The following is a 113,540-nucleotide window of genomic DNA, read 5'->3' as shown; positions in this document are numbered from 1 at the left end:
TCTGGCGCTTGATGCCGTTGTTATATGCCGACAGCGTCAACGTCTGTGTCGCGGGATTCACTGCGCTGCCCGGGAATACATTCTGGTAGAATTTGTCGTAATAGGCATAACGCGACGTATTCTTGACCTTCAGACCATTGTTAAAGTCATGTTCGATCACCGCATCCGCGATATGCGCGTCAACCTTCGCGTAGCTCAGGTCCGGATTTCCGAAGAACGTCGCGGGATCGGTCGGGTAAGGAACCGTGGGGCGGAAACGTGTTGCCGCCGGGACAGTTCCCAATGAAGGAATACCGCGATCCGCGGTGCGCTCGTCGTGGAAGTACTCATAGCTGAGTTTGACCTTGGTATCATCGCCGCGGATCGTGACAGTCGGATTGATGCCGTAGCGTTCGATATCGCCGTAGTTCCGGAAGGTCCCGGATTTTTCGTACACCGCATTGATCCGGCCAGCGACATTCGCGTCCACAGCACCGCCGGTGTCGATCGAAACCCGCTTGTTGTCGAACGAACCGCCCTGAACCGTGACTTCCTTGATCGGAACGCCATCGGCCTCCTTCTGCACGCGATTGATAACGCCGCCGCCGCCGCCACGGCCGAAGATCATCGCATTGGGGCCCTTCAGCACTTCGATGCTCTGGATGTTGTAGAGATCGCGGAAGTACTGCACGTCGTCACGGATGCCGTTGATAAAGAAATCAGCCGACGAGCTTTGCCCGCGAATGACCACTTGGTCGCGGTTGCCTTCGCCCTGATGCGGTATCACGCCGGGAACGTAGCGGATCGCATCACCGATGCTCTGAAAATTCTGATCCTTGATGAATTCCTTGGTCAGAACACTAACCGACTGAGGAACATTGAGCAGCGGTGTGTCGGTCTTCGTGGCACTGGATGTTCTCGTTGCGAGATAACCAACAGTGCCGTTCTTGTCGCCGCCCGCGCTTTCGATGTCGATCGTCGGCAGGGCTTCCTGGGCGACAGCACCAGACGCGATGGCCGCCGAAGCCAGCATCAATGCACCATAGCTCACCGAAAGCCGTACCGCGCGCCCAAAGCAAAGCCCAGCTTCCCGTGCCGCCACGTTCTTCAAGGAAATTCCAGCAACAACCCGCATAGTTCGTCCCCACCACTCAAATTGCCGCGCGTTCAATAGAACGGCGAATTCAAGGCACGCCTTTAGAAAATGTAAGGAAGGCAGGAAAGCCTTTGAGATTAGAACGTCTTCAAACAGGCTGCGCTGCGCTGAATAGGAATTGCGACAATACGCGCTGTGCGACTAGAAGAAGCAGGCCATCCGGTTTCTGATGAAGCGGTTTTAGAATCTCTCCAAACTCACCGAATTAGAAATAATCTAAATGCCAGCGGCACCTTCAACACACCGGCGCGGAGCGCTGAAGCGGCTCTGGCGCAACCTCCATCTTTGGCTCGGCATCGGCCTGTTCATTCTGCTCGTGCCCGTTGCATTGTCTGGCGCGATCCTCGTCTATCACGACGACATCGGCGAGTTCATGAGCACGCCGCGCGGCGCGATTGCGCCATCGCAGCCGACGGACCTTACGCTCGCCATCGCAAACGCACGCAAAGCCGCGGGCGACGGCTTCCAGCCGCTGTTCATCGGCTTTCCGGAAGACAGCCGCGTGCCGCTGACGATCGCGTTGCGCGGGCCGGCGGCGAAAGGCGAGCGTCCGGTGCGGCTGACCGCGACCATCGACCGTCACGACGCGCATGTGCTCGGCATCGTCAACTTCCGCAACACGTTCTTCGGCTTCATGCGCGTGTTCCACGAGAACCTGACGATCCCCGATTACGGGCGCAGCATCGTGGGATGGACCGGCGCCGCGATGCTGACGCTGTCGCTCACCGGCCTTTATCTGTGGTGGCCGCGGCAGGGCCAATGGTCGCGCGCTTTCGTCTGGCGGCGCAGTCCTGCGACATCGTCCAACCTGCATTACATGACCGGCTTCTGGATCTGCTTTCCGCTGGCGCTGATCTCGCTGACGGGAATTTATCTGGCGTGGCCGCAACAGGGGCGCGAACTGCTGTCATCGGTTGCGCCGATGACAGCGCAACAGCAGCGCGGCGGACCCGGAGGCCAGGTCATGGCCAAGCCGGCACGTTCGCCATCGGAGATTTACGCGGCCGCGGCCGCGCGGCCGGACTCGGCCGTTGACGCGATCTTCTATCCCAACCCACAGACCGGCGCGTGGCGCGTCAGACTCCGTGAGGATGGCAAGACCGAGCCGGTGACGCTCATGATCAACGATCGCAGCGGAGAGGTGAGCATCGTCCAGCCGCTGTCGGGAGACCGGACCGCGTCATGGATTCGCTGGCTGCATGAAGGCAGTCATTCGGGCGAAGTCTGGCGCTTCGTCGTGTTCCTCAGCGGGATCATGCCGGCAGTGCTCGGCATCACCGGCATTCTGGTCTGGCTGCGGCAGCGCCGGCAGCGCGCGCTGATCAAGACAGCCGCGCATGCCATTCCGGCAAAGACGTCCGCTGCCGTCGGCGACGCCGCGCCCGCGGAATAATCACAACCACCTCACCGCCCCGGCTTCCGTCGCAGCGACGGCGGCATCGCGCGCTCTTGCACGGCGTGTCGTCGCGCGGTTGCTCATGCGCTCACTTCGGATCATCAGGATTTCCTGAGAATCAGTCGCAAAACTCTTGTTGCGAATAGTTCGCACTTGCATTATCAACTTCCGCGAGTTTGCGTGGCGTTGGGGGTGAAATGCGTTTGAAATCATTAGTTTCCGCGGCGGGCATGGCCTGCGTATCGGTCACGGCCGCCGATGTTGGCCGTGGTCTGGCGCAGGAGGTGCTCCCCGAGATCGCGGTGTCGGCCCCCGTCCCCACCGGAACCACATCTGACGACGGCTTGCAGCGCGGGCCGCTCAGCGTCATCGACAACACCTACCAGTCGGCCACCGCGATCACCGGCCGCGAAATCCAGCGCAGCAACGCGGCCTCGCTCGCCGATCTTCTGTCCGGCTTGCCGGGGGTTTCGGCATCGACCTTCGCACCAGGCGCAAGCCGTCCGAACATTCGCGGCCTCGACGACTATCGCGTGCGCGTGCAGGAAAACGGCATCGGCACCCAGGACGCCTCCGACTTCAGTCAGGATCACGTGGTGCCGGTCGATCCGCTCGCCGCCGACAAGGTCGAGGTGATCCGCGGACCCGCGACGCTGCGCTACGGCTCACAGGCGATCGGCGGTGTGGTGAGCGCCACCAACAACCGCATTCCGGAAAAGCTGGTGCAGGACGGTTTCAGCGCGCGCTTCAAGGGCGGCGCGTCATCCGTGGACAACGGGCTCGACGGCGCGGTCAGCCTCGATGCCAGCGGCAGCAATGTAGCCATCCATGCCGATGCTTACGGCCGGCGTGCGGGCGATTACCGGATTCCCGGCGGCGTGCAGGCCAACACGCGACTGAATACGGAAGGGCAAGCCGTCGGCGGTTCCTACATTTTCGACGGCGGCTATATCGGCACCGCGATCCAGCACATCACCAGCCTCTATCACATCCCCGGCGTCGCCGATGCGCAGCAGAATTCGCGCATCGACATGGAACAGACGAAATGGACCAGCAAGGGCGAGTGGCGCGCGCCGGTCGAGGGCATCGATGCGTTTCGTTTCACCTTCGGCGCCAGCAACTACAAGCACAATGAACTCGGTCTCGACGCCAACGGCGTCGACGCGGTGAAGAACATCATCAAGAACCGCGAACTGGAAGGCCGCTTCGAGTTCGATCATGCGGCGGTCGCGACCGCCATCGGCGCCCTGACCGGAACATGGGGCGCGCAGTTCGGCCATCGTGAACTCGGCACCGACGGCAGTCTCGGCGGCCTGCTGGCGCAGACCAATACGAACACCGCGGCGGCCTTCGCATTCGAGCAGATTCAGTTCACCGACACGCTGCGCATGCAGGCCGCGGGCCGCATTGAAAATCATATCGTCAAGGGACTGGCGCCAACCTTCCCGGCGGACTTCCTGCCACCGCCCAACACGTTCTCGGAGGAACCTGCACGGCGCACCTTCACGCCGAAAAGCACCAGCCTCGGCCTGCTGAAATATCTGCCATGGGACATGGTGGCGACACTCAACGCCCAGTACGTGCAGCGCGCGCCCGCGGCACCCGAGCTGTTTTCGCGCGGCTCCGATGGCGCGTCGGGGACGTTCGTGATCGGAAATCCGAATCTCAGGATCGAGACCGCGCAGACCGCCGAGATCGGCCTCAAGCGCGCCAGGGGGCAACTGCGGTTCGAGACCAGCCTGTACTACACGCTCTACAAGGACTTCATCTTCAAGCAGGTCACCGGCAACTTCTGCACCGACACGTTTGCAAGTTGCGGCGCGGCCGGTCCGCTGACGCAGGTCGCCTACGGCCAGCGCGATGCAGTCTTCAGGGGCGCAGAAGTCATCGCCCAGCTCGACGTGACGCCGCTCGGCGACGGCATGTTCGGCGTCGACGGACAATATGACATCGTGCGCGCGACCTTCACCGATGGAACCAACGTGCCGCGCATCGCGCCGATGCGCGCCGGCGGCGGCGTATGGTGGCGCAGCGCCGAATGGTACGCGCGGGTCGGGCTGCTGCATGCCTTCGCCCAGAACGACGTGTCGCTGAATGAGACCCCGACCGACGGCTACAATCTGCTCAAGGCAGAGGTGAGCTACACGCATACGTTCAACCGAACCGACAGCGGACCGCGCGAACTCACCATCGGCCTCGCCGGCAACAACCTGCTCAACGAGCGGATTCGCAATCATATTTCGTTCAAAAAAGCTGAGGTTTTACAGCCCGGGCTCGGCGTGCGGCTGTTCACGAATGTGAAATTTTGAGGGCCCGGAAACCCTGGAATCGTTCCAGTTTCGGGAGAATCTAGGTCACCCATGGCGACAAGCACGCCGCAGTGCATTATTCTGAAAATGAACCTTGCCTCTCGGCGAAGGGCTATGGCCGCGGTGCCTCGCCGCGGATTCATCGGCGAGAGCTTCGGACCAAAACTGCAAGACGGCGAAAACTGCGAAACAGTTATCAATCCGACGTTCACCCGATGTCGGCAGCAAACGCGATTTGAAGAAGCGGAGAGCATATGACCAACCCAAAGAAGGCTGCCGGATCACTGGTCTTGCTTGCCGCTGCAACGTCTCTGATGATCGCGCAGGCTTTCGCGCAAACGCCCGCTTCGCCAGCGCCATCCGCACAGACCCCGGCTGCGCAAGCCCCCGTCGCGCAGACGCCAGCGCCGGCACCTGTCGCTCCGGCGATCGCTGCGCCCGCGCAGGCTCCCGCTGTCCAGACCCCGGTCGTTGGACAGACCGCGAAAAATCCCACGCTGCCGCACAACCTCTCCCCGTGGGGCATGTTCATGGGCGCGGACATTGTCGTCAAAGCGGTGATGATCGGTCTCGCCTTCGCCTCGCTCATTACCTGGACGATCTGCGTCGCGAAGCTTCTCGAACTGCGCCACGAGACCAGGCGCGCGAAGAAGCGCATCAAGGTTCTCGGCAACGACATCTCGCTGATGGAAGCCGAGCGTGATGCCCGCAGCGGCAAGGATGCCGTATCCCGGCTGGTGCAATCGGCGGCGGCGGAAGCGGCGCTGTCGGACACCGTCAACGACGAAGGCTTCAAGGAACGCGTCGAACTGCGGCTCAGCCGCGTCGAGGCGGCGATGTCGCGGCGGATCTCGCGCGGCACCGGCATGCTCGCCACCATCGGCGCGACCGCGCCGTTCGTCGGCCTGTTCGGCACGGTGTGGGGCATCATGAATTCGTTCATCGGCATTTCCGAAGCGCACACCACCAACCTCGCGGTGGTCGCGCCCGGCATCGCCGAAGCGCTGCTCGCGACCGCGATGGGCCTGATCGCCGCGATCCCGGCGGTCGTGATCTACAATCATCTCGTCCGCATGATCACCGCCTATCGCGCGCTGCTCGGCGATGCGACCGCGCAGGTCATGCTGCTCATCAGCCGCGATCAGGGCCGCCGCTCACTGCGCATCGCGCGCGCGGCGGAGTAACGTCATGGGCGCTCGCCTGGGTGGAAAAGTCGCCGGTGCAGATGACGATCTGACCGAATCGCATGAAATCAACGTCACGCCGTTCATCGACGTGATGCTGGTCCTTCTCATTATCTTCATGGTCGCCGCACCGCTTGCCACCGTCGATCTCGGGGTCGAGCTTCCGGCCTCGACGGCGACACCGCCGCCTCGGCCCGACAAGCCGGTCTTCATCACAGTGAAGCCTGATCTGTCGGTCGCAGTCGGCGAGGACATCGTTCCGCGCACCACGCTGATCGGCGCGCTCGATGCCGCCACCAGCGGCAAGAAAGCCGATCCGGTTTACCTGCGCGCCGACAAGAGTGTGCCGTATGGCGAACTGATGGATGTGATGAACCTGCTGCGTAACGCGGGCTACCTCAAGGTGGCGCTCGTCGGGCTCGACGCAAGAAACTAACGGCAGAGAGCCTCGCTGCAAATGAACACACTCGTCCTGCATGGACCACCCGACATATCCGACGTCCGCCGCTGGGGTCTCGCGGCGGCGCTGGTGGTGGCGACGCATGTGGCGCTGATCGCGGGATTTGTCCTGTACACGCCGCCGATGCCGGATGCGATCGGCACGGCGTCCGAGCCGATCATGCTCGATCTGGAATCCGCGCCGCCGACGCAGGAGCCCGTGCAGCAGGATATCGCGCCCGGCCCGCAGATGCAGGAAGCCGAACCTCCCGCCCCCGAGCCCGAAAAACAGCCGGAGGTGGCCGAGGAACAGATCCCGCCGACGCCGTTGCAGGAGAAGGCCGACATCGTTGCTCCTGCGGAAAAGCCGAAGCCCAAGCCGGAGCCGGTGAAGAAAAAGCCGAAGCCGGTCGTCGAGAAGCCGAAGAAGCCGACTGAAAATCCCGCGCCGCAGACCACCGCGGCGCCGCGCGCCGCGCAGGCCGCGCGCGCGAGCTACAACGGCATCCTCTCGGCACATCTCCAGCGTTACAAGCAGTATCCGTCGGGTGCGAAAGCGGCCGGCGAACAGGGCGTCGCGATGCTGAGCTTCACCGTCAGCCGCACCGGCGGCGTGCTGAGCGCGCGGCTTGCCAAATCGTCCGGTTCGGCGGCGCTCGATGGCGAAACCATGGCGATGATCCGCCGTGCCCAGCCGCTGCCGTCGTTCCCGCCGGAAATGACGCAGAGCTCCGCGAGCTTCACCGTGCCGGTGCGCTTCTTCATGCGCTGAAGCCAGCCGGCGCGGTCACGGATCGTGTCACAAACACGTGACACCGCTACCCGGTAACATCGCGGCGGTCTCCTTCGAAGATTTCACCGAACCCACCGTTGCGGCCGCGCCATCGGCGTGCCGTAGCGCCATTCGCGGACGTGAAATCGTGTTCAACCTTGTTCTTGCGGCGCTGGCCGGCGTCGTCACCATCGCAGCGCCCTGCACATTGCCGGTGCTGCCGATCCTGCTTGGCGCATCGGTCGGACAGACCAGCCCGCTCCGCCCGGCGTTCATCGCCGCCGGTTTCGTGGTTGCGTTCTCCATCGTCGCACTGGCGCTCTCGGCGCTGACGCGCCTGTTCGATTTCGATCCGAGCGTCCTGCGTGACGGCGCAGCCGTTCTGCTTGCGATCTTCGGGCTCTTGATGATCTGGCCCGCGCCGTTCGAATGGCTCTCGATCCGGTTTACCGGACTGACGGAACAAGGCGCCACACCGCGCGACCGTCAGGGCCTGCTCGGCGGATTCATGCTCGGCACGACGCTGGGGCTGGTGTGGACGCCCTGCGCCGGCCCGGTGCTCGGGTCGATCCTCACCGTCGTCGCGACCTCCAAGGACACCGCATGGGCCTCGCTGCTGCTGGTGACCTATGCCGTCGGCGCCGCGATCCCGATGCTCGTCATTGCCTATGGCGGACAGGCCGTGACCGCGCGCGTGCGCGGTCTCGCGCGGATCGCGCCGCGATTGCAGCAAGGCTTCGGCGCGATCGTGATCGCCTTCGCCGCCGCCACCTACTTTCAGTACGACACACTCGCCGTGGCGTGGCTGACCCAATTTTACCCGAACGGCCAGACCGGCCTGTAACTTAAAGGAGAGACCCATGCGACATTTCACCAGGATGCTTTCGGTGGCCGCGCTGGCGCTGATGGCCTCGACACTACCCGGCCGCAGCGATGAGACCGCAGCGGCCGGCAGCGCCGTTCAAGTCGCGGAAGCCAGGACCACCGCGCCCGAATTCACCGGCCTCGGCAACTGGTTCAACTCGCCGCCGCTGACGCTCGCGAGCCTGCGCGGCAAGGTGGTGCTGGTGAACTTCTGGACCTACGGCTGCGTCAACTGCGTCAACACCCTGCCGCACGTCACGCAGCTTTATTCCAAGTACAAGGACAAGGGTCTCGTCATTGTCGGCATCCACACGCCGGAATTTCCGTTCGAGCATTCGTCGAACAACGTCCAGGCCGCGTTGAAACGGCATGGCATCACCTACCCCGTCGCGCAGGACAACAAGTCGGCCACCTGGAATGCCTGGCGCAATCAGTACTGGCCGGCGCAGTACATCGTCGATCGGTCCGGCCGGATCGTATACAGCCACGCCGGCGAAGGCGCCTACGATGACATCGACCGCACCGTCGGCAAGCTGCTGAACGCCAGCAGCTAAATGACGCAGGCGCGATTGCGCCTGAGCCATGCAACTTTGTGCATCGCGGCGATTATCAACGTCGCGGTGCGCATGCTATACGACCTCCAGATTGGACATGCTGGAGGTCCACGATGTTCGATGGTTTCGACGCCATTACCCTGGCGCGCTGGCAATTTTCGTTCACGATGAGCTTTCACATCGTGTTTCCGGCCTTCTCCATCGGCCTTGCAAGCTATCTCGCCGTCCTCGAAGCGCTGTGGCTATGGACCGGCCGCGAGGTTTTCATCAACCTTTTCAACTACTGGCTGAAGATTTTCGCCGTCGCCTTCGGCATGGGCGTCGTCTCGGGCATCGTGATGTCCTACCAGTTCGGCACCAACTGGGCGATATTTTCGGACAAGACCGGCCCCATCATCGGCCCGCTGATGGCCTACGAGGTGCTGACCGCTTTCTTTCTTGAAGCGGGCTTTCTGGGCGTCATGCTGTTCGGGCTCAACCGCGTCGGCCACAAGCTGCATTTCGTCGCGACCCTCATGGTCGCCATCGGCACGCTGATCTCCGCGTTCTGGATCCTGTCGGCCAACTCGTGGATGCAGACGCCGACAGGCTTTGCAATGAACTCGCAAGGACAGTTCGTCGCCGCCGACTGGTGGAAAGTGATCTTCAATCCATCCTTCCCCTATCGCCTCGTCCACATGGTGCTGGCGGCGTATCTCACCACCGCCTTCGTGGTCGGCGCTGTCGGCGCATTTCACCTGCTGCGCAATTCGAGGCTTGAGGGCGCGCGCGTGATGTTCTCAATGGCAATGTGGATGGCGGCGCTGGTGGCGCCGATCCAGATCTTCGCCGGAGACCAGCACGGCCTCAATACGCTCGAGCATCAGCCGGTGAAGGTGATGGCGATGGAAGGTCACTTCCAGAGTCACCCGAACGGCGCGCCGCTGATCCTGTTCGGCTGGCCCGATCAGGACGCGGCGGTCGTCAAGTATGCACTGGAAATCCCGAAGGCGTCGTCGCTGATTCTCAAGCATTCGCTCGATGCGCCGCTGAAGGGGCTCGATACCGTGCCGCGCGAGAACTGGCCCAAGGTCGGGCTCGTGTTCTGGTCGTTCCGTATCATGGTCGGCATCGGATTCCTGATGCTCGGCATCGGCCTGTTCAGCCTGTGGGCACGCTGGCGCGGCACGCTTTATGATTCGAAGCTGCTGCATTCCTTCGCGCTGGTTATGGGTCCTGCGGGATTCATCGCCGTCCTCGCTGGCTGGGTCACGACGGAGGCCGGGCGTCAGCCGTTCACGGTTTACGGCCTGTTGCGCACGGTGGATTCGGCATCGCCGCTCGATGCGCCCGCGGTCGCGACCTCGCTGCTCGCCTTCATCGTCGTCTACTTCATCGTGTTCGGAATGGGTGTGTTCTACATCCTGCGGCTGATGAACGCGCCGCCGCATCATGGCGAAGAAGGCCCAAGCCGGGATGTGCCGGCCCGCGCCGCCGGTATCACGCCCGCGCAGGCCGTTCCCGCCCACGGACAGAGGTGAGCGCCATGGCCAGCTTCACATTCGACATCGCAACGCTCTGGGCCTTCATCATCGCTTTCGCGGTGTTCATGTACATCGTGATGGACGGCTTCGACCTCGGACTCGGCATGTTGTTTCCGATGTTTCCGAAGAAAGAAGACCGCGACGTGATGATGAACACCGTCGCGCCGGTATGGGACGGCAACGAAACCTGGCTGGTGCTCGGCGGCGGCGGCTTGATGGCCGCGTTTCCATTGGCCTATGCGGTGCTGATGCCGGCGCTTTATACGCCGATCATCGCCATGCTGATCGGACTCATATTTCGCGGCGTCGCCTTCGAATTCCGCTGGCGCACCCAGAGCGAGCGCAACCGCTGGGACATCGCCTTCGCCGGCGGCTCGCTGATCGCGGCCATGGCGCAAGGCATCGCGCTCGGCGCGATTTTGCAGGGCATTCACGTTGAAGGCCGGCACTATGCGGGTGGCTGGTGGGACTGGCTGACACCATTCAGTTTCCTGACGGGCTGCGCGGTGCTCGCCGGTTACGGTTTGCTCGGCGCGACCTGGCTCGTCATGAAAACCACCGGCGAATTGCGTGAGCACGCCTATCGGCTGAGCTGGTACCTGTTGATCGCGACGCTGATCGCCATCGTCGCCGTCAGCCTCGCGACGCCGTTTCTTCAGGCGGATTACTGGCGGCGCTGGTTTGAGTGGCCGAACATTCTGTTCACCGCGCCGATCCCGATCGCGGTGGCGGCGATCACGCTGTTGCTGCTGAAGAGTCTCGCCAACAAGCAGGACTACCGGCCGTTTGTGCTCTCACTGGTCCTGTTCGGGATCACCTATGCCGGCCTCGGCGTCAGCATGTATCCCTACATCGTGCCGCAGAGCATCACCATCTGGCGGGCAGCCGCGCCGGCCAACAGTCTTAATTTCATGATCTTCGGCGTCGCGATCCTGGTGCCGATCATTCTTGCCTACACCGCGTGGGCCTATTGGGTCTTCCGTGGCAAGGTCGACGCCTCGAGCGGCTATCACTAGCGGGACACGAGATGAGCATGACCTCGCCGCCCGAACAGCCCCGGCCCCTGGCGCAGAAGCTGCTGTGGTTCGCGGCGCTGTGGCTGCTGGGCACAGGCACCGTTGCCGCCTTCGCCTATCTCCTGCGGCTCTGGATCGCTCCGCACTAAGCTGAGCGATCGCCGGTTTTCAGATATATTTTAAGGATTTACGACGCATGTTGGCCCGCCTTGAAGCGCGGGTCACTTGCCAGCCGAGCACGGCTAAGGTTTGATGCGCGCGGGGCACGAACTAACGCGGGATTCTCGACATGAACATCATCCGCTCTCTCGCTCTGGCGGCGGTCGCAGCCAGCCTGTTGTTCGCGGCGCCTCACGCCTTCGCGCAGGGCCGCGAGATGAATATCGGCGATCAGCCGGGATACATTCCCGATGACGAGGAGGTTTCGCCGGAATTCAAGCGCACAGCGGTTTTCTTCCGCACCACGGAAGCACCGGGCACCATCATCATCAGCACGTCCGAGCGCTTCCTTTATCTGGTGCAGGGCAACGGCCGCGCGCTTCGCTACGGCATCGGCGTTGGCCGCGAAGGATTCCAGTGGCAGGGATTGCAGAAGATCTCTCGCAAGCAGGAATGGCCGGACTGGACGCCGCCGCCGGAAATGATCGCACGTCAGCCTTACCTGCCGCGCTTCATGGCCGGCGGACCGGGCAATCCGATGGGCGCGCGCGCGCTTTATCTCGGCGCCACGGTTTATCGCATTCACGGCACCAACCAGCCGCAGACCATCGGCAGCGCCGTATCATCGGGATGCTTCCGCCTCGTCAATGCCGACGTAACCGATCTCTACGAGCGCATCCCCGTCGGCACCAAGGTCATCATCCGCCAGCGCCCCGAAATCTAATCTCCCGATAACGCTCTCTCCTTTTCGCACGCATACTTGGAAGCGAGATTCATTCATGTCCCTTTTTCCCCGCACCTTTGCCTCCGGTCTCACGCTCGGAGCAGTCATCGCGGTTGCTGTCGCCGCCTCCGCGATCGCCTACGAGCGATACGATACACGGACGCTGAAGCGGACCGTGAAACGCGACGCCGTGCTGTGCGGCGTCAACACCGGATTGCCGGGATTTTCGATTCCTGACGACAAGGGCAACTGGTCCGGTTTCGACGTCGACATTTGCCGCGCCGTCGCGGCCGCCATCTTCAACGATCCGAACAAGGTGAAGTTCGTCCCGCTCGATGCCAGCGAGCGTTTCAAGGAACTGCGCAATCGCAAGGTCGACATCCTGTCGCGCAACTCCACCTGGAGCATGTCGCGCGAAACCGAATACGGCCTGAACTTCGCAGCAGTCGCCTACTACGATGGCGAAGGCTTTATGGTGCGCCAGTCGCGCAACATCACCTCCGGTCTCGAACTCGACGGCAGCAAGGTCTGCGTCCAGGCCGGCACCACGACACAGCTCAATCTCGCGGATTACTTCCGCGCCAACAACATCAAGTATCAGGAATTGAATTTCCCGAGCCTGGACGAGGTTCTCAAGGCCTATGATTCAGGCCAGTGCGACGTGCTGACCACCGACGTGTCGCAGCTCTATGCGCTGCGGTTGCGGCTGACCAAGCCCGCCGAACACGCCATCCTGCCGGATGTGATCTCGAAGGAGCCGCTGGCGCCGGTGGTGCGGCAGCGCGACGACGAATGGCTGCTGATCGTGAAGTGGACGATCTACGCCATGTTGAACGCCGAGGAACTGGGCGTCAGCTCCAAGAACATCGACGCCGCGCTGAAGTCCAAAAAGCCCGACGTCATGCGGCTGCTCGGCACCGAAGGCGCCTATGGCGAGGAAATGGATCTCACGAAGGATTGGGCCGCGCGCATCATCCGCCACGTCGGCAACTACGGCGAGATTTACGACCGCAACGTCGGCGAGGGATCGAAGCTCAAGATTCCACGCGGCCTCAACCAGCTGTGGAGCGCCGGCGGCATCCAGTACGCGCCGCCGATCCGGTAATCGCTCGCGGCAGCCGCCGCATCACTCTCCACTGGTCGTCCCCGCGAAAGCGGGGACCCATAACCACCGAGATTTCTGCCGAGCAGCGCTCGTCAACATCACATTCCCCAGCAAGCACAGGGAGTATGGGTCCCCGCTTTCGCGGGGACGACGTCGTGATGTTGGTGATTTATTCCGAAGCCGCCGAGACTCAATAACCCTTCATCCGCGCCAGTTGCTCGGCGTGGTAGGCACTGTCGCCGAACAATTCCTGGCACACCCGCGCACGCTTCATGAAGAAGCCGATGTCGAAGGCGTCCGTCATGCCGACGCCGCCATGCATCTGCACGGCTTCCTGAACGGCCAGGGTCGCGGTCGATCCGGCCTTCGCCTTGGCGACGGCGACCGCGGCGCCCGCCGCAGCGAAATCGCTGTCCAGCGTCTGCGATGCCTTCATCACGGCGGCCTTGGTGATTTCGATCTCGGTGTAGAGATGCGCGGCACGATGCTGCAACGCCTGGAATTCACCGATCAGCTTGCCGAACTGCTTGCGCTCCTTCAGGTACGTCACGGTGCGCGTGAAAGCTTCCTCGCTGATGCCGACCATCTCCGACGCCACGGCGGCGCGGCCGACGTTGAGAATACCTTCCAGCAGCATGCCGCCCTGATCGACTTCACCGAGGACGCCATCAGCGGTCACCTCGACATCGTTGAACACGATGCGCGCGGCGTTGTGCGCATCGACCATCGCGGTGCGCTCGATTTCGATGCCTTTGGTTTTGGGATTGACCAGAAACAGCGTCAGCCCCTCGCGATCGCCGCTCTCACCCGCGGTGCGGGCCGCGACGATCAGCAGATCGGAGGCGTGACCGTCGATCACGAACGCCTTCGCGCCCTTGAGCTTGAAGCCGTTGCCGGACCGCACGGCTTTCATCGCTGTCTTCGCAGGACGATGCTTGGCGCCCTCGTCCACCGCGAGCGACGCGATCAGTTCGCCCTTGGCAATCCTGGTCAGATATTCCGACTTCTGCGCGCCGTTGCCGCCGCGCGACAACGCGGTCGCCGCCACCACGCCGGTCGACAGGAACGGCGACGGCATCAGCGTGCGGCCGATTTCCTCCATCACCACGCCGGCCTCGACGTTGCCAAGTCCGCTGCCGCCGAATTGTTCCGGCACCAGCAGACCTGCGAAACCCATCTCGGCGAATGTCTTCCACAACTCGCGCGAGAACCCGGTCTCGTCCCTGGTGTCGCGCAGCTTGCGCAGATGCGCCACCGGCGCCTTGTCGCTGATGAGGCCGCGCGCGCTGTCGCGCAGCATTGACTGTTCTTCGTTAAGGACGAGAGCCATTTTTATGTCCGGATCAAGAGGGCTTCAGATGTTGATTTCGTCATTCCGGGACGCGCCGTTTCGCGCGGACCCGGAATCCATGAGTTCCAGATTCCGGACTCGCACGCTCACGCTCGCGCCCCGGAATGACAGACTCGATCACGCGCCGGGCAGATCGAGAATGCGCTTGGCGACGATGCCGAGCATCACTTCGCTGGTGCCGCCCTCGATCGAGTTCGCCTTGGTGCGCAGCCACGTCCGCGCCGTCAGTCCCTCGCGGGAACGAGGGCTTTCCCATTCCAGCGCATCGACGCCTCCGGCCGACATCAGGATCTCGTATCTGCGCTTGTTGAGTTCGGTGCCGTAATACTTCAGCGCCGACGAATAAGCCGGATGCCCCTGTCCCGCTTTTGCAAGATCGACCGCGCGCTCGGATGCACAGGCCATCGCGGCCTCGTCGACATCGAAGACTGCGATCTGGCCGCGCAACATCGGATCGTCCAGTTGCCCGTGTTCGTCGACGCCGACGGAGTTCGCCGCCACCTGACCCATGGGCCGGGAGCCGCGGCGCTCGCCCACTTCGCTGATCATGGAGCGTTCGTGCTGGAGCAGATATTTCGCGACGTCCCAGCCGCGATTGACGGTGCCGACCACATGCGACCGCGGCACGCGGACGTTGTCGAAGAAGGTTTCGCAGAACGGCGACTTGCCCGAGATCAGAAGGATCGGCTTGGTCGAGACGCCCTTCGACGTCATGTCGAACAGGATGAAGCTGATGCCGTCATGCTTCTTGGCGCTGAAGTCGGTTCGCACCAGACAGAAGATCCAGTCGGCGAAATTCGCCATCGAGGTCCAGATCTTCTGGCCGTTGATAACGTAATCGTCGCCGTCGATATCCGCGCGGGTCTGCAACGACGCCAGATCCGAACCGGCATTCGGCTCCGAATAGCCCTGGCACCAGCGGATCAGGCCAGCGGCGATCTTCGGCAGATGCTCGCGCTTCTGCGCATCGGAGCCGTATTTCAGCAGCGCCGGTCCAAGCATCCAGATGCCGAAGCTCGAGAGCGGAAGCCGGGCGCCGATCGCGGACATTTCCTGACGCAGGATCTTCGTTTCCTCGAGCCCGAGGCCGCCGCCACCGTATTCCTTCGGCCATTCCGGCACAGTCCAGCCCTTGTCGCGCATGCGCTCGAACCAGAGACGCTGCGGCTCCGACGAGAACGTGGTGTTGCGGCCGCCCCAGAAAACATCGGCGTCGCCCGTCACCGGCTTGCGCATCTCGGGCGGACAATTCGCCTCCAGCCAGGCGCGCGTCTCGCTGCGGAATTTTTCCATATCGGCCATTCGATCATCCCTTGGGCTGATGGGCCGCTGCGCGGTGCGCGCGGCTTTGTTCATTTTCTGGGCCGGACTGTACTGTCCGCTTGGCGGATTTCAATATCTCGCTGACGCGAAAGCCGCACCCGGTGCGATATGGTAGCCATGCACGACAACCCCGGGGCCGCGCCCCGGCACCGCCACCGCGTTTAAAACAGAGGAACCGCCATGCGCCTGAGAATGCTTTCGCCTAGCGAAATGACCGCCGATCAGACGAGCATCTTCGAGGAATCGGTTTCAGGCAAACGCGGCACGGTCACGCCGCCGCTGCGCGCGTGGATCCATGCGCCTGAGGTCGCGCGGCACGCCAGCCGGCTCGGCGCATTCCTGCGTTACGACACCACGCTGGGTCCGCGCCTCTCCGAACTCGCGATCCTCGTGACCGCGCGGCACTGGAGCGCGCAATTCGAATGGTATGCGCACAAGAAGATGGCGCTGGCAGCGGGGCTCGATCCGAGCATCATCGATGCCATCAACCATCGTCACGTCCCGGATTTCGACGATCCGAAAGCGGAACTGGTTTACGAATTCAGCGAGTCGCTGCATGAAAACTGCAAAGTCCCGAAGTTGCTCTACGACAAGGCCATCGAGATGCTCGGTGAAACCGGCGTGGTCGAACTGGTCGGCCTGCTCGGTTACTACGCGCTGGTGTCGATGACGCTCAACACCTTCGAAGTCGAATTGCCGGAAGGCGAAACCTCCGACCTTGTACCATGAGGAAGACGCTCATACATCGATGAGAGCAATGCATCGATGTCATCGGAGAGACCTGGTATGTCCGGAGAAACCACCAAGTGGATATCAGCGTCCTTCAAACCGATTGCTGCGGGCACGCGGATCGGTCATGTCCATTTGAAAGTCGCGGACCTCGACCGCGCACTCGGCTTCTATCAGAATGTCCTCGGCTTCGAGCTGATGCAGCGTTACGGCGATCAGGCCGCGTTCATTTCCGCAGGCGGCTATCACCACCACATCGGCCTCAACACCTGGCACAGCAAGGGCGGCAACCCGCCGCCTGAAGGCGCCACCGGCCTGTTTCATACCGCGATCCTCTATCCGACACGCGCGGCGCTGGCCGACGCGCTGCATCGGGTGCTGTCCGCCGGCATTGCGCTGGACGGCGCGAGCGATCACGGTGTCAGCGAGGCGCTTTATCTGCGCGATCCCGACGAGAATGGTGTTGAGCTTTACCGCGACCGGCCCGAGGCCGAATGGCCGCGCCATCCCGATGGGACACTGGCGATGTTCACGCGCCGGCTCGATGTGGAAGCCTTGCTGCGCGAACGTGAAGACTGATCAAATCGCCTTCAGCGTCTTCGCGCGAACCAGCACGATCGCAGCGGCGATCAACTGGAGCGCCACACAGGCATAGAACGGCACGGTGTAACTGCCGGACAGATCGCGCAGCAGTCCCACGATTCCCGGCCCAAACGCATAGGTGAACTGGCAGATCGCCGTCACCAGGCTGACCAGCACGCCGAAGGCAGCCGCGCTGAATTCCCGCTGCACGATCATCGACGGCAGCGTGATCATGTTGCCCACCGAGAAGCCGAACACCGCGCTGGCCGCGAACAGCGCAGCTTCGTTCCGGGTGTTAATCATCACAATCAGTGCGAGCGCCTGACTGACCGCCGAGGTCGCCGCCGCCTTGCGCTGGTCCATCCGGTCGACGACGAGACCGAACAGGACCCGTCCCGCCACCGCCATCGCGGTCATCAGCGCCACTGCGACACTGGCGCGCTCGCGGCCCATGATCGGATCGAGAAACGAAATCTGATGCACGATGAAGCCGACCTGCGCGGCCAGCAGCAGCGCGAACGGCACCGTGATGGTCCAGAACGAAAGGCTGCGGAACGCCGCATGGCGCATCTGCGCAATCGACCGCACGGCTGGCGCAGGCGCGGCGGCAAAGACATCCGCCGGGGGCAGCGCGCGCTTCGGCGGCCGGCCAACCCAGATGAGAATCGCCGGTACCGCAAGCCCGACGATCACCAGCGCCGCGCCGATCGAGGTCGCGGGGAAGCCAAACCTGCCGATGGCGCCGACCAGCAACGGCACGCCGAGTACACCGCCGCAGCTTGCGCCATTCAAGGCAAGGCTGATCGCCATGCCTCGCTTCCTGTCGAACCACAGCCCAAGCGTGTTGTTGATCGCAGCGAGACTGGTCCCCGCCCAGCCGAATGCAATCAGCGCATAGGCGGCGTACAATTGCCACGGCGATGTAATCTGCCCGACCATCGCGGTGCCCGCGGCAATGGTGAGGATGCCGCCAATCAGAAGACGGCGCGGCCCCAGCGCGCGGATCGCCTCGCTCACGAACACGACCAGAACCGCGCTGAACAGGTAGTAGCAGGTGGTCGCGGTTGAGATCAGCGAGGCCGGCCAGCCGTGAAGACGTTGCAGTTCGGCGAGATAGACGCCCTGACCGTAAAAGCCGGCGGCCCAGGCGAACGTCGCGACCAGAAAGCAGACCCCGACGATCGGCCAGCCCTCATAGCGGATCGACATTTCATCAATGATCTTCTTATCCGCGACGGGGCCCGCGTGAGGCGCGTTCATATTCCGGCGTTTCCCTAAGGAGCTTGACGCTCTTCTTCTCTGCCGATTTCACCGGCAGTTTCGCCATCTGTCAGGATGCCGATCGCGGCGTCAAGCGAGACATCGTCATCGCCCGCATGACGGCCGGTCATGTCAGGGGAACGGCTTACGCTTTCGCCGCGTTGTAGAAGAACCGCTCCCGGAAAATCCTGTCGCCGCGCCATTCCTGCATGGCGATTTCATCGACATGGCGGGTCTTGCCGTCGAGGCCGACAAGATCGAAGTTCCAGTGGATCATGACGTGATCGCCCTCCACCACCGATACCAGCGCGCTGGAACGGACTTCTTTCATCTGCGCAAGGATACCGCGCTCATGCGCCACCAGCCCGTCGCGGCCGACCCGCGGCGGCGCGCTGTTCTCCTGCATGCTGGCGTCTTCGGTGTAATAGCGCTCGATAGCGCCGGCATGGTCGCCGCTCTCCACCACTGCAATGAATTCGTCAACGCGTGCGCGTGTCGGCATCTGTGTTCCCCGGTTTATCAGCCGGGAACACTTAAGCACGCGCCGTCCGAAACGCTACGGGGCGACGATTCATGTTTATTGCAGTTTTGTGTGCGTGTCCGTCAGGTAACGGCCTCGCCGGCAAGACGCCTACTTGTACAGATACCCGACCGGCTGGCCTGCGGTCCGCAGAGGACGAACATCCCGCCCTGTGATGATTTGACCGGCCAGACCGTCAATCTCATCACGCTGCGTCGGCGTCCAACTGCAAAGATTCTCCATGCCCTTCAGAAGGCCGAGCCGGAGGACTTGGGTATTTTCACCCATACCTATGAGACTGATCGTGTTCTTGCTCGCGGTCACCACATCGCCGGCAGCAAGCCCGAAAATCTTCCCCGCACCATCCCTGAATTCGGCTGTGCCGCGAATGACGCGATAGATAACAACCTCGCCCTTCGCGAAAGAAGCAGCGTCCGCTGTGGCGGATGTGCTCTTCGGCAGGAGCGAGTGGCCACGCGGGTCGGTTGCGATGATATGGCCGGTGACGAGATGACCGCTCGGCGCCTCGATTCCGATATCGCGCACATAAACAGGCATGGCCGACTTGATGAGACTATCAGGCGCGCCAGCCGCCAGCGGCCTGAAGAGCGCATCCAGCGCCAGCGGATCCTGTAGCCAGAAGCCTGCATCGGACGGGCGATCATGCAGAGGATGGCTCCAGGCCACGCGCGGCGTTTCGTCTTCGTTGATCTGATCCGGACCCACGATCGTCGGGTTGGGAAAGGTCGTCGGATCGGTAATGAAGGCTTCGAGAAATTTTCCGGAGTAGCCCATCGAAATCGGGTCCGGCGCCACGGTCTGCGGCGTCTTCAGATTCTCCTCGGTCGACAACCCCGACCATGTGTAAAAAAGCTGGCGATGCACGATCGCGCTTTGCAGCATCACCGCGCCGGGGCCGACATTGTAGAAGCGCCCATCGTAATCGAAGGTAAACATCCCCGACGTGACCAGCACGAGCTGGAAACCGCCCGGTGGAAGGTGAAGATGAAAATCGGTGGGGCCTGTATCCGGGAGATAAATCGGCAGATTTGTCGCGACCTCATGGAGGAGGAAGGTTTCGTTGTTCGCATGAAAGCCTTCGTCCGCGCGGCTGTAGAGCGCCTGCGGGCGATACGTCGCCTCGTATGTCGTATCCTTGTGGCGATCGATGGCGACGAAGTTCTGAGTGTTCAGACGAATGGGAGCGCCGTTCGGGCGCGTGAGACCAGACGATTTTGAATCGACCGCAGCATGCACATTCATGGCATCCTCCAACCCGGGCGAACGCGCGCCGGCGCAGTTGCTTCTGCAATGCATCATGCGAATTCCACGCCAGCGACCGCATCGCGCGCGGTCACGGCGTGAGGAAGTTTTGCGCAATGAAAGATGTGGCTGAGTCCGTGGAGGATTCAGCCAAGCGACGAACTGGCTCGCTTTAAGGACTCGGCTCTCACGCCATGCGCCTTGTCTGGCATCCCAGGGAAGCACGCTTCCAGGCAAGCGCACGCAGCCGCAACCGGCCCAGCGATCAGGCAGTTGCGCGCGACCGCTGCCTAATATTCCACCTCAAGCTCCTCGATTTCCGCCGGCTCCTGCCGCGCGGCCTCGACCCACTCCTGCATTTCAGGAAGGCTCATCACCCGTTTTGCATAGCTCGCCAGCGACGGGCCGATCTGGACATCGTAGGTCAGGAAGCGCGTCACCACCGGTGCGTACATCGCGTCCGCCATCGACCGATGCCCGAACAGGAACGGGCCGCCGGATTTTTCCAGACAGTCGCTCCAGATCGCACAGACCCGATCGATATCCGCCTGCGCGCGTGACCAGACCTTGAAGCCCGGAAAGTGCCCCTTGATGTTGACCGGCAGCGACGAGCGCAGGGTCGTAAAGCCTGAATGAATCTCGCCGCAGATCGATCGGCAATGCGCCCGCGGAATCCGCTCGGACGGCAATAAACCCGCTTCAGGCATGAGATCGTTGAGATATTCACCGATCGCCAGCGTGTCCCACACCACCGCGCCCTCGTGGCGCAGGCACGGCACCAGGATCGACGATGACAGCAGCAGGATCTCCGCCCGCGCCGACGGATCGTCAGCCGCGGTGATGATCTCATCGAACTCGAGTCCGGAAAACCTCGTCATCAACCAGCCGCGCAGCGACCATGACGAGTAATTCTTGCTGCTGATGGTCAAAGTGGCCTTGCCCATGGTCGCTCTCCTAAACGCCTGCACATCAAAGAGGCGGATCGACTTTCTCCGCCCGGTCACGCCCGCGCCTGCCTGTTGTTTAAGCGCTTGCTCCTTTTACACACAGCAAACGACATGCCAGTCCGAATGGCCGATTGACGGGGCTTTGGCGTCAAGTTTGCATGACACAAAGCAAGGGAATGTGCCGGATGTCGCCAATGATGTACCAGACCTATCAGAACACCATGGACATGACGGCCCCGTGGCGAAGCGGGGCCGCAACGGCGCTGTCCTACCTGAAAATGCTGCCCGAAGGCATTTCGGACAAGGTCTTCGGCCGGGCCGCCGCCGCGCTCGAACTGGTGTCGCGCAGTTCGCTGACCTACAAGCGGCCGGAATATGACATCAAGCCCGTCGCGGTCGGCAACCGCGAATGGCCGGTGATCGAGGAAGTCCCGTTCGCGACGCCGTTCGGCTCGCTGCTACATTTCAGGAAGGATGGCGCGCCGGACCAGCCGAAGGTTCTGCTGGTCGCGCCGATGTCAGGTCACTTCGCGACACTGCTGCGCGGCACGGTGCAGACGCTGTTGCAGGATCATGACGTCTACATCACCGACTGGCACAATCCGCGCGACATTCCGCTCGATCAGGGCAAGTTCGGTCTCGACGAATATACCGAGCATCTCATCACCTTCATGGATCAGCTCGGCCCGAAGTCTCACATGGTCGCGGTGTGCCAGCCATCGGTATCGGCGCTGGCGGCCTGCGCCATCATGTCGGAAGACAATCATCGCGCGCGCCCGGCGAGTCTCACCCTGATGGCGGGGCCGATCGACACCCGCATTGCGCCAACCAAGGTCAATGAGTTCGCAACCTCAAAGCCGCTGAAGTGGTTCGAGGACAATCTGATCAATTACGTGCCGGTGCAGTGCAAGGGCGCCTTCCGCAAGGTCTATCCCGGCTTCATTCAGGTCACCGCGTTCGTGTCGATGAATCTCGAACGGCACGTCAAGTCGCACAAGGATTTGCTCGAACATCTGGCGAAGGGTGAAGTCGAGAAAGCCGACACCATCAAGACGTTCTACGACGAATACTTTGCGGTGATGGATCTGCCGGCGGATTTCTACATCGACACCATCCGCGACGTGTTTCAGGAACACCTGCTGCCGCAGGGCAAGCTCACCTACAAGGGCCGCGCCGTGAATCCGGCCTCCATCAAGAAGATGGGCCTGATGACGGTGGAAGGCGAAAAGGACGATATCTGCTCGATCGGACAGACGCTGGCGGCGCAGGATCTCTGCACCGGCGTGCGCGCCTACCGCAAGGTGCATCACATGCAGGCCGGTGTCGGCCACTACGGCGTCTTCAGTGGCCGGAAGTGGAACAACGAAATCTATCCGCTGCTGCGGGATTTCATTCACGTCAATTCGTGACGGCTTTGCCGGATTTGCGCCCGCGCTACTCCGCCAGCGCCTTCATCTCCTTGTAGAGATCGGATTTGCCCTCAAAGCCGATGCCCGGCAGGTCAGGCATGGTGATATGGCCGCTCTCCACCCGCACGCCGTCGGGGAAGCCGCCATAGGGCTGGAACAGATCCGGATAGCTCTCGTTGCCGCCAAGGCCGAGACCCGCCGCGATGTTCAGCGACATCTGGTGCCCGCCATGCGGGATGCAGCGCGATGGCGACCAGCCATGGGTCTTCAGCATATCGAGCGTGCGCAGATATTCACAAAGCCCGTAGGACAAGGCGCAATCGAACTGCAGCCAGTCGCGATCCGGCCGCATGCCGCCGTAGCGAATGAGATTGCGCGCATCCTGATGGCTGAACAGGTTCTCGCCAGTGGCCATCGGGCCCGGATAGAATTCGGCGAGCGCAGCCTGTAGCTGGAAGTCGAGCGGATCGCCTGCTTCCTCGTACCAGAACAGCGGATAGCCGCGCAGCATCTTGGCGTAGGCGATTCCGGTTTCCAGATCGAAGCGGCCGTTGGCATCGACCGCGAGTTGCGCCTGACTGCCGATCTCCTTCAGCACCGCCTCGATGCGTTCGCGATCTTCCGCAAGGGATGCGCCGCCGATCTTCATCTTGACGACATTGTAGCCGCGGTCGAGATAGCCGCGCATCTCGCCGCGCAGCGCCGACAGATCCTTGCCGGGATAATAGTAGCCGCCCGCCGCGTACACGAACACGCGCGGATCGGCCTTGCGGTTGTGCCGTTCTGCGAGCAGACGAAACAGCGGCTTGCCGGCGATCTTCGCCACCGCGTCCCAGATCGCCATGTCGATGGTGCCGACCGCGACCGAACGCTCGCCGTGGCCGCCGGGCTTCTCGTTCGACATCAGCGCCGCCCACGCCTTGTCGGGATCGATGTTGTCGCCGGACGAATCCAGCAATGTCTCGGGATCGGCTTCCAGCAGCCGCGGCGCGAAGCGCTCGCGGATCAGCCCGCCCTGCCCGTAACGGCCGTTGGAATTGAACCCGTAGCCGACCACCCGCTTGCCGTCGCGAACCGCATCTGTGACCACGGCGACGAGACTCGTCGTCATCTTGGTGAAGTCGATGTAGGCGTTGCGGATCGGAGACGAAATCGGCTTGGTGATTTCACGCACATCGACGATACGGACGGACATGGACGACACACTCCCGCTCATTTGCCTTCGCACTCTTGCGCGCGATGTCTACGCCACGAGGTGGAAAGTTCAAGCAAAACAGCTATTTTTTGCCACAACCGGGCTCTTTTCCGCGGTTCCGCACGTATGGTAGACAACGTGCCGAAAGCCCGGAGAGATATCGTGCGCATCCTGCTGCGTCCCCTGCTGATCCTGTTTGCAATGCTGACCGCGGCGCAGTTCGCTGTGACTGCCGCGCAGGCCGACAAACGCGTGGCGCTGGTGCTCGGCATCTCCGCCTATCAGCACGTCGCCAAGCTGCCGAACCCGTCGAACGATGCCAGCGCGATGGCGGAGCTGTTCCGGAAATCCGGGTTTGATGTCGTGGAAACAAAACGCGATGTGGGCATCGCCGATCTGCGCCGCGCGGTCGGCGACTTCTCGGACAAGGCGCAGGATGCCGATGTCGCCGTGGTGTTCTTCGCCGGACACGGCATCGAGGTCGATGGCACCAACTATCTGGTGCCGGCGGACGCGAAACTTGCGCGCGATTTCGACATCGAGGACGAAGCGCTGTCGCTCGACCGGCTGCTGAAGGCGATCGAACCCGCCAAGCGGCTGCGGCTGGTGATGCTGGACGCCTGCCGCGACAATCCCTTCGCCAAGACCATGAAGCGCACGGTTGCATCGCGCTCGGTCGGGCGTGGCCTCGCCAAGATCGAGCCGACAGTGTCGGACACCCTGATCGCGTTCGCAGCGAAAGCGGGCTCGGTGGCGCTCGATGGCGACAACAGCAACAGCCCCTTCACCACCGCGCTGCTTGAACATATCGCGACACCGGGAATCGACCTGCGCATCGCGTTCGGCCGGGTGCGGGATTCGGTGCTTACCACCACCGCCCGTAAACAGGAGCCCTATGTCTATGGCTCGCTAGGCGGCAACACGGTTGCGATTGTCGATGCACCGGCAGCGGCGGCCAAAGCGGACACCAGGCCCGCTGCCGCACAGGTGGCATCGGCCGACCCCAATGTCCCCGCGGCACCACGCGCTCCGGTTTCGGCGTCATCCTCGGTGTCATCCAACGAAATCGCGGAAGCGTGGCGCGCGGTTTCCACGACCACAAACTCGACTGTGCTCGAAGCCTTCGTGCGCCGCTTCGGCGACAGCATCTACGGCGATCTCGCCCGGGCGCGCTTGCAGGAGCTGAAAGCGCCGGAAACGAAAGTCGCCGCGAAGCCGGACGAGCGCTCGCTACATCCCGCGCAGAGCGCAACGGCAACACCGTCCGCCGCAGCCACTCCTGCTGCGAACGGCTATCTCGGATGCTTCAAGGATCAGGGCAAGCGCGATCTCGACGGCTACACCTTTTACGACGGCAAGATGACCACGCAATTGTGTGTGTCCACATGCCGTGACAAGGGTTTCAGCCATGCCGGGACGCAGTATGCCGGCCATTGCTTTTGCGGCAACAAATATGGCGCAGCCGGTCCTGCGACGAACTGCGATGCGAAATGCACCGGCAACCGCGACGAAATCTGCGGCGGCACATGGGCCAACTCGATTTACAAGGTGAACTGATCGCGCAGGCTCGCGTGACCGGCAGCGCCTATCGGGGCTGCCGGGAACGAATCGGCGCGCTACTCGCAGAACCGTTTGCCGTTGGTGTAGAAACAGAATGGCGAGCTGTCCGTCGCGGGCGTGATTTCCCTGGCGATGTTCCGGCGATTCCAGATCGCGCGCCGCTGATATTTTGAAAGACGCGGCCCGGGCGCCACGCAACGGCTGCCGAGCTTTTCGTCGGTCACATTGGTCCACACGGCCCTGGCGCCATCGATGGTGCAGGTTTGCATCATGGCCTTCTGCACACAGACGTTCGCGCCTTCGCTGTATTTCCTGTTGTTGTAGATACACACAAGCGCGGCAGGCTTTGGCTCGGCTGACGTCTTTTGCCCGGCCGCGGGTTTTCGCTCCGGCGGCGTTTGCGCAGCCGCAGGCACACCGAGCAGGACAAGAAAGCAGAGCGAGAGGGTGCGGATCATTCTCTCTCTTTAGCGCGGAGCGGCCCTGCAAAGAAGGCGACCGCCGCGAAAATGCTTAAAGAAAACAGCTTCAAATATCGTCAATTGAAGGATCGCAGCGGCATCCGGCCCGGCACCATGCCGGACCGGATATCGCAATCGTGCTTACTTGGTCAGCGGGCAGCCCGACTCCTTCGCCGACGGGAAGGCCTTGTCACCGGGCACCACCGCCAGTTCCTTGTAATAGTCCCAGGGCTTCTTGGACTCGGACGGCTTCTTGACCTCGAACAGGTAGAGGTCGTGAACCATGCGGCCATTTTCGAGAACCTTGCCGCCCTGCGCGAAGTCGTCATCGACCGGCAGTTCCTTCAGCTTCCTGGCCACCGCCTCGGTGTCCTTGGTGCCCGCGGCCTTGACGGCCTTCAGATACTGCAAGGTCGCCGAATAAGTGCCGGCCTGAATCATGTTCGGCATCCGGCCGGTGCGCTTGAAGAACTTCTCACCGAAGTTGCGCGACCTTGCATCGCGGTCCCAGTAATAGCCTTCCGTCAGCACCAGGCCCTGCGCGGCCTCAAGGCCGAGGCCGTGGACCTCAGCCGCCGTCAGCAGCAGTCCGGCGAGTTTCTGGCCGCCCTTGACGATGCCGAATTCCGCCGCCTGCTTGATCGAGTTCGTGGTGTCGAGGCCAGCGTTGGCGAGACCGATGACCTTCGCCTTCGAGCTTTGGGCCTGGAGCAGGAACGACGAGAAGTCAGCGGTGTTCAAGGGAATGCGAACCGCGCCCAGCACCTTGCCGCCCTGCTGCGTGACGAAGTCGCCGGTATCCTTTTCGAGCGCATGGCCGAACGCATAGTCAGCGGTCATGAAAAACCATGTATCGCCGCCGGCCTTCACCAGCGCCCCGCCGGTGCCATAGGCAAGCGCGCGGGTGTCATACGCCCAGTGGAAACCGTAAGGCTGACATGCGTCGCCGCTCAAACGCGAGGTCGCGGCGCCGACCACGATGTCGATCTTCTTCATTTGCTTGGAGAGATCGTGGACCGCGAGCGCGACCGACGACGTGGTCAGCTCGGTGATCATGTCGACGCCTTCGACTTCATACCAGCGGCGCGCGATGCTGACACCGAGGTCCGGCTTGTTCTGGTGATCGGCGGAGACGACTTCAATCTTTTGGCCAAGTACCGAGCCGCCGAATTCCTCGACCGCCATCTTGGCTGCTTCAAAGGACCATTTGCCGCCGTAGTCGGCATAGACGCCGGACTGATCGTTGAGAATGCCGATCTTGACGCCCTGCTGCGCGGAGGCCGGCAGTGCCGCCGTCAGGCTGAACGCCGCGACCGCCGCGGCCAAAAACTTCGATGTCATTATGCGCTCCCGTTCTTCTTGTTTGAGACGCCTTTATAGCGACATCGCATTTACGCAGGGCATTGAACTTTCGCATCGGCTCTGTGCAATTCACGCAAGGATTTTGCGGCGCACAACGAACATCCGAAACCTCGTGGATTCAGCGCCCCTGCCTGAACCGTCCAGCGGAGAGCTTGCGGAAACGCACACCCTTTCCATCCGCGAGCCGGGTCGCCTCATAGCCGCCGTCGCGGATCGCGTCCCGTTGCGGGCGCGCGTTCTCGGGATTGCGCTCCTTCTCCCACCATGACGCCCGCTGCGACGCGCGCGGCAGCGCGAACCCCAGCAGATCTTCGATCTCCTCGAAGCTCAGCACGAGTTCGGCCTTGGTCTGATGCGAGAGATACTCGCGGAGCGGGTCGTAATCGCCCAACAGCTAGGCTCCGTCATTGAAAACCGGTGTGTGAGCCGATAGGTACGTCGCATCGCCTCTCTTGAACAGGGCTTTTCGTGAATCTGTTTGTCTTCGGCCTGGGCTTCAGCGGCAGGACCATCGCCGAGCGCCGTCTCGCGCGCGGCGATCATGTCGCCGGCACCGTGCGGTCGCGTGAGAAGGCGCAGGTCCTGTCTGCCGCAGGCGTGACCGCGCACGTGTTCGGACCGGATGGCCGCGACGACGCCATCGATGCCGATCTCGCAGCCAGTGAGGCGCTGCTGATCTCGGTTCCGCCGGGCACCGGCGGCGATCCTGTGCTTGCCGCTTACGCCAGACAGATCGCTGCCGCGCCGAAGCTGCGCTGGATCGGCTATCTCTCGACCATCGGCGTTTACGGCGATCACGGCGGCGCGTGGGTCGATGAGCAAACGCCGGTGACGCCGGCCAATGCGCGTTCGCGCGAACGCGCCGGCGCCGAACAGGCGTGGCTTGCCTTCGGCGCCGCGAACAACATTCCCGTGCAGATTTTCCGGCTCGCGGGCATTTACGGCCCCGGCCAGAGCCAGCTTGTGCAACTGGCGCGGGGAACAGCGCGCCGGATCGTCAAACCCGGACAGGTGTTCAACCGCATCCATGTCGAGGACATCGCGCGCGCGGTGGATGCGTCGCTGGGCCGGCCGCGACAAGGCGCAATCTACAACGTCACCGACAATGAACCCGCGCCGCCGCAGGACGTGGTCACCTTCGCGGCCTCGCTCTGCGGCATTGAGCCGCCGCGCGAGATCAGCCTCGACGACGCCGGCCTGACCGAGATGGGCCGCTCGTTCTATGCCGAGAGCAAACGCGTGCGAAACGATCTGTTGCGCAACGAACTTGGCGTTACGCTGGCCTATCCGACCTATCGCGAAGGCCTGAGCGCATTGCGCGCGGCCGGTGAAGGGCCGCGCTGAGCGCGATCACGCCGCCTTGTCGCTCTTCGCGGCGCGGATTGCATCCCAGATTTTCACCGGCGTCAGCGGCGTTTGCAGCGATGTGATGCCAAGGTCGCTGAGTGCATCCATCACCCCGTTGACGACGCAGGGCGGCCCGCCGATGGCGCCGGATTCACCACAGCCTTTCGCGCCAAGCGGATTGGTCTTGCACGGCGCGGAGTCGTCGAGCGTCACATCGATATGCGGCATGTCGCTGGCGCGCGGGATGCAATAGTCCTGATAGCTCGCGGTCAGCAACTGGCCCGAGGAATCGTACACCACGCCTTCATAGAGCGCCTGTCCGATGCCCTGCGCGACGCCGCCGTGAACCTGGCCGGTGACCAGCATCGGATTGATGGCGATACCAACGTCATCCACCGTGGTGTAACGCACCACGCGGGTCACGCCGGTCTCCGGATCGATTTCGACTTCGCAGATATGCGTGCCGTTCGGCCAGGTCGGCCCGTCCACTTCGCCCTTGCTCTCGACGCTGAGGCGCGAGTTCTTCTCATCCTTGGCGAGATCGAACAGGCTGATACGCCTGTCGGTGCCAACCACCGTCAGAACGCCGTCGCCATACTCGATATCGCCGACGGAAGCCTCGAGTACGTGCGAGGCTTTCTCGCGCGCCTTCTGGATCAGATCGCCGGCCGACACCACGGCCGCGGTGCCGCCGACGAACAGTGAACGCGAGCCGACGCTGCCGCCGCCGGTCGCCTTGTCCGTGTCGCCCTGGATAACGTCGACGCGGTCGAGCGGAATGCCAAGCGCACCGGCCACCATCTGCGAGTAGCTGGTCTGAAGACCCTGCCCCATCGCCTGTGTGCCCGACTGGAGCACGACGCGGCCCTCGGCCGTCGCCGACAGCGTGACCTTCTCGGTATGCACACGGCCGCCGGTCCATTCGATGTAGCTGGTCAGGCCGCGGCCATAAAGCAGGCCCTTCTTCTTCGCGGCTTTCTTGCGCGCGTTGAATCCATCCCAATCCGCGAGCTTCGAGGCGCGTTCGAGCATGTGAGCGAAAGCGCCGCTGTCGTAGACCTCGCCGACCGCGTTCTTGTAGGGCAGCTGCGACGGCTTGATGTAGTTGACCTTGCGGATCTGGCGCGGGTCCATCCCGATCCGACGCGCGGCGGCATCCATCAGGCGCTCGACAATGAACACCGCTTCCGGCCGCCCGGCGCCGCGATAAGGCCCGGTCGGGGCGGTGTGGGTCAGCACCGCCTTGATGTCGAAGTGAATCAGCGGCAGATCGTAGACGCCGGTTGCGACGAACGGCCCGAGCACCAGCGGAATGATGACGCCGGCGCCGGTGAGATACGCACCTGTGCCGCCGAGCGAGCGCACGCGGAACGCCAGCACGCGGCCTTTTTCGTCGAGCGCGAATTCGCCGGTCGATGTGAGATCGCGGCCATGCGAGCCGCCGATGAAGTCGTCGATGCGATCGCCGCGCCAGCGCACGGTGCGCTTCAGCTTCGTGGCCGCGTAAGCGACAATGCCGTCTTCGGGATAAAGATTGACCTTGTGGCCGAAGCCGCCGCCGATATCACCGACCAGCACATGCACGCTGTCCTTCGGCCGCTTGAGCACGACGTCGGCGAGAATGTCGCGCGTCGCGGTCGGCGTCTGGCTCTGGACATGCAATGTGAGGCGGCCAGTTTTCTTGTCGACCTCCGCCATGGTGCTGCGCGGCTCCATCGCGGATGGCACCAGCCGCTGGCTGGTGATGTCGAGCGAGACAACATGTTTGGCTTTTGCGAAAGCCGCTTCGGTCGCAGCGGCATCGCCATAGCTCATGGCGGCGGCGATGTTGTCCGGCGCATCCGGCCAGACCACAGGCGCACCGGACGCCACCGCATCCGCCGGGCTGACGGCCGCGGGCAAAATCTCGTAATCGACCACGATGGCCTCGGCCGCCGTCTGTGCGTCGGCGCGCGATGAGGCGAGCACGGCCGCGACCGGCTCGCCGGCAAAGCGGACAACATCATGCGCCAGCAAGCGCCGCGGCGGCGCCGCCATCGGCGAACCATCGGGCCGCTTGAAGATCGGCAGGGTCGGGATGGTACCGATATCATCCGCGACCAGATCGGCTCCGGTATAGACCGCGGCGACGCCCGGCATGGCCTGCGCCGCGCCGGTGTCAATCGCCGTGATCCTGGCGTGGGCATGCGGAGAGCGCAGCACATAAAGCCACAGCGCGCCGTCCTGCGCCTTGTCGTCGATGAAATATCCCTGCCCTGTGAGAAGCCGCTGATCTTCAAGACGCTTGACGGACTGTCCCGCGCCGAAGCGCAGATTGCCGGGCAGAATGTTCATGGATGTTCCTTCGACGTGGTGACCTGACGAGCGGCATGGGTGCTACGCTGTGAAGGCCGCTCCCGAAGCCGGGTTCCGCTTAGCACAATCAGGCAGGGGGAGTTGAGTCCGTGGAATGGTTTCCCGCCATGCGCCGGAAGTAGGGCTTTCATGGCCCCGCAGGCCAGCCCCGACCTTGCATGTCCCCCCGCTCCGATTAAGGTCGCCGCGATGAATGAAATGCTCCGCCCCAAATCCACGCCGCTCCGGGTTGCCGCGACTGCCTGCCCGCACGATTGCCCCTCGACCTGCGCCCTGGAAGTCGACGTCCTCGACGAGTACACCATCGGCCGGGTGCGCGGCGCGCGGGACAACGGCTACACTGCGGGCGTGATCTGCGCCAAGGTGGCCCGCTATGCCGAGCGAATCCATCATCCCGACCGCCTGACGGCCCCGCTGATCCGCACCGGCGCAAAAGGCTCCGGCACCTTCGCGCCGATTTCGTGGGACGATGCGCTGGACGTGGTCGCCGAGAAATTCCTGGAAGCCGAGGCCCGTTACGGCTCCGAGGCCGTCTGGCCCTATCAGTATGCAGGCACCATGGGCCTCGTCATGCGCGACGGCATCCACCGTCTGCGTCATGCCAAGAAATACTCCGGCTTCCACTCCACCATCTGCGTCAATCCGGCCTGGACCGGATTTGTCGCCGGCACCGGCAAGCTCGCCGGCCCCGACCCGCGCGAGATCGCGAAGTCCGACTGCGTCGTGATCTGGGGCACCAACGCCGTCAGCACCCAGGTCAATGTCATGACCCACGCGACAAGGGCGCGGAAGGAACGCGGTGCCAGGATCGTCGCCGTCGACGTCTACATGAACGGCACCATGGAGCAGGCCGATCTCGCGGTGCTGGTGCGACCGGGCACCGACGGCGCGCTCGCCTGCGCGGTGATGCATTGCCTGTTCCGCGACGGCAAGGCGGATCGCGATTTTCTGGCGCAGCATACCGATGCGCCGCGCGAACTCGAACAGCATCTGCAAAGCCGCGGTCCGGAATGGGCCTCGAAAATCACCGGCTGCCCCGCCGAAACCATCGAGGAATTCGCCGCGCTGGTGGGCAACACGCCGCGCACCTATTTCCGGCTCGGCTACGGCTTTTCGCGCTCGCGCAACGGCGCAGCCAATATGCACGCTGCAAGCTGCATCGCAGCCGTGACCGGCGCATGGCGTCATGAGGGCGGCGGCGCATTCCACAACAACGGCGCGATCTATCACTGGGACCGTTCGCTGATCGAAGGACACGACATGATCGATCCGTCGATCCGCATGCTCGACCAGTCACAGATCGGCGCGATCCTGTGCGGCGACGCGGACGCATTGTTCGGCGGGCCGCCAGTGACGGCGATGCTGATCCAGAACACCAATCCGGTATCGGTCGCGCCGGACCAGACCCGCGTCAAGCAGGGCTTCGCACGCGAGGACCTGTTCGTCTGCGTCCATGAACAGTTCATGACCGAGACCGCCCGAGCCGCCGACCTCGTGCTGCCGGCCACGATGTTCATGGAGCATGACGACGTCTATCAGGGCGGCGGACATCAATATATTCTCGCAGGCCCGAAGCTGATCGAGGCGCCCGGCGAGTGCCGCTCCAATCATGATGTGATTGTCAGCCTCGCCAGGCGCCTCGGCGCCGAGCATCGCGGCTTCGACATGACGCCGCGTGAGATCATCGACTGGACGCTGCGGAAGTCCGGCTGGGGCACGCTGGAAAACCTCGAACGCGAGCGCTGGATCGATTGCCAGCCGGATTTCGAGACCGCGCACTACACCAAAGGCTTTGCCTGGCCCGGCGGCAAATTCCGCTTCAAGCCGGACTGGCCGACGGTGCCGTTCCGCAGTCCGGGGCTCTCAGGCCCGGTGGACGATCTGCCGCAACTGCCGGATCACTGGACGGTGATCGAGGAAGCGGATGAGCGCCATGCGTTTCGTCTCGCCACGTCACCGGCGCGCAACTTCCTCAACACCACCTTCAATGAAACGCCGACCTCGCTCGGCCGCGAACAGCGGCCGACGGTGATGATCCACCCGGATGATGCGGCGGCGCTGTCGATCGCCGACGGCGACAAGGTGATCCTCGGCAACGCGCGCGGCGAAGTGCGCATCGCCGCCAGAATTTTCGGCGGCGTGCGGCGCGGCGTGCTGATCGCGGAATCGATCTGGCCAAACGATGCATATGAGGACGGGCGCGGTATCAATACGCTGACCGGCGCGGATCCGATCGCGCCCTATGGCGGCGCGGCGTTCCATGACAACCGCGTCTGGATCAGACGCGCGGCGTAGGCCGGCTCGTCGTTACATCCAGCTTCGGATCAGCATGTAGATCGCGACGCAGGAAATAACCGCGACAAAGACGTCGTTGAGCAGCGTCCGCCGGCTCGCCAGCAGATGCGCTGATTTCACGCCGATATATCCGCCGGCCAGACCGCCGACGATGAAGACGGCGGTCAACGGCCAGTTCACCAGACCGGAGAATGCGTAGCTGGTCGCCGTGGTGAGGCCGAAGGCCAGCACGGCCACCAGCGAGGAGCTCACCGCGTACACCAGCGGCATGTCGGCCGCGAATACCAGCGCCGGCACGATCAGGAAGCCGCCGCCGATGCCGAAGAAACCGGAGAGCATGCCGGTGGCAAGCCCGACGCCGGCGAGCGCCGGCGCATTGGCCCGGCTCAACCGGACAGATTTGTTGCCGTCGTGATCGCGCCGCCGCCGCATCAGGACGGCGACCACCAGCATCAGAAGCGCGAACATCGTCAACAGGCGTTGCCCGTCGACCATCTTGCCCACCTGAGAGCCGAGAAACGCTCCAATGACACCGGCTCCGGCGAGCACCAATGCGCATCCCCACTTCACCGTGCCCGTGCGTGCGTGAATGAGGAGACCGAACGCCGCGCTCGCCGCGACTGCGAGAGAACTGGTGCCGATCGCCACATGCGCATTTGGCACACCGACCAGATACACCATCAGGGGCACGGCAAGAATCGAGCCGCCGCCGCCGATGACGCCGAGCGAAAAGCCGATGAGCGATCCCGATGCCGCTCCCAGAAGCCCCTGCGCTAAGGACATCATGTCATTGCCTTGCCTGTCGTCTCGACACTGTTCCGATGCACCTCAGACCGAGCGTGCCTGTCGGCGATTCCACGGCGCCAACATCAGCAAGCGCGCCATGCCGCAGAAGCCGGACAGGCCCGCGAACAACAAGCCTGCGCCGATGAAGCCCGGCACGATGAAGAACCACCGGGACACGAAGAAGCCGAGCAACACGCCTGCGAGTCCCATACCACCGGCGACGATCTGCACCTGACGCTGGAGTTCGATCGGCTGACTGCGATCCGTTACAACCGGAAGCCCGGCCTTGCGCCATGCGTCGAGGCCGCCTTCGACAACGAAAGCCTCGCAGTCGCCCGCAAAAGCCTTGAGACGGGACGCATTGGCCTGTGTCCTGGCACCGGAGCGGCAGTGAAAAATCACCGGCTTGCCGCGGTGAAGTTCGACATCGGCATCGTCCAGCCTGGACAAAGGCAGGTGGCGGGCGGACGCGATCCGCGCCCGCGCATGTTCGTCTGCCTCACGGATGTCGACGAGGATGCCGCCATCGTTCAGCAACTGGCGGGCCTGTTGGGGGCTTACGGTTTTCAGGGTCATCACACTCTCCTCGGGAAATTCAGCGGCGCGCAGGATGCTTCCTGGGCGGGCTGCAATACAGTTTGTGAAGGGTCGCAAGCATCTGTTCGATGCGCGGGTCCTCGATGCGGTACCAGATCACCTGGGATTCGCGGCGAAAGCTCACGATCTTCTCATCGCGCATCTTGGCGAGATGCTGGGACAGCGCCGACTGCGTCAGCCCTATGGCTTCCGCCAGGGACGTCACATTCGCCTCGCCCCACTCGGCGAGCTTGCACAAGATCATCAGCCGGCGTTCGTTGGACAGCGCCCGCAACACGCCGGCAACCTCGGTTGCCTGGGATTCAAACGCAGTCAGATCGAGATGTTTGGTGCTCATTCGATGTCACTTTATTAGGTATTGCTAATTTAGCATCTTCTAATATAATAAGTCAACCCCGACGTGAAGACTGATGAGAGACGAGGACAGACATGACCGACAAACCGATTATCCAGGCGTTTTTCGACGAACCGACCAATACCATCAGCTATCTGGTGACGGACCCCACGACACGGCAAAGCGCCGTCATCGATCCCGTACTCGACTACGATCCCAAATCGGGCGAGGTCGACACCCGCTCCGTCGAGGCGATTCTGCGGGCCGCGGCCGAACACGGCTACACCATCGTCCTGGCGCTGGAGACCCACGCCCACGCCGACCATCTCTCCGGCGCGCCCTATATCAAGGCAAAGACCGGCGCGAAAATCGGGATTGGAGAACACATCAAGGACGTGCAGCGGATCTTCCGTCCGATCTTCAACATCACAGACCTCAAACTGGACGGCCGCGACTTTGATTACCTGTTCGCGGACAGCGAGACATTCAGGATCGGCAACCTCAATGTCGAGACGCTGTACACACCGGGTCATACGCCGGCGGACATCAGCTACAAGATCGGGGATGCGATCTTTGTCGGAGATACACTGTTCATGCCCGATTACGGCACAGCGCGCGCGGACTTTCCCGGCGGCGATGCCCGCCAGCTTTATCGTTCAATCCAGCGCCTGCTGTCCCTGCCGCCGGCAACGCGGCTTTTCATGTGCCATGACTACAAGGCACCGGGGCGCGATACCTACGCGTGGGAGACTACGGTTCAGGAGCAGCGCCACCGCAACGTCCATGTCGGCGCAGGAAAGACGGAGGACGAGTTCGTCGCGGCGCGAACGACGCGCGACAAGACCCTGTCGGCGCCCACCCTGTTGCTGCCGTCGATCCAGGTCAACATCCGCGCGGGGGCTTTTCCGCCCGCGGAAGACAACGGGGTGCGCTATCTGCGCATTCCCGTAACCTTCAAATCCGCCCCTCCTTCCCCGTGAAGGAGGACGCGGCTCAGGACACGGACCTGTTTTCCCAGTATGGATCGCGCAGCTTGCGCTTGAAGATCTTGCCGCTGGCCTCGCGCGGCAGTGCGTCGAGGAAGTTGATGTCCTTCGGCACCTTGAAGTTCGCCAGCCGCTTGCGCAGATAATCCTGCACATCCTTCGGCGTCAGCGCGGCGCCGGTGTCGGGCTCAATGCAGGCGCACAGCCGCTCGCCGAACTCGTCGTCCGGGATGCCGAACACGGCGCAGTCGCGCACGCCGTCCATGCCGATCAGTGTGTTCTCGATCTCCGCCGGATAGATGTTGACGCCGCCGGAGATCACCATGTCGCGCTTGCGGTCGCATAGAAACAGATAGCCGTCTTCATCAAGATAACCGACATCGCCGACGCTGATGAGGCCCTCACGGCCTGCTTCCTCACGCGCGCCCGCCTTGCGATGATAATCGAAATCCGGGATCGCGGTCTGCCGCATGAAAATCTCGCCGATCTCATTGACGCCGCACGGCTCCCCGTTCGGGCCGAAGATCTTGACGATGCCGCCTTCGATGGCGCGCCCGACTGTGCCGGGCTTCGCCAGCGCTTCCTGCGCCGAATGCCAGATCGGAATCCCGGTCTCGGTCGAGCCGAAGTATTCGTGAACCACCGGCCCCCACCACGCGATCATCGCCTGCTTGACCGGAACGGGACAAGGCGCGGCGCCATGCACCACAAAGCGCAGCGATGACAGATCGTAACGTGACTTTACTTCGTCCGGCAGACGCAGCAGCCGCACGAACATGGTCGGCACCATGTGCATGTGGGTGACCTTGTGCCGCTCGATGAGCTGCAACAGGTCTTCGGGATCGAAGCGCGGCTCCAGAACGATGGTGCAGTGATGTCGGAATGCCAGCATGCCGTAGGAACTGGGCGCCGAATGATACATCGGCCCGTTCATCAGAATGACCTGATCCTCGCCCGGCTTCAGGCCGTAAGTGATGGCGCTGACGCGCTCGGCCGCGATCATCTGTTCAGGCAGCATCGGCTGACGCCGCACGCCCTTCGGCCGGCCTGTGGTGCCGGAGGTATAGAACATCGGCGATGCGGGGCCCGGCGCGTCCCGGGACGGTGCATAGCCGTCGCGCCAGATGTCCCAATCGACCAGCCCCTCGGGGACGCGCGCCAGTTCGGGCGGCACACCGAATGCCTCGGCGATTTCCGGCGGCGTCGTCACGATCAGCAGCGGCAATCGCTTGGGCAGGCCGTCCTTGATCTGCGGCAACAGATCCGCATGGCACACGAGGCTGTGCGCGCCGCTGTCGGCCAGAATATAGGCGACCTCTTCCGCCTTCAGATGCCAGTTGATCGGCACCACCGGCGAACCCAGCATCGCCGCGGCCGCCGATGCTTCGAACAGCGCGAAATCGTTGCGCAGCATCAGCCCGACAGGCGCGCCGTCACGCAGGCCGAGCGCCTTGAAGCCGGTGGCGGCCCGCGCGATGCGCTGTTGAATCTCTGCCGTGCAGATCTGGCGATCGCCACCGATAATCATCATGTCGCTCCGGCTGAAGAAAAAAGAACAGGCGCGCCGCGATCAGCAGCGCGCCCTCGTTACATTTATTGATCGTCGAGAACCGAGCCGAACCCAACCCAGCTCTTGCCGTCGAAGCGGCGCAGCAGCAACTGCTGGAACGGCAGGTAATCGTCAGGACCGGTATTCACCGTGATGCCAGGCAACAACAGCGGCAATTCGACATTCTTGAGCGACGCGGCCTGGCGTTTGATGTTCTCGGTGCTGAAATCGTCCTTGCAGGCCTTGAGCACGGCGACCATCAACTGGGCATAATGATACCCGGCGGAATAGTTGGAATTGTTGAGATCCGCATTCGGCATGTACTGCTTCATGAACGCGAAGTATTCCTTCACGCCGGGATCGTTCGCCCATTGCACGTCGTTGACGTCCTTCTGGTTGCTGGACGAGATCATGCCGACGGCATTGTCCAGTCCGGCCGGCGCGAGAAACGAGATCGACGCCGCCGAAGTCGGCAGGAATGTCAGGTCCGGCTTCCAGCCCAGTTCGGCGATGCCCTTGATCAACTGCGACGTGAATTTTCCCAGCACCACGCCGTACAGCACATTGGCTCCCGACGCCTTGAGAGTCGCAAGCTGAGAACTGATGGTCGGCGCGCTGGTTTCATAGTTTGCCTCGGCGACAATCATCGTTGCCGCCTTGGCGCCAAGCGCGCGCTTGAAGCCGTTGACATAGTCGCGGCCGAAATCGTCATTCTGCGCGAGAATGGCGATCTTGGCATCCGGCCTGGTTTGCAGAATGTACTTGGCGTAGATGACGCCCTCGGACTCATAGGCCGCCATTCCCGGCATCGTATAAGGGAAGTTTTTCGGGTCGGCCCATTTGGCCGCACCGCTCAGCACGAACAGTTGGGGAATCTTCTTGCCGTTGAGATAACGATGCACGGCGTTGTTGGTCGCGGTGCCGAGCGATCCGAACATCACCTGAACCTCGTCCTGCTCGACCAGCTTGCGCGTGTGTTCGACCGTCTTCGGCGGCGAATAGGCGTCATCCATGCTGATGAACTTCACCTTGCGCCCGTTGATGCCCCCTTCCGCGTTGACCTTCTCGAAGTACGCTTCCTGGGTTCGGCCGATCGCGCCGAAACCCGACAGCGGGCCGCTGTAGGGCAGCGTCTGCCCGATGCGGATTTCGCCTTTGGTGTCCGCATGCGCCTGCGTGATTCCACACGCGGCCAGCGACAGCAACGCAATCGCGTGCCGTGATACGGCTCTCATGGTGTTCTCCCTGTGTTTATAATTATGTCCGGGCGTTACGCCTCTTGTTGGACATGTCTTTCCCGAAGATGGCAGTCCGCCTTTCGGGGCAATATCTCTACGCGCTCGCCCGCATCAGGAAGTCTCCTCTCGCTTCGTTGAATTCCGCCTTCAGCCGCTCGACCAGTTCCGCCACCGGCGGCACGTCGGTGATCTGGCCGATGCCCTGCCCCGAACCCCAGATATCGCGCCAGGCCTTCACCTTCATGTTGCCGCCGGAGCCGAAGTTCATCTTGGTCTTGTCGGCGACTGGCAGATTGTCGGGATCGAGGCCGGCTGCGGCGATCGACGGGCCGAGATAGTTGCCGTGAACCCCGGTGAACAGGTTGGTGTAGACCGTGTCGTGAGCGGCATAGTCGGTCAGCGCCTTCTTGTAGGCGGGATCGGCGTTGGCCTCGACCGTCGCGATGAATCGCGTGCCCATGTAGGCCATGTCGGCACCGAGCGCGAGCGCCGACGCGATGCCCCAGCCATCGGAGATCGCGCCCGACAGCAGGATGGTGCCCTTGAACCACTGTTTCACTTCGCGCACCAGCGCGAAGGGTGACAGCGTTCCGGCGTGACCGCCGGCGCCTGCGCAGACGAGGATAAGGCCATCGACGCCCTGCTCCGCTGCCTTGCGCGCATGCTTCACGTTGATGACATCGTGGAACACAACGCCGCCATAGGAATGCGCGGCATCGACGATCTCGGACGGCGGACGCAGCGAGGTGATGATGACCGGAACCTTGTGCTTCACGCAGGCTTCCATGTCCTTCATCAAACGGTCGTTGGAGGCGTGACAGATCTGGTTGACCGCGTAGGGCGCGACCTTCTTGTGCGGGTTCAGCGCCTTGTACTCGCCAAGCTCGTCCTCGATCTGGGTCAGCCATTCGCCGAGCTTCTCGGCGGGCCGCGCATTCAGTGCCGGAAACGAGCCGACGATGCCGGCCTTGCATTGCGCGATCACCAGTTCAGGACCCGACACGATAAAGAGCGGCGAGCCGAGAACGGGCAGTTCAAGCGTACCATTGAGCGAGGCGGGAAGCGGCATCGGGTTTGTCCTGTTCTGGATGTGAGCAACGATAACATCTTGACCGGCGCCCCCAATGTCCAATATTGAACAGTTGCAGCTTCAGGATTGAACAGATGGACTGGGATCTCTGCCGGACCTTTATCGCGGTTGCCGAATCCGGCAGCTATCTCGGCGCGGCCCGCCGTTTGCGCTCAAGCCATCCGACGGTCGGTCGTGAGATCGCGGCGCTGGAAGCGCAGCTCGGGACCAAACTGTTCGTCCGCTCCAATGACGGGCTGGTGCTGACGGCGCAGGGCCGCCGCTTCCGCGAACACACCGCGGCGATGGAGGCGGCGGCGCTGCGGGCGGAAGCCGCGGTCTCGGCCACCGGCGCGAAAGCGCGCGGCCTCGTTAAATTCTCGATCGGCCCGACGCTGGCCGCCTACTGGTTGATGCCGCATATGGCGTCGTTCATCGCGGCCCATCCCGACGTTCAGATCGAATTCGTCACCCACCCGTTCCCCGTCAGCGTCCGCAAGCGCGAGGCCGATATCGTGCTGCGCATCTATCAAAGCGGCGATGAAAATCTCGTCGGCCGCAAGATCGCGCGGCTGGGCGTCGGCTTCTACGCCTCGCGCGACTATGCGGCGCGCCATTCCCTGCCCGAGCACCGCGACGACTGGAAACATCACAGCATCATCGGCTTCGCGGATCGTGCGTCAAACGCCGAACTCGGGCGCTGGAGCGATCATGTCGCGCGGGAAGCAACCGTGGTGATGCGCTGCTCATCGCAGGCCGATATGCTGGCGGCGGTGCGCGCGGGCGTCGGGATTTGCGCGATGTCCTGCATCGTCGCCGACGCCCACGACGACCTGATCCGCGTCGCGCCGCACAAGCTGGCCGGCATTTCGGATATCTGGCTGCTGGCGCATCCCGACCTGATCGATCTGCCCGCTGTTCGCGCGGTCATCGATTTCGTCACGCAGCGCTCGCGGGCGGATCGCGTGCTGCTCAGCGGCGGGACAAAGGCGTAAGACGTTTAGACTTCGCGCCGGATCTCGAGTTCCGACCAGATGCGGTTGAAGTACTCATTGTAGAGCGGATTGGTGCGAATGGTCACCGGGTCGCGCTCCGCGGCGGACAATTCGATGGTGTGCAGGCTGCGCACCGTCGCAGGCCGGTTGGTCATCACGACAATACGGTCGGCCATGGTGATCGCTTCACCGATATCATGCGTCACCAGAATGACGCTCTTGCCGCGCTCGCGGATGATCCGCTGCACCTCGCCTTGCAGCAGCAACCGGGTCTGGAAATCCAGCGCCGAAAACGGCTCATCCAGCAGGATCACATCGGGATCGAATGCCAGCGTCCGCATGAAGGCCACGCGCTGGCGCATGCCGCCGGACAATGTCGCGGGCTTCGCCTTCTCGAAGCCGCCGAGGCCATAGGATGTGATCAGCCGGTGCGCGATCTCCTCGGCTTCGGCGCGCGCCACGCCGCGCACTTCCAGACCCAGCGTCACATTGTCCAGCACGCTGCGCCAGGGCAACAGCATGTCCTTCTGCAACATGTAGCCGACATGGCCCTTGGCGCCCGCCACCTGCACACCGTTGACCGACACGCTGCCCATGGTCGGCGAGATCAGACCGGCGATGATGTTGAACAAGGTGGTCTTGCCGCAGCCCGATGGCCCGACAATGGCGAGTACCTCGCGCTTGCGCAGGCCGAAGGAGATGTTGCCGAGCGCACGAACCGGGTTCGCGCTCTCGGCATTGAAAACCATGCCCACCTCATGGGCGGTCAGGACGTCCCCGGCGGCGGCGGCTTCAGCCATCAGGCGATCTCCGGATAGGTCAATTCCGGCGCCTGCCATTTGCGCCCGGCAATCACCGCGTCGAGATACGACAGCACGACGGCGTTGAACTCATCCGGCAGCACCACCGAGACGGCGTGACCGCCGGTCTCGAAATAGAAGGTGTCCGCCTTCGGCATCAGCTTCGCCATCCGCTCCGAATAGAACAGCGGCGTCAGGTGATCGTCCCTGGAACAGGTGATCAGACAGGGGCACGTTATCTTTCGCAGCTCTTCGCCCGGTGAATACGAACAGATCGCCTCAATGCGGCTCAGCATGATGTCCACCGGCGCCAGCGCCGCGGCCGCGGCGGGCTCCTCTGCCTCAAGGCGCGCGATGTTCGCGCTGACCCACCATGGCGGATTGAGAAACAGCGGCGTGGTCTTGACGTAATGCAGCGGGCCGCTTGCCTGGAGCACCCGCTTGCGGACCTCGAAGCACCGCCTGAAATAGGCGTCGGACGTGGCCCACCCAGCATAAAGAACCGCGCTCTTGATTCGTGACGGAAAGCGCAGCGCCATGTCATGCGCCATCGCCGCGCCGGTCGAATGACCGACAATATGCGCGGCTTCGATCCCCAGTTCATCCATCAGCGCGACCATGTCGTCGGTCATCTGCGGCACCGAATAGGTGATGCGGTCCTGACGCGAGCCGCCGGTGCCGCGATGATCGTGCAGCACGACCTGATGCTTCGCCGCGATGGCATCGATATTCGGCTTGAAATAGCTTCCCGCGCCGCCGATGCCGGCGACCAGCAGGACGGGCTCGCCCTTCCCGATCACCTCGTAAGCGATCTCCGTTCCGTTCACCTGTGCTACCGGCATCATGCTCTCCGTTTTTCTTGCAAGCGTCTTGTCGTGAAACGTGGCATCAGTAGCTGAGCCATCGCTCGAGCAGCGTGACGCTGTAGTCGAGCACCAGCGCGAGCAGCATCAGTGCGAACAGGCCCACCCAGACCGCGTTGAGGTCGTAGAGCGTGCCGGCGTAGTAGACGAGATAGCCGAGCCCCTGCTTGGCTGCGATGTATTCGCCGACCACCGCGCCGATCAGGGCGAATCCGACGTTCAGCCGAAGACCCGAGATGATCCACGGCATGGTCGCGGGCGCCACGATCTTCCGGAAAGTCTGCCACCGTGTTGCCCCGAGCGAACGCATCAGGCGGATCAGATCCTGATCGACCTCCTGCGCGCCGCTATAGGCGGTCATCAGCGACACGATGAATGTGATGATCGCCGCGATGGCAATCTTGGATTCGATACCGATGCCGAACCAGACGATGATCAGCGGCGCCAGCGCGATCTTGGGCAGGCCGTTAACGGCGACGATGAATGGCCGCAGCATGAGCGCGAGACGCGGCGTCAGCCACAGTCCGAGCCCGGCGACACTGCCGAGAAAGCAGCCGATCACGAATCCGATCAGGGATTCGAGGCCGGTCACCAGGGTGGACTGCAACAGCGTTCCGTCCGCCAGGAGCGTAACGAACTTCTTCGCAATGCCGCTCGGCTGGCCATAGAGATAGACGGGCAGCCATTCGGCCCGGATGGCAATCTCCCACAATCCGAGGAAGCCGGCCGTCAGCGCGATCTGTCCGAGCAGGATCAGCAGCCACGGCGAGATCAAAAGGCCGCGCTGTTGTGCCTGTTCCGCCATGCTCAACGGGCCTTGGGCAGATGCGCGATGGACGCGATTTCCACGAGAAATTCAGGTTTGACGAGATCCGCGCGGATGCAGTAGCGGGCCGGAAATTCGCTCGGAAAGAACTCCTTGTAGACCGCGTTCATGGCGGCGTAGTCGCCGAGATCCTTGAGGAAGATCGAGTTCATGGTCACGTCGGCCATCGTGCCGCCGGCGGCTTCGACGATGCTCTTGATCGACTCGAGAACAGCGCGGGTCTGCGCCGTCGCGTCGCCGGCGCCCACGGTCTTGCCGCTGGCGTCCATCGCCAGAACGCCGGAGACATAAAGGATGTTGTCCGCCACCACGCCCGGCGAATAAGGCGCCATCGGAGGCGGCGAGCCGGCGGGAATGACTGGTTTACGGGGCATGTCAGGCTCCTTGGGTTCTTGGCGAATCGTTGTGATTGATGGGACAGAAAACGTCAGCGGTTGGTCAAGCTTCGCAGTTCGCTGACCGTGGTGGTCCAGCCGAAAAATGTTTCGACGTTGTAAACCGTGGCCTCCTGCAAGGAGACGGGACCGGCCTGAAGCGTGGCGTCCCTCACCATGACCGGGAAGTATTCCAGAAAGTAGCCGTCGCGGATGGTGGACTCCACGCAGACGTTGGTCGCGACGCCCACCACCACCAGATTGCGGATCCGCCGCGCCCGCAGCATGCTGTTCAGCTGGGTGCCGGCGAAACCGCTGTAACGGGGCTTCGGCAAGACAATCTCGCCGGGCAGCGGCTTGATCTTCTCGACCAGTTCGTAATCCCAGGTCCCGCGCGTGATGAGCTTGCCGTCGAGTTCGGGCCGCGCACGCATCGTTTTCAGCGCGTTCGACTTCCACCAGTTCGGAGACTCCGGTGTACCGGCCTCTTGTTTGTTCGCATCCCAGCCGTTCTGGAAAAAGACAATCGTAAAGCCAAGCTTGCGTGAGATTTCGATCACCTCCGCCACCGCGGCGATGACCGGCTTGGCGCCCGCCACATCGAAACCGGCAAGGTCGAGGTACCCGCCGGGCGAAGCGTAAGCGTTCTGCATATCGACCACGACGAGCGCGGTCTCATCGGGCGAGAGGGGGAATTCTTCCGGCCTGGCGCCCAGCACAAGAGTATTGTCGTGACGCGGCAACGTCTGAGGCAGAGTCATTGATCAGGTTCGCTTTTGAGGTCAGCTTTTCAGGCCAAAATCGGACGCCGCCTTGCTGGCGAACGCCGTGTCGACCATGTCTTCGTAGGGAAGCGTTTTCTTGAGCGTGCCTGCGCCGCTTTCGTGCTTCATGATCGCATCCCAGTCTTCCCTGGTGATGACCGGGTTGCGCGGCACCACGTTCTTCGTGGTCATGAAGTTCTTCGCGCCGAGCTTGACGACATCCGGCGCGACGGTCGGAAACTCCAGCCGGCTGACCTCCTCGAAGGTGCTCGGATCGGTGTGCAGCAGCTTCATCGCTTCCGCGAGAGCGTTGGTGAATTTCTGAACTGTTTCGCCATTGCCCTTGAGGTACTGCTCGGTGACGAACACGGACGAGAAGGCGATCGGCCCGAGAATATCGGCGAAGGAGTAAACCACTTCCAGCCCGAACTGGGTGACGCCGATGCTGGCGTCCCAGTCGAATGCAATCGCCAGATCGGCGCGGCCATCCTTGACTGCGGCGGCCTGCGCGCCGGGCGGCAGTTCGAGGAAGTTCACACCCGCTTCCTTCGGATCAAACCCGCCGATGCTGCGCATCAGATAGGTCGGCGTCGAAATCGTGTTGGACGGAAAGCGCAGCGTCGCGATGGTCTTGCCCTTGAGATCGGCCAGCGAATTGATCTTGAGTCCAGGCTTTGCGATCGCGAAAAGTGAAATGCCGCCCGCGACCTTGGCGATGCATTTCATCTTGCCGCCTTCGAGCGTGGAATTGACCGACATGCCGGTGCCGGTCAGCGCGAACTGCGCCCGGTTGGCGAGCAGCACCGAAACAGGCACCGCAATACCGCCCGCGGTGGAAAGCTCGATGTCGAGGCCCTGCTTCGCGAACATCTCCTTGCGCATCGCGACATAGAGCGGGGTGTAGAGCGCGATATGGATGGCCTCGGACACAATCACCTTGGTCCGGCCTTGCGCGATCCCCGGCATGGGAAACGCGGCAGCCATGCCGAGTGCGCCGGTGCCGATCAGCAAACTCCGGCGGGTCGGCGTTGCGAGCGATGTCGGTTCAGGTTTGGGCGAGGTCATATTCCATGAACTCCTGATGGGATGGCCGCGCCGGCAACCGCGACGGGAAAATGAAGTTTCTTCGGAGATAGATTTTTCCAGTTCATCTCGACAGAACCGAATCTTCTGCTCCGAAAGTTCGCTCACGCAGGCTATGGAGCATTTATCGTTCTTTAAAGTCGAGAATCTGTCATGCGATCCTGCAAAAAAGGCAACACCCCTATTTGCGGGTTTTCGCCTTTGACGCCCTGATGGTCGTGGTCAGCAGCTTGAGAAACTCCTGCGCCGCGCGCGAGAGCGGCCTGTCCCGATGCACGCTGATGCTCGATCGCGCGGATGCGAGTTCAGTGTCGGCCACCGGGATCGCGCGAAGCTGACCCGATCCAAGCTGCGTAATAACCGCCATCGCCGGCTTGAACGCAATGAACTGGCCGGTCACGGCCATCGTATTGGTCAGCTCCAGCGAGTTTGTTGTGACCAGCACCCGTGGATTCAATTTATGTTTGGCAACGGTGCGTTCAAACGACTGCCGGATACCGAAGCTGTGATCGGGAAGCGCCAGTGGCTCCTTGCAGATTTCATCCAGACTGAGGCTCTTGCGATTTGCATACTTGTGATCGCGCGCGACCAGACAGGAAACCGGCTCGGGAAACTCCGCGATTGTTTCGATCTCGGCGCGCGGTGAGGCATTGAACGTGATGCCGATATCGGCCTCGTCTTCCAGCAAGGCCTCGGTGATCCGGTCGGTCGACGCGGTTTGAACCTTGAACGCCACGGCCGGATAACGGCGCTGGAAGTCGGCGAGGATATTGGGCAGCAGGCCCGTGACGAAACCTTCGATCACCCAAAGACTGACGTCGCCGCGGCGCAGGCCGCGAAGATCATCGATCCCGGCACGCGCGCGGTCGAGGTCGCGGAAGATGCGATGGCTCTGCCGGGCGAGGACTTCGCCGGCCGCGGTGAGCCGAACGCCGCTCTTGGAGCGCTCGAAGAGAATGGCATCCAGCTCATGCTCGAGCTGCGCGATCTGTCTGCTGACCGCCGATGGCGCGACATGAAGCCGATCCGCCGCTTTCCGGATCGAGCCCAGCTTAGCAACCGCATTGAAGTATCTCAGCGTCAGAAAACGCATCGCGCCCCCGGAAGATGCGGTTGAAACCTGCTGATATGGCAGCGGCGGGCGGGCATTTATATTTGAATCCCCTCATTGCCTGCGGGCTTCAATCCATCGCAAAGTGCGCCGTTACCATCAGCATGATGCAACACGCAGCCTTTCAACAAGAACGTAATTGTCACGGGAGATCAATATGGGTTTCGAGGGACTTCAGCTTCGCTCCTTGATCAGGAAAAACGGCGAACTCGAACTGTCGCTGGTCAAGGTCAGGATTCCGGAGCCGGCGGCCGACGAAGTCATCGTCCGGATCGAAGGCTCGCCGATCAACCCTTCCGATCTTGGCCTCCTTGTGGGCACCGCCGATATGACGACGGCCAAATCGTCGGGGACCGGCGACAGCGTTGTTGTGACCGCATCCGTCCCCGAGCCGCTGATGAAAGCCATGGCGGGACGCCTCGACGAATCGATGCCCGTCGGCAACGAAGGCGCCGGCGTTGTCGTCGCGGCTGGAAGCTCCGGCAGGGCACAGGCCATGATGGGCAAGATGGTCGCGATGATCGGCGGCGCCATGTACGCGCAATACCGCTGCATCAAGGCTGCCGACTGCATGGTGCTGCCTGATGGGACGACAGCCGCTGAGGGCGCGTCAAGCTTCGTCAACCCGCTGACGGCGCTGGGCATGACGGAGACCATGCGGCGAGAGGGACACAAGGCCCTCGTGCATACGGCCGCCGCTTCAAATCTCGGTCAGATGCTCAACAAGATTTGCATCGCGGACGGAATCGGCCTCGTCAATATTGTGCGCAATGCCGAACAGGAAGAGATTCTCCGCAAGATCGGCGCGACCCACATTTGCAATTCCGCCGCGGCAACCTTCATGGACGATTTGACGAACGCGCTGGTGGCGACCGGCGCGACGCTGGCATTCGACGCGATCGGCGGCGGCAAGCTGGCAGGCCAGATCCTGAGCTGCATGGAAGTCGCCGCCAACAAGACGGCGAAGGTCTACAGCCGCTATGGATCAACCGTTCACAAGCAGGTCTACATCTATGGCGGTCTCGATACGCGCCCGACTGAGATCAACCGGAATTTCGGCATGGCCTGGGGCATCGGCGGCTGGCTGCTGTTTCCATTCCTGCAAAAAATCGGACCTGCCGAAGCGCAGAAGCTGCGCGAACGCGTCGCCGCCGAACTCAAGACCACGTTTGCCAGTCACTACACGCAGGTCATCTCGCTTCGGGAAACACTGCAGCTCTCGAACATCGCCGCATACGGCAAGCGCGCAACGGGCGAGAAGTTTCTCATCAATCCGAACAAGGCCTGATCCCGCATCGGTTCGCGCCGGCGGCGAGCGAGGTTCAACAAAAAAGGCCCCGGGAAACCGGGGCCTTAAGTTTGTCTGGAGAAACTTATCGGTATTTCTCAGTACTTCGCGACGACCGGGCCACCCCAGTTGAAGCGGTAGTTGACGCCAACCTTCACAGTGTGGAGGTCGTCCTTGTAGGACAGAGCCTGAGCGCCACCGTTGGTGTAGGCAACATTGGTGGTGTCGAAGTTATAGTACTGGTACTCAACCTTCGCCGACCAGGCCGGAGCGAACATGTATTCCAGACCGCCGCCGACGGTGTAGCCGGTCGAGTTGCGATCGGTCACGGCCGGCAGGAAGCCAGCGGTTGCCGCAAGGCCGTTGTCGTCACGGAACGCGACACCGCCCTTGGCGTAGATCAGGCCCGGACCCCAGGTGTAGCCGAGGCGGCCGGTGACCGAAGCGAGCCAGTCGGAACGGTCGCGGAACGAGTTCACGCCGCTGGTGAAGGTGCGGTCGCTGTTCGAGAGGCCGGAGATCTGGCCTTCGATACCCACCAGCCAGTTCGGAGCGAACTGGTAGTCGGCGCCGATCTGACCGCCGCCGAGGAAGGCTGCGTCGCGGTTGCTGCCGGTAAGGGTCGGGTCGGTGGTGGTGAAGCCGTTGTCACCGCCGAAAGCGGCGCCGATATGCACGCCGGCGTAGAAGCCGGTCCAGTTGTAGATCGGCGCGGCATAGACCGGCGCCTTGGTGTAGGTGCGGGCCGGCAGGTCAGCGGCGAATGACGCAGTTGAAGCCAGCAAAGCAGCCGAGAAAGCCGCGAGTGCGAAACGATTACCCATCTCTCTTCTCCCCATGTTGAGTTGGGCGGACCCTATTGGCCCCCCAGTTAATGAGAAATGTACAGAGGGCCGGGTCGGTTCCTACGCGGGGGAGCCGCCATTGCTTTCTCTTCCGACGTGACAAAAAAGACACGGCAGGGGCCGATTCCGAAAGGAAAGGTTAAGCATAACGTGGAGCGCGCCGCGCCCTGGGCCGTCTTCGGGACGATTGTCCGGCCTGCGGGCCGGGCCTCCCTCAGCATCCCCGGCAGATGCTCTTAAGCCGGCGAGACAGCATTTCGTCTTCTGCCTTCATTCCCTGCAAGGAATCCACCGGCCTTGGCTTTGCCTCGGCTGCCGCCTTTTTGGCGGCGAGCGCCTTGGCCTGGCGGTCGTAGCAGGCTTCCCGGTCCGGCTTTGAATCGATGAAGCGGCATTGCTCGACCTTCGCAAAGCCCGGAGAGATTCCAGTCAGCGCCAACACGGTGATTGAGATCTGGAAAAGTTTCATCGGGGGCTCGCTGTGGCCGATACGGAATTCCTTATGGCGCAATCAACGCTGCGAAGTCCACGGTTGTCCAACAAAGTAGGCCTCCGCGGGGCGTCGGAACAGCATTCAGGCTTCGGACTAAACCCGGAGATGACCGGACAGGAACCATGTTGCGCGTGGGTTGAGCGCGCGCGATAACTTACGGGGTATAATCCGTGACGGCACGCATCACATCCGGGAGCATCAAGTGACGCTCGGTTCGATGGCACGCGAGGCTTCAACGCAAGTCGATTTTCCGGGATTTAAGGCGGGTGCCCCCTGGTGGGGTGGTCACCTTCAAACCATCGCCGGCGCGCTACCCACGGCAAGTCCACGTGATCTCGATCGGTACCCAGGCAAGCGATTGTTCGCTCCCGTTCTGGACGGCACGGGAGACACCATGGTTGCAATGCTCCATCGTCCCATCTCCTCGGACACCGGCCGCTGCCTGGTCCTGCTGATTCATGGCGTGAGCGGCAGCGAAGACAGCAGCTACATTCTGCGCTCAGCGATTTATTTCCTGAATCTCGGCTATCCCGTCCTTCGCGCCAACCTGCGGGGTGCCGGTCCGTCGCGGCCGCTCTGCAAGCTTCAATATAATGCCGGCACGACCGACGATCTGGTTCACCTGGTGTCCATGGTGCCAGCCGATTTACGGTCCAACGGGATCGCTGCGCTGGGTTATTCCCTCGGCGCGAATGTGCTGCTGAAGTTTCTGGGCGAGCACGGCTCGTCAGTGCCTATAAAGGCTGCCATCGCCGTGTCTTCTCCCCTTGATCTGGCCGCCGTGTCCCGCCGGCTGATGCGATGGGACAACGCGCTGTTTCAATTCGCGATCCTCTCCCAGTTGAGGACGGAAAGCGTCAGGCCCGCCGCGGAGCTTTCAGAACAGGAACGGAATGCGGCTCTCGGGGCCCGCACCATCTGGGATTTCGATCAGGCCTTTACCGCACCCCGTAACGGCTTTCGCGATGCGGAGGACTATTATACGCGCTCATCATGCGCACCATTTCTGGAACACATAGCTGTCCCTACGCTCGTGATTCACGCCGCTAACGATCCGATCGTCCCGAACGAGGCTTATCTTCAATACAGGTGGGGCAGGAATCCAAAACTGGTTCGGCTGCTTTCGCAATCCGGAGGTCACTGCGGATTTCGGGGAGCCGATCGCCATGCCTCCTGGCATGACGTCTGCGCCGCCCGCTTTCTGAAAAGCATCGCGCAAACTTAGTCGGATTAATTGTAACTCCCTGATCGTGGCCCCAATCTCGTTCCATGCGCAGCATGCGTGCGATGCGCCCCTTTTGCGCAAGCGCACCCACAGCCTTGTCCGTGATCCTGACAGCGCTAGTTGTGGCCATCCAATTCGTTGATCAACTTGCGAGCTTCATCGCGTTCCGGAATCGGACGCCCGCTGTCGCGCCACTCGATCGCAGCCTTGAACCCATGCTTCTGCGCGTAGCGCCTGAACCACAGGCCTTCCGGATTATGGCGCGTAATGCCGTCGAACAGGGTCGCAAGCGATTGCGTCTGTTCGAGGCCCATGTTCAGCATCACCTGGTTGACGACCATCTTGTGCATGGCGAGGTGGCTCTTCGGCACGCCGGCGATCCGGTCCGCGAGCTTTCGCGTCGCTGCCTCGAGCTGCTCCGCCGGAACGCAGGCGTTCGCCAGGCCCCACTCCGCCGCCGTCCGGCCGTCGATCATGTTGCCGGTGAACATCATCTCCTTGGCGCGAGAAGGCCCAAGCTTGAACGTCCACATCGCGGTGGTAGGACATCCCCAGACGCGCGTTGGCATGTAACCGATCCGGGCATCCTCGGCCATAACGATCAGGTCGCAGCAGAGTGCGATGTCGCTGCCGCCCGCGACCGCAGCGCCGTGGATCTTGGCGATAGTTGGCTTCGAGCACCTCCACAGGCTCATGAAGTTCTCGGTGTTCTTCTTCATGAAGGCATAGTCGACCATCGGGTCCCAGGGCTCGCTCTCCTGCTGGCAGGGGTGCTCGATCTCGCTCTCCGCGTACGCGACAAGATCGTACCCACCGCAGAAGCCCTTGCCGGCGCCTTCGATCACGATGACGTGGACGTTGTCGTTCTTCTCCGCCCACTCGATAGCGGCCCTAATTTCTCCAGGCATTGCGTCGTCGATAGCGTTGAAGCGTTCAGGGCGGTCGAGGACGAGACGCGCGATGCGGGGAGCGTCTTCGCGGACTGCGATGTTGAGGCTAGAAAAATTCGGCAAGGGACCCTCCCAAGGTTAAACAGTCAGAGTTGACTGTAGCACTCGTGATGATACAGTCAACGCTGACGGTCAGGAGGAGGGGCATGCCCAGAACGACGAAAAGCGGAGGCGTGGCCGGGGGGGCCGAGACCACACGGTCACGGATCCTGAACTCCGCCGTCGAATGCCTGATCGAGACCGGCGTCGCCGGCACGACGACGCTCGCCGTGCAGCATCGGGCGGAAGTCAGCCGCGGCGCCCTCCTCCATCATTTCCCAACACACGCCTCCCTGTTAGCCGCGAGCGTGGCCGAACTGGTCCGCCGCAACGAGAGAGCCGTGTCGAAGAGCCGCGCCGCGGCCGGTCCAGCGGATACGCTAGTGGCGGCCGTTGAGGCGCTTGCCTTCGCTGCGCGTCAGCCGGCCTATCTCACGGAGCTCGAGCTCTGGACGGTCGCGCGCACCGACGCGGCGTTGAGGCAGGCCTTGATCGCGGCCGAACGTAGCGCGCGTCGCGATCTCGACCGCGTCTATTTCCAGCTCTTCGGCGCATGGACGGATTCCGAAGCCTACGACGACGTCATCGCGCTGACGCTCCATTTCATCAGAGGTCTCGCGATTTCCGATACTCTCCGCAGTTCGGCGGGACGGCGCGAACGTCTTGTCGCCGTCTGGGCCGATGCGATGCGGAAGTTGCTCGAAACGAACACGAAGATGCGACCAAAGCAAAAAAACGAGCGAGGATGAGTATGAACGGGACGAGGCTTCTCGAATCCTATTGGACGGCCGATACGACGCGACCGATCCTCGATGTCAGCATCGGCCGGACGCTCGCCGCGACGGCCGACGCGGTGCCTGACCGCACCGCGCTGATCGAGGTCGGGCCGACCTCGATGCCATCGCCCGTGGGAGCCCCGCATGCCGATCGACGGTGGACGTACGCTCAGTTGCAGAACGACGCGAGACGTTGCGCGAGTTGGCTGCTGCGGAGGTTCGAGACCGGCGACCGCATCTGCGTATGGGCACCGAACGTGCCCGAGTGGGTCGTCCTTCAATACGGCGCAGCGCTCGCCGGGATGATCCTGGTGACTGCCAATCCTGCGTTCAAGCCGAGCGAGCTCGAATTCGTGCTGCGCCAGTCCAGATCGTCCGCGCTCTTCCATCTGTCGAACTTCCGCGGCGTCGACACGGGTGCCGTGGCCCGCGACATGGAGAAAATCGGTCTGGTGCGGTACTCCTTCGAAGGCTGGCTCGACGAGATCCGGAGCACGCCGACGACGGCGTTGCCCGAGATCGACCCGGGGCATCCCGCTCAGATCCAATACACGTCCGGGACCACGGGCCAGCCCAAGGGCGCGCTTCTGCATCACCGCGGCCTGGTGACAAATGCGAGCTACGTGTCGGCCAGGGCCGGACTCGAAGACAGCGTTCTGCTCAGCCCGATGCCGCTCTTCCATACCGCCGGATCGGTGATGAGCGTCCTGGGAAGTCTGACATCGCGCGCGACGCTGGTGCTCCCGTTGTTTTTCGATCCCCAGACGGTTCTGCAGGCCGTCGAAACGACGAAAGCGCAGGTCATCTTCGGCGTTCCGACGATGCTGCTTGCACTGATCGACGCGATGAAGACCGGCCCGCGCGATCTGTCGTCGCTGCGCGTCGCGTTGTCCGGTGGCGCGCCGGTCTCTCCGGAGATTCATCGCCGCGTGAAGGAAGCGCTCAGCCTTCCCGTCCTCACCGTCTTCGGTCAGACCGAGCTCAGCCCGATCGCCGCGCAGACAAGCGTCGACGATCCGGAGACTGAGCTTGTCCATACGGTCGGAAAGCCGCTCTGGAACGTCGAGATGCGCATCGCGGATCCGGTCGACCTCCGCGTGCTACCGACCGGCATCGAAGGCGAGATTCAGGTCCGCGGGTACCAGACCATGATCGGCTATTTCGATGCGCCGGAAGACACGCGGCAGGCCGTCACGTCGGATGGATGGTTACGCACCGGCGATCTCGGGACGCTGGACGAGCGGGGCTACCTGCGCGTCACCGGCCGCCTGAAAGACATGATCATCCGTGGCGGAGAAAACATCTACCCGGTCGAGATCGAGGCCTGCCTGCTCGGGCATCCCGACGTCGCAGACGCAGCGGTGTTCGGGGCGCCGGACGAGAAATGGGGAGAGGTCGTCGCCGCGGCCGTCCGACTGACGTCGGATGCGTCCGGATGCGCGGAACGGTTGACTGCGCATTGCCGCGCGGCGATGGCGCACCATAAGGCGCCGACGCTCTGGTTTGCCTGCACCGAGTTTCCGCTGACCGCGTCCGGTAAGGTTCAGAAATTCAGGCTGCGGGAAGCGTTGGCCGCCGGCTCACTCTCTAAGCTGGACTAGCGGGCGGTCTTCAGCGGAATCGCCATGCCCAGTGAGGATCGGTACAAAATCGCGCTGCTGGCGGAGAGAGCGGGATTCGAACCCGCGATACGGTTTCCCGTATACACACTTTCCAGGCGTGCGCCTTCAACCACTCGGCCACCTCTCCACGCGCCTGTCATGAAGGGGCACGCGCCGTTTTGCAAGAGAGCGCGGGCGCTGGCCGGAAATATTCCGTAAATATTTGAAGTTCTACGGCTAATTGACCATCGGCCGGGGCTGGAAACGCGATGATTCGCGGATCCGGCCGCCGCCGAGGGGAGTTGCCCCCGCAACCCGCAACGGACGCACGACCGGAGGCAAGATGCTCGGCCCGATCCCGACATGCGCGTTTTCCAGCGCATCGATAAAGTCGGAGAACCAGCGATGGATGGTGCCGGCACGCAGCCTGGTCATCATCGCCTCCCATCGCATCCGGCGCTCGTTTGCCGGCATCGACAAAGCGACGGCGATGGTCCGCGCCATCCCGTCGATGTCATGCGGATTGACCAGGAGCGCGGTGTCGAGTTCGTTCGCGGCGCCGGCGAATTTCGACAGCACGAGCACACCGGGATCGATCGGATTCTGGGCCGCGACATATTCCTTGGCGACAAGGTTCATGCCGTCGTGCAGCGGCGTCACCACACCGACCTGCGCGGCGCGGTAGAATCCGGCAAGCACGGTCTGGCTGAAGCCCTTGTTGAGATAACGGATCGGCGTCCAGTCCACCTCGCCGTGTCGGCCGTTGACGTCCGTCACCTGCTTCGACAATTCATCCTGCAAGTTGCTGTAGGCCTCGATGCCGCCGCGCGACGGGGTCGCGATCTGTAACAGCGAGACCGACCGCTTCAGCGAGGGCTGGAGTTCGAACAGGCGATCGAACGCGCTGATGCGATTGCCCAGACCCTTGGAGTAATCGACGCGATCGACCCCGATCGCGAGCCGTTCACCGTGAAGGCTCTTGCGCAGCCGCGACACATCCGGATGCGACGCCGCGCGCTGGGCTTGCGCTGCGAATCCATCGACATCGATGCCGATCGGGAATACCGCGAGGCGCGAGATACCAAACCGCGACGTGACGATGCCGTCATCAATCTCGAGACCGATCTCCGCTCGCAGATAGCTTGCGAAGTTTTCGCAATCGTCCTCGGTCTGGAAGCCGATCAGGTCATAGGCGAGCATCGCTTCGACCAGGTCGCGGTGATGCGGAACGCCGGCAATCACGCGGCGCGCCGGCCACGGCGTATGGAGAAAGAAGCCAAGCGGATTGCGAACACCAAGCTCGCGCATCTCCGCACCCAGCGTGAGAAGGTGATAATCCTGAACCCAGAACGCGGCGGTCGGCTTGTTGAAGCGCATCAGCGCACGCGCCATGAAGGCGTTCACTTCGCGATAGGACTGATAATCATCCTGAGAGACGCGGATCAGATCGTTGCGTGAATGCAGCGCGGGCCATAACGCGGAATTCGCGAAGCCTTCGTAATAACCGCCGTAATGCGCCGCAGGAAGATCAAGCAGCGCCAGCGCGCCAGCGCCGAGCGATTCGATTTCAGCGAAAGAATCCTTGGATAGATTATCGCGAACGCGGCCGGACGATCCGACCCAGATCGCACCTGATTGTTCCACCACTGGCAGCAACGCCGCCGCCAGTCCACCGGTCATTGGCTCATTTACTTTTGCGCGTGCGACCCGATTGGAGACGACGACGAGATCCACAGGGTGCCCTCCCTAGTTTCGCAAACGCAACACCAACGCCTGTTCATCAATATGGTTCCTCGCCACCCTTCGGACTGATTGACGTCGAATTTGACTGGCGCGAGATGGAACCAAGTTCCATTGCGTGAAGGGTGGCCGATTAAAAACGATTTGCCTAGTCTTGACACATTCGGAATCGCGCGACGCGCATCCATGCAAAATACCACCGCGCATTTCGGATCTCACGTTATGAAAGTGGAATCTGATTCAACCGCGCGCATGGTTGCAACGTTAACTGCGCCAGTAGCGATCTTCCCAGTTACGCGACAACTTCATGCCGGTGAGAATGAGTCCCGCCATCGAATAGGTCTGCGGGAAGTTTCCGAACAGCGCGCCGGTTTTCGGATCGATGTCTTCCGACAACAGACCGTAGCGATTACGATGCGACAGCGCATCGGCGAATGCCTCGCGCGCCTCTTCGCGCCGTCCCTGCTGCCACCATGCATCGATCAGCCAGAACCGGCAGATCAGAAACGCCGTCGCCGGCAGTCCGAAGTCGTCTTCCGCCGCGTAGCGCATCATATGCTTCTCGCGCAGCAGTTCGCGTTCCATCGCGGCCACGGTCTTGATGAAACGCGGATCGTCGACCTCGCAAACGCCGAGATCCGGAAGGAGCAAAACGCTGGCGTCGAGGTCATCGGAGCCGAAAGCAGCGGTGAACGCTTCACGTTTCGGATTCCACGCCTTGTCGAGCAGTTCCTTGTGAATCGGATCGGCGATCGAATTCCAGTAGGCGGCGCGGTCGTGCAGGCCGAGCCGCGCGGCGATGGAGGCGAGCCGGTTGACCCCCGCCCAACACATCGCCGCCGAGTGAGTGTGGACACGCTGGCGTCCGCGATATTCCCAGATACCGGCGTCCGGCTGCAGCGCGACGCTGGCGGCTTTCTCTCCAAGATCCTCGAGCAGGTGGAACAGCTTCTCGCCACCGGGCGTCGGCAGACGGCGGTCGAAGAACAGCGGCAATGCGGCCAGGATCACGCTGCCATAGGTGTCGTGCTGGCTCTGTTCGACGGCGGCGTTGCCGACGCGCACGGGGCCGTCACCGCGATAACCCTTGAGATCGGTTGCGATCCATTCGTCGAGCGGCAGGTTCGGCACCACGCTGTAAACCGGCTTCAGCGGACCATCCGCATTGGCTGCGATCGACAACGTGAAACCGATGAAATCTTCCATCGTCTGCGTCGCGCCGACGCGGTTCAGCGCCTTCACCACGAAGTAGGCATCGCGCAGCCAGCAGAAGCGATAATCCCAGGTGCGGCCCGAGCCCGGCGCTTCCGGGATCGACGTGGTGTGCGCGGCGATGATCCCGCCGGTTTCCTCGAAATTCGACAGCTTCAGCGTGATCGCGGCGCGAATGATCGCTTCCTGATAGTCATAGGAGATATAGAGACGCCGCACCCAATGCAGCCAATAAGCCTTGGTCTGTTCGGCGAAGGAGGCCGCGGTCGCCGCGAGATCGCCGGGATACGGCTCGTCGTGGCCGAACACCATATGCACCGGCCGCGTCAGCACGAACGGCGTTTCATGCTCGATCATGGCAATCGGCGCATCGGTGGTGACGCGGACGGTGGATTCTTCCTCGACATAGCGGATGTGATTGCTGCCAAGCGAGCTTCGCTTCAGCGGCTTGCCGTAGGAATGGGTGGGACGCACGCGAATCGTGATGCGCGGCAGTCCGGCAATCGGCTCGATGATGCGGAACAGCTGCGGCGGCCGGAACATGCGGCCATACTGCCGGAAGCGCGGCGCGAAATCCGTGATCCGGACGGCGTTGCCCTTGGCGTCCGTCAGAATGGTCTCGACCAAAGCGGTATTGCGAACGTAGTCGGATTTGTAATCCACCATGCCGTCCAGCACGACGTCGCTGAAACCCTTCTCCTCGTCGCCAGCAAGCAGGCGGGAAAATACCGGATCGGCATCGAAGCGCGGGAAGCACCACCACACCAGCCGCGACGTTGGATCGACCAGCGCGGCCGTTTTGCAGTTGCCGATCACCGCCAGATCGAGGCCGTGGTCGATCCTCGCGCCTGCTTCAGCCTGGGACTGGGTCATTGCCTTGGGAATGTTCATTGCGCCGCCATCGCCTCGTCATCGAGCAACTGTGTCAGCCAGGTGCGGACGTCTTTCGGAGCCCCGAACTGCCCGTCGACACCCTGAGCGCGGCGGCCCACCGAGAACGATACGCCGCGGAACGCCGGCATGATGGCGAACACCGATTCATCGGTGACGTCATCACCGATGAAAATGGGATTGCGGCCGGAGAACGGCGCATGATTCATCAATTCGCGAACGCCGGTCGCCTTGGTGAAGCCCGCCGGCTTGATTTCGCACACGAACTTTCCGGGCAGGACCTCGATCGGCGCCTGTGGAAGATCGGCGCGGATCGCGGATACCGCTTCGTAGATGGTGCGCTCGAACTGCGGCGCCAGCCGGTAATGCAGCGCGATCGAATAACCCTTGTCCTCATACAGGATGCCGGGGCTGAGATGCGAGATCGCGATGAACCGCCGTTTCAGATCGTTATCCATGGGCGGCGCATGCGACGCCACCGCTTCGCTCTCGATCGACAGCCGCATCTCCGCGCCATGACCGCCGACCGCGGGAAACTGCAACGGCGCAAAGATGACATCGATGTCGGTCAGCGAGCGGCCGCTGACCAGCGCCAGCGCACCGTCCAGACGGTCATGCAGCGCCTGGAGCGTGCGTCCCAGATTCGGCGGCACCACGACGTCACGCGGCGTCGGCGCCAGCTCAAGCAGGGTGCCGTCGATATCGAGCAACAGAGCCGTCTGGTCGAGATCCGGCGCAACTCCCGCCGGTGCAGGCAACGTATCTCCGGCGCCCTTTGCCGGTTTTTTTTCAATCACGCTATGATCCATCAGTGACTCCGCGCAGCGAGCGGCCGCGCAACCTCTTCCAGTGATTTGCACTCGGCATCGATGCAATGGCGCCAAGCGATGAGCGCAGCGGCGACCATCAGGACCGATCCGAGCAGATAGCCGGCGAACACGCTGTTGCGCGAACCGGTGTCGATCAGAACTCCAAACAGCGCCGGCCCGGCGACGCCGCCGATGCCGGTGCCGATCGCATAGAACAGCGCAATGGCCAGAGCGCGGACCTCGAGCGGAAAGGTTTCGCTCACAGTGAGATACGCGGCACTGGCCGCCGGCGACGCAAAGAAGAAGATCACCATCCAGGCGACCGTCTGGGTTTGCGCAGAGAGCACGCCGATCGAGAACAGATAACCTGACACGGCAAGCAGGATACCCGACACGCTGTAGGTCAGCGCGATCATGGTGCGCCGTCCCACCGTGTCGAACAACGATCCGAGCACCAGCGGCCCGAGAAAGTTTCCGGCGGCGAACGGCAGAATATACCAGCCGACATGGGCGGCGGGGATAGCGAAGAAATCTGTCAAAACCAAAGCATAGGTGAAGAAAATCGCATTGTAGAAGAACGCCTGTGCCACCATCAGTGACAGGCCCATCAGCGAACGGCCGCGGTAAGTATGGAACAGGGTGTCAGCGACCTCGCGCAGCGGCGTATGCGTTCGCATTGTCAGTCTGATCTTCGGCAATGGATGATCGGGTTTGCCGCCGCCGGGTACCGCGCGTTCGATGTCCGCGACGATTTTCACGGCGCGCTCGGGATGACCGTGAATCATCAGCCAGCGCGGGCTTTCGGGAATCCATAACCGCATCACGAATACGACCAGACCAAGGCCCGCGCCGGTCAAAAACGCCAGCCGCCAGCCCAGTTCAGGATCGATCACCTCGGGATCGAGCAGCGCGATCGCACTCACCGCGCCGATGGCGGCGCCGATCCAGAAGCTGCCGTTGACGATCAGATCGGTGCGGCCGCGATAGCGCGCGGGGACGAGTTCCTGAATCGTCGAATTGATCGCGGTGTATTCGCCGCCGATCCCTGCGCCGGTGATGAATCGAAACAGCGCGAAGCTCGCAAGATTCCACGAGAACGCCGTTGCCGCTGTCGCCGTGAGGTAGACCGCCAGCGTGACGAAGAACAATCTCTTGCGTCCGATGCGATCGGTCAGCCAGCCGAAGCCGATGGCGCCGAGTACCGCGCCCGCGAGATAGGCGCTGGTCGCAATGCCGATATCGGTGTTGCTGAAATTGAGAACCGGGCTGGCTTTCAGCGCGCCCGACAATGCACCCGCCAGTGTTACCTCGAGCCCATCGAGAATCCATGTGATGCCGAGCGCCGCGATCACGCGGGTATGAAAGCCGCCCCATGGCAGCGAATCCAGCCGTGCGGGAATATCGGTCTCGACGGCACCCTGTGCGCGCGCGACGGAAACAGGAGCGCTTTCTTGCTGTGAGATTTGTGCCGGGGACATCTGGATGTTTGTCAAAACTGACATCCCACCGTCCTTTTCACCGGTTTCACTCTCGGCCTTTCGATTGGACGCCGTAACCGGCGAAACGGATGGCAGGCAGCCGCCACGGCGATGGAGGGTTCGGAACCTGGAACCTGTCTCCCGAAACGGCAACAATTTCAGCGGGAAGGCCTGGAACCGCCCGTTCCACGCCTTTCCGCCGGACGGCAGGTACATCCGCCGCCGTCCTTCAAGACAACACCGGCATGAGGCGGAGGTTCCAATTGGAACCCGCCCCGGGGGCTCAATGCGACATGGCTCCAAATGAAATCAGGCCGCGCGCGGGCGGTATCAGCTCTCTTTATATCTTCATAAGTGAGCGTAGCCCGGATGGAGCGCAGCAATTTCCACCCGTCATTCCGGGATGCACCGAAGGTGCAGGCCCGGAATCCATGGTTGCGGGAATCTGGTGAGTGGTTGTGGATTCCGGGCTCGCGCAAAGATGCGCGCCCCGGAATGACGGCGGATAATGTTGAGCGCTTCAACACACCCGATGTCGTCCCCGCGAAGGCGGGGACGACAGGGTGAGAGTTGGGCACGACACATCAACACAGGCGATCGTTATCACCGGGCATAGCCGTTCGACGATTGGATCGAGATCGCGGACAATTACCCGCTCAGGAAGTATGGGTCCCTGCCGGAGCCCGTCATCGGGCCGGCGAAGCCGGACCCGTTGGCGGGGACGACACGGTGAGAGATTAGGCATGCCATCGCAACACCCAAGACCGCGGGCACCAGACAGCCGTCCTTCGCATCTGCGAGATCGGCTCTCCCTCAACTCCGTCCTGTAAGCCAGGCGCCCTGCTGCCGGGCGGGCCCTTGCACAAAATAACCACCCAATGACATCCGCGATAAAAATCGAAGTTGCAAAGTTTTGCGCGCCGGTTGTTAATTAGAACAATTACAAAAAACGTTTTTCCGGAAATCACTGGGGAGGTGCTTGTGTCTACAGTCAAACTAACGGTCAACGGCAAGGCGGTGTCTGCCGATGTCGAGGATCGAACCCTGCTGGTCCACCTGCTGCGCGACCATCTCGGGCTTACCGGCACGCATGTCGGATGCGACACCAGCCAGTGCGGCGCCTGCATCGTCCATATCGACGGACGCGCGGTGAAATCCTGCACCACCCTGGTCGGTCAGGCCAACGGCACCAGCGTCACCACTATCGAGGGCATTTCGAACGGCGACACCCTGCATCCGATGCAGGCCGCCTTCCGCGACAATCACGGGCTCCAGTGCGGCTACTGCACGCCCGGCATGATCATGTCGGCCATCGACATCGTGCAGCGCCATCCCACCGGGCTCGACGAGGAAACCGTTCGCCATGAGCTGGAAGGCAACATCTGCCGCTGCACCGGCTACCACAACATCGTCAAATCGGTGCTCGACGCCGCCGGACGCATGAAGGTCGCCGCCGCCGCGGAATAATCCGCGACGACGACTCAAATCAGATGTGCAGCTGCCCGCGCTACTCGCGCGATCAAGGCAGCCCTTATGGAAAGGTCGGGATTATGAGTGTTGAAGGTATCGGCGCACGGGTCACGCGCAAGGAAGACAAGCGTTTCATCACCGGCAAGGGCAAATACACCGACGACGTCCGCCTTCACGGCATGACCTACGCGTCGTTCGTCCGCAGCCCGCACGCCCACGCGAAAATCAAACGCATCGACGTCACCGCCGCCAAGGCGATGCCGGGCGTGGTCGATGTTCTGACCGGCCAGCAGCTCGTTGACGACAAGATCGGCAACCTGATCTGCGGCTGGATGATCCATTCCAAGGACGGCTCGCCGATGAAAATGGGCGCGTGGCCGGCCATGGCGCCGGAGACCGTGCGCTTTGTCGGAAATGCCGTCGCGGTTGTCATCGCGGAAACGCGCAATCAGGCGCGCGACGCGGCGGAAGCCGTCGAAGTGACCTACGAAGAACTGCCCGCAGCCGCGGATATCCGGTCAGCCATCGCATCCGGCGCGCCGCAGCTTCATCCCGAAGCGCCCGGCAACGTCATCTATGACTGGAGCATCGGCGACGAAGCCGCCACCGGCGAGGCCTTCAAGAAGGCCGCCAATGTTGTGACAATGGACATCACCAACAACCGGCTGGTGCCGAATGCGATGGAGCCGCGGGCGGCGGTCGCGGAATACGATTCCGCCGAAGAACACTTCACTCTTTATACAACGTCGCAAAATCCGCACGTCGCACGCCTCGTGCTGTCGGCATTCTATAACGTCGCGGCCGAGAACAAGCTGCGCGTGATCGCGCCCGATGTCGGCGGCGGCTTCGGCTCCAAGATCTTCATCTATCCCGAGGAAATGGTGGCGCTGTGGGCCTCCAAGCGCACCGGCCGTCCGGTGAAGTGGACATCCGACCGCACCGAGGCGTTCCTCACCGACGCACACGGCCGCGACCACATCACCAAGGCCGAGATGGCGTTCGACAAGGACAACAAGATCATCGGTCTGCGGGTAAAAACCCACGCCAATCTCGGCGCCTACATGTCGCTGTTCTCGTCGTCGGTGCCGACCTATCTCTACGCCACGCTGCTGTCGGGCCAGTACAACATCCCGAACATCTACGCCGAGGTGATCAGCGTCTACACCAACACCACGCCGGTCGATGCCTATCGCGGCGCGGGCCGGCCCGAAGCTTCTTTCGTCATGGAGCGGATGATGGAAACCGCGGCGCGGCAGCTCAAGGTCGATCCGGCCGAACTGCGGCGCAAGAATTTCATCACCAGCTTCCCGCATCAGACGCCGGTGATCATGGCGTATGACGCCGGAGACTTTAATGCCTCGCTCGACGCGGCGCTGAAAGCCATCGACTATGCCGGCTTCCCGTTACGCAAGGAAACGGCAAGGAAGGCAGGCAAGCTGCGCGGCATCGGCTTCTCCTGCTACATCGAGGCCTGCGGCATCGCGCCGTCGAAAGCCGTCGGCAGCCTCGGCGCGGGCGTCGGTCTGTGGGAATCCTGCGAGGTGCGGGTCAACCCCGTCGGCACCGTCGAGATCCTGACCGGATCGCACAGCCACGGCCAGGGCCACGAGACGACGTTTGCTCAGGTCGTCGCGGACCGTCTCGGCATCCCAATTGGTCAAGTATCGATTGTTCACGGCGACACCGACAAGGTGCAGTTCGGCATGGGTACTTACGGCTCACGCTCCGGCGCGGTCGGCATGTCCGCCATCGTCAAGGCCATGGAGAAGGTCGAGGCCAAGGCGAAGAAAATCGTCGCGCATCAGCTTGAAGCCTCGGAAAACGACATCGTCATCGAGAACGGCGAGTTCAAGGTCACCGGCACCGACAAGGCGATCGCGCTGCCGATGGTCGCGCTCGCCGCCTATACCGCGCACAACCTGCCGGACGGCATGGAGCCCGGCCTGAAGGAGACCGCATTCTACGATCCGACCAACTTCACCTTCCCCGCAGGCGCTTATGTCTGCGAGGTCGATGTCGATCCCGGCACCGGCAAGACGGACATTGTCAACTTCGTCGCGGCCGATGACTTTGGACGGCTGATCAATCCGATGATCGTCGAAGGCCAGGTCCACGGCGGCCTGGCGCAGGGCATCGGACAGGCGCTGCTGGAAGGCGCGGTCTATGACAAGAGCGGTCAGCTCGTGACGGCATCGTTCATGGATTACGCCATGCCGCGCGCATCCGACCTGCCCTCGTTCAAGGTCTCGCACACCATGACGCCATGCCCGAGCAATCCGCTCGGCATCAAGGGATGCGGCGAAGCCGGTGCTATCGGCTCGACGCCCGCCGTGATCAACGCCATCACCGACGCCATCGGAAACAACAAGCTGGAAATGCCGGCCTCGCCCGACCGGGTGTGGCACGCCATTCATCAGCAACAGGCCGCAGAGTAAGGAGGCACGACCATGTACGAGACCACTTATCATCGCGCCTCCAGCGTCGAAAACGCGCTCGATCTGTTCAAGAAGGGGTCGGACGCAAAATATCTCGCCGGCGGCCAGACCTTGCTGCCGGTGATGAAACAGCGCCTCGCGCAGCCATCCGACGTGATCGACCTCGCGCGCATTCCGGGACTGGCCGGGGTGTCAGCCACGGCCGATGCGCTCGTCATCAAGGCGGCGACGACGTATTACGACATCCTCAGCAGCGCGGACGCAAAGAAGGCGATCCCCGCCATCGTGCATCTGACCTCGGTGCTCGGCGATCCCGCCGTGCGCTATCGCGGCACCATCGGCGGCTCGATCGCCAACAACGATCCGGCAGCAGATTTTCCTGCGGCGCTCGTGGCGCTCGATGCCACGGTGAAAACCAGCAAGCGCAGCATCAAGGCCGGCGATTTCTTCCAGGGCCTGTTCACCACCGCGCTGGAAGACGGCGAGATCATCACCGAGGTCTCGTTCCCGATTCCGGCCAAGGCTGCCTACGCGAAGATGCGCCATCCAGCCTCACGTTTCGCACTGACCGGCGTCTTCGTCGCCAAATTGAAGTCGGGAGATGTGCGCGTCGCCGCCACCGGCGCATCGCAAAACGGCGTGATGCGTGTCCCGGCCATCGAGGCGGCGCTGAAAGCCAACTGGTCCCCCGGCGCCATCGACAGCGTGACGATTTCAGCCGACGGGCTGATGGAGGACATCCACGGCTCGGCCACGTACCGCGCCAACCTCGTCAAGGTGATGGCGCAACGTGCTGTCGCCGCGGCGGGCTGACAAATCCGCTGACCAAATGAGAAAGGCCGCCCGAAGGGCGGCCTTTCTGTTTCACGAACGACAAGGATTTACTCGACGATCTGCACGACACGGCGAGTCCGCGGATCGACCAGCACCGTGCGGTCGTTCACCACCGTGTAGCGATAACCGCGCGCGCCATACTCTTCTGGAACGTCGTAGTAGGTCACACCTTCCTCCGGAAGCACGACACCAACCGCGAGATCGCTCTGATACCGGTAGGACGGGCGCCGCTGCTCGACCACGTAATTTCGGAAGCGCGGACGCTGATCGACGCCCAGCACGCCAGCTACGCCGCCGACCACACCGCCAACGGTGCCGCCGACGATCGCCCCGACCGGCCCGCCCACGCGTTCGCCCTCGCGGGCTCCGCGCTCGACGCCGCCCGGAACGCCCTGCGCCGAAGCGGCCGCCGGAACGAGCGCGCCCGCAGAGATCAGCACCAAGGCAATGATGGTTCTCTTCATGTCCAAAACTCCCGATCAAGAATTACCGGGAAGCACAAGTAGCCAGCGGCCGGATAGTTCCTGCTCCGGCGGCCAGATCGCGGAATGGCCTTATTCTGATGGCAAACAGAGCACTTATTGATGGCTCTTTTGCCAGAACTGGCCTAAAGCACCCCCAATTCATCGATTTCTTTGAAACTGCCGGATGCGCGCGTCGCGCGTGCATTGAGCCGTTTCTCTTTCATGGCGGCAACGCCAACCAAGGTCTCAACGTGAAATCCCTGTCCGCAAGTCCCCCGCTCGCCCGCGCCCTGGCCGAGCGCAACTACAACGATGCCACGCCGGTCCAGACCGCAGTGCTGGCCCGCGATGCCATCGGCCGCGACCTTCTGGTGTCGGCGCAGACCGGCTCGGGCAAGACCGTCGCCTACGGGCTCGCCATTGCCAGCGACATGATGGGCGATACCGAGCGCCTGCCGAGAGCAAGTGCGCCGCTCGCACTGATTGTCGCGCCGACACGCGAGCTGGCGTTACAGGTTCATCGCGAACTGGAATGGCTTTACGCCCATGCCGGCGCCCGCGTCGTGTCCTGCGTCGGCGGCATGGACCCGCAGCGCGAGAAGCGTGAACTCGAGGCCGGCGCGCATATCGTGGTCGGCACGCCGGGGCGGCTGTGCGATCACATCCGCCGCAAGCGCCTCGACGTTTCCGAACTGAAAGCCGTTGTGCTGGACGAGGCGGACGAGATGCTCGATCTCGGCTTTCGCGAGGACATGGAATTCATCCTCAAGACCACGCCGGACACACGCCGCACACTGCTGTTCTCGGCGACCTTGCCGCGCACTATCGTCTCGATGGCGAAGCAGTACCAGCAGGATGCTTTCCGCGTCGAAGTCACCGGCGGTGACGGCGGCCACGCCGATATCGAATACCAGGCGATCCGTATCGCGCCGGGTGACATCGAACATGCCGTGGTCAATGTGCTGCGGTATTTCGAATCGCCGACAGCCATTGTGTTCTGCAACACGCGCAACGCGGTCAACCATTTGCAGGCCGCTCTTCTCGAACGCGGATTCTCCGTGGTCGCGCTGTCCGGCGAACTGACGCAGAACGAGCGCACCAAGGCGTTGCAATCCCTGCGTGACGGGCGCGCGCGGGTTTGTGTCGCCACCGATGTCGCGGCGCGCGGCATCGATCTGCCGAATCTCGGCCTCGTCATTCACGCCGACCTGCCCAACGATCCCGAGGTGCTTCAGCATCGTTCCGGCCGCACCGGCCGGGCGGGCAAGAAGGGCATCAGCGTGATGCTGGTGATTCCCGCGCGCAGGCGGCGCGCCGAATTTCTTCTGGATCTTGCCGGCATCGATGCCGTGTGGGGCACGCCGCCCACCGTGGATGACATCCGCAAGCTCGACCAGCAGCGCATGCTTCAGGATGCATTGTTTGGTGAAGCGGCGACGGAAGACGATCTCGTGCTGGCGCGTGCGCTGCTCACCGAGCGCTCCGCGGAAGACATCGCAGCGGCGCTGGCGCGGCTCTATCGCTCCCGCCTGCCCTCACCCGAAGACATTCTCGATTCCGGTCAAGGCGGGCGCTCGCGCGACGATCGCGGGCCGAGACGTGACAATCGCGAGTTACGCGGCGATGACCGCGCCCCGCGCGCGAAATCGAAATCACGCGGCGAAATGCCAGAAGGCAGCGTATGGTTCCGCGCCGCCATCGGCCGCAACAAGAATGCCGAGGCGCGCTGGCTGCTGCCGATGATCTGCCGCCGCGGCGGAATCGGCAAACAGGACATCGGCGCCATTCGCATCTTCGACACCGGCACCGAATTCGAAATCTCGGCAACGGCCGCCGATGAATTCGCTGCGAAAATCAAGCGCCCTGACAAGGAAGACAATATCCGCATCGAGGCTCTGCCGAACGGACCGCAAGGTGACAACGCCACGTTCGAGAAGCGTCCGCGCAAGCCGCCGCATAAGGACAAGGATTTCAGCGCCAGTCCGCGCCGTGATGACAAGCCACGCTACGACAAGCCGAAGCACAGCGGAAAACCTCAACGGGACGATGCCCGCCGCTTCGAAGGCGCGGCTGCGCGCGGCAAAGGCCCGAAGCCAGGGAAAACCCAAAACCGCGCGAGCTGGCCGGATGTCGACAAGCCATCGTTCGGCAAGAAGCCAAAGAAAAAGAAGCACCGCAAGGGCGCGTAACGCCTCCGGCTCTTCTGCGGCGTCCCCTGTATTGGGCTATCCCAGAAGCCCGGCGAGGTGAAGCGCCACGCCCGCGGCCGCGCAGGCGGCAAGCGTCTGCAACATTCCGGCATTGAACCGGAATATCGCCGCTGCTGCGGCGACCGAGAGCGCTAGCGCCCATGGGTCAACGCTGGTGAGCACGGGCGCATCGAACGACAGACCGGAGCTACGCACCGGAAATGTTGCGCGGAAGATTGTATGGACCGCGAACCAGATCGCGAGATTCAGGATCACGCCAACCACGGCCGCCGTGATGGCGGACAGCGCGCCGGCGAGCGCCTTGTTGCCGCGCATGGTTTCGATGAACGGCGCGCCAAGAAAGATCCAGAGGAAGCACGGCGTGAACGTCACCCAGGTCGCCAGCAGGCCGCCGAGCGTTCCCGCAGCCATGGGCGACAGCGCGCCGGGATCGCGGAAGGCCGCCATGAAGCCCACGAACTGAAGCACCATGATCAGCGGGCCCGGCGTCGTTTCCGCCATGCCGAGGCCGTCCAGCATTTCGTGCGGCTTTAGCCAGTGATAATTCTCCACGGCCTGTTGTGCGACGTAGGCCAGCACGGCGTAGGCCCCGCCGAACGTGACCATGGCCATCTTGCTGAAAAACACCGCGATCTGCGTGAAGACATTGCCATGTCCCAACAGCAGAAAGAGCAAAGCCACCGGAACCAGCCACAGCAGCAGCCAAACCGCGGCGACCCGGAAAGAACTTGCCACGCTCGGGCGCGCGTGCAGCGGCAACTCATCGCCGAGCACACTGTCCACGAGGGCCGTGGACTTCTCGCCGCCGTGGCCGCCACCCACCGCGAACGCGGCAAGACCCGCGCGGCCGCCAAAAAAACCGATCAGCCCGGCCATCAGGATGATCACGGGAAACGGCACATTGAAAAAGAAAATTGCAACGAACGCGGCGGCGGCAACCCACTGCATGACCCGGTTTTTGAGCGCCCGCTTGCCAACACGGAACACGGCCTGAATGACGATCGCCAGGACAGCCGCCTTGAGGCCGAAAAACAATGCAGCGACAAACGCCACATTGCCGAACGCTGCATAGATGTAGCTCAGCGCCATGATGGCGACGATGCCCGGCACAATGAACAACCCGCCTGCGACGATGCCGCCGCGCGTGCGATGCATCAGCCAGCCGATGTAGGTCGCAAGTTGCTGCGCCTCCGGGCCGGGCAGCAGCATGCAGTAATTCAGCGCATGCAGAAACCTGCTCTCCGAAACCCAATGCTTCTCCTCGACAAGGATGCGATGCATGACCGCTATCTGCCCTGCCGGGCCGCCGAAGCTCAGCAAGGCTACGCGCAGCCAGACCCAGAACGCCTCCCTCAGAGTCGGGAAACCTGGCGTGCTTCGTGCCGTGGAGATCGAAGATGGTGCGGCAGCCTCGGTCATGCTTTCACTTTTGCCTTATGAGATGGCCAGTTGTGGGTTTCGTCGGTTGCGTCCCGGCACCAGCGATAGAAGGCATCGTACAATCCCATGCCGGCTTCAAGCTGCTTCAGGTCATCGGAGTACATTCGCGACAGGCCCAGCGACGCGGCAAGCAGACCCGGAGCCTCAGGCGAGAGGTCGAGCCGCGCCGTGTCCGCAGCCCGAACTATCGTCGCCAGATGCTTGAGCGGGGCGGTCCCAAGTCCGAATTCCTCGATCATGACGTCAAAGGTGCATCGTTCGCCGCGGTGGCCCCAGAACACGTTCTCAATGTCGAATGGGACAGCTCCGAAGCGCGCCCCGACGGCTTCAACCTCGGCGGCGGCCACGAACAGAAACACCGCCGATGGATCGATGAAACGGCGGATCAGCCATGGACAGGCAATCCGATCGATCTTGGGGCGTGAGCGGGTCACCCAGATCGTTCGGCCTTGCGAATCCCGATCAGGAAGCTTTGAAGCGGGGATCAACGGGAGGCCTTCTTTTGCCCAGGCTTCGATACCGCCTTCAAGAATGTTGGCGGAAGCGCCAGCGTGACGAAGCCACGCTGCAACGCCCTCGCTGAGTTTCTGCCCTCTCCTGCAAATTGCCACAACGGTCTGGCCGGAAAATGCCGATGACCACTCGGTGGCGCGCGCATAATCGCGCCGCATGGCGCCGGGGATCAGATGAGGATCAACCTCGAAGTCCTCGTCGGTTCTGACGTCGACGAGAACGGGACACACGGGCGTGCCGATCAGACGGGCGAGTTTGTCGGGGGAAATTGCGTTGATAGCTGACATGATGCGTCCTTGTTGAAAAATGGACGCGATTCTTGGGCATGTCGCCTTGTGGGGAGATCGCTTTCCCCATGGCCCTAAGTACAGCCAAAGGGCGCAATTTTGTCAATTCCGGCACGGGCCACATGAACGGTGCGATCTACACCTTTGCCGTCCGCAACAAAGTGTGGGCCGAGGTATGGGCCACCAGCCAGCCCACGTCACGAAGCACTAACAAATAAGGACTTTTCGGCCTGTATGGCGGAGAGGGAGGGATTCGAACCCCCGATAGGCTTGCACCTATGCCGCATTTCGAGTGCGGTGCATTCGACCACTCTGCCACCTCTCCGGGTACCAAAGCGGCGGTTTCCCGCCGGGTCGCGGGCGAGTTCTATGCGAGGATGCCCGTTCAGACAAGGCGGTCCCGGTTTTTTCAGGCTGAGAATGGGAGGACCGGGCCATGTGACGGGCACGGGTTTTCGGCCCGTTCAGCTAACGGCATTCGGATTTCGAGGCGCAGCCGCGATAATCGTGCGGCGGTGGCCTCTCCCGAACCCCCGCTGTTCGGGGCCTTATCCTTTCTTCTTCTCCCGCGGATTGCGCATGGTGAAGCGCGCATTGCCGAGACCGGTGCCGATGGTGAGAATTCCCCAGCGCTTGTAGTCCTGCATGAACGGAATCTCGCTCAAGCCCTGCACCACACCGTCATTGTGCATCAGGACCGCGGTGTCGTGGTCGCCGATGTTTGGAATGAGATCGATCAGACTCGCCGGCAGATTGAACTTGCTGCTCTCCCAGTTCCCCGGCAGGTTTTGCGCGCCTTTTTCGATCGAGCCATCCGCATTGATCGCACCGGGACATGAGATGCCGATAAAGGGCGCCAGTTTCATGCCTTCTGCTTCGGCTTCCTTGATGAAATTCCTCAGCATCCCTGCGAGTTTCTTCACCGCGCCTTCGCGGGTCGGCTCGTCATCGGCGTGACGCCAGAGTTCGGACTTCCAGACCGAGGCCTTCGACAGATCCGGCGTTTTTTTCTGGCGGGTTTCGACCACGCCGCAGCGGATGTTGGTGCCGCCAATATCCACCGCAAGAAGACTGTCGTGCCCCTCGAAAATCCACGATGGCGCCAGATGCGCGCAGCCGATCAGCGCCGCCTCATCGGGATGGAAGCGAATCGGAATCAGGCCAACCTTCGCTCCCTCCGCCTTGAGAATGATGTCGGCACGCGCGATCGCCAGTTCGCCGATCCGGCTCTGCCGGAAGCCGCCGCCGACAATGACCGCTTCGGTCTTGTCCCAGGCCTTGGTTTTGAGGAAGCGCTTCGTGACATAGGCCAGTTCCTGGGCGAACTCCTCAATGGCGCTATGGATCAGCGCCGAGGCCTCGGCGTCCTCGCCCACCAGAATATCGTCGAGCTTCTTCTTGCTGATGTCTTCCGTCGATTTTGCGCCCAGCGGGTCGTCGCCGCTTTTCTTCAGGGGCTTGCGCCACTTGTCGAGAATGTTCTGAAATGCGCCCTTGCTGGCGCGGTCGCCCAGAAATCCGTCCTCGTCCTTGAGTTCGATATTGTAGCTGTCGATGTCCACGGACGGCAGCCGCGCCGCTCCGTGGTTGCCGATACCGGCGGTCGTCAACGTGTCTTCAGCCATATCCGGGAGCCCCTTGCCTGTTGCGGGGTATAACGGCCGGGGAACCGGATGGTTTCGGGAACGGAGGGCGGCGATGCCCCGGAAGGCCCCAAACGCCGGAAAATCGAGCCCAATGGCCCAGAAATGGCCCATTTTCAGGCCGCTTTTCCTTGACTCGACGTCTTCTGCGGCTATAACACCCGCAACCCGGCGCGGGATTTCTCGCGCCGTTTGTTTTTGTGCGGCCGTGACCAACGAGTCAGGGCGGCGCTGACAAGTGAACCCATAGCGACTGAATAAAAAGCCGGGCCGGATCAATCCGAGCGCCGGAATTGAACACGAAGGAAAAAAACGATGTTCGCAGTCATCAAAACCGGCGGCCGGCAGTTCCGCGTCGTTCCGGATGATGTGCTCGAGATTGGCAAGATCGCCGGCGATGTCGGAACGATCGTGCAGCTTGGCGAAGTAATGGTGGTTGGCGGCGATACGCCGGTTCTCGGGGCTCCGTTCGTCAGCGGCGCGTCCGTGGCGGCCGAAGTGCTCGACCACAAGCGCGGCCCGAAGGTGATTTCCTTCAAGAAGCGCCGCCGCAAGAATTCGAAGCGCAAGCGCGGCTATCGCGACGAAATCACGGTGATCCGCGTCACCGAGATTCTGACCGACGGCAAGGCCCCGACCGTGGGTCCGCGCCCGAAGAAGGAAAAGAAGGTCGAAGCTCCAGCCGCCGAGGGCGATGAAGCTCCTGCCAAGGTCGCCAAAAAGGTGCCGGCCAAGGCCGCTGCCAAGCCCAAGACCGCAGCCAAGAAGGCCGCGCCAAAGGCATGATGCCGAAAAGTGTGAAGCGGTTTTCGGACCGCATCATGCCTTAAAATTATATAGCCGATCACGTTCATCGTGATCGGCGGCAAAGAGCGACAAAAAGTGAAATGATTCCGTCAAGGAATCGGACTATAGCTTAAAGCGAATTTTGGAGACGGAGCCATGGCTCACAAAAAAGCAGGCGGTTCATCGCGCAACGGACGCGACTCGGCAGGCAAGCGCCTCGGAGTCAAAGCGTTCGGCGGCGAGCATGTGATTCCGGGCAACATCATTGCGCGTCAGCGCGGCACGACCTGGCATCCCGGCCTTAACGTCGGCATGGGCACGGACCACACCCTATTCGCCAAGGTCGAAGGCCGCGTCGAATTCCGCGCCAAAGCCAACGGCCGCACCTTCGTCTCGGTTATTCCGATGGCGGAAGCGGCTGAATAAACGGTAGACACATCGCGTCTGCCGGGTCTCGTTGAACCGGCAGAGCACTGGAAGGCTCGAAGGGGAGACGGGTAAACCGGCCTCCCCTTTTCGTTTGCGCTCGTTGGGGGCGGGCACATCAAGGAGCCTGACCATGCTGCTGGAAAAGCCAACGCCCACGTTGCGGGAATCAAGAGCCGTCGTCCTCGAGACCGATCGGCTGGTGTTGCGTCAGCCGACGCTCGCGGACGTAAAAGCCATCGCGCATGTCGTGGGCGACAAGCGCGTGTCTGTTAACCTGCGCCGCGTGCCGCATCCCTACACCCAGGACGATGCGATCAGCTTCGTGAACACCATCGCAGGCACCATCGATACCGTTTTCCTTGTCGAGCGCGAGCGTGCCGCGGTCGGGCTTGTCGGCGTGAGCTGGGAAAACGAGAACGCGCCGGAACTGGGTTACTGTTTTGGCGTCGATCATTGGGGCAAGGGCTTTGCCACGGAAGCCGCGCGCGCCGTGATCGATTACGCCTTCGAGGAATTTGCCATCGACGAACTGCTGTCCGGCGCGCGGGTGCTGAACCCGGCCTCGCGTCATGTGCTGGAGAAGTGCGGCTTCCAGTGGACCGGCGTCGAACTGCATCGCTTTCTGGCGCTTGGATCGTCGACACCGGTCGATCGGTTCAAGCTCGAGCGCGGCGTCTGGGCTTCGCTCAGAAGCTGGAGCAACTCAACGCGGCGGTGACGCTCGCCTCGCAAGCTTTGCAGTGAAAGGTCACCCCGGCGGAGGCACCACAACCGGCTCCTCGCGAACGAGGGCGCGCTCGCGCAGGAAGATGTAGAGGCCAGCCAGGATGATGACCGCCGCGCCCGCGAGCATCGCCACCGACGGCACGTCGCCGAACACGACATAGCCGAAGATCACGGCCCAGATGATCATCGTGTACTGGTAGGGCACGACCACGCTTGCCGGGGCGAGCTTGAGCGAGCGGTTGACGCCGAGAGCCGCCACGATGGAAATGCAGCCAGCCACCGCGAACAGACTGAGGTCCGGCAGGCTCGGCGTGATCCAGCCGAACGGCGCCACGACAAGACCGAAGAGCAGCGTTCCGCAGAACTGCGCCGTTGTCAGCACAACGTCCGGCGTGCCGCGCAGCGACCGCGTGATGATCATAAGCGCCGCGAACGATGAACTGCCCGCCAGTGCGATCATCGCCGGCCAACTGAAGGCCTGTGTCGACGGGCGCAGCGCGATGATGACCCCGATGAAGCCGACGACAATGGCGCTCCAGCGCCGCCAGCCGACCTTTTCGCCGAGGAAGATCGCAGAGGCCGCGGTCACGAAGATCGGCGCAGCGAGATAGTAGGTGATGACATCGGCAAGCGGCAGATAGACCGACGCAGCGAAGAACGCCGCAACCTCCAGCGTCGAAAGCGCGACCCGGATGATTTGCAGCCCGGGCCTCTGAATGGTCCGGAAGGCATTGCGATGACGCCAGATCACCGGCGACAGCAGCACGAGACTCGCCACCGCGCGCAGCAGCAGCAGCTGGCCGACCGAATAGGTCGCGACAATGAACTTGCCGATGGCGTCGCCGAACGAAAACATCCACACCGCCAGCAGCATCAGCGCGATGCCCGCGAGCGTGGCCGAGCGGTTGCCGGCCTCTGCCGAGATTTTTGCGAACATGGCTGCGTCGCCGGGGTGATTGGGACCAAAATGCGGCTGCAAGGCGTTTTCGAGCGAAGTGGAAGCCGGTTCGCGTAAAGAAAATGCCTCAAATAAAAGATTCTTGCGTTGTTTAGGAGGCTAGGACATTTACCGCAACTGCCGTAAATGCAGCCTTTATAGCGATATTCCGCATGAATCGGTTGCCGCTCGCGCACCCATGGCGCATACATTGCCGCATCTGTCCCGGACGTGATTGGACACGGCAAACCGGGCCTTCTGCCGATCGCGGCGCAATGGAAAAACGATGAAGTTTCTCGACGAGGCCAAGGTCTATATCCGCTCCGGCGACGGCGGAAACGGCTGCGTGGCATTTCGTCGCGAGAAGTTCATCGAGTTCGGCGGCCCATCAGGCGGCAATGGCGGACGCGGCGGCGATGTCATCGTTGAGGTCGCTGACGGCCTCAACACGCTGATCGACTATCGCTACCAGCAGCACTTCAAGGCTCCGAAGGGCGTCAACGGCATGGGCTCGGATCGCCATGGCGCCAACGGCAAGAACATCGTGATGAAGGTGCCGCTCGGCACGCAGATCTTCGACGAGGACCGCGAGACGCTGATCCACGACTTCACCGAGGTCGGCGAGACGTTTGTGCTGGCGAAGGGCGGCAACGGCGGGTTCGGCAACGCGCATTTCAAGACCTCGACCAATCGCGCGCCGCGCAATGCCAATCCCGGACTGCCGGGCGAGGAGCGCTGGATCTGGCTGCGGCTGAAACTGATCGCCGACGCCGGCCTGGTCGGATTGCCCAATGCCGGCAAGTCCACCTTCCTCTCGGTGGTCAGCGCGGCGAAGCCGAAGATCGCGGACTATCCGTTCACAACCCTGCATCCGCAGCTTGGCGTGGTCGGCATCGACGGGCGCGAGTTCGTGCTGGCCGACATACCAGGACTGATCGAGGGCGCGCATGAAGGCGCGGGGCTCGGCGACAGGTTCTTGGGCCATGTCGAGCGCTGCCGCGTGCTGCTGCATCTGGTGGACGCGACATCCGAGCATGCGGGCAAAGAGTACAAAACCGTGCGCACCGAACTGGAAGCTTACGACGAGCATCTCACCGACAAGATCGAGATCGTCGCGCTGAGCAAGATCGACGCTGTCACGCCCGAACATCTCAAGGACCAGAAAGCGCGGCTGAAGCGCGCGGCGAAGAAAACGCCGCTGCTGCTCTCGAGCGTGTCGCGCGAAGGCGTGCCGGAAGCATTGCGCGCGCTGCTGGCTGTGATCGGCGAGGCGCCTGTGTCGGCGAAAGCGAAAAGGGCGACCGAAAACCCGGCAACAGAAGAGCCGGAGCAGCCGTCAGGCTGGACGCCACTCGGCCGCTGATACCCTATTCGCAATTCAACTTATGCCCGTCACACGCTGATTTTCCCGATGTCGAATCCCGAACTCAAGAATTTTCGCCGCATCGTCGTCAAGGTTGGATCGTCGCTGCTGATCGATTCCAGCGCCGGCGAAGTCCGCGCGTCCTGGCTGGCCGCGCTTGCCGCCGATATCTCCAAACTGCATCAGGCCGGCAAGGATGTGCTCGTCGTCTCATCAGGCTCGATCGCGCTCGGGCGAAGCCGCCTGAAATTGCCGAGCGGCCTGCTCAAGCTCGAGGAAAGCCAGGCCGCCGCCGCCGTCGGCCAGATCGAGCTGGCCCGCATCTGGTCCGGCGTACTCGGCCATTACGGCATCGGTGCCGGGCAAATTCTGGTCACGCTGCAGGACACCGAGGAGCGGCGGCGTTATCTCAATGCACGCTCCACCATCTCGAAACTTCTCGAGTGGCGCGCGGTGCCGGTGATCAACGAGAACGACACCGTCGCCACCAACGAAATCCGCTACGGCGACAACGACCGTCTCGCCGCGCGCGTCGCCACCATGACCAGCGCCGACCTGCTCATCCTGCTCTCGGATATCGACGGCCTCTACACCGCGCCGCCGTCTGCGAATCCAAATGCGAAGCTCATTCCGGTCGTCGAGTCCGTCACCGCGGATATCGAAGCGATGGCAGGCGCCGCGGAGTCCGAACTGTCGCGCGGCGGCATGCGCACCAAGATCGAGGCCGCGAAGATCGCAACCTCCGCCGGCACACACATGTTAATTGCGTCCGGCAAGATCGAACATCCGTTGCAGGCCATTGCCGACGGCGGACCCTGCACGTGGTTTCTCACTCCGGCCAATCCCGTCACCGCGCGCAAGCGCTGGATCGCGGGTTCGCTCGAGCCGAAGGGCACGCTCACCATCGACGCGGGCGCGGTCGCGGCGTTGCGTGCCGGCAAGAGCCTGCTGCCGGCCGGCGTGATCCGGGTCGACGGGCAGTTCGCGCGCGGCGACGCCGTGGTGGTGCGCGGCCCGGACACTCATGAAATCGGCCGCGGCCTGATCGCCTACGACGCTGAGGATGCTGACCAGATCAAGGGGCGCTCGTCCTCGGACGCGGCGCAAATCCTCGGCATCAGCGGACGCGCGGAAATGATCCATCGCGACGACCTCGTGGTCGGCGGGCCGCGCGGCACCGACAGCGCCAAATAGCCCCATCTGTCATTCCGGACGGCGCTCAAAGCGCGCCGATCCGGAAATCCCTATCGTTTGGAAATCACATCGGGATTCCGGGTCCGCGCCAGACGCGCGTCCCGGAATGACAGCTCCGCCAATGGCCTAGCAGCCAGCCCCGTCGGCCATTGGCCTATCCCGCCGGGCAGCCATGTTTCCGGCGGCTCGCCGGGCCCGAATTTCTGTGCTAGGGCATGGCCTTACAAGCATTCAACCCCACATAGACTGGCATGTCCGCTCCGCTCAAAGCTCTCGATGGCGCACCCGACCTGACCGCGCTGATGGCCGATCTCGGCGCCGGCGCGCGCCGCGCCGCGCGGGTGCTGGCACTTGCGCCAAGCGAGCAGAAGGATGCGGCGCTGGCCGCCATGGCCGCAGCCATCCGCGCCAATGCAAAAGAGATTCTGGCCGCCAACACCGAGGACGTCGCGGAAGCGAAGGCCAATGGATCGAGCAGCGCTTTCGTGGATAGGCTCGCGCTCAATGATGCGCGCATCGCGGCGATGGCCAACGGCATCGATGTGGTGCGAGCGATTCCCGATCCTGTCGGCATTGTCACCGAACGCTGGACACGGCCCAACGGCATGACCATCGAGCGCGTGCGCGTCCCGCTCGGCGTTGCCGGTGTGATCTTCGAGAGCCGCCCTAACGTCGCAGCGGACGCCGGTGCGCTATGCCTCAAGTCAGGCAACGCGGTGATCCTGCGCGGCGGCTCGGACAGTTTCCGGTCATGCCGCGCGATCCATCAATGTCTCGTTGAAGGCTTGCGCAAGGCAGGGCTTCCCGAACAATCCATTTCACTGGTGCCGACCCGCGACCGCGCCGCCGTTGGCCTGATGCTCGGCGGCCTCAATGGCGCGATCGATGTGATCGTACCGCGCGGCGGCAAGAATCTCGTCGCCCGCGTGCAGCTTGAGGCGCGCGTGCCGGTGTTCGCGCATCTCGAGGGCGTCAATCACGTCTATGTCGACAAGGCGGCGACGCCTGACATGGCGAAGACCGTCGTGCTCAATGCCAAGATGCGCCGGCCCGGCGTCTGCGGCGCGGCGGAAACACTGCTAATTGACCGGGCTGCCGCAAATACTCAGCTCAAGCCGCTGGTGGCGATGCTGCTCGATGCCGGCTGCGAGGTGCGCGGCGACGCGGATATTCAACGCGCCGATGCGCGCGTGAAACCCGTGTCCGAGGACGACTGGGCCACCGAGTACGAAGACGCCATCATTTCGGCGAAACTCGTGAACGGCCTCGACGATGCCATTTCGCATATCGAGCGTTACGGCTCGCACCATACCGACGCCATCGTCACCGAAGATCCGAAGGCCGCTGAAAAGTTTCTCAACGAAGTGGATTCCGCCATCGTGCTGCATAACGCCTCGACGCAGTTCGCCGACGGCGGCGAGTTCGGCTTCGGCGCGGAAATCGGGATCGCTACCGGCAAATTCCACGCACGCGGCCCGGTCGGCGCCGAGCAGCTGACCAGCTTCAAGTATCGCGTTCACGGCACAGGACAGACACGTCCGTGAATCGCGCGCCCGTGAGCGACGTGGCCGGGAACGCTCCAATCCGCTTGCCTCGTGCCCTTCCGCCTCATGCCGGCGGCATGCGTATCGGCCTGCTCGGCGGATCGTTCAATCCGCCGCACGAGGCGCATCGCGCCATCAGCCTGTTCGCGATGAAACGGCTGCGGCTCGACCGCATCTGGTGGCTGGTGTCGCCTGGCAATCCGCTCAAGAACAACGGCTCGCTGCACGCGCTGCGCGAGCGCATGACCGCCGCGCAGAAGGTCGCGAACCATCCGCGCATCGAGGTCAGTTGTCTCGAAACCGTCATCGGCACCCGCTACACTGCGGATACGATTTCGTATCTGCGGCGCCGCTGCTCCGGTGTACGCTTTGTATGGATCATGGGCGCTGACAATCTCGCGCAGTTCAACCGCTGGGAAAACTGGCAGCACATCGCCAGCATGGTCCCCATCGCCGTGGTCGACCGCCCGCCCGACAGTTTCCGTGCCTTGTCATCCCCTGCCGCAAAGACACTGATGCCCTATCGCATCGACGAGCGGAGCGCGGGAACCCTGGCGAGCCGCCGGACACCGGCCTGGACCTTCCTCACCGGCCTGAAATCCAGCCTGTCCTCGACGCGGCTACGGAACCCGGACGGAAGCTGGAAGGACGCCGGATCGCAATGACGTTTTCCGGCAACAGCGCGGCGCAAATTATCGCCTCAATATCTGGAAGATTGAAACCATTAACCCCACATGCGTATGATGAAGGCGGGCGCCAGGATTCGGCGCTCGCGATACAGTGAAAGGAATGGTCCCTGACCACATCTGTATTGTCCAAGGCAGCCTTGTCGAAGCCTCGTGCCGAAGCAACGCCTGCTCCCGTCTTGAAGGCGCGACCTGACGCCGACGAGACGCTGAACCTGATCCTCTCCCGCCTTGACGACATGAAGGCGGAAGAAACGATCACCATCGACCTCCGCGGCAAATCCTCCATCACAGATTACATGATCGTAACGTCCGGGCGGGCCAACCGTCATGTCGGCGCGATCGCGGAGAATGTCGCCAAAGGCCTCAAGGAAAACGGAATCGCGGCCCCTCACATCGAGGGATTGCCCAATTGCGACTGGGTGCTGATCGATTCCGGCGATGTGATCGTTCATGTGTTCAGGCCGGAAGTCCGCGAGTTCTACAATCTTGAAAAGATGTGGACTTCGGACAAGTCGGCGGCAAAGGCACGCTGAGAGGCGGTGAGCCTGCGCGTGTTCATGCGCTTGCGCGCGTGTTAGGTTGCGCGCCATGCGCATCGTCGTCATCGCCATTGGCCGCCTGAAGCAAGGCCCTGAACGGGAGCTCGCCGAACGCTATCGGGAGCGATTCGACGACATCGGCCGCAAGCTCGGATTTCGCGGCCTTGAAATTCATGAAATTCCGGAAAGCCGCGCGCGCGACGCCGCCGCGCGAATGGCGGATGAAGCCGCCGCGATCTCGGCACTGATCCCTGACAAATCGTCCATCATCGCGCTCGACGAACGCGGCGAAACCATCGACAGCGCGGCCTTCGCGCGGCATCTTGGCCGCTGGCGCGACGAGTCGGTTCCAACCGCTGTTTTTTTAATCGGCGGGGCGGACGGACTTTCGCCTGAATTGCGGCGCAAGGTGAAACTTAGCGTTGCGTTTGGAAAGGCGACCTGGCCGCATCAGATGGTGCGTGTCATGCTGCTGGAACAGATTTACCGGGCCGCGACGATTTTATCCGGCCACCCGTACCACCGCGCATAGTATAATTTCGCGTGTATTTTCTGTTCGCAAAGCCGGTTCTGACTTTTGCGAACGACGCGCATGAAAGACCCAACCGCACGTGACCGACGCGAAAGGTTATGCAAGCTCGCCAACATTGCGCCGGCTGATGCGCGGAGCGGTGCTGCCGCTGGTTGTTTCAGCCTTGCATGTTGCAGGCATCGCGCAGGGCTTCACGCAGGGCGCGGCCAAACAGGTTGCCGCTCCCGATCCCGAAGCGATCAAGCAGCGCACCCAGGAACTGGAAGCAGCGCGCGAGCAGCAGAAGAAAGCTGCCGAGCTTGAGAAGAAGCTCAAGGCCGACATCACCGCCATCGGCCAGGACCGCTCCAGGCTGAACCAGCAACTGATCGGCATCGCCGCGCAGGTGCGCGACGTTGAAGGCAAGATGGCCGATACCGAAGGCCGGCTGCGCCCGCTCGATGCACGGGAGCTTCAGATTCGCGCTTCGCTTGAAACGCGCCGCGATGAAATCTCCGAGGTGCTCGCAGCCTTGCAGCGTGCAGGACGCCGTGCGCCGCCGGCGCTGTTCGTGAGACCCGAAGACGCGCTGCAATCGTTGCGCACCGCGATGCTGCTGGGCGCGGTGGTCCCGGACATGCGCGCACGCGCGGCCAAGCTTGCCAGCGACCTCGGTGAACTGGTCAATCTGCGCAAGAACATCTCGGAAGAGAGGGACCGCCTCGCGCGCGACCGCGACAAATTGAACGACGATCGCGCACGGCTCGCGGCGCTGGTGCAGGAACGGCAGAAGACGCAGGCCGAAGCCGAAAAGGATATGGAAGCGGAACGGCAGCGCGCCATCGCGCTGTCCAGGCAGACCGAGAACCTCCAGGACCTGATCGCCAGGATGGAGCAGGAGGTGAAGGCTGCGGCGAAGGCCGCGGCGGCGGCCGAATTGAAAGGCACGCCAGCCTCCCTCGGCGGCAAACCAGATCCGGGCGCATTGAAGGACACCGCACGGCTAAGCCCGGCCATCGCCTTCGGTTCCGCAAAAGGACTATTGCGGATTCCGGTTAACGGCACCCGGGTCCGCAGTTTTGGCGGTTCCGACGGCACCGGAGGCCAGGAAAAGGGCATTTCCATCGCCACCCGGCCCGGCGCGCAGGTGACAACACCTTGTGATGGCTGGGTTGTTTACTCCGGTCCATTCCGGAGCTACGGACAACTCTTGATCCTCAATGCGGGCGGCGGGTATCATGTGCTTATCGCCGGTATGGAACGTATTTCGGTCACGATCGGGCAGTTTGTTCTAACGGGAGAACCGGTCGCGACGATGGGGACCACGTCTCAGGTCGCGTCAATTCTGGCGGCAGCGTCCAGCCAGCCCGTGCTCTACATCGAGTTCCGTAAGGACGGCGCTCCAATCGATTCTGGTCCATGGTGGGCCGCAAGTGAAGGCCAAAAGGTTCGCGGATGATGCGCAAGACTTCCCTGGTTCTCCTCAGCGTCGCAGCAGGCGCAGCGGCAACACTCTTCCTCACGCAGCCGCGCTCGGCTCTGGTGGGATCGGCGGCGCGCGCCGCGTCGTCCGACACTTACCGTCAGCTCAATCTGTTCGGCGATGTATTCGAGCGCGTCCGCAGCGACTATGTCGAGAAGCCGGACGACAGCAAGCTGGTCGAGACCGCGATCAGCGGCATGCTCACCGGCCTCGATCCGCACTCCAGCTACATGGACGCGAAGAGCTTCCGCGACATGCAGGTGCAGACACGCGGCGAATTCGGCGGCCTCGGCATCGAAGTCACAATGGAAGAGGGCCTCATCAAGGTTGTGTCGCCGATCGACGAGACGCCGGCCTCCAAGGCCGGCATCATGGCCAACGACATCATTTCTCAGCTCGACGACGAAGCGGTGCAGGGCCTGACCCTGAACCAGGCGGTTGAGAAGATGCGCGGCCCGGTCAACACCAAGATCAAGCTCAAGATCATCCGCAAGGGCCAGGACAAGCCTCTTGAGATCACGCTGGTGCGAGACAACATCCGGGTGCGCTCGGTGCGCGCGCGCGTTGAAAGCGATGACATCGCTTACATCCGCGTCACCACCTTCAACGAGCAGACCACCGAGGGCCTGAAGCGCGAGATGGCGAACCTCACCACGCAAATCGGTTCGGACAAGCTCAAGGGCTATATCCTCGATCTGCGCAACAATCCGGGCGGACTGCTCGAAGAAGCCGTGTCAGTGTCCGACGCATTCCTCGACCGCGGCGAGATCGTCTCGACGCGCGGCCGCAATGCCGAGGAAACCCAGCGCCGCACCGCCAAGCCCGGCGATCTCGCCAAGGGCAAGCCGGTGATCGTGCTGATCAACGGTGGCTCGGCATCGGCGTCGGAAATCGTCGCCGGCGCGTTGCAGGATCACAAGCGCGCCACGCTGCTCGGCACCCGCTCGTTCGGCAAGGGATCGGTGCAGACCATCATTCCGCTCGGCTCCGGTAACGGCGCGCTGCGGCTGACCACCGCGCGTTACTTCACGCCGTCGGGCAAATCGATCCAGGCCAAGGGCATTATCCCGGATATCGAAGTTCTGCAGGACGTGCCTGACGATCTGAAATCGAAGACCGATACCAAGGGCGAAGCCTCGCTGCGCGGCCATCTCAAGGCCGAAGGCCAGGAAGAGACCGGATCGCAATCCTACGTGCCGCCTGATGCGAAGGACGACAAGGCGCTGAAGATGGCTGCGGACCTCCTGCACGGCATCAAGCAGACCACGTCGGCTCCTGCCCCGACCGACAAGGCTTCGAACAAGGCCGCGAACTAAGCGGGCCAACATCTTCATCAAATCAGGGCGGCCTTCGGGCCGCCTTTTTTGCTGCCCGCATGCCGTCCGATCGCTGCGGAACCAAAGCCTTTGCGGCCCGCCGCACCGGCGCCGTGATAGGATTTGGCGATTGATTCGCGAGGCTGACCCGCAGTGACAACCGACGATCTGAGCGCCCCGCTTGGACAGGACCGGCCGCGCAGGCGGCGGTACCGGCTTCCGTTCACGGCACCGCAGGCGATTGCGGGGCTGTTCGGGCTGTTTCTGGCGGTCTTTCTCGGCTTCGCGATTTTCAACCAGAACCCGATGGGCGGCGAGCCGCTGGCGAAGGTGTCCTACGATTCCGCCAAACTGCCCGCGGAGACCGCGGCTAAGCCGGCCGGCCCAATCCCAACGGCACCCAGGGAAGCCGCAGCTAAAGAGCCTGTCGCGGGACAGCAAACTGTGACCATCATCGATGGCTCCAGCGGTGCCCGGCAAAGCGTGGTCGTGGGGGGCGGCGCGGACACCCCGGTGAACGCGGACGCGCCGCCCGCCATGATCGTTGGCGTCAATCCGAAGCTGCTTGAAAGCTCACGCTACGGCATGATCCCGGTCGCGGCCGACGGGCTGAAATCCTTCCGCGCCTATGCGGCCGGCGGCGATGCGGAGCGCGCCGCCGCCGCCAAGAAGCCCATCATCGCAATCGTCATCTCCGGGCTCGGCGTCGGCGCCGCGAAAACCGCCGATGCGATCACCAAGCTTCCCGGCGCCGTGACGCTCGCTTTCACGCCCTACGGCTCGGACCCCGGCAAGCTGGTGGAACGCGCCCGCGCGCAGAAGCACGAAATCCTGTTGCAGGTTCCGATGGAGCCGTTCGACTATCCGGATAACGATCCCGGCCCGCAGACGCTGCTGACGACACTGTCCGCCGAGCAGAATGCCGACCGCCTCGCCTGGCACATGAGCCGATTTCAGGGCTACGTCGGCATCGCCAATTTCATGGGATCGCGCTTTGTCGCAACCGACGCGGCGATGCAGCCGATCGTCAAGGAAGCAGCAAAGCGCGGCCTCGCCTGGCTCGACGATGGCAGCGCGCCGCGCAGCGTCGCCAGCGTGATCGCGGAAGGCCAGTCGATGCCGTTCGCGAAGGCCGATGTCGGTATCGACACCGTGCCGACGCCAGCCGAGATTGACCGGGCGCTGGCGCGGCTGGAGACGCTGGCGAAAGAGCGCGGAACGGCCGTGGGGGTCGCATCGGCGCTGCCGATCTCGATCGAGCGCATCGGAACCTGGGCCCGGCAGCTGGATGGCCGCGGCATCGCGCTGGTGCCGTTGACAACGGCCATGCTGAAACCAAAATCAAGCTAGCGATCTATCGATTCTAGCATCCGCGGCAATGCCTGCTGAAAGGGATGCGAATGCTGGAATTGGACCGCTGGCGTGGCCGCCGTGACCGGAACCGGTCGCCAGGATGGTCACGCAGACGAGAGAACAAGGCGCGATTGGTGCTGATACCGGTCGGGGATCAAAGGCTTTAGCAGTATGGCGCGTTACGACGATCTGCCCTACCGGACCTGCGTCGGGATTACCCTGATCAATCCAGAGGGGCTTGTATTCATCGGCCGCCGCATCGGCGGCCCGGAACATGTCGATCAGACCCATGTGTGGCAGATGCCGCAAGGCGGCGTCGACAGCGGCGAAGATACCTGGGCCGCGGCCAGGCGCGAACTCTATGAAGAAACCAACGCCCAATCCGTCGAGAAGCTCGGCGAGGTTTCCGAATGGCTCACCTACGACATTCCGCGCACGGTGGCCGGCCGGGCCTGGAAGGGCCGCTTCCGCGGCCAGAAGCAGAAATGGTACGCCATGCGCTTCACCGGCAGGGACAGCGAGATCAATGTCGCATCTCCCGCCGGTCACAAGGCGGAGTTCATCGACTGGCGCTGGGAGCCGATGAGAAATCTTCCCGACCTGATCGTGCCGTTCAAGCGGCCGGTCTATGAACGCGTGGTCAAGGAATTCACGAAATTCGCGGGAAAATAATTATCCGCCCTGAATACGAAAAAGCCCTGCATTGCAGGGCTTTTTTACTTTCCGATGAGCCGACGCTCAATGCATGGCGGTTGAATTGACGACCTGCCGCTGAATGGTCTTGAAGTGATCGAGCCGCTCGATGGCCTGATCGAGGACTGTGCCTTCCTTCTCCTTCAGATCCTCTTCCATCTGAGCGATCTTGTCGGCGAAAGCAGCCGTGTCGAGTTCCGCCACCGACGTTGCGGTGTCGGCAAGAACCGTGAGGCCCTTGTCAGAGATTTCCGCAAGGCCGCCGAGCACGATGATCTTCTCGTGCTTGCCGCCGACGGTGACGGTCATGATGCCGGGACGAATGCTCGCCACCAGCGGCGCATGTCCGGCCATCACGCCGAGATCGCCCTCAACGCCTGGAATATCGACCTGCTCGACTTCACCCGAGAAGGCGATCTTTTCCGGAGAAACGAGATCGAAGTGAAAGGTGGCCATTTCAAACCTGCGAATAGTGAGTAGCGAATAGTGAGCAGTGAACAGATTTTAGAGAAGGGAGCAGCGTTTCTTACTATTCGCCACTCCCTACTCGCCATTCGCTCTCTTACGCCGCTTCCGCCGCGAGCTTCTTGCCCTTCTCGACGGCTTCTTCGATGGTGCCGACCATGTAGAAGGCTGCTTCCGGCAGGTGATCGTACTTGCCGTTGCAGAGATCCTTGAAGCCTTTGATGGTGTCGGCGAGATCAACGAACTTGCCCGGCGAGCCGGTGAAGACTTCGGCGACGAAGAACGGCTGCGACAGGAAACGCTCGACCTTGCGGGCGCGTGCCACCGTCAGCTTGTCTTCTTCCGACAGTTCGTCCATGCCGAGAATCGCGATGATGTCCTGCAGCGACTTGTAACGCTGCAACACCTGCTGAACCATACGCGCGGTCTGGTAGTGCTCCTCGCCGACGATCAGCGGCGAGAGCATGCGCGAGGTGGAGTCGAGCGGGTCCACCGCCGGGTAAATGCCCTTTTCGGAGATCGCGCGGTTGAGCACGGTCGTCGCATCCAAGTGGGCGAACGAGGTGGCCGGCGCCGGGTCGGTCAAGTCGTCGGCCGGAACGTAGATGGCCTGCACCGAGGTGATCGAACCCTTGTTGGTGGTGGTGATGCGCTCCTGAAGCGCGCCCATGTCGGTGGCGAGCGTCGGCTGATAGCCCACCGCCGAAGGAATACGTCCGAGCAGAGCGGACACTTCCGAACCGGCCTGGGTGAAGCGGAAGATGTTGTCGACGAAGAACAGCACGTCCTGGCCCTGATCGCGGAAGTGTTCGGCGACGGTGAGGCCGGTGAGACCGACGCGGGCGCGCGCGCCCGGAGGCTCGTTCATCTGGCCGTACACGAGGGCGCACTTCGAGCCTTCGCCGCCGCCCTTCTTGTTCACGCCCGATTCGATGAACTCGTGATAGAGGTCGTTGCCTTCGCGGGTTCGCTCGCCGACGCCTGCGAACACCGAGTAACCGCCGTGCGCCTTCGCGACGTTGTTGATCAGCTCCTGAATCAGCACGGTCTTGCCGACGCCGGCGCCGCCGAACAGGCCGATCTTGCCGCCCTTGGCGTAAGGCGCCAGCAGGTCGACGACCTTGATGCCGGTGACGAGAATTTCAGCCTCGGTGGACTGGTCGGTGTAGAGCGGCGCTTCCTGATGAATGGCGCGGTCGCCTTCGGCCTTGATCGGGCCCTGTTCGTCCACCGGCTCGCCGACGACGTTCATGATGCGGCCCAGCGTGCCCGCACCCACCGGCACCTTGATCGGCGCGCCGGTATCTTTCACTTCCTGGCCGCGGACCAGACCTTCGGTGGTGTCCATCGCGATCGCGCGCACGGTGGATTCACCGAGATGCTGCGCAACCTCGAGCACCAGACGGTTGCCCTGGTTGGTGGTTTCGATGGCGTTGAGAATGGCCGGCAGATAGCCGTCGAACTTCACGTCGACGACGGCGCCGATAACCTGCGAAATGCGTCCGGTCTGATTGGCGGGTGATGCCATGGGATAGTCTCCTTAAAACTCGGTCTGTGCGGCGGTCGGCTCAGATAGCCTCGGCGCCGGAGATGATTTCGATCAGTTCCTTGGTAATCATCGCCTGGCGGGTGCGGTTGTAGATCAGCGTCTGCTTGCGGATCATGTCGCCGGCGTTGCGGGTCGCGTTGTCCATCGCGCTCATCTGCGCGCCGTAGAACGACGCGTTGTTTTCGAGCAGCGCGCGGAAAATCTGCACCGCGAGATTGCGCGGCAGCAGGCTCGAGAGAATTTCGTCTTCAGCGGGCTCATAGTCGTAAATCGCGGCCGCGCCGCTTGAGGCTTCCTTTTCCTCGAACACCAGCGGAATGATCTGCTGTGCGGTCGGAATCTGCGCGATCACCGACTTGAAGCGCGAATAGAACAGCGTGCAGACATCGAAGCCGCCAGCCTCGAACATCGCGACGACCTTCTTGGCAATGTCTTCGGCATTCTTGAAGCCGAGTACTTTCACCGAGCGCAGTTCGACATGCTCGACGATCTGCTTGTCGAACTGACGGCGGAGCTGCTCATAGCCCTTGCGGCCAACGCAGAAGAACTTGACGTCCTTGCCCTGGTTCATCAGCGACAGCGCCCGCTCGCGCGCGAGGCGCACGATCGACGAGTTGAACGCGCCGGAGAGACCGCGCTCGCCGGTGCAAACCAGCAGCAGGTGAACCTTGTCGTTGCCGGTGCCGGCGAGCAATGCCGGCGCGTTGCCGGATCCCGCCGCCGCGCCCGCGATGTTGCTGATCACCGCGTCCATGCGCTCGGCATAGGGACGCGCCGCTTCGGCCGCGGTCTGGGCACGGCGCAACTTCGACGCCGCGACCATCTGCATGGCCTTGGTGATCTTCTGCGTCGCCTTGGTGGAGGCGATGCGGACACGCATGTCCTTGAGAGACGCCATTTAGTCTAACCCACTTCCCCTCGGTTGATCTCCCTCTCCCGCTCGCGGGGGAGGGTCGGGGTGGGGGCTCGTTCATCCCTGATCAAGCAACCCCCTCCCGACCGGCTTCGCCGGTCGACCTCCCCCGCGAGCGGGAGAGGTGAAACTCGTTAAGCGAACGTCTTGGCGTAGCCTTCGACCGCGCCCTTGAGCTTGGCAGCGTTATCGTCGGACAGGTCCTTCGAGTCGCGGATGCCGTTGAGAATGTCGACATGCTTGCCGCGCAGCAGCGACAGCAGGCCGTCCTCGAATTCGCGCACCTTGTTGACCGCGATGCCGTCGAGATAGCCGTTGACGCCGGCGTAGATCACCACGACCTGCTCTTCCATCTTCAGCGGCGAGAACTGCGGCTGCTTCAGGAGTTCGGTCAGGCGCGAACCGCGCGCCAGAAGGCGCTGGGTCGAGGCGTCGAGGTCGGAGCCGAACTGCGCGAACGCCGCCATCTCGCGGTACTGCGCGAGTTCGCCCTTGATCTTGCCGGCGACCTTCTTCATCGCCTTGGTCTGCGCCGACGATCCGACGCGCGACACCGACAGACCGACGTTCACCGCGGGACGGATGCCCTGGAAGAACAGATCGGTTTCGAGGAAGATCTGGCCGTCGGTGATCGAAATCACGTTGGTCGGAATATAGGCCGACACGTCGTTGGCCTGCGTTTCGATGACCGGCAACGCGGTCAGCGAGCCGTTGCCATGATCGTCGTTGAGCTTGGCGGCGCGTTCGAGCAGGCGGGAGTGCAGGTAGAACACGTCGCCCGGATAGGCTTCGCGGCCCGGCGGACGGCGCAGCAGCAGCGACATCTGGCGGTAGGCGACAGCCTGCTTGGACAAGTCGTCGTAAATGATGACGGCGTGCATGCCGTTGTCGCGGAAATACTCGCCCATGGTGCAGGCGGTGAACGGCGCAAGGTACTGCATCGGTGCCGGGTCCGATGCGGTCGCGGCGACGACGATCGAATATTCCAGCGCGCCCTGCTCTTCGAGCACCTTCACGAACTGCGCGACGGTGGAGCGCTTCTGGCCGATCGCGACGTACACGCAGTACAGCTTCTGGCCTTCCGGCGCGCCCGCGACGTTGAGCGGCTTCTGGTTGAGAATGGTGTCGAGCGCGATCGCGGTCTTGCCGGTCTGGCGGTCGCCGATGATCAGCTCGCGCTGGCCGCGGCCGACGGGAATCAGGGCGTCGATCGCCTTGAGGCCGGTCGCCATCGGCTCATGCACCGACTTGCGTGGAATGATGCCGGGCGCCTTGACGTCGACGCGCTTGCGCTCCGTCGACTGGATCGGGCCCTTGCCGTCGATCGGATTGCCGAGCGCGTCGACGACGCGGCCCAGAAGTCCCTTGCCGACCGGCGCGTCCACGATGGCGCGGGTGCGCTTGACGGTCTGGCCTTCCTTGATCTCGCGGTCGGCACCGAAAATAACGATACCGACGTTGTCGCTTTCAAGGTTCAGCGCCATGCCGCGCGTACCGTTCTCGAACTCGACCATTTCGCCGGCCTGAACGTTGTCCAGACCATAGACGCGGGCGATGCCGTCGCCGACCGAGAGAACCTGACCGACTTCGGAGACTTCGGCTTCCTGGCCGAAATTCTTGATCTGGTCCTTGAGGATTGCGGAAATTTCCGCGGCGCGGATGTCCATCAGCCTGCCTCTTTCATCGCGTGCTTGATCGAATTGAGTTTGGTGCGAAGCGAGCTGTCGACCATGCGGCTACCGAGCTTGACGACAAGCCCGCCGATGATCGACGGATCGATCTTCACGTTGAGATCGACGTCCTTGCCCGACACTGATTTCAGTGCGGCCTTGAGAGCGTCGAGATTGGTGTCGCTGAGCGGCTCGGCGACGGTGACTTCCGCGGTGGCCTCGCCCTTGAACTTGGCGACCAGCGCGCGGAATGCCCTGATGACGTCGGCCACAGCGAACAGCCGGCGATTGGCGGTCAGGACTTTCAGGAAATTCGCGGCGATGCCGCTGATGCCTGCCTTGGTCAGCACGGCGCCCAGCGCCTTGGCTTGCGCGTCGGCGGTGAACACCGGGCTGCGCACCAGCCGAAGGAGTTCGGGGCTGTCGGCCAGCATGGCGGAGAACTTGTCGAGGTCAGCCTTCACGGCATCGACCGACTTCTGGTCGCGCGCCAGTTCGAACAAAGCCGTCGCATAACGGCCGGACACGCCAGATACGGAGGGATCTTCAGCTGCCACAAAAATCTCTTCTAGCTGTCGAATGACCAAGGAAAAAGACTATCGCTGGAGAACGGCGTCAGATCATGACACCAAGCGATCCAAGTCCTTGGAATTCAAGCGGGACTTCGATTTCTGGCCGGAGTGATCTACCTAGCAGCCCAAAATCGCGGTTTTGCTATCATAGGGAGCGCGCAGGTGCAACATGACGGCGATTGCGAACGCATTTTTGGTGACGCCGGTTTGTCGCACGCATCGTGTGGCGCTTATTGCCGTGCGCGGAAGGAATTCCTGAGACGGGAGCAGGTTGTTACGCACCCGCCGATCCACCATTGCGGCACCGATGTTTCGTCATGGACCTTGATGATCATCATCGCCTCAGAAGCGGCCAACATCAGCGCTTTTCGCAGGTTGCCCAAATTCGAGTCCGAAAGCATAGAAAAGCGGCAGAAATTTCGACTAACTATTTGAATTTAAGGAATAATTTAGAAAATACGCGATTGTACTTAGACGAGGATCAGGCATCATTGCGCATCGCACAAAAAGCGATTCGGACCGGCAATGACGCCGGCCCGGCACAGCTTCGGCTCGTGAGCAATAGTGGTGGGCAATGCCGCTTCCAATATCAGCCGGCCCGAGCGCCGGCGAAAACACCGTTTCGATTTCCGAACTTATTGAACTGACCAACGACCTGCGCACCAGCGCAGCCGAAAAGATCAACGGCATCCAGCGTGTCACCGGTTCGCTTCGGATGCTCGCATTGAATGCGATGATCGAAAGCGCTCGTGCCGGCACCCATGGCCGCGGATTCTCCGTGGTCGCCGCCGAGGTGCGCGAAATCGCCGCCAATGTTGGGCTGATTTCCGAACAGCTGCAAAAAGAGCTTACGGCGCAGATCGATTCGCTGAGCGCGCACACCCAATCCATGGCCAATGCCGCGATGGGTACGCGCATGGTCGATCTCGCTCTGAATGCCATCGAGATCATCGATCGCAATCTCTATGAGCGAACCTGCGATGTGCGGTGGTGGGCCACCGACAGCGCCGTGGTCGATTGCGCGGGGAACGTGACACAGCAATCGGCGGCCTATGCCTCCAAGCGGCTCGGCGTCATCCTCAATGCCTACACGGTCTATCTGGATCTCTGGCTCTGCGACCTGCACGGAAAGGTGCTCGCGAACGGGCGGCCCGATCGCTATTCAGTTGCAGGCCTCGATGTATCGCGGGAGCCGTGGTTCGTTCAGGCTTCTCGCCTGACGTCCGGCGACGATTACGCCGTCGGCGACATCAGCGTCGCCCCCGGGCTGAAAGGCGCGCAGGTCGCAACCTATGCGGCATCGGTGCGCGCAGGCGGCGAGAGCCATGGCGCGCCCCTCGGCGTTTTGGCGATTCACTTCGACTGGGCGCCTCAGGCCGAGACCATTGTGCGGGGCGTCCGCATCGAACCGGAAGAGAAGACAAGAACCGCTGTACTGCTGGTGGACGCACATCGCAGGGTCATCGCCTCATCGGAGGGGACAAGCACCCTGGATCAGCATTTTCAGATCGAGACCGGGAACCAGTCTCACGGATTTTACACCCGCTCCGACGGCACGACCGTCGCGTTCCATGCCACCCCTGGCTACGAGACTTATCGCGGTCTTGGATGGCACGGCGTGATCGTGCGCCGATCCGACTGATTCGCCCGGAAACCGCATTCCCGACCACCAAGTTTCAGAAAAAGCCCACTAAGCCGCCCATTTCACGCATGCAGCATTGCAAAATGCGCATACGAGAAACCATTTGGGCAATTTTGCGTTTACTTCCGGTAGCCAACAATTTTGTGAACTCTACAGTATTACAAAGTATATTTTACTTATCTTCTTTTGAAGATTCAATAATACGATAATCAAAAGGGCTATTCCCACTCTTTCACCAAATACGTGATGATTTAGGGAACGAAATTCCTCGCCGCGCTTATGCCTCATTATGGAATGATCCATCCGGCCACGTAAATGCTGGCTCGATTTAGCCAGACATTGGATGGATATACCAGAACGAGGGACAACTATATGATCGCCGCTATCAAGCGCGTGCCGGGGCAACCCGTGAAAAATCGGAATGCCTCCATCGCTTTGATCGCCGCCGGTATGCTGGCGCTCACAGCCTCAGCCAGCGAAGCCGGCCATCGCAAATCCTGGCGCGACGCCAATGCCTCGGTCGGCTCCGGCCGCAGCTTTTCCGGCAAGGCCTCGTTCTACGGCAACGAGTCCGGCAGCAGGACCGCCTCGGGCCAGCGCTTCAATCAGGAAGCCATGACCGCCGCCCACCGGACCCTGCCGTTCGGCACCCGCCTCAAGGTCACCCATGGCGGCCGCAGCGTGGTCGTGACCGTCAATGACCGTGGCCCGTTCATCAAGGGCCGCGTGCTCGATCTGTCCAAGGGCGCCGCCCGCGCTGTCGGCCTCACCGGCCGCGGCGTCGGCCACGTGGTCGCAGAAGTTCAGTAAGCACACGCATGAAGCCGAAAAATGCGAAGCGGTTTTCGGACAACGTCATGCGTCGAGCTTCTGAAGCGCCAGTAAGCGTATGAGTTGAGTTGCGTAAAGTTGAGTTGAAAAGGCCGGTGCCGGTTGCACCGGCCTTTTTCATGGGCGGCGGGCGCGGCCTCTTACTATCTGCGCGTCATGGCCGGGCTTGACCCGGCCATCTACGCGTTTCGGCGCGCTGTGAAGCAAGACGTGGATCACCGGGACAAACCCGGTGATGACGATGGAATATGTTGCAGCGATCCGTGATCATAAAAAGCTCTGCGGATCGATATCGACCTCAAGCTTGAGATTGCCTTTGGTCTTCGGGCCGGCCGCGAGCCAGTCGCGCATATAGGCCGACAGGTCGATGCCGCGCACCGACTTCACCAGAATACGAAACCGGTAGCGGCCCTTGATAACTGCGAGCGGCGCTTCCGCGGGACCGAGCACCTGGACGCGCTCGTCGCGCGGGGCGCTCGACGCCAGCTTGCGCGCAAAACCTTCCGCCGTCGGACGATCCCCCGCTGAAACGATCAGCGACGCCAGCCGCCCGAACGGCGGATACAGCGCGCGCTCGCGCGCCTCGATCTCGCTGGCATAAAACGCCTCGCGATCCGATGCGATCAGCGCCTTCATCACCGGATGTTCCGGCTGATGGGTCTGAAGATAACCAACGCCGCGGCCCTGCTCGCGTCCGGCGCGGCCGATCACCTGATTGAGCAGTTGAAACGTGCGCTCGGCAGCGCGCGGATCGCCGTTGCCGAGACCGAGATCGGCATCGACCACGCCGACCAGATTGAGGCGCGGAAAGTTATGTCCCTTCGCCACCAGTTGCGTGCCGATGATGATGTCGACGCGGCCCTCCGCGATCTCGTTCAATTCGGATCGCATGGTCTCGATGTCGGTGATGAGATCGCTCGACAGCACCATGGTCCGCGCATCGGGAAAAAGATTCGCGGCTTCTTCCTGCAAACGCTCCACGCCGGGCCCGATGGCGGCGAGCGATTCCTCGGCGCCGCAGTGCGGGCATTGATGCGGACGCGGCATCGAGAAGCCGCAGTGATGACAGACGAGCCGCTGGCGAAACCGGTGATCCACCAGCCACGCATCGCAAATGGTGCAGGCGAAGCGATGACCGCAGGCACGGCACAGAGTGAGCGGCGCATAGCCGCGCCGGTTCAGGAACAGCAGCGCCTGTTCCTTGCGCTCGACGGCGATCCTGATCTCTTCCGCCAGCCGCGGCGAGATAAAGCGCCCGCGCGCAGGGCCTTCGCGCCTGAGATCGATGGCCTCGATTTGTGGCATGTGCTGGCCGCCGAACCGCGACGGCAACGCGACACGCTTGTAGCGCCCCTTGCGTGCGTTGACTTCCGACTCGACCGACGGCGTCGCTGAACACAGCACCACGGGAATCTTCGCGATGGAGCCGCGCACCACCGCCATGTCGCGCGCATGATAGTGCGCGCCTTCGTCCTGCTTGTAGGCCTGGTCGTGTTCCTCATCGACGATAATGAGTCCGAGATTGGCGTAAGGCAGAAACAGCGCGGAGCGCGCGCCGACCACCACCGGGGCATCGCCCGCCGCGACCGCGGCCCAGTTGCGGGCGCGGGTGCGCGGCGTCAGCTCCGAATGCCATTCGATCGGCCGCACCCCGAAACGCGCGCTGAACCGATCGAGGAACTGCCCGGTGAGCGCGATCTCCGGCATCAGGATCATGGTCTGCCGGCCGCGGCGAATATTCTCGGCGACCGCCTCGAAATAGACCTCTGTTTTTCCGGAGCCCGTCACGCCATCCAGCAATGCGACCTGAAATTCGCCTTTCGCGGCAAGCTCTTTCAACGTGTCAGCGGCGACGCGCTGCTCGGGCGAGAAGTCCGGTTCGGCAAAGGACGGGTCCGGCGATGGCGGCGCGAGATCGCGCGGCAGCGGCTCGATGACCAGCGTGCCTTCATCGACAAGACCGTCGATCACGCCAGGACTGACGCCGGCTTCTCTCAGCGCGTCGGATTTCGAATGCAGCAATCCGTCCGACAGCACGTCGATCAAACGGCGGCGGGCGACCGTCATGCGCTGCGGCGGCGCGCCGACCAGCCGCACGCCCATGCGCACGCGCTCGGGCCCGAGATGCTCGCCCATGCGCAGCGTCATCCGCAGCACCATGCCGCGCGCCGACAGCGTGTAGCTGGCGACCCAGTCGACGAAGCTGCGCAGTTCTGGCCTGAGCGGCGGCACGTCGAGCTTGTCGCCGGTGTCCTTCAGGCGATTGTGCAGCCGGGGGTCGGGGTTCGGATTGTCCGCCCAGACCACCGCCGTGACCTCGCGCGGCCCCAGCGAAACACTGACCACATCGCCGGGGTTCAGCTCGACGCCGTCGGGAACGCGATAGGAATAGGTCTGGTTCAGGGCCACCGGGACAAGGACGTCGACAACTCGTCTTGTCATGGCCGAGGGGGTCCTAGTGTCCTGAATCCGAAGTTCGCCTCATTTTACAGCACGTTCCCTAGCGAACTTCGGATTCAAAAGGACACTAGAAAATTAAAATCCTAGTGTGGTTTTGGTTCGCAAGTCCGCAAGTGAGTGCGCCGTAGGAAACATGCGGACTTGCGAACCACCACACTAGATTAAGGGGTGAATAAGGAAAAGGGTGCGATAAACCGATTCCTGTCAAGCGCAGGTATCTCGGACACAGGTATCGCGAGACATATGATGGTCAAAGCCGTCCCCGCAACCGAAGCCGGCCCGGAAGGCGCGCAGCTCACCTGCGCCGCGCCCGATCTGCTGGCCGAGATCACGCACTGGCTCTCCCATCTGCGCGCGGAACGGCGGCTGTCCCCCAAGACGCTGGAGGCCTATGCGCGCGACCTGCGCCAGTGTCTCGTTTTTCTGAGCGAGCACTGGGGCGGCCTGGTTACCCTGAAGCGGTTCGCGAATATCGAAGCCACGGACGTGCGAGCGTTCATGTCGTCGCGTCGGGCCGACGATATCGGCGGGCGATCCCTGATGCGCGCACTGGCGGGACTGCGCTCGTTCGGACGCTTTCTCGAGCGCGAAGGCAAAGGCAAGGTCGGCGCGCTGTCCGCGATCCGCGCGCCGAAGATCGGCAAGAGCCTGCCGAAGCCGATCCAGATGACACCGGCGCGGCAGATGACCGATGCGGACATCCGTGCCGGTGAAAACCGCGAACCCTGGATCTGGGCGCGCGACGCCGCCGTGATGGCGCTGCTGTACGGATCGGGCCTGCGTATCTCCGAAGCGCTCGGCCTCAAACGGCGCGACGTGCCGCTGCCCGGCAAAGGCGACGTGATCGTCGTCACCGGCAAAGGCAACAAGACCCGCATGGTGCCGGTGCTGCAAAATGTGCTGGCCCTGATCCAGGACTATGTCGCGATGTGCCCCCACACGATTGCGCAGGATAGTGCAATCTTCGTCGGCGCGCGCGGCGGCCCGCTCTCACCGCGCATCATCCAGCTCACGATGGAACGGCTGCGCGGCGCATTGGGGCTGCCCGACAGCGCAACGCCGCATGCGTTGCGTCATTCCTTCGCTACGCACCTTTTGACCCGCGGCGGCGACCTGCGCGCCATCCAGGAACTGCTCGGTCATTCGTCCTTGTCGACCACACAAATCTACACCGGCGTCGATGCCGACCGGCTGCTGGACGTCTACAAGACGGCTCATCCAAGGGCGTGACACAAATAAGTCGTGTCTTGTCATCGCTTCGCCCCTTGCGCGCGAACCGCAGTTCGGTCAATCGTTGCTCGATTTTGACCGGGAGGACGTTTCACGATGGGCGCACACGAGAGCATGGAGCACGCCGAGCATGCCGAACATGCATCCGGCTCCAACAAGAAGATCGCATTGCTGATCGCGGTGATCGCGCTGTTCCTCGCGTTCTCCGAGACACTCGGCAAAGGCGCCCAGACTGAATCCATCAGCAAGAACGTCGAGGCCTCGAACCTGTGGGCCTTCTTTCAGGCCAAGAGCATCCGGCGAACAACGGTGCAGGCTGTGTCTGAACACGCCAAGCTGAGCCTCGGCCAGTCCGGCGACGACGCCCAGAAGGCCGCATTGGCCAAGCAGATCGACGACTGGACCAAGACCGCGGCGCGTTATCGTTCCGAACCGGAAACCGGCGAGGGATCCGAACAGCTCGCGGCGCGCGCCAAGGACGCCGAACACGCCCGCGATCTCGCCATGGCGCGCTATCACCACTATGAGGTGGCTTCGGCGGCATTCCAGATTGGCATCGTGCTGGCCTCGGCGACCATCATCACCGGCATGGTCGCGCTGGCGTGGGTTTCGGGGGCGCTGATGATCGCAGGGCTGGCCTTTACCGCGATCGGACTGTTCGCACCGCATGCCGTGCATTTGATGTAGCCGCGCGCTGCGACAACGATGCAGAGCCTCGTCCTTGGCGCGACAGGACTTGTGGGCCGTCATATCGTGGATCAATTGGTCGCGGCGGGCGAACATCCGTTTGCCCTTTCGCGATCGGCACACACCGATACGCGCGGTATCCGATGGTTCGCCGGCGATCTCGAGAACGCCGGCACTCTCTCATTCCCACCCTTCCAGACGCTGTATTGCACGGCGCACTGTCATTTTCTCCCAAGCGCGCTGCCGTCGCTCGCGCGCGGCGGTCTCCAGCGCGTGGTCTTCTTCACCTCCACCAGCATCCTGACAAAGATCTCCTCGGCTGACGCGCAGGAGCGGCGGCAGGTACAGATGCTCGCGGACAGCGAGCAAAAAGCCATCGCCGCATGCGAGACGCACGGCGTCGCATGGACGGCGCTGCGGCCGGCCATCATTTATGACGAAGGCCGGGACCCCAGCATCTCGCGGCTGGCGCGGCTGATCGCCCGATTTGGATTTTTTCCGCTGGCGGGATTCGGCAAAGGCCTTCGCCAGCCGGTTCACGCCGAGGACCTTGCCATTGGCGCGCTGCGCGCAGCGAGGAGTGGCGGCGCGGTCAACAAGGCCTACAATGTGCCCGGCTCCGAGACCATCACGTACCGGGAAATGATCGGACGCATTTTCGACGGTCTCGGCAAACCGCGCCGGATCATTCCACTGCCGCCCATTCTGTGGCGCACCGCTTTCCATCTCGCGCGCCGCGTCTTTCCCGGCGCGAATGCCGAGATGGGTGCGAGGATGTCGAAGGATCTTGTTTTCGATGCCTCGGCCGCCATACAGGACTTCGGCTGGAGTCCGAGGCCGTTTCATCCGCGGTTCAATCGGATGGCGTGACGCGCCTCACGACGACGACCGCGAGGCCTGCATCCGCCGGCGCAAACGCCGGATGTATCCGGGCGATGCGCGGCGGAAACGCGCCATCCATTGCTGAATGGCGCGCTTGAACGGCGCAACGATCGCCAGTGCCCGCACGCGCAGATCAAGCACAAACTCGTAGAGTCTGCGGAACCAGCCCATCTGCAGCAGCTTCTCGCGCGTCACATCGAACACGAACGCGACGATGCCCACGCCAAGAACCTTCTGAAAAACAATCAGCGTGGTCGCGCCAAAGAAATATTTATACGCCAGCAGCCAAGCCGCGACGAAATTAAGCGGAAACAGGACGATGACAGGCACCGCGAACACGATCAGTGTCAGGCCCGGTGACAGATGCTCGACGCGGTCGGCAAGCCACGCCTTGAGCCGTGGCAGGGGAATCAGTGCAACGATGCGCGCAACGATCGGCTCGACGCGGTCCCACAGCCACGCTTCGATCAGGAAGATCAGCGCGAGCAGAACCCAAAGCGGACGAAGCAGCCGGCGCATGCGCGTTTCCATCGTCACGACCGGCTGAATGCCGGAATGAGTGCGATCAGCAAAAGTGGAAGCCGGTTTTGCGCCAGATCGCGCTCAAATTATGAAGTGCGCGCGATCTTTTCGCCAACCCGTCCATACCATTGGCAGATCAAGCGCTTATCACATATGGATAGCGCGTTTTCCGACTGCAAGCGCGGCTTCCTTGACCGCTTCCGAACGGGTCGGATGAGCATGACAGGTCCGAGCAAGATCTTCCGCGGAACCGCCGAACTCCATCAGCACCGCAGCCTCGTGGATCATTTCGCCGGCTTCCGCACCGACAATGTGAACGCCGTAGACGCGGTCGGTCTTGGCATCCGCGAGGATTTTCACGAAGCCGTCGGTGGTCTGGTTGACCTTGGTGCGCGCGTTGGCGGTGAACGGAAACTTGCCCGAGGTGTAGGCTACGCCCGCCTGCTTCAGCTCTTCCTCGGTCTTGCCGACGGAAGCGACTTCCGGGAACGTGTAAATCACGCTCGGAATGACATCGTAGTTGGTGTGACCGGCCTGCCCTGCGAGAATCTCGGCGATCGCGATGCCCTCGTCCTCGGCCTTGTGCGCCAGCATCGGCCCCGCGATCACGTCGCCGATGGCATAGATGCCCTTCACACTGGTCGCGAAATGTCCGTTGGTCTGCACGCGGCCGCGCTGATCGATCTCGACTCCGGCTTCCTTGAGCCCAAGACCTTCGGTGTAGGGCACGCGTCCGATCGCCAGCAACACAACATCGGTCTCGATCACCTCCGCCGCGCCACCGGCGGCCGGCTCAACGCTGACCTTCAGCCTCTTGCCGGACGTATCGACGCCGGTAACCTTGGCGCCCAGCTTGAACTCGACACTCTGTTTTTCCAGAATGCGCTGGAAGGACTTCGCGACTTCGCCGTCCATGCCGGGGAGAATCCGGTCCAGGAATTCGACGACGGTGATCTGCGCGCCGAGCCGGCGCCACACCGAACCCAGTTCAAGGCCGATCACGCCGGCGCCGATCACCAGCATCTTCTCCGGCACCTTGTCGAGGGTCAGCGCGCCGGTGGACGAGACGATCCGCTTCTCATCGATCTCGACGCCCTTCAGCTTGGCGACATCGGAGCCGGTGGCGATGACGATGTTCTTCGTCTCCAGCACCTGCTTCTTGCCGTCGTTGCCGGTGACCTCAACCTTGCCCGCGCCGAGAATCTTGCCGGTGCCCTCATAGGCATCGATCTTGTTCTTCTTGAACAGGAAAGCGACGCCCTTGGTATTGCCGTCGACGCCATCGGTCTTGAACTTCATCATGGTCGGAAGATCGAGCTTCGGCTTGCCGACGCCGATGCCCATCTTGGGCAACATGTGCGTGACTTCCTCGTAGCGCTCCGATGCCTGCAACAGCGCCTTCGACGGAATACAGCCGATGTTGAGGCAGGTCCCGCCGAAGGTCGCGCGCTTCTCGATCACCGCGACCTTCATGCCAAGCTGCGCCGCGCGGATCGCGCAAACGTAACCGCCGGGACCGGTGCCGATAACGATGAGATCATAAGAAGCCATGGGATTATCCTGTACTCGCAGAGAAGTTGAAATTAGCGGCCGCCGGAAACATCGACGATTGTGCCTGTGACGTATGACGCCTCGTCCGACATCAGCCAGACGACGGCATTGGCGATTTCATCCGCGGTGCCGACGCGTTTCATCGGCACCGTATGCGCCAGCCGGTGCGCGCGATCCGGCTCGCCGCCGCTGGCGTGGATGTCGGTGTCGATCAGGCCCGGGCGAATACCGTTGACGCGAATGCCCTCGGCGCTGACTTCGCGCGCAAGTCCCACCGTGAACGTATCGATCGCGCCCTTTGAGGCTGCATAATCGACATATTGCGCCGGCGAGCCGAGCGTCGCCGCCACGGACGAGAGATTGACGATCACCCCGCCGGTGCCGCCGTGCTTGCTGGACATGCGCTTTACGGCCTCGCGCGCGCACAGAATGCTGCCGACTATATTGACGTTCATCATGCGGGTGAGCCGCGCTGCGGACATCTCATCGACGCGCGCGGTCGCATCGACCACGCCGGCATTGTTGACCAGCGCGCCAAGCCTGCCGAACACGTCCGCTTGCCTGAACAGATCAAGAATGTCGGCCTCGTTGCCGACGTCGCATTTCACCGCGATAGCCTTGCCGTTGCTGGCTTCGATCGTCCCGACGACCTCGTCGGCGGCGGCCTTGTTGCTCGCGTAGCCGACGACGACCTTGTAGCCGCGCCTGGCGGCTGCAAGCGACGTGGCTCTCCCGATGCCGCGGCTTCCTCCGGTGACGATGGCAACGCTATCCATCCGAACCAATTCCTCGCACGAACTCAGTTTGCTTTCTGAAGAGCGATACGAACGCCCAGTCCGATCAGAACCAGCCCCGTCGCACGGTCGATCCAGTGTCCGATCCGCTCATAACCCGCGCGCATCGAGCGCGTCGTCAAAAAGACCGCGACAAAGCTGAACCACAGCGCAAGAAAGACGGCCAGCACGGCTCCGTATGCGAACTGGGTCATCACGGCCGTCTCGTGCGAAACGATCGTGGCAAACAGCGAAACGAAAAACAGCGTCGCCTTGGGGTTCAGAAGATTGGTGAGAAAGCCCACGCCATACGACGTGACGACGCTGCGCGCGTCGCCGACGGAAGCGGCGGCAGTCTTGTCGAGGGTTTGGGGTGAGCGACGGCTCGCCGTCAGCGACCGGACGCCAAGATAAACCAGATAAGCCGCACCACACCATTTCACGATGGTGAAGATCAGGACCGATTGCGCAACGATCAGGCCCACCCCGGTCACGGTGTAGGCGACATGGATCATGATCGCGGACCCGACGCCGATGGCTGAAGCAATTCCTGCCCGCCGCCCAAAACTCACGCTCTCGCGAAGCACGCAGGCGAAGTCCGCGCCCGGCGCGATGGCCGCCAACACGAACACACCGAACAACGCGAGGAATTCGGGCGGCAGATTCATCAGCTTACAGATCCAGCACGAGGCGAGCCGGATCCTCGAGGTTTTCCTTGACGCGCACGAGGAAGGTCACCGCTTCCTTGCCGTCGATGACGCGGTGATCATAGGACACCGCCAGGTACATCATCGGGCGGATTTCGACCTTGCCGCCGATGGCGACAGGCCGCTCCTGAATCTTGTGCATGCCGAGGATGCCCGACTGCGGCGCGTTCAGGATCGGCGTCGACATCAGCGAGCCATAGATGCCGCCGTTGGTGATCGTGAAGGTGCCGCCCTGCATTTCCTCGATCTTGAGCTGTCCGTCGCGGGCGCGCCGGCCGTAGTCGGCAATGCTCTTCTCGATCTCTGCGATCGACTTGTGATCGCAATCGCGCACCACTGGCACGACAAGGCCCTTGTCGGTGCCGACCGCGACACCGATGTGATAGTAGTTCTTGTAGATAAGGTCGGTACCGTCGATTTCGGCGTTCACCGCCGGCACGTCCCTGAGCGCCTGCACCACAGCCTTGGTGAAGAATCCCATGAAGCCGAGTTTGGCGCCATGCTTCTTCTCGAATGCGTCCTTGTACTGACTGCGCAGGGCCATGACGTGAGACATGTCGACCTCGTTGAAGGTCGTCAGCATCGCCGCGGTGTTCTGCACCTCCTTGAGGCGGCGGGCGATGGTCTGGCGCAGGCGCGTCATCTTCACACGCTCTTCACGCGCGGCATCGTCGGCGGGCGACGGCGCGCGCACCTGCACGGCGGCGGCGGGCTGATTAAGCGGCGTCGCCAGCAAGGCGGCCTTCTCGATAGCAGCCAGCATGTCGCCCTTGGTGACGCGGCCATCCTTGCCGGAGCCCGGAACGGTGGATGCGTCGACACCTGACTCAGCAGACAGTTTGCGCACCGACGGCGCCTGCGGCGCATCGGCCGGCGGAGATTTCTGCGCGGGCGCGGGAGCCGCGGCCGCCTTCGGCGGCTCGGCGGTCTTGGACGGAGCAGCGGCCGGCTTGGCGCCGCCCGCGCCCGCCGAGATCTGACCGAGCAGCGCGCCGACCGCGACCGTCTCACCGTCCTTGGCAATGATTTCATCCAGGGTTCCTGCGAACGGCGCCGGCACCTCGATGGTCACCTTGTCGGTTTCGAGCTCGACCAAGGGCTCGTCAACGGCGACGGCATCGCCGGCCTTCTTGAACCAGCGGCCGATGGTGGCCTCGGTGACGGACTCGCCCAATGTCGGAACGCGAATTTCAGCCATTTCTTTTTCCCCTTGCGTCGTGAGCGGCTTCCTGTGCCGTCAGCGCCTCAAATCAAATCGTACTGGATGGAAATGCCCGCGGCATGCGGGCATCCAATGGGTCAGCCGAGAGCTTCGTCGAGCAATGCTTTCAACTGCTGGAGATGCTTGGACATCAAGCCGGTGGCGGTCGCCGCCGCGGCAGCGCGCCCGGCATAGCGCGGACGCCTGTGCGCCGAGCCGACCTGGTTAAGCACCCACTCGAGATACGGCTCGATGAAGTGCCAGCCGCCCATGTTGCGGGGTTCTTCCTGACACCAGACCACTTCGGCTTTCTTGAAACGCTCAAGCACCTGCACCAGCGCCTTGAGCGGCACAGGATAGAGCTGCTCGACGCGCAGCAGGTAGATATCGTCGGCGCCGCGCTTCTCGCGCTCTTCGAGCAGATCGTAATAGACCTTGCCCGAGCAGATAACGACGCGGCGGATCTTGCCGTCTTCGGCGAGCTTGAACTCGCTGCCCGTTTCCGCATCGTCCAGCAGGATGCGGTGGAACGACGTGTCCGTCGCGAACTCCTCGAGCTTCGACACCGCGCGCTTGTTACGCAGCAACGACTTCGGGGTCATCACGATCAAGGGCTTGCGGATCTCGCGCTTGAGCTGACGGCGCAGGGCGTGAAAGTAGTTCGCAGGCGTCGTGAGATTGGTGACCTGCATGTTGTCTTCGGCGCACATCTGAAGAAAGCGCTCAAGGCGCGCCGAGGAATGCTCCGGCCCCTGGCCTTCATAGCCGTGAGGCAGGAGACAGACGAGACCCGACATGCGCAGCCACTTGCGCTCGGCCGACGAGATGAACTGGTCGAACACGACCTGCGCGCCGTTGGCGAAGTCGCCGAACTGGGCTTCCCACATCGTGAGCGAATTCGGCTCGGCCAGCGAGTAACCGTATTCAAAGCCGAGCACCGCTTCCTCGGACAACAGCGAGTTGATCACCTCGTAGTGACCCTGCTTGTCGTCGAGATGGTTGAACGGCGTGTAACGGCTTTCATCCTCCTGATCGAACAGCACCGAGTGACGCTGCGAGAAGGTGCCGCGCTCGGAGTCCTGCCCCGAGAGACGCACACGGTGACCTTCCTTGAGCAGCGTGCAAAACGCCAGCGCTTCGGCGGTCGCCCAGTCGATGCCCTCGCCGTTCTCGATCGTCTTCAGACGATTTTCGAGATAGCGCTGCACGGTGCGGTGAATACGGAAACCGTCCGGCACCTTGGTGATCTTGCGGCCGATGTCCTTGAGTTCATCGATCGCAATGCCGGTGTTGCCGCGGCGCGGATCTTCGCCGACCTCGGCCGACTTGAAGCCGGCCCACTTGCCGTCAAGCCAGTCGGCCTTGTTTGGCTTGTAACCCGAACCGGCCTCGAGCTCCGCATCGAGGCGCGTGCGCCAGTCAGCCTTGGCCTTCTCGACTTCGCCTTCGGTGATGACGCCATCGGCAATCAGCCGCTTGGCATAGAGATCGAGCGTGGTGGGGTGGGTCGAGATCTTCTTGTACATCACCGGGTTGGTGAACCCCGGCTCGTCGCCCTCGTTGTGACCGTGGCGGCGATAGCAGAACATGTCGATGACGACAGGCTTGTGGAACTTCTGCCTGAATTCGATCGCGATCTTGGCCGCGAACACCACCGCTTCCGGATCGTCGCCGTTCACATGGAAGATCGGCGCGTCGATCATCTTGGCGACGTCGGAGGGATAAGGCGATGAGCGCGAGTAGCGCGGATAGGTGGTGAAGCCGATCTGGTTGTTGACGATGAAGTGGATCGAACCGCCGGTGCGATAGCCCTTCAGATCCGACAGCGCGAAGCATTCCGCCACCACGCCCTGACCTGCGAAGGCCGCATCGCCGTGCATCAGAAGCGGCAGCACCGAGATGCGCTGATCCGGCGGATCGCCGTTCTGGTCTTCCTTCGCGCGCGCCTTGCCCAGCACCACCGGATCGACGATCTCGAGGTGCGAGGGATTCGCGGTCAGCGACAGGTGGATCTTGTTGCCGTCGAACTCGCGGTCGGACGAGGCGCCGAGGTGATACTTGACGTCGCCCGAGCCTTCGACCTCATCCGGATTGGCCGAGCCGCCCTTGAACTCGTGAAACAGCGCGCGGTGCGGCTTGCCCATCACCTGGGTGAGTACGTTGAGGCGGCCGCGATGCGGCATGCCGACCACGATATCGCGGACGCCGAGATTGCCGCCGCGCTTGATGATCTGTTCGAGCGCGGGGATCAGCGATTCACCGCCGTCGAGACCGAAGCGCTTGGTGCCGGTGAACTTGATGTCGCAGAATTTTTCGAAGCCTTCGGTTTCGATCAGCTTCATCAGAATGGCGCGGCGGCCTTCGCGGGTGAAGCTGATTTCCTTGTCCGGGCCTTCGATGCGCTCCTGAATCCAGCTCTTCTGCGCCGGATTCGAAATGTGCATGAATTCAACGCCGAGCGTCTGGCAATAGGTGCGCTGGCAGATCGCGACAATCTCGCGCAGCGTCGCGGTCTCAAGACCGAGCACATGATCGAGGAAGATCTTACGGTCGAAATCAGCGTCGGTGAAGCCGTAGGAGCGCGGATCGAGTTCTTCGTGATCCTTCTGGCCTTCGATCCCGAGCGGATCGAGATTGGCGTGGAAGTGACCGCGCATGCGGTAGGCGCGGATCAGCATCAGGGCGCGCACCGAATCGCGGGTCGCCTGCTGGATATCCGCCGAGGTCAGGTTGCTGCCGGCGGCGTGCGCCTTGGCGGCGATCTTGCCGCCAACCACCTTCTCGACCTGCGCCCAGTTGCCGTCGAGCGCGGAGGTCAGGTCGTCATTCGGCGTGGCCGGCCAGTTGGTTTTTTCCCAGGACGGGCCCTGCGCGTTCTTCGCAACATCCGCCGGCTGGTCCTTCAGACTTTTGAAAAAATCCACCCAGTCCGGGTCGACCGACGACGGGTCCTTCTCGTAGCGCGCGTAGAGGTCGTCGATGTAGCTGGCGTTGGCGCCGTCGAGGAAGGAAGTGAGAGCGAAATTGGCATTCGCGTCCTGGCGAGACATGATTGCGTCCTGATGATTGCTATCGCGCGGGAAAATCGGGAGAAATCGCCCGATCTGGTATCGGCATCGTATTTGGGCCGCACCTTTTACCCTATTTAGGGTAAAACTTCGCGCTGAAAAGAACCAAGGACTGAACTACGCTTTCAACCTTTCGAGAAGCGTCGTTCCAAGCCGCGCAGGCGACGGAGAAACCGTAATCCCTGCCGCTTCCATGGCCGCGATCTTGGATTCGGCATCGCCCTTGCCACCGGAGACGATCGCACCGGCATGGCCCATGCGGCGGCCCGGAGGCGCGGTGCGGCCCGCGATAAACCCGACCATCGGCTTCATGCGCCCGCGCTTGGCTTCGTCCTTGAGGAACTGCGCCGCGTCTTCTTCGGCGGAGCCGCCGATTTCGCCGATCATGATGATCGACTTGGTCTTCTCGTCCGCCAGGAACAGCTCGAGCACGTCGATGAACTCGGTGCCCTTGACCGGGTCGCCGCCGATGCCGACCGCCGAGGTCTGGCCGAGGCCGGCCTGGGTGGTCTGGAACACCGCTTCATAGGTCAGCGTGCCGGAGCGCGAGACGATGCCGACATTGCCCGGCTTGAAGATGTTGGCGGGCATGATGCCGATCTTGGATTCGCCGGCGGTGACGACACCCGGGCAATTCGGCCCGATCAGCCGCGACTTCGAGCCGGACAGCGCCCGCTTCACGCGCACCATGTCGAGTACCGGAATGCCTTCGGTGATGCAGACGATCAGCGGCACTTCCGCATCGATCGCCTCACAGATCGCGTCGGCCGCGCCCGGCGGCGGAACGTAAATCACCGACGCGTCGGCGCCGGTCTTGTCACGCGCCTCCTGCACGGTGTCGAACACCGGCAGGCCGAGATGCGTGCTGCCGCCTTTGCCCGGCGAGGTGCCGCCGACCATCTTGGTGCCGTAGGCGATCGCGCCCTCGGAATGGAAGGTACCGTTCTTGCCGGTGAAGCCCTGGCAGATGACCTTGGTGTTCTTGTCGATCAGGACGGACATCGGCTTACTTTCCCTTCACGGCGTTGACGATCTTCTGCGCGGCATCGTCGAGATCGTCGGCGGGCAGAACGTTGAGACCACTTTCGCGGATGATTGTTTTGCCTTCCTCGACATTGGTGCCTTCGAGGCGCACCACCAGAGGCACCTGGAGGCCGACCGCCTTCACCGCGGCGATAACGCCGCGCGCGATGACGTCACACTTCATGATGCCGCCGAAGATGTTGACCAGAATGCCCTTCACATTCGGATCGGCGGTGATGATCTTGAACGCCGCCGTGACTTTTTCTTCCGACGCGCCGCCGCCGACGTCGAGGAAGTTGGCAGGCGATTCGCCGTAGAGCTTGATGATGTCGAGGGTGGCCATCGCAAGGCCCGCGCCGTTCACCATGCAGCCAATGGTGCCGTCGAGCGCGATATAGGCGAGGTCATACTTCGACGCCTCGATCTCCTTGGCATCTTCTTCCGTGGTGTCGCGCAGCGCGACGATATCCGGATGACGATAAAGCGAGTTGGAATCGAACGACATCTTGGCGTCGAGGCACTTCAGCTCGCCCTGCTTGGAGACGATCAGCGGATTGATCTCCAGCATCTCCATGTCCTTGGCGAGAAACGCCGCATAGAGCTGCGTCACCAGCTTTTCCGCCTGCTTGGCGAGATCGCCCTTGAGACCGAGCGCCTGCGCCACCTTGCGGCCGTGATGAGGCATGATGCCGGTGGCCGGGTCCACGGAAAACGTCACGATCTTTTCAGGCGTATCGTGCGCAACCTTCTCGATGTCCATGCCGCCTTCGGTGGACACCACGAACGCCACCCACGACGTCTCGCGATCGACCAGCAGCGACAGATAGAATTCCTTCTCGATGTCGGAACCGTCTTCGAGATAGAGGCGGTTGACCTGCTTGCCGGCCGGGCCGGTCTGGATCGTCACCAGCGTCGCACCGAGCATCTGGGTGGCGAATTCCTTCACCTCGTCGACCGACTTGGCGAGGCGCACGCCGCCCTTGTCGCCTGCCGAGGCTTCCTTGAACTTGCCCTTGCCGCGTCCGCCGGCATGGATCTGGCTCTTCACCACCCACAACGGGCCGCCGAGCTCCTTCGCCGCGGCCTCCGCTTCACCCGCTTTAAGAATTGGTACGCCGCGCGACACCGGCACGCCGAATTCCTTCAGCACCGCCTTGGCCTGATATTCGTGGATGTTCATGGATTGCCCCAGAGAACCGAAGAGAGAAAGAAGAGAGAAAGAGGAAAGCTCAGCGCACGATCCGGAAAACATTCTCTCCGGATCGCGCGGAATCGCTAACGGCGTTGCGCCGCTTACTTGCCGAGCAGGTCGGGCGCGATCTTCTTGCAGGCCTCGACCAGACCCTGCACGGCGCCGACCGACTTGTCGAAACCTTCGCGGTCCTTGCCGGCCAGCTCGATCTCGACGATACGCTCGACACCCTTCGATCCGATGACAACCGGCACGCCGACATACATATCCTTCACGCCGTACTCGCCGTTGAGGTAGGCGGCGCAGGGCAGCACGCGCTTCTTGTCGCGCAGATAGCTTTCCGCCATCGCGATCGCCGACGCCGCCGGCGCGTAGAATGCCGATCCGGTCTTCAGCAGGTTGACGATCTCCGCGCCGCCGTTGCGGGTGCGGTCGACGATCTCGTCGATACGAGCCTGCGAGGTCCAGCCCATCTTCACGAGATCAGGCAGCGGAATGCCGGCGACGGTGGAGTACTTGGTCAGCGGCACCATGGTGTCGCCGTGACCGCCGAGCACGAAGGCGGTGACGTCTTCCACCGAGACGTTGAACTCGTCGGCGAGGAAATAACGGAAGCGCGCGGAGTCCAGCACGCCGGCCATGCCGACAACCTTCCTCTGCGGCAGGCCGCAGGCCTTCTGCAACGCCCAGACCATCGCATCGAGCGGATTGGTGATGCAGATCACGAACGCGTCGGGCGCGTATTTCTTGATGCCGGCGCCGACCTGCTCCATCACCTTGAGGTTGATGCTGAGAAGGTCATCGCGGCTCATGCCGGGCTTGCGCGGCACGCCGGCGGTGACGATCACGACGCTGGCGCCTTCGATCGCTTCGTAGGAGTTGGCGCCGGTGAAGTTGGCGTCGAAGCCGTCGACCGGCGAGGACTGCGCGATGTCGAGCGACTTGCCCTGGGGGACGCCTTCGGCGATGTCGAACATCACCACGTCGCCCAGCTCTTTCAGCCCGACGAGGTGGGCGAGCGTGCCGCCGATCTGACCTGAACCAATCAAAGCAATCTTGTCACGCGCCATGGGAAATCTGTCCTTTGATGTCGACGGAGAGAGGGTGGGAAAACTCTGGAGCGCTGGTTAGACCTTTCGCGGCAAGCGTTCAAGTCACTGTTCGCCTAATGAAGTGGCGGTGCTCATCGTTGTGGCACCGGCGGCAGTTTCACATCGGGCTTTCGCCGGGGCCGGAGGTGAAACATAAAGCGAACCCGTCAGGTCTCGACCAGGCCCGTGGTCGCGCCGCTCGCGGATGAGTCGCTGCGGCCATGAGGCAGCGCCAGATAGGATTCCGAGCCCATCTCGATCAGCCGCGACGAGGTGCGCTTGAATTCGTTGGCCTCGACCCCCTCGGTCGCGGTGTACAGCGACAGGGGATCGGCCTGCGCCGACGCCATCAGCTTCACCGCGTTGTCGTAAAGCGTGTCGATCAGCGTGATGAAGCGCTTGGCGTGATTGCGCTGCTCGTACTTCATCGCCGGAATCCGGTCGATCATCAGCGTATGATAATCGTGCGCGAGGTGCAGATAGTCCGACGCGCCAAGCGGCTTCTCGCACAGCTCGGCGAACGTAAACCGCGCGACGCCGTGCGCGGAGTGAGGGACGTGCAGCACGCGCCCCTTGATCGTGATGTCGCGCGGATGGTCCACAACGCCGCCGGTGAGCTTGGTCCATGCCTTGTCGAGCGCTGCGTCCGCGCTCGCATCGGCAGGCACCAGCCACATCTTGATGCCGGCGAGTTTTTCCAGGCGGAAGTCGGTGCGCGCATCGAGCCGCAGCACCTCCATCCGATCCGTCAGCTGCGCGATGAACGGCAGAAACAATGCGCGGTTCAAGCCGCCCTTGTAGAGATCTCCGGGCGCGACGTTCGATGTGGCGACGACCACCGTGCCGAGTTCAAACAACCGGCTGAACAGGCGTCCGAGGATCATCGCATCGGCGATGTCGGTGACATGAAATTCGTCGAAGCATAGCAGCCACGCTTCCTCGAAAATCGACTGCGCGGTCAGCCGCACCGGATCGCTGTCAGCGATTTCCTGCCGCGCGATCTTCTGGCGGAAGCCATAGATCCGCTCGTGAACATCGGCCATGAATTCGTGAAAGTGCGCGCGGCGCTTGTGCGCGACGGCGCTCCCGCTGAAGAACAGATCCATCAGCATGGTCTTGCCGCGCCCGACCTCGCCATGGATGTAGAGACCGCGCAGCGGAACCGCGTCCTTGTCGGCGAACAGGCGTTGCAGCAGTCCGCCGCGGCCGGGACGATAGCCCGCCAGTCTCACCTCGAGCGCAGAGAAAGCTTCCACGGCATGCGCCTGCGCGGGATCGGCTTCGATGGTGCCTACGGCGACCAGAGCCTGATAGTGCCGACGGAACGAGGCGCGAGACGGAGCGTTCATGGCCCGCTACCCGCCAGAACGACGCGCAAAATGCAAGACTACAAAGGTGCCGAAAGCTCTCTATGCGCTCAGCGCATAGGCGTCTTCAACGACATAGGGTCCACCGCCCACCGATGCCCGTGACGAAAACAGCACGAACCGGGAGGCCATGAAGCTGCGGGTCGGGAAATAGCCGCGCACCGACAGATAATCCGCCACATCCCGATTGGAGGCGTCGCGCAGCCGCGCCAGCGTGACATGGGGGATAAATTTGCGGCCCTCGGGATCGAAACCGAACCTCTGCATCAGCCGTTCCAGTTCCGCCTGCAATTCCATCAGAGGCCGGCTTGGTACAACCGATGCCACGACCGCCCGCGGTTTCTTGCCGCCGAAGCTGGACAGGCCCTGCAACGCGACTTCGAACGGTTTGCGGTTGATCCGCTCCAGCGTCGAGGCGATTTCACTCGCCGCCGCGCCGTCGATGTCACCGATGAAGCGCAATGTGACGTGGTAATTTTCGGGGTCGATCCAGCGCGCCCCGGGCAACCCGCCCCGCAAGTTCGAGAGCGTCTGACCGATATCGGGGGGAATTTCCAACCCCGTAAACAAGCGCGGCATCACGAATCTCCTCGATGCTAGAGAGGATCACGAATCACCTGATGTCTTTTGTACCGCAGCACGATGACAGTGCGAAGCGACCATCGCGTGATCGGCCGATAATTCCTCAGGGCTTGCCCGGTTGCGCCGCGCGGTCCCGCAGAAATGCCTCGACCGTCGGCAGAATCCGCTCGACCACCACATCGACGCCGGCCGCCGTCGGGTGCAGCCCGTCCGGCTGCGTCAGCTTCGCCTCGGTCGCCACGCCATCGAGAAAGAACGGATACAGCGGGACTTTGTGGCTCCTGGCGAGGTCGGGATAGATGCTGTTGAACTTCGCGGTGTACTCAGCGCCGTAGTTCGGCGGTGCGTACATCCCGCACAACAGGACGGCGATGTTGCGCGCCTTGAGTTTCGTAAGGATGTCGTCGAGCGCGCCGCGCGCAACCTTCGGATCGACACCGCGCAGCGCGTCGTTGGCGCCAAGCTCGACAATCACAGCTTCGGTGCCGGGCGGGATCGACCAGTCGAGCCGGGCGAGCCCGCCGGTCGTGGTGTCGCCGGAGACACCCGCATTATGAATATCGGCGGCGATGCCCTTCTCGCTCAGGGCTTTCTGCAACCGCACCGGAAACGCCGCCGAGGCCGGAAGGCCGAAGCCCGCGGTCAGGGAATCGCCCAGAACGGCGAGCCTGATCGGCTTCACATCTTTGACATCTGGCTGGACAGATCGCGTTTGAGCCGAGGCCGGCCCCGACATCGCCATCATTGCCCCCGTTGCTGCGATGATGAACACGCGCACAAACCTCTCGACCGCGCCGCCGAAGCCCCCATATGAAAGACCCATGGACAGTCTCATTGCATCCTCGAAGCGCGCCGGTCTCGAACCGGACACCATTTCCATTTCGAACGTCAATCTCTCATTGGGCAGCGGGGCCGCGCGGGTTCACATCCTCAAGGATGTCGATCTGCGGGTCGCGCCCGGTGAAGCCGTCGGCCTGATCGGACCGTCGGGATCGGGCAAGTCCACGCTCCTGATGGTGATGGCGGGGCTTGAGCGTCCTGACAGCGGAGAGGTGGTGGTCAATGGCGTCTCGTTCAATGCCCTCGATGAAGACGGCCTCGCACGATTCCGTGGCCGCCATGTCGGCATCGTGTTCCAGTCGTTTCATCTGATCCCGACCATGACCGCGCTCGAGAACGTCGCGGTGCCGCTTGAGCTCGCGGGCCGCGCGGATGCGAATGCGCGCGCGGCCACGGAACTTGCCGGCGTCGGTCTCGGAGAGAGACTGCACCATTATCCGTCGCAGCTCTCGGGCGGCGAGCAGCAGCGTGTGGCACTGGCGCGCGCGATGGCGCCCGATCCCGCCATCCTCGTGGCCGATGAACCTACCGGGAATCTCGACGAGTCCACCGGCAAGCAGATCGTCGATCTTCTGTTCGCCAAGCATCTTGAGCGCGGCATGACCCTTGTTCTGGTGACGCACGATGCCGCGCTGGCGCAGCGCTGCGACCGTGTGGTGCGATTGCGCTCGGGCCGCATCGACGGACCGGCGACAGACCGGCACTGGATCGAGACGGCCTCCCGATGAGCGAGATCGCGGACACCGCACCGCGCAGCGGCTCCCTGGCACTGGCGATCCGTTACGCGCTGCGCGAGTTGCGCAGCGGCCTGCGCGGCTTCTACGTTTTCGTGGCCTGCATCGCGCTCGGCGTGATGGCGATCGCCGGCGTTGGATCGGTGGCCGGAAGCCTCAGCGAAGGACTGGATCATCAGGGCCGCACGCTGCTCGGCGGCGACGTATCCTTCGCATTGATTCAGCGTGAGGCGTCGAAAGAAGAGCGCGCCTTCCTCGACGCGCGCGGCAAGATATCGGTCGCGGCGATCATGCGCGGCATGGCGCGCTCGGCCAAAGGCGAGTTCGCGCTGGTCGATCTGAAGGCGGTCGACGCGAACTATCCGATGCTCGGTGACGTCATCCTCGCGCCGGCCATGCCGATGGCCGAATTGCTGGCGCAGCGTGACGGCGCGTTCGGCGCGGGCGCCGACGCCATCATGCTGGCGCGTCTGGGATTGAAGGTCGGCGATCGGGTGACTGTCGGTAACGCGACATTCGACATTCGCAGCGTCGTCGAAGCAGAACCGGACAAGCTCGCGGGCGGCGTCGGCCTCGGGCCGCGATTCCTGATCAGCGAAGACGCGCTGCGCGCCACCGGCCTGCTGCAACCCGGCACGCTGGTGCGCTGGATCTACCGTCTGCGGCTGCCGGACGTCTCGGTCGATGATCGCGCAACGCAATCGCTGATCGACGACGCGCAGAAAGCCCTGCCGGAAGCCGGCTGGGAGGTCCGCAGCCGCGGCAATGCCTCGCCGCAACTCGAGCGCAGCATCACCCGTTTCACGCAGTTTCTCACCCTGGTCGGGCTCGCGGCGCTTCTGGTCGGCGGCGTCGGCGTCGCCAATGCGATCAAGAGCCATCTCGACGAGCGGCGCGACGTGATCGCGACCTTCAAGGCACTTGGCGCCACCGGCCGCGAGGTGTTCACGATTTACCTGACGCAGGTGATGGTGCTGGCGATCCTCGGATCGCTGATCGGCCTCGCCATCGGCGCGGCGCTTCCCTTCATCATCGTCGGCGTGTTCGGAAAGATCCTGCCGCTTCCGGTGGAAGCGACATTCCATATCGGTGAACTCGCGCTGTCGTTTCTCTATGGGCTCCTGACCGCGCTCGCATTCGGACTATGGCCACTCGGACGCGTCCATGACGTGCCGGTGGCCGCGCTGTTCCGCGAAGGCGTGACATCGCAATTCCACTGGCCGCGGCGGCGCTATCTGGTGCTGATGGCCGCCGTCATCGCGACACTGG

General features: G+C 62.7%; 104 protein-coding genes and 2 tRNA genes (2 of these 106 cut by a window edge). 49 read left to right on the top strand and 57 right to left on the bottom strand.

Going from position 1 to position 113,540, the window contains the following annotated elements; translation table 11 throughout:
- Positions 1-1,114 carry the 5' portion of a TonB-dependent receptor gene (locus AC1Q6J_RS08175; RefSeq protein ID WP_492278814.1) on the bottom strand. The gene continues 1,073 nt to the left of window position 1, outside the view, so only the first 1,114 of its 2,187 coding nucleotides appear in the window; it begins with the start codon at positions 1,112-1,114; its stop codon lies off the left edge, out of view.
- 241 nt (positions 1,115-1,355) lie between these two features.
- Between AC1Q6J_RS08175 and AC1Q6J_RS08170 the strand changes: the two genes are divergently transcribed.
- From AC1Q6J_RS08170 to AC1Q6J_RS08115, 12 genes are all read left to right on the top strand, one after another.
- Complete coding sequence (locus AC1Q6J_RS08170) at positions 1,356-2,528, top strand: PepSY-associated TM helix domain-containing protein (protein ID WP_492278813.1); 1,173 nt, start codon at positions 1,356-1,358, stop codon at positions 2,526-2,528.
- Between the two features lie 200 nt (positions 2,529-2,728).
- Positions 2,729-4,840 (top strand): TonB-dependent receptor, encoded by a 2,112-nt coding sequence (locus AC1Q6J_RS08165; protein ID WP_492278812.1) that lies wholly within the window; start codon positions 2,729-2,731, stop codon positions 4,838-4,840.
- A 254-nt stretch (positions 4,841-5,094) separates the two neighbouring features.
- The gene (gene exbB / locus AC1Q6J_RS08160; protein ID WP_492278811.1) at positions 5,095-6,024 is read left to right on the top strand and encodes a tonB-system energizer ExbB; all 930 of its coding nucleotides are present in this window, start codon (positions 5,095-5,097) and stop codon (positions 6,022-6,024) included.
- Between the two features lie 4 nt (positions 6,025-6,028).
- A complete protein-coding gene (exbD, locus tag AC1Q6J_RS08155; RefSeq protein ID WP_006023015.1) occupies positions 6,029-6,460 on the top strand; it encodes a TonB system transport protein ExbD in 432 nt (143 codons plus the stop codon).
- A gap of 21 nt (positions 6,461-6,481) precedes the next feature.
- Complete coding sequence (locus AC1Q6J_RS08150) at positions 6,482-7,234, top strand: energy transducer TonB family protein (protein ID WP_492278810.1); 753 nt, start codon at positions 6,482-6,484, stop codon at positions 7,232-7,234.
- Positions 7,235-7,382: 148 nt separating this feature from the next.
- On the top strand, positions 7,383-8,078 hold the full coding sequence (locus AC1Q6J_RS08145) for a cytochrome c biogenesis CcdA family protein (protein ID WP_492278965.1): 696 nt from the start codon (positions 7,383-7,385) through the stop codon (positions 8,076-8,078).
- A gap of 16 nt (positions 8,079-8,094) precedes the next feature.
- Entirely contained in the window at positions 8,095-8,652 is a 558-nt protein-coding gene (locus tag AC1Q6J_RS08140) for a thioredoxin family protein (protein ID WP_492278809.1), read from the top strand.
- Between the two features lie 113 nt (positions 8,653-8,765).
- A complete protein-coding gene (locus tag AC1Q6J_RS08135; protein WP_492278808.1) occupies positions 8,766-10,172 on the top strand; it encodes a cytochrome ubiquinol oxidase subunit I in 1,407 nt (468 codons plus the stop codon).
- A gap of 5 nt (positions 10,173-10,177) precedes the next feature.
- The gene (cydB, locus tag AC1Q6J_RS08130) at positions 10,178-11,191 is read left to right on the top strand and encodes a cytochrome d ubiquinol oxidase subunit II (RefSeq protein ID WP_492278807.1); all 1,014 of its coding nucleotides are present in this window, start codon (positions 10,178-10,180) and stop codon (positions 11,189-11,191) included.
- A 17-nt stretch (positions 11,192-11,208) separates the two neighbouring features.
- On the top strand, positions 11,209-11,340 hold the full coding sequence (locus tag AC1Q6J_RS08125) for a DUF2474 domain-containing protein (RefSeq protein ID WP_492278806.1): 132 nt from the start codon (positions 11,209-11,211) through the stop codon (positions 11,338-11,340).
- Between the two features lie 140 nt (positions 11,341-11,480).
- On the top strand, positions 11,481-12,074 hold the full coding sequence (locus AC1Q6J_RS08120) for a L,D-transpeptidase (protein ID WP_492278805.1): 594 nt from the start codon (positions 11,481-11,483) through the stop codon (positions 12,072-12,074).
- 55 nt (positions 12,075-12,129) lie between these two features.
- On the top strand, positions 12,130-13,179 hold the full coding sequence (locus AC1Q6J_RS08115) for an amino acid ABC transporter substrate-binding protein (protein ID WP_492278804.1): 1,050 nt from the start codon (positions 12,130-12,132) through the stop codon (positions 13,177-13,179).
- Between the two features lie 190 nt (positions 13,180-13,369).
- On the opposite strand, the gene AC1Q6J_RS08110 is transcribed toward AC1Q6J_RS08115, so the two are convergent.
- Positions 13,370-14,509 (bottom strand): acyl-CoA dehydrogenase family protein, encoded by a 1,140-nt coding sequence (locus AC1Q6J_RS08110; RefSeq protein WP_492278803.1) that lies wholly within the window; start codon positions 14,507-14,509, stop codon positions 13,370-13,372.
- 138 nt (positions 14,510-14,647) lie between these two features.
- Positions 14,648-15,832: an acyl-CoA dehydrogenase family protein gene (locus AC1Q6J_RS08105; RefSeq protein ID WP_492278802.1), complete on the bottom strand. Its 1,185-nt coding sequence runs from the start codon at positions 15,830-15,832 to the stop codon at positions 14,648-14,650.
- A gap of 201 nt (positions 15,833-16,033) precedes the next feature.
- On the opposite strand from AC1Q6J_RS08105, the gene AC1Q6J_RS08100 reads away from it, so the two are divergent.
- Both AC1Q6J_RS08100 and AC1Q6J_RS08095 read left to right on the top strand, forming a co-directional pair.
- Positions 16,034-16,582, top strand: a complete 549-nt coding sequence (locus tag AC1Q6J_RS08100; protein WP_492278801.1) for a carboxymuconolactone decarboxylase family protein — start codon at positions 16,034-16,036, stop codon at positions 16,580-16,582.
- A 57-nt stretch (positions 16,583-16,639) separates the two neighbouring features.
- A complete protein-coding gene (locus AC1Q6J_RS08095) occupies positions 16,640-17,161 on the top strand; it encodes a VOC family protein (protein WP_492278800.1) in 522 nt (173 codons plus the stop codon).
- Here AC1Q6J_RS08095 and AC1Q6J_RS08090 read toward each other — a convergent pair whose 3' ends face one another.
- The 4 genes from AC1Q6J_RS08090 to AC1Q6J_RS08075 all read right to left on the bottom strand — a co-directional run bounded on the left by AC1Q6J_RS08090 (position 17,162) and on the right by AC1Q6J_RS08075 (position 21,151).
- Positions 17,162-18,424, bottom strand: coding sequence for an MFS transporter (locus AC1Q6J_RS08090; RefSeq protein ID WP_492278799.1), 1,263 nt, complete (start codon positions 18,422-18,424; stop codon positions 17,162-17,164). It lies immediately after the preceding gene.
- A gap of 145 nt (positions 18,425-18,569) precedes the next feature.
- Positions 18,570-18,926 (bottom strand): nuclear transport factor 2 family protein, encoded by a 357-nt coding sequence (locus AC1Q6J_RS08085; RefSeq protein WP_492278798.1) that lies wholly within the window; start codon positions 18,924-18,926, stop codon positions 18,570-18,572.
- Between the two features lie 129 nt (positions 18,927-19,055).
- Positions 19,056-20,207, bottom strand: a complete 1,152-nt coding sequence (locus tag AC1Q6J_RS08080) for a hypothetical protein (RefSeq protein WP_492278797.1) — start codon at positions 20,205-20,207, stop codon at positions 19,056-19,058.
- Between the two features lie 290 nt (positions 20,208-20,497).
- Positions 20,498-21,151, bottom strand: a complete 654-nt coding sequence (locus AC1Q6J_RS08075; protein WP_492278796.1) for a glutathione S-transferase family protein — start codon at positions 21,149-21,151, stop codon at positions 20,498-20,500.
- Positions 21,152-21,339: 188 nt separating this feature from the next.
- Here AC1Q6J_RS08075 and AC1Q6J_RS08070 point away from each other — a divergent pair, with 188 nt between their 5' ends.
- Complete coding sequence (locus tag AC1Q6J_RS08070) at positions 21,340-22,563, top strand: polyhydroxyalkanoate depolymerase (RefSeq protein ID WP_492278795.1); 1,224 nt, start codon at positions 21,340-21,342, stop codon at positions 22,561-22,563.
- A 25-nt stretch (positions 22,564-22,588) separates the two neighbouring features.
- On the opposite strand, the gene AC1Q6J_RS08065 is transcribed toward AC1Q6J_RS08070, so the two are convergent.
- Positions 22,589-23,758, bottom strand: coding sequence for a mandelate racemase/muconate lactonizing enzyme family protein (locus AC1Q6J_RS08065; protein WP_492278794.1), 1,170 nt, complete (start codon positions 23,756-23,758; stop codon positions 22,589-22,591).
- 162 nt (positions 23,759-23,920) lie between these two features.
- Between AC1Q6J_RS08065 and AC1Q6J_RS08060 the strand changes: the two genes are divergently transcribed.
- Positions 23,921-25,315 carry a caspase family protein gene (locus tag AC1Q6J_RS08060; RefSeq protein WP_492278793.1) on the top strand — a complete coding sequence of 465 codons (1,395 nt, stop codon included), beginning with the start codon at positions 23,921-23,923 and terminating at the stop codon, positions 25,313-25,315.
- A gap of 59 nt (positions 25,316-25,374) precedes the next feature.
- On the opposite strand, the gene AC1Q6J_RS08055 is transcribed toward AC1Q6J_RS08060, so the two are convergent.
- From AC1Q6J_RS08055 to AC1Q6J_RS08045, 3 genes are all read right to left on the bottom strand, one after another.
- Positions 25,375-25,776, bottom strand: a complete 402-nt coding sequence (locus AC1Q6J_RS08055) for a DUF1496 domain-containing protein (RefSeq protein ID WP_492278792.1) — start codon at positions 25,774-25,776, stop codon at positions 25,375-25,377.
- A gap of 144 nt (positions 25,777-25,920) precedes the next feature.
- Positions 25,921-27,120, bottom strand: a complete 1,200-nt coding sequence (locus AC1Q6J_RS08050; protein ID WP_492278791.1) for an ABC transporter substrate-binding protein — start codon at positions 27,118-27,120, stop codon at positions 25,921-25,923.
- Positions 27,121-27,259: 139 nt separating this feature from the next.
- Positions 27,260-27,532, bottom strand: a complete 273-nt coding sequence (locus tag AC1Q6J_RS08045; protein ID WP_492278790.1) for a DUF7662 domain-containing protein — start codon at positions 27,530-27,532, stop codon at positions 27,260-27,262.
- Positions 27,533-27,609: 77 nt separating this feature from the next.
- Here AC1Q6J_RS08045 and AC1Q6J_RS08040 point away from each other — a divergent pair, with 77 nt between their 5' ends.
- Entirely contained in the window at positions 27,610-28,485 is an 876-nt protein-coding gene (locus AC1Q6J_RS08040) for an SDR family oxidoreductase (RefSeq protein ID WP_492278789.1), read from the top strand.
- Positions 28,486-28,491: 6 nt separating this feature from the next.
- Here AC1Q6J_RS08040 and AC1Q6J_RS08035 read toward each other — a convergent pair whose 3' ends face one another.
- On the bottom strand, positions 28,492-30,822 hold the full coding sequence (locus AC1Q6J_RS08035) for a xanthine dehydrogenase family protein molybdopterin-binding subunit (protein WP_492278788.1): 2,331 nt from the start codon (positions 30,820-30,822) through the stop codon (positions 28,492-28,494).
- A gap of 210 nt (positions 30,823-31,032) precedes the next feature.
- Here AC1Q6J_RS08035 and AC1Q6J_RS08030 point away from each other — a divergent pair, with 210 nt between their 5' ends.
- On the top strand, positions 31,033-33,138 hold the full coding sequence (locus AC1Q6J_RS08030; RefSeq protein WP_492278787.1) for a molybdopterin-containing oxidoreductase family protein: 2,106 nt from the start codon (positions 31,033-31,035) through the stop codon (positions 33,136-33,138).
- A 12-nt stretch (positions 33,139-33,150) separates the two neighbouring features.
- On the opposite strand, the gene AC1Q6J_RS08025 is transcribed toward AC1Q6J_RS08030, so the two are convergent.
- From AC1Q6J_RS08025 to AC1Q6J_RS08015, 3 genes are read right to left on the bottom strand one after another with little or no spacing between them, the layout of a single operon-like run.
- Positions 33,151-33,924, bottom strand: a complete 774-nt coding sequence (locus tag AC1Q6J_RS08025; protein WP_492278786.1) for a sulfite exporter TauE/SafE family protein — start codon at positions 33,922-33,924, stop codon at positions 33,151-33,153.
- A gap of 42 nt (positions 33,925-33,966) precedes the next feature.
- The gene (locus AC1Q6J_RS08020) at positions 33,967-34,500 is read right to left on the bottom strand and encodes a rhodanese family protein (protein WP_492278785.1); all 534 of its coding nucleotides are present in this window, start codon (positions 34,498-34,500) and stop codon (positions 33,967-33,969) included.
- 19 nt (positions 34,501-34,519) lie between these two features.
- On the bottom strand, positions 34,520-34,858 hold the full coding sequence (locus AC1Q6J_RS08015; protein ID WP_492278784.1) for an ArsR/SmtB family transcription factor: 339 nt from the start codon (positions 34,856-34,858) through the stop codon (positions 34,520-34,522).
- 92 nt (positions 34,859-34,950) lie between these two features.
- On the opposite strand from AC1Q6J_RS08015, the gene AC1Q6J_RS08010 reads away from it, so the two are divergent.
- Entirely contained in the window at positions 34,951-35,835 is an 885-nt protein-coding gene (locus AC1Q6J_RS08010) for an MBL fold metallo-hydrolase (RefSeq protein WP_492278783.1), read from the top strand.
- Between the two features lie 13 nt (positions 35,836-35,848).
- Here the strand turns inward: AC1Q6J_RS08010 and AC1Q6J_RS08005 are convergent, their stop codons facing one another.
- From AC1Q6J_RS08005 to AC1Q6J_RS07995, 3 genes are all read right to left on the bottom strand, one after another.
- On the bottom strand, positions 35,849-37,369 hold the full coding sequence (locus AC1Q6J_RS08005; RefSeq protein WP_492278964.1) for an acyl-CoA synthetase: 1,521 nt from the start codon (positions 37,367-37,369) through the stop codon (positions 35,849-35,851).
- A 65-nt stretch (positions 37,370-37,434) separates the two neighbouring features.
- Positions 37,435-38,625, bottom strand: coding sequence for an ABC transporter substrate-binding protein (locus tag AC1Q6J_RS08000; protein WP_492278782.1), 1,191 nt, complete (start codon positions 38,623-38,625; stop codon positions 37,435-37,437).
- Between the two features lie 97 nt (positions 38,626-38,722).
- The gene (locus AC1Q6J_RS07995) at positions 38,723-39,697 is read right to left on the bottom strand and encodes an NAD(P)H-dependent flavin oxidoreductase (RefSeq protein ID WP_492278781.1); all 975 of its coding nucleotides are present in this window, start codon (positions 39,695-39,697) and stop codon (positions 38,723-38,725) included.
- A gap of 95 nt (positions 39,698-39,792) precedes the next feature.
- Here AC1Q6J_RS07995 and AC1Q6J_RS07990 point away from each other — a divergent pair, with 95 nt between their 5' ends.
- The gene (locus AC1Q6J_RS07990) at positions 39,793-40,692 is read left to right on the top strand and encodes a LysR family transcriptional regulator (protein ID WP_492278780.1); all 900 of its coding nucleotides are present in this window, start codon (positions 39,793-39,795) and stop codon (positions 40,690-40,692) included.
- 5 nt (positions 40,693-40,697) lie between these two features.
- Here the strand turns inward: AC1Q6J_RS07990 and AC1Q6J_RS07985 are convergent, their stop codons facing one another.
- The 7 genes from AC1Q6J_RS07985 to AC1Q6J_RS07955 form a co-directional block, all read right to left on the bottom strand.
- Positions 40,698-41,492, bottom strand: a complete 795-nt coding sequence (locus tag AC1Q6J_RS07985; protein WP_492278779.1) for an ABC transporter ATP-binding protein — start codon at positions 41,490-41,492, stop codon at positions 40,698-40,700.
- Entirely contained in the window at positions 41,492-42,334 is an 843-nt protein-coding gene (locus tag AC1Q6J_RS07980; protein WP_492278778.1) for an alpha/beta fold hydrolase, read from the bottom strand. Before AC1Q6J_RS07980 ends, AC1Q6J_RS07985 begins: the two co-directional genes overlap by 1 nt.
- Positions 42,335-42,380: 46 nt before the next feature.
- Positions 42,381-43,160: an ABC transporter permease gene (locus AC1Q6J_RS07975; RefSeq protein WP_492278777.1), complete on the bottom strand. Its 780-nt coding sequence runs from the start codon at positions 43,158-43,160 to the stop codon at positions 42,381-42,383.
- A 2-nt stretch (positions 43,161-43,162) separates the two neighbouring features.
- The gene (gene rutC, locus AC1Q6J_RS07970; protein ID WP_492278776.1) at positions 43,163-43,555 is read right to left on the bottom strand and encodes a pyrimidine utilization protein C; all 393 of its coding nucleotides are present in this window, start codon (positions 43,553-43,555) and stop codon (positions 43,163-43,165) included.
- 53 nt (positions 43,556-43,608) lie between these two features.
- On the bottom strand, positions 43,609-44,316 hold the full coding sequence (locus tag AC1Q6J_RS07965) for an isochorismatase family protein (RefSeq protein WP_492278775.1): 708 nt from the start codon (positions 44,314-44,316) through the stop codon (positions 43,609-43,611).
- A gap of 21 nt (positions 44,317-44,337) precedes the next feature.
- On the bottom strand, positions 44,338-45,384 hold the full coding sequence (locus tag AC1Q6J_RS07960; protein WP_492278774.1) for an ABC transporter substrate-binding protein: 1,047 nt from the start codon (positions 45,382-45,384) through the stop codon (positions 44,338-44,340).
- A 199-nt stretch (positions 45,385-45,583) separates the two neighbouring features.
- Entirely contained in the window at positions 45,584-46,495 is a 912-nt protein-coding gene (locus AC1Q6J_RS07955; RefSeq protein WP_492278773.1) for a LysR family transcriptional regulator, read from the bottom strand.
- 175 nt (positions 46,496-46,670) lie between these two features.
- Between AC1Q6J_RS07955 and AC1Q6J_RS07950 the strand changes: the two genes are divergently transcribed.
- Complete coding sequence (locus AC1Q6J_RS07950) at positions 46,671-47,801, top strand: zinc-binding dehydrogenase (protein ID WP_492278772.1); 1,131 nt, start codon at positions 46,671-46,673, stop codon at positions 47,799-47,801.
- A gap of 98 nt (positions 47,802-47,899) precedes the next feature.
- On the opposite strand, the gene AC1Q6J_RS07945 is transcribed toward AC1Q6J_RS07950, so the two are convergent.
- Positions 47,900-48,625: an outer membrane protein gene (locus AC1Q6J_RS07945; protein WP_492278771.1), complete on the bottom strand. Its 726-nt coding sequence runs from the start codon at positions 48,623-48,625 to the stop codon at positions 47,900-47,902.
- 235 nt (positions 48,626-48,860) lie between these two features.
- Positions 48,861-49,115: a hypothetical protein gene (locus tag AC1Q6J_RS07940; RefSeq protein WP_492278770.1), complete on the bottom strand. Its 255-nt coding sequence runs from the start codon at positions 49,113-49,115 to the stop codon at positions 48,861-48,863.
- A 226-nt stretch (positions 49,116-49,341) separates the two neighbouring features.
- On the opposite strand from AC1Q6J_RS07940, the gene AC1Q6J_RS07935 reads away from it, so the two are divergent.
- On the top strand, positions 49,342-50,364 hold the full coding sequence (locus AC1Q6J_RS07935) for a YheT family hydrolase (RefSeq protein WP_492278769.1): 1,023 nt from the start codon (positions 49,342-49,344) through the stop codon (positions 50,362-50,364).
- Positions 50,365-50,480: 116 nt separating this feature from the next.
- Here AC1Q6J_RS07935 and AC1Q6J_RS07930 read toward each other — a convergent pair whose 3' ends face one another.
- Positions 50,481-51,377: a crotonase/enoyl-CoA hydratase family protein gene (locus AC1Q6J_RS07930; protein WP_492278768.1), complete on the bottom strand. Its 897-nt coding sequence runs from the start codon at positions 51,375-51,377 to the stop codon at positions 50,481-50,483.
- A gap of 83 nt (positions 51,378-51,460) precedes the next feature.
- Between AC1Q6J_RS07930 and AC1Q6J_RS07925 the strand changes: the two genes are divergently transcribed.
- Together AC1Q6J_RS07925 and AC1Q6J_RS07920 are read left to right on the top strand one after the other, a co-directional pair.
- Entirely contained in the window at positions 51,461-52,102 is a 642-nt protein-coding gene (locus AC1Q6J_RS07925; protein WP_492278767.1) for a TetR/AcrR family transcriptional regulator, read from the top strand.
- 2 nt (positions 52,103-52,104) lie between these two features.
- Positions 52,105-53,730, top strand: coding sequence for an AMP-binding protein (locus AC1Q6J_RS07920; RefSeq protein ID WP_492278766.1), 1,626 nt, complete (start codon positions 52,105-52,107; stop codon positions 53,728-53,730).
- 58 nt (positions 53,731-53,788) lie between these two features.
- On the opposite strand, the gene AC1Q6J_RS07915 is transcribed toward AC1Q6J_RS07920, so the two are convergent.
- The 5 genes from AC1Q6J_RS07915 to AC1Q6J_RS07895 form a co-directional block, all read right to left on the bottom strand.
- Positions 53,789-53,878, bottom strand: a tRNA-Ser gene (locus AC1Q6J_RS07915).
- A gap of 89 nt (positions 53,879-53,967) precedes the next feature.
- Entirely contained in the window at positions 53,968-55,464 is a 1,497-nt protein-coding gene (locus AC1Q6J_RS07910; protein ID WP_492278765.1) for an alpha,alpha-trehalose-phosphate synthase (UDP-forming), read from the bottom strand.
- Between the two features lie 270 nt (positions 55,465-55,734).
- Entirely contained in the window at positions 55,735-57,573 is a 1,839-nt protein-coding gene (locus tag AC1Q6J_RS07905) for a glycoside hydrolase family 15 protein (protein ID WP_492278764.1), read from the bottom strand.
- The gene (gene otsB / locus AC1Q6J_RS07900; RefSeq protein ID WP_492278763.1) at positions 57,570-58,382 is read right to left on the bottom strand and encodes a trehalose-phosphatase; all 813 of its coding nucleotides are present in this window, start codon (positions 58,380-58,382) and stop codon (positions 57,570-57,572) included. The genes AC1Q6J_RS07905 and otsB overlap by 4 nt, the downstream gene beginning before the upstream one ends.
- Positions 58,382-59,884 (bottom strand): MFS transporter, encoded by a 1,503-nt coding sequence (locus tag AC1Q6J_RS07895; RefSeq protein WP_492278762.1) that lies wholly within the window; start codon positions 59,882-59,884, stop codon positions 58,382-58,384. The genes otsB and AC1Q6J_RS07895 overlap by 1 nt, the downstream gene beginning before the upstream one ends.
- Before the next feature lie 957 nt (positions 59,885-60,841).
- Between AC1Q6J_RS07895 and AC1Q6J_RS07890 the strand changes: the two genes are divergently transcribed.
- The 3 genes from AC1Q6J_RS07890 to AC1Q6J_RS07880 all read left to right on the top strand — a co-directional run bounded on the left by AC1Q6J_RS07890 (position 60,842) and on the right by AC1Q6J_RS07880 (position 64,578).
- Positions 60,842-61,327, top strand: a complete 486-nt coding sequence (locus AC1Q6J_RS07890; RefSeq protein ID WP_492278761.1) for a (2Fe-2S)-binding protein — start codon at positions 60,842-60,844, stop codon at positions 61,325-61,327.
- A gap of 83 nt (positions 61,328-61,410) precedes the next feature.
- On the top strand, positions 61,411-63,765 hold the full coding sequence (locus AC1Q6J_RS07885; protein ID WP_492278760.1) for a xanthine dehydrogenase family protein molybdopterin-binding subunit: 2,355 nt from the start codon (positions 61,411-61,413) through the stop codon (positions 63,763-63,765).
- Between the two features lie 12 nt (positions 63,766-63,777).
- Positions 63,778-64,578 carry an FAD binding domain-containing protein gene (locus tag AC1Q6J_RS07880; protein ID WP_492278759.1) on the top strand — a complete coding sequence of 267 codons (801 nt, stop codon included), beginning with the start codon at positions 63,778-63,780 and terminating at the stop codon, positions 64,576-64,578.
- 68 nt (positions 64,579-64,646) lie between these two features.
- Here the strand turns inward: AC1Q6J_RS07880 and AC1Q6J_RS07875 are convergent, their stop codons facing one another.
- Positions 64,647-65,063: a DUF1236 domain-containing protein gene (locus AC1Q6J_RS07875; protein ID WP_492278758.1), complete on the bottom strand. Its 417-nt coding sequence runs from the start codon at positions 65,061-65,063 to the stop codon at positions 64,647-64,649.
- A 251-nt stretch (positions 65,064-65,314) separates the two neighbouring features.
- On the opposite strand from AC1Q6J_RS07875, the gene AC1Q6J_RS07870 reads away from it, so the two are divergent.
- Entirely contained in the window at positions 65,315-67,252 is a 1,938-nt protein-coding gene (locus AC1Q6J_RS07870) for a DEAD/DEAH box helicase (protein WP_492278757.1), read from the top strand.
- Between the two features lie 36 nt (positions 67,253-67,288).
- Here AC1Q6J_RS07870 and chrA read toward each other — a convergent pair whose 3' ends face one another.
- The 4 genes from chrA to AC1Q6J_RS07850 form a co-directional block, all read right to left on the bottom strand.
- Entirely contained in the window at positions 67,289-68,692 is a 1,404-nt protein-coding gene (chrA, locus tag AC1Q6J_RS07865) for a chromate efflux transporter (protein WP_492278756.1), read from the bottom strand.
- Complete coding sequence (locus tag AC1Q6J_RS07860) at positions 68,689-69,513, bottom strand: chromate resistance protein ChrB domain-containing protein (RefSeq protein ID WP_492278755.1); 825 nt, start codon at positions 69,511-69,513, stop codon at positions 68,689-68,691. Before AC1Q6J_RS07860 ends, chrA begins: the two co-directional genes overlap by 4 nt.
- 235 nt (positions 69,514-69,748) lie before the next feature.
- Positions 69,749-69,838: transfer RNA gene (locus AC1Q6J_RS07855), tRNA-Ser, on the bottom strand.
- Between the two features lie 223 nt (positions 69,839-70,061).
- Positions 70,062-71,138: an ROK family protein gene (locus AC1Q6J_RS07850; RefSeq protein ID WP_492278754.1), complete on the bottom strand. Its 1,077-nt coding sequence runs from the start codon at positions 71,136-71,138 to the stop codon at positions 70,062-70,064.
- Between the two features lie 333 nt (positions 71,139-71,471).
- Between AC1Q6J_RS07850 and rplU the strand changes: the two genes are divergently transcribed.
- The 3 genes from rplU (at position 71,472) to AC1Q6J_RS07835 (ending at position 73,089) form a co-directional block, all read left to right on the top strand.
- Positions 71,472-71,942 carry a 50S ribosomal protein L21 gene (gene rplU, locus AC1Q6J_RS07845; protein ID WP_492278753.1) on the top strand — a complete coding sequence of 157 codons (471 nt, stop codon included), beginning with the start codon at positions 71,472-71,474 and terminating at the stop codon, positions 71,940-71,942.
- 156 nt (positions 71,943-72,098) lie between these two features.
- Positions 72,099-72,368 (top strand): 50S ribosomal protein L27, encoded by a 270-nt coding sequence (rpmA, locus tag AC1Q6J_RS07840; RefSeq protein WP_492278752.1) that lies wholly within the window; start codon positions 72,099-72,101, stop codon positions 72,366-72,368.
- 133 nt (positions 72,369-72,501) lie between these two features.
- Positions 72,502-73,089 (top strand): GNAT family N-acetyltransferase, encoded by a 588-nt coding sequence (locus AC1Q6J_RS07835; RefSeq protein WP_492278751.1) that lies wholly within the window; start codon positions 72,502-72,504, stop codon positions 73,087-73,089.
- A 30-nt stretch (positions 73,090-73,119) separates the two neighbouring features.
- On the opposite strand, the gene AC1Q6J_RS07830 is transcribed toward AC1Q6J_RS07835, so the two are convergent.
- Positions 73,120-74,034, bottom strand: coding sequence for a DMT family transporter (locus AC1Q6J_RS07830; protein ID WP_492278750.1), 915 nt, complete (start codon positions 74,032-74,034; stop codon positions 73,120-73,122).
- 286 nt (positions 74,035-74,320) lie between these two features.
- Between AC1Q6J_RS07830 and obgE the strand changes: the two genes are divergently transcribed.
- The 10 genes from obgE to AC1Q6J_RS07780 all read left to right on the top strand — a co-directional run bounded on the left by obgE (position 74,321) and on the right by AC1Q6J_RS07780 (position 84,698).
- Positions 74,321-75,397: a GTPase ObgE gene (gene obgE, locus AC1Q6J_RS07825; protein ID WP_492278749.1), complete on the top strand. Its 1,077-nt coding sequence runs from the start codon at positions 74,321-74,323 to the stop codon at positions 75,395-75,397.
- Between the two features lie 48 nt (positions 75,398-75,445).
- A complete protein-coding gene (gene proB / locus AC1Q6J_RS07820) occupies positions 75,446-76,591 on the top strand; it encodes a glutamate 5-kinase (protein ID WP_492278748.1) in 1,146 nt (381 codons plus the stop codon).
- A 251-nt stretch (positions 76,592-76,842) separates the two neighbouring features.
- Positions 76,843-78,135: a glutamate-5-semialdehyde dehydrogenase gene (locus AC1Q6J_RS07815; protein WP_492278747.1), complete on the top strand. Its 1,293-nt coding sequence runs from the start codon at positions 76,843-76,845 to the stop codon at positions 78,133-78,135.
- 44 nt (positions 78,136-78,179) lie between these two features.
- Positions 78,180-78,800 (top strand): nicotinate-nucleotide adenylyltransferase, encoded by a 621-nt coding sequence (locus tag AC1Q6J_RS07810; RefSeq protein ID WP_492278746.1) that lies wholly within the window; start codon positions 78,180-78,182, stop codon positions 78,798-78,800.
- Between the two features lie 161 nt (positions 78,801-78,961).
- Positions 78,962-79,357, top strand: coding sequence for a ribosome silencing factor (rsfS, locus tag AC1Q6J_RS07805; RefSeq protein WP_492278745.1), 396 nt, complete (start codon positions 78,962-78,964; stop codon positions 79,355-79,357).
- Positions 79,358-79,412: 55 nt separating this feature from the next.
- Positions 79,413-79,895: a 23S rRNA (pseudouridine(1915)-N(3))-methyltransferase RlmH gene (gene rlmH / locus AC1Q6J_RS07800; protein WP_492278744.1), complete on the top strand. Its 483-nt coding sequence runs from the start codon at positions 79,413-79,415 to the stop codon at positions 79,893-79,895.
- Between the two features lie 127 nt (positions 79,896-80,022).
- Positions 80,023-81,333, top strand: coding sequence for a murein hydrolase activator EnvC family protein (locus AC1Q6J_RS07795; protein WP_492278963.1), 1,311 nt, complete (start codon positions 80,023-80,025; stop codon positions 81,331-81,333).
- Entirely contained in the window at positions 81,330-82,673 is a 1,344-nt protein-coding gene (locus tag AC1Q6J_RS07790; protein ID WP_492278743.1) for a S41 family peptidase, read from the top strand. The genes AC1Q6J_RS07795 and AC1Q6J_RS07790 overlap by 4 nt, the downstream gene beginning before the upstream one ends.
- Positions 82,674-82,826: 153 nt before the next feature.
- A complete protein-coding gene (locus tag AC1Q6J_RS07785) occupies positions 82,827-84,023 on the top strand; it encodes a divergent polysaccharide deacetylase family protein (protein WP_492278742.1) in 1,197 nt (398 codons plus the stop codon).
- 174 nt (positions 84,024-84,197) lie between these two features.
- On the top strand, positions 84,198-84,698 hold the full coding sequence (locus AC1Q6J_RS07780) for an RNA pyrophosphohydrolase (protein WP_492278741.1): 501 nt from the start codon (positions 84,198-84,200) through the stop codon (positions 84,696-84,698).
- Positions 84,699-84,764: 66 nt separating this feature from the next.
- Here AC1Q6J_RS07780 and AC1Q6J_RS07775 read toward each other — a convergent pair whose 3' ends face one another.
- From AC1Q6J_RS07775 to AC1Q6J_RS07755, 5 genes are all read right to left on the bottom strand, one after another.
- Entirely contained in the window at positions 84,765-85,175 is a 411-nt protein-coding gene (locus tag AC1Q6J_RS07775) for a F0F1 ATP synthase subunit epsilon (protein WP_492278740.1), read from the bottom strand.
- Between the two features lie 106 nt (positions 85,176-85,281).
- Entirely contained in the window at positions 85,282-86,712 is a 1,431-nt protein-coding gene (gene atpD / locus AC1Q6J_RS07770; protein ID WP_492278739.1) for a F0F1 ATP synthase subunit beta, read from the bottom strand.
- 40 nt (positions 86,713-86,752) lie between these two features.
- Complete coding sequence (locus tag AC1Q6J_RS07765; RefSeq protein WP_492278738.1) at positions 86,753-87,631, bottom strand: F0F1 ATP synthase subunit gamma; 879 nt, start codon at positions 87,629-87,631, stop codon at positions 86,753-86,755.
- A 149-nt stretch (positions 87,632-87,780) separates the two neighbouring features.
- Positions 87,781-89,313 carry a F0F1 ATP synthase subunit alpha gene (gene atpA, locus AC1Q6J_RS07760; protein ID WP_492278737.1) on the bottom strand — a complete coding sequence of 511 codons (1,533 nt, stop codon included), beginning with the start codon at positions 89,311-89,313 and terminating at the stop codon, positions 87,781-87,783.
- The gene (locus tag AC1Q6J_RS07755; protein ID WP_492278736.1) at positions 89,313-89,873 is read right to left on the bottom strand and encodes a F0F1 ATP synthase subunit delta; all 561 of its coding nucleotides are present in this window, start codon (positions 89,871-89,873) and stop codon (positions 89,313-89,315) included. The genes atpA and AC1Q6J_RS07755 overlap by 1 nt, the downstream gene beginning before the upstream one ends.
- Before the next feature lie 177 nt (positions 89,874-90,050).
- Between AC1Q6J_RS07755 and AC1Q6J_RS07750 the strand changes: the two genes are divergently transcribed.
- From AC1Q6J_RS07750 to AC1Q6J_RS07740, 3 genes are all read left to right on the top strand, one after another.
- Positions 90,051-90,323 (top strand): hypothetical protein, encoded by a 273-nt coding sequence (locus AC1Q6J_RS07750; RefSeq protein WP_492278735.1) that lies wholly within the window; start codon positions 90,051-90,053, stop codon positions 90,321-90,323.
- 139 nt (positions 90,324-90,462) lie between these two features.
- Entirely contained in the window at positions 90,463-91,530 is a 1,068-nt protein-coding gene (locus AC1Q6J_RS07745; RefSeq protein ID WP_492278734.1) for a methyl-accepting chemotaxis protein, read from the top strand.
- A 372-nt stretch (positions 91,531-91,902) separates the two neighbouring features.
- Complete coding sequence (locus tag AC1Q6J_RS07740; protein WP_492278733.1) at positions 91,903-92,340, top strand: septal ring lytic transglycosylase RlpA family protein; 438 nt, start codon at positions 91,903-91,905, stop codon at positions 92,338-92,340.
- A gap of 288 nt (positions 92,341-92,628) precedes the next feature.
- Here AC1Q6J_RS07740 and AC1Q6J_RS07735 read toward each other — a convergent pair whose 3' ends face one another.
- Positions 92,629-94,803, bottom strand: a complete 2,175-nt coding sequence (locus AC1Q6J_RS07735; protein WP_492278732.1) for a primosomal protein N' — start codon at positions 94,801-94,803, stop codon at positions 92,629-92,631.
- Between the two features lie 261 nt (positions 94,804-95,064).
- On the opposite strand from AC1Q6J_RS07735, the gene AC1Q6J_RS07730 reads away from it, so the two are divergent.
- From AC1Q6J_RS07730 to AC1Q6J_RS07720, 3 genes are all read left to right on the top strand, one after another.
- A complete protein-coding gene (locus AC1Q6J_RS07730; protein WP_492278731.1) occupies positions 95,065-96,051 on the top strand; it encodes a tyrosine recombinase XerC in 987 nt (328 codons plus the stop codon).
- A 96-nt stretch (positions 96,052-96,147) separates the two neighbouring features.
- Positions 96,148-96,738: a DUF4337 domain-containing protein gene (locus AC1Q6J_RS07725; RefSeq protein ID WP_492278730.1), complete on the top strand. Its 591-nt coding sequence runs from the start codon at positions 96,148-96,150 to the stop codon at positions 96,736-96,738.
- A gap of 18 nt (positions 96,739-96,756) precedes the next feature.
- On the top strand, positions 96,757-97,608 hold the full coding sequence (locus AC1Q6J_RS07720; protein WP_492278729.1) for an NAD-dependent epimerase/dehydratase family protein: 852 nt from the start codon (positions 96,757-96,759) through the stop codon (positions 97,606-97,608).
- Positions 97,609-97,614: 6 nt separating this feature from the next.
- Here AC1Q6J_RS07720 and AC1Q6J_RS07715 read toward each other — a convergent pair whose 3' ends face one another.
- The 12 genes from AC1Q6J_RS07715 to AC1Q6J_RS07660 form a co-directional block, all read right to left on the bottom strand.
- The gene (locus AC1Q6J_RS07715; protein ID WP_492278728.1) at positions 97,615-98,139 is read right to left on the bottom strand and encodes a hypothetical protein; all 525 of its coding nucleotides are present in this window, start codon (positions 98,137-98,139) and stop codon (positions 97,615-97,617) included.
- 150 nt (positions 98,140-98,289) lie between these two features.
- Positions 98,290-99,693: a dihydrolipoyl dehydrogenase gene (lpdA, locus tag AC1Q6J_RS07710; protein WP_492278727.1), complete on the bottom strand. Its 1,404-nt coding sequence runs from the start codon at positions 99,691-99,693 to the stop codon at positions 98,290-98,292.
- Between the two features lie 32 nt (positions 99,694-99,725).
- The gene (locus AC1Q6J_RS07705) at positions 99,726-100,469 is read right to left on the bottom strand and encodes an SDR family oxidoreductase (RefSeq protein ID WP_492278726.1); all 744 of its coding nucleotides are present in this window, start codon (positions 100,467-100,469) and stop codon (positions 99,726-99,728) included.
- A gap of 23 nt (positions 100,470-100,492) precedes the next feature.
- The gene (locus tag AC1Q6J_RS07700) at positions 100,493-101,134 is read right to left on the bottom strand and encodes a LysE family translocator (protein WP_492278725.1); all 642 of its coding nucleotides are present in this window, start codon (positions 101,132-101,134) and stop codon (positions 100,493-100,495) included.
- Positions 101,135-101,138: 4 nt separating this feature from the next.
- A complete protein-coding gene (gene odhB / locus AC1Q6J_RS07695) occupies positions 101,139-102,371 on the bottom strand; it encodes a 2-oxoglutarate dehydrogenase complex dihydrolipoyllysine-residue succinyltransferase (RefSeq protein ID WP_492278724.1) in 1,233 nt (410 codons plus the stop codon).
- A 101-nt stretch (positions 102,372-102,472) separates the two neighbouring features.
- A complete protein-coding gene (locus AC1Q6J_RS07690) occupies positions 102,473-105,424 on the bottom strand; it encodes a 2-oxoglutarate dehydrogenase E1 component (RefSeq protein ID WP_492278723.1) in 2,952 nt (983 codons plus the stop codon).
- Between the two features lie 135 nt (positions 105,425-105,559).
- Positions 105,560-106,444 (bottom strand): succinate--CoA ligase subunit alpha, encoded by an 885-nt coding sequence (sucD, locus tag AC1Q6J_RS07685; RefSeq protein ID WP_492278722.1) that lies wholly within the window; start codon positions 106,442-106,444, stop codon positions 105,560-105,562.
- A gap of 4 nt (positions 106,445-106,448) precedes the next feature.
- Positions 106,449-107,645, bottom strand: coding sequence for an ADP-forming succinate--CoA ligase subunit beta (gene sucC / locus AC1Q6J_RS07680; protein WP_492278721.1), 1,197 nt, complete (start codon positions 107,643-107,645; stop codon positions 106,449-106,451).
- Positions 107,646-107,758: 113 nt separating this feature from the next.
- Positions 107,759-108,727: a malate dehydrogenase gene (mdh, locus tag AC1Q6J_RS07675; protein WP_492278720.1), complete on the bottom strand. Its 969-nt coding sequence runs from the start codon at positions 108,725-108,727 to the stop codon at positions 107,759-107,761.
- A 188-nt stretch (positions 108,728-108,915) separates the two neighbouring features.
- Positions 108,916-110,097, bottom strand: coding sequence for a cell division protein ZapE (zapE, locus tag AC1Q6J_RS07670; protein ID WP_492278719.1), 1,182 nt, complete (start codon positions 110,095-110,097; stop codon positions 108,916-108,918).
- Positions 110,098-110,157: 60 nt separating this feature from the next.
- Entirely contained in the window at positions 110,158-110,694 is a 537-nt protein-coding gene (gene thpR / locus AC1Q6J_RS07665) for an RNA 2',3'-cyclic phosphodiesterase (protein WP_492278718.1), read from the bottom strand.
- A gap of 106 nt (positions 110,695-110,800) precedes the next feature.
- On the bottom strand, positions 110,801-111,520 hold the full coding sequence (locus AC1Q6J_RS07660) for an arylesterase (RefSeq protein ID WP_492278717.1): 720 nt from the start codon (positions 111,518-111,520) through the stop codon (positions 110,801-110,803).
- Here AC1Q6J_RS07660 and AC1Q6J_RS07655 point away from each other — a divergent pair.
- Positions 111,519-112,265 carry an ABC transporter ATP-binding protein gene (locus AC1Q6J_RS07655; protein WP_492278716.1) on the top strand — a complete coding sequence of 249 codons (747 nt, stop codon included), beginning with the start codon at positions 111,519-111,521 and terminating at the stop codon, positions 112,263-112,265. The two genes, AC1Q6J_RS07660 and AC1Q6J_RS07655, sit on opposite strands and share 2 nt — an antisense overlap.
- Positions 112,262-113,540, top strand: the 5' portion of a protein-coding gene (locus AC1Q6J_RS07650; protein WP_492278715.1) for an ABC transporter permease. The gene runs 1,292 nt beyond the window's last position; the window shows 1,279 of its 2,571 coding nt (coding positions 1-1,279); the start codon lies at positions 112,262-112,264; its stop codon lies beyond the right edge, outside the window. Before AC1Q6J_RS07655 ends, AC1Q6J_RS07650 begins: the two co-directional genes overlap by 4 nt.

Source organism: Afipia sp. MLSD5-FHT05B12 (genome assembly GCF_058793355.1).
The sequence above is the reverse complement of the archived record's forward strand: the minus strand, read 5'-3'. Positions and strand labels throughout refer to the sequence as shown.

What these genes read in the sequence shown, in the direction of transcription:
- AC1Q6J_RS08170 (WP_492278813.1), top strand. Translation starts at nt 1,356, where the DNA reads ATGCCAGCGGCACCTTCAACACACCGGCGCGGAGCGCTGAAGCGGCTC.
- AC1Q6J_RS08165 (WP_492278812.1), top strand. Translation starts at nt 2,729, where the DNA reads ATGCGTTTGAAATCATTAGTTTCCGCGGCGGGCATGGCCTGCGTATCG.
- exbB (WP_492278811.1), top strand. Translation starts at nt 5,095, where the DNA reads ATGACCAACCCAAAGAAGGCTGCCGGATCACTGGTCTTGCTTGCCGCT.
- exbD (WP_006023015.1), top strand. Translation starts at nt 6,029, where the DNA reads ATGGGCGCTCGCCTGGGTGGAAAAGTCGCCGGTGCAGATGACGATCTG.
- AC1Q6J_RS08150 (WP_492278810.1), top strand. Translation starts at nt 6,482, where the DNA reads ATGAACACACTCGTCCTGCATGGACCACCCGACATATCCGACGTCCGC.
- AC1Q6J_RS08140 (WP_492278809.1), top strand. Translation starts at nt 8,095, where the DNA reads ATGCGACATTTCACCAGGATGCTTTCGGTGGCCGCGCTGGCGCTGATG.
- AC1Q6J_RS08135 (WP_492278808.1), top strand. Translation starts at nt 8,766, where the DNA reads ATGTTCGATGGTTTCGACGCCATTACCCTGGCGCGCTGGCAATTTTCG.
- cydB (WP_492278807.1), top strand. Translation starts at nt 10,178, where the DNA reads ATGGCCAGCTTCACATTCGACATCGCAACGCTCTGGGCCTTCATCATC.
- AC1Q6J_RS08125 (WP_492278806.1), top strand. Translation starts at nt 11,209, where the DNA reads ATGACCTCGCCGCCCGAACAGCCCCGGCCCCTGGCGCAGAAGCTGCTG.
- AC1Q6J_RS08120 (WP_492278805.1), top strand. Translation starts at nt 11,481, where the DNA reads ATGAACATCATCCGCTCTCTCGCTCTGGCGGCGGTCGCAGCCAGCCTG.
- AC1Q6J_RS08115 (WP_492278804.1), top strand. Translation starts at nt 12,130, where the DNA reads ATGTCCCTTTTTCCCCGCACCTTTGCCTCCGGTCTCACGCTCGGAGCA.
- AC1Q6J_RS08110 (WP_492278803.1), bottom strand. Translation starts at nt 14,509, where the DNA reads ATGGCTCTCGTCCTTAACGAAGAACAGTCAATGCTGCGCGACAGCGCG.
- AC1Q6J_RS08105 (WP_492278802.1), bottom strand. Translation starts at nt 15,832, where the DNA reads ATGGCCGATATGGAAAAATTCCGCAGCGAGACGCGCGCCTGGCTGGAG.
- AC1Q6J_RS08100 (WP_492278801.1), top strand. Translation starts at nt 16,034, where the DNA reads ATGCGCCTGAGAATGCTTTCGCCTAGCGAAATGACCGCCGATCAGACG.
- AC1Q6J_RS08095 (WP_492278800.1), top strand. Translation starts at nt 16,640, where the DNA reads ATGTCCGGAGAAACCACCAAGTGGATATCAGCGTCCTTCAAACCGATT.
- AC1Q6J_RS08090 (WP_492278799.1), bottom strand. Translation starts at nt 18,424, where the DNA reads ATGAACGCGCCTCACGCGGGCCCCGTCGCGGATAAGAAGATCATTGAT.
- AC1Q6J_RS08085 (WP_492278798.1), bottom strand. Translation starts at nt 18,926, where the DNA reads ATGCCGACACGCGCACGCGTTGACGAATTCATTGCAGTGGTGGAGAGC.
- AC1Q6J_RS08080 (WP_492278797.1), bottom strand. Translation starts at nt 20,207, where the DNA reads ATGAATGTGCATGCTGCGGTCGATTCAAAATCGTCTGGTCTCACGCGC.
- AC1Q6J_RS08075 (WP_492278796.1), bottom strand. Translation starts at nt 21,151, where the DNA reads ATGGGCAAGGCCACTTTGACCATCAGCAGCAAGAATTACTCGTCATGG.
- AC1Q6J_RS08070 (WP_492278795.1), top strand. Translation starts at nt 21,340, where the DNA reads ATGTCGCCAATGATGTACCAGACCTATCAGAACACCATGGACATGACG.
- AC1Q6J_RS08065 (WP_492278794.1), bottom strand. Translation starts at nt 23,758, where the DNA reads ATGTCCGTCCGTATCGTCGATGTGCGTGAAATCACCAAGCCGATTTCG.
- AC1Q6J_RS08055 (WP_492278792.1), bottom strand. Translation starts at nt 25,776, where the DNA reads ATGATCCGCACCCTCTCGCTCTGCTTTCTTGTCCTGCTCGGTGTGCCT.
- AC1Q6J_RS08050 (WP_492278791.1), bottom strand. Translation starts at nt 27,120, where the DNA reads ATGACATCGAAGTTTTTGGCCGCGGCGGTCGCGGCGTTCAGCCTGACG.
- AC1Q6J_RS08035 (WP_492278788.1), bottom strand. Translation starts at nt 30,822, where the DNA reads ATGAACATTCTGCCCGGCAATCTGCGCTTCGGCGCGGGACAGTCCGTC.
- AC1Q6J_RS08030 (WP_492278787.1), top strand. Translation starts at nt 31,033, where the DNA reads ATGAATGAAATGCTCCGCCCCAAATCCACGCCGCTCCGGGTTGCCGCG.
- AC1Q6J_RS08025 (WP_492278786.1), bottom strand. Translation starts at nt 33,924, where the DNA reads ATGATGTCCTTAGCGCAGGGGCTTCTGGGAGCGGCATCGGGATCGCTC.
- AC1Q6J_RS08020 (WP_492278785.1), bottom strand. Translation starts at nt 34,500, where the DNA reads ATGACCCTGAAAACCGTAAGCCCCCAACAGGCCCGCCAGTTGCTGAAC.
- AC1Q6J_RS08015 (WP_492278784.1), bottom strand. Translation starts at nt 34,858, where the DNA reads ATGAGCACCAAACATCTCGATCTGACTGCGTTTGAATCCCAGGCAACC.
- AC1Q6J_RS08010 (WP_492278783.1), top strand. Translation starts at nt 34,951, where the DNA reads ATGACCGACAAACCGATTATCCAGGCGTTTTTCGACGAACCGACCAAT.
- AC1Q6J_RS08005 (WP_492278964.1), bottom strand. Translation starts at nt 37,369, where the DNA reads ATGATTATCGGTGGCGATCGCCAGATCTGCACGGCAGAGATTCAACAG.
- AC1Q6J_RS08000 (WP_492278782.1), bottom strand. Translation starts at nt 38,625, where the DNA reads ATGAGAGCCGTATCACGGCACGCGATTGCGTTGCTGTCGCTGGCCGCG.
- AC1Q6J_RS07995 (WP_492278781.1), bottom strand. Translation starts at nt 39,697, where the DNA reads ATGCCGCTTCCCGCCTCGCTCAATGGTACGCTTGAACTGCCCGTTCTC.
- AC1Q6J_RS07990 (WP_492278780.1), top strand. Translation starts at nt 39,793, where the DNA reads ATGGACTGGGATCTCTGCCGGACCTTTATCGCGGTTGCCGAATCCGGC.
- AC1Q6J_RS07985 (WP_492278779.1), bottom strand. Translation starts at nt 41,492, where the DNA reads ATGGCTGAAGCCGCCGCCGCCGGGGACGTCCTGACCGCCCATGAGGTG.
- AC1Q6J_RS07980 (WP_492278778.1), bottom strand. Translation starts at nt 42,334, where the DNA reads ATGCCGGTAGCACAGGTGAACGGAACGGAGATCGCTTACGAGGTGATC.
- AC1Q6J_RS07975 (WP_492278777.1), bottom strand. Translation starts at nt 43,160, where the DNA reads ATGGCGGAACAGGCACAACAGCGCGGCCTTTTGATCTCGCCGTGGCTG.
- rutC (WP_492278776.1), bottom strand. Translation starts at nt 43,555, where the DNA reads ATGCCCCGTAAACCAGTCATTCCCGCCGGCTCGCCGCCTCCGATGGCG.
- AC1Q6J_RS07965 (WP_492278775.1), bottom strand. Translation starts at nt 44,316, where the DNA reads ATGACTCTGCCTCAGACGTTGCCGCGTCACGACAATACTCTTGTGCTG.
- AC1Q6J_RS07960 (WP_492278774.1), bottom strand. Translation starts at nt 45,384, where the DNA reads ATGACCTCGCCCAAACCTGAACCGACATCGCTCGCAACGCCGACCCGC.
- AC1Q6J_RS07955 (WP_492278773.1), bottom strand. Translation starts at nt 46,495, where the DNA reads ATGCGTTTTCTGACGCTGAGATACTTCAATGCGGTTGCTAAGCTGGGC.
- AC1Q6J_RS07950 (WP_492278772.1), top strand. Translation starts at nt 46,671, where the DNA reads ATGGGTTTCGAGGGACTTCAGCTTCGCTCCTTGATCAGGAAAAACGGC.
- AC1Q6J_RS07945 (WP_492278771.1), bottom strand. Translation starts at nt 48,625, where the DNA reads ATGGGTAATCGTTTCGCACTCGCGGCTTTCTCGGCTGCTTTGCTGGCT.
- AC1Q6J_RS07940 (WP_492278770.1), bottom strand. Translation starts at nt 49,115, where the DNA reads ATGAAACTTTTCCAGATCTCAATCACCGTGTTGGCGCTGACTGGAATC.
- AC1Q6J_RS07925 (WP_492278767.1), top strand. Translation starts at nt 51,461, where the DNA reads ATGCCCAGAACGACGAAAAGCGGAGGCGTGGCCGGGGGGGCCGAGACC.
- AC1Q6J_RS07920 (WP_492278766.1), top strand. Translation starts at nt 52,105, where the DNA reads ATGAACGGGACGAGGCTTCTCGAATCCTATTGGACGGCCGATACGACG.
- AC1Q6J_RS07905 (WP_492278764.1), bottom strand. Translation starts at nt 57,573, where the DNA reads ATGAACATTCCCAAGGCAATGACCCAGTCCCAGGCTGAAGCAGGCGCG.
- otsB (WP_492278763.1), bottom strand. Translation starts at nt 58,382, where the DNA reads ATGGATCATAGCGTGATTGAAAAAAAACCGGCAAAGGGCGCCGGAGAT.
- AC1Q6J_RS07895 (WP_492278762.1), bottom strand. Translation starts at nt 59,884, where the DNA reads ATGTCAGTTTTGACAAACATCCAGATGTCCCCGGCACAAATCTCACAG.
- AC1Q6J_RS07885 (WP_492278760.1), top strand. Translation starts at nt 61,411, where the DNA reads ATGAGTGTTGAAGGTATCGGCGCACGGGTCACGCGCAAGGAAGACAAG.
- AC1Q6J_RS07880 (WP_492278759.1), top strand. Translation starts at nt 63,778, where the DNA reads ATGTACGAGACCACTTATCATCGCGCCTCCAGCGTCGAAAACGCGCTC.
- AC1Q6J_RS07875 (WP_492278758.1), bottom strand. Translation starts at nt 65,063, where the DNA reads ATGAAGAGAACCATCATTGCCTTGGTGCTGATCTCTGCGGGCGCGCTC.
- chrA (WP_492278756.1), bottom strand. Translation starts at nt 68,692, where the DNA reads ATGACCGAGGCTGCCGCACCATCTTCGATCTCCACGGCACGAAGCACG.
- AC1Q6J_RS07860 (WP_492278755.1), bottom strand. Translation starts at nt 69,513, where the DNA reads ATGTCAGCTATCAACGCAATTTCCCCCGACAAACTCGCCCGTCTGATC.
- AC1Q6J_RS07850 (WP_492278754.1), bottom strand. Translation starts at nt 71,138, where the DNA reads ATGGCTGAAGACACGTTGACGACCGCCGGTATCGGCAACCACGGAGCG.
- rplU (WP_492278753.1), top strand. Translation starts at nt 71,472, where the DNA reads ATGTTCGCAGTCATCAAAACCGGCGGCCGGCAGTTCCGCGTCGTTCCG.
- rpmA (WP_492278752.1), top strand. Translation starts at nt 72,099, where the DNA reads ATGGCTCACAAAAAAGCAGGCGGTTCATCGCGCAACGGACGCGACTCG.
- AC1Q6J_RS07835 (WP_492278751.1), top strand. Translation starts at nt 72,502, where the DNA reads ATGCTGCTGGAAAAGCCAACGCCCACGTTGCGGGAATCAAGAGCCGTC.
- AC1Q6J_RS07830 (WP_492278750.1), bottom strand. Translation starts at nt 74,034, where the DNA reads ATGTTCGCAAAAATCTCGGCAGAGGCCGGCAACCGCTCGGCCACGCTC.
- obgE (WP_492278749.1), top strand. Translation starts at nt 74,321, where the DNA reads ATGAAGTTTCTCGACGAGGCCAAGGTCTATATCCGCTCCGGCGACGGC.
- proB (WP_492278748.1), top strand. Translation starts at nt 75,446, where the DNA reads ATGTCGAATCCCGAACTCAAGAATTTTCGCCGCATCGTCGTCAAGGTT.
- AC1Q6J_RS07815 (WP_492278747.1), top strand. Translation starts at nt 76,843, where the DNA reads ATGTCCGCTCCGCTCAAAGCTCTCGATGGCGCACCCGACCTGACCGCG.
- rlmH (WP_492278744.1), top strand. Translation starts at nt 79,413, where the DNA reads ATGCGCATCGTCGTCATCGCCATTGGCCGCCTGAAGCAAGGCCCTGAA.
- AC1Q6J_RS07795 (WP_492278963.1), top strand. Translation starts at nt 80,023, where the DNA reads ATGCGCGGAGCGGTGCTGCCGCTGGTTGTTTCAGCCTTGCATGTTGCA.
- AC1Q6J_RS07790 (WP_492278743.1), top strand. Translation starts at nt 81,330, where the DNA reads ATGATGCGCAAGACTTCCCTGGTTCTCCTCAGCGTCGCAGCAGGCGCA.
- AC1Q6J_RS07780 (WP_492278741.1), top strand. Translation starts at nt 84,198, where the DNA reads ATGGCGCGTTACGACGATCTGCCCTACCGGACCTGCGTCGGGATTACC.
- AC1Q6J_RS07775 (WP_492278740.1), bottom strand. Translation starts at nt 85,175, where the DNA reads ATGGCCACCTTTCACTTCGATCTCGTTTCTCCGGAAAAGATCGCCTTC.
- atpD (WP_492278739.1), bottom strand. Translation starts at nt 86,712, where the DNA reads ATGGCATCACCCGCCAATCAGACCGGACGCATTTCGCAGGTTATCGGC.
- AC1Q6J_RS07765 (WP_492278738.1), bottom strand. Translation starts at nt 87,631, where the DNA reads ATGGCGTCTCTCAAGGACATGCGTGTCCGCATCGCCTCCACCAAGGCG.
- atpA (WP_492278737.1), bottom strand. Translation starts at nt 89,313, where the DNA reads ATGGACATCCGCGCCGCGGAAATTTCCGCAATCCTCAAGGACCAGATC.
- AC1Q6J_RS07745 (WP_492278734.1), top strand. Translation starts at nt 90,463, where the DNA reads ATGCCGCTTCCAATATCAGCCGGCCCGAGCGCCGGCGAAAACACCGTT.
- AC1Q6J_RS07740 (WP_492278733.1), top strand. Translation starts at nt 91,903, where the DNA reads ATGATCGCCGCTATCAAGCGCGTGCCGGGGCAACCCGTGAAAAATCGG.
- AC1Q6J_RS07735 (WP_492278732.1), bottom strand. Translation starts at nt 94,803, where the DNA reads ATGACAAGACGAGTTGTCGACGTCCTTGTCCCGGTGGCCCTGAACCAG.
- AC1Q6J_RS07730 (WP_492278731.1), top strand. Translation starts at nt 95,065, where the DNA reads ATGATGGTCAAAGCCGTCCCCGCAACCGAAGCCGGCCCGGAAGGCGCG.
- AC1Q6J_RS07725 (WP_492278730.1), top strand. Translation starts at nt 96,148, where the DNA reads ATGGGCGCACACGAGAGCATGGAGCACGCCGAGCATGCCGAACATGCA.
- AC1Q6J_RS07720 (WP_492278729.1), top strand. Translation starts at nt 96,757, where the DNA reads ATGCAGAGCCTCGTCCTTGGCGCGACAGGACTTGTGGGCCGTCATATC.
- AC1Q6J_RS07715 (WP_492278728.1), bottom strand. Translation starts at nt 98,139, where the DNA reads ATGCGCCGGCTGCTTCGTCCGCTTTGGGTTCTGCTCGCGCTGATCTTC.
- lpdA (WP_492278727.1), bottom strand. Translation starts at nt 99,693, where the DNA reads ATGGCTTCTTATGATCTCATCGTTATCGGCACCGGTCCCGGCGGTTAC.
- AC1Q6J_RS07705 (WP_492278726.1), bottom strand. Translation starts at nt 100,469, where the DNA reads ATGGATAGCGTTGCCATCGTCACCGGAGGAAGCCGCGGCATCGGGAGA.
- AC1Q6J_RS07700 (WP_492278725.1), bottom strand. Translation starts at nt 101,134, where the DNA reads ATGAATCTGCCGCCCGAATTCCTCGCGTTGTTCGGTGTGTTCGTGTTG.
- odhB (WP_492278724.1), bottom strand. Translation starts at nt 102,371, where the DNA reads ATGGCTGAAATTCGCGTTCCGACATTGGGCGAGTCCGTCACCGAGGCC.
- AC1Q6J_RS07690 (WP_492278723.1), bottom strand. Translation starts at nt 105,424, where the DNA reads ATGTCTCGCCAGGACGCGAATGCCAATTTCGCTCTCACTTCCTTCCTC.
- sucD (WP_492278722.1), bottom strand. Translation starts at nt 106,444, where the DNA reads ATGTCCGTCCTGATCGACAAGAACACCAAGGTCATCTGCCAGGGCTTC.
- sucC (WP_492278721.1), bottom strand. Translation starts at nt 107,645, where the DNA reads ATGAACATCCACGAATATCAGGCCAAGGCGGTGCTGAAGGAATTCGGC.
- mdh (WP_492278720.1), bottom strand. Translation starts at nt 108,727, where the DNA reads ATGGCGCGTGACAAGATTGCTTTGATTGGTTCAGGTCAGATCGGCGGC.
- zapE (WP_492278719.1), bottom strand. Translation starts at nt 110,097, where the DNA reads ATGAACGCTCCGTCTCGCGCCTCGTTCCGTCGGCACTATCAGGCTCTG.
- thpR (WP_492278718.1), bottom strand. Translation starts at nt 110,694, where the DNA reads ATGCCGCGCTTGTTTACGGGGTTGGAAATTCCCCCCGATATCGGTCAG.
- AC1Q6J_RS07655 (WP_492278716.1), top strand. Translation starts at nt 111,519, where the DNA reads ATGGACAGTCTCATTGCATCCTCGAAGCGCGCCGGTCTCGAACCGGAC.
- AC1Q6J_RS07660 (WP_492278717.1), bottom strand. Translation starts at nt 111,520, where the DNA reads ATGGGTCTTTCATATGGGGGCTTCGGCGGCGCGGTCGAGAGGTTTGTG.